107 protein-coding genes, 2 tRNA genes and 9 pseudogenes (2 of these 118 running past the window's edge) are annotated in these 113,200 nt (G+C 70.6%); 86 read left to right on the top strand and 32 right to left on the bottom strand.

Annotated elements, in window-relative coordinates:
• The 3 genes from G7071_RS17945 to serA form a co-directional block, all read left to right on the top strand.
• A protein-coding gene (locus tag G7071_RS17945) for an SDR family oxidoreductase (protein ID WP_166320726.1) crosses the window boundary here: on the top strand, positions 1–70 show its end. It extends 593 nt beyond the left edge of the window; only the last 70 of its 663 coding nucleotides appear in the window; the start codon falls outside the window, past its left edge; its stop codon occupies positions 68–70.
• Between the two features lie 17 nt (positions 71–87).
• Positions 88–792, top strand: a complete 705-nt coding sequence (locus G7071_RS17940; protein WP_166320725.1) for a DsbA family oxidoreductase — start codon at positions 88–90, stop codon at positions 790–792.
• A gap of 88 nt (positions 793–880) precedes the next feature.
• The gene (gene serA / locus G7071_RS17935; protein WP_166320724.1) at positions 881–2,467 is read left to right on the top strand and encodes a phosphoglycerate dehydrogenase; all 1,587 of its coding nucleotides are present in this window, start codon (positions 881–883) and stop codon (positions 2,465–2,467) included.
• Between the two features lie 6 nt (positions 2,468–2,473).
• On the opposite strand, the gene G7071_RS19750 is transcribed toward serA, so the two are convergent.
• Both G7071_RS19750 and G7071_RS19745 read right to left on the bottom strand, forming a co-directional pair.
• Positions 2,474–3,148 carry an aminotransferase class I/II-fold pyridoxal phosphate-dependent enzyme gene (locus G7071_RS19750; RefSeq protein WP_206062843.1) on the bottom strand — a complete coding sequence of 225 codons (675 nt, stop codon included), beginning with the start codon at positions 3,146–3,148 and terminating at the stop codon, positions 2,474–2,476.
• Positions 3,148–3,918 (bottom strand): aminotransferase class I/II-fold pyridoxal phosphate-dependent enzyme, encoded by a 771-nt coding sequence (locus G7071_RS19745; RefSeq protein WP_206062842.1) that lies wholly within the window; start codon positions 3,916–3,918, stop codon positions 3,148–3,150. Before G7071_RS19745 ends, G7071_RS19750 begins: the two co-directional genes overlap by 1 nt.
• A 62-nt stretch (positions 3,919–3,980) precedes the next feature.
• Between G7071_RS19745 and yczE the strand changes: the two genes are divergently transcribed.
• The gene (gene yczE, locus G7071_RS17925; protein ID WP_166320723.1) at positions 3,981–4,646 is read left to right on the top strand and encodes a membrane protein YczE; all 666 of its coding nucleotides are present in this window, start codon (positions 3,981–3,983) and stop codon (positions 4,644–4,646) included.
• Position 4,647: 1 nt separating this feature from the next.
• Here yczE and G7071_RS17920 read toward each other — a convergent pair whose 3' ends face one another.
• The 3 genes from G7071_RS17920 to G7071_RS17910 all read right to left on the bottom strand — a co-directional run bounded on the left by G7071_RS17920 (position 4,648) and on the right by G7071_RS17910 (position 7,567).
• Entirely contained in the window at positions 4,648–6,075 is a 1,428-nt protein-coding gene (locus G7071_RS17920; RefSeq protein WP_166320722.1) for a LamG-like jellyroll fold domain-containing protein, read from the bottom strand.
• A gap of 129 nt (positions 6,076–6,204) precedes the next feature.
• Complete coding sequence (locus G7071_RS17915; protein ID WP_166320721.1) at positions 6,205–6,816, bottom strand: hypothetical protein; 612 nt, start codon at positions 6,814–6,816, stop codon at positions 6,205–6,207.
• Between the two features lie 184 nt (positions 6,817–7,000).
• The gene (locus G7071_RS17910; RefSeq protein ID WP_166320720.1) at positions 7,001–7,567 is read right to left on the bottom strand and encodes an O-methyltransferase; all 567 of its coding nucleotides are present in this window, start codon (positions 7,565–7,567) and stop codon (positions 7,001–7,003) included.
• A gap of 251 nt (positions 7,568–7,818) precedes the next feature.
• Here G7071_RS17910 and G7071_RS17905 point away from each other — a divergent pair, with 251 nt between their 5' ends.
• The 8 genes from G7071_RS17905 (at position 7,819) to G7071_RS17870 (ending at position 17,368) form a co-directional block, all read left to right on the top strand.
• Positions 7,819–7,956, top strand: a complete 138-nt coding sequence (locus G7071_RS17905) for a hypothetical protein (protein WP_166320719.1) — start codon at positions 7,819–7,821, stop codon at positions 7,954–7,956.
• A gap of 9 nt (positions 7,957–7,965) precedes the next feature.
• A complete protein-coding gene (locus tag G7071_RS17900) occupies positions 7,966–9,024 on the top strand; it encodes a 3-isopropylmalate dehydrogenase (RefSeq protein ID WP_166320718.1) in 1,059 nt (352 codons plus the stop codon).
• A 16-nt stretch (positions 9,025–9,040) separates the two neighbouring features.
• Entirely contained in the window at positions 9,041–10,120 is a 1,080-nt protein-coding gene (locus G7071_RS17895; RefSeq protein ID WP_166320717.1) for a branched-chain amino acid aminotransferase, read from the top strand.
• 4 nt (positions 10,121–10,124) lie between these two features.
• Positions 10,125–12,023, top strand: coding sequence for a Na+/H+ antiporter NhaA (gene nhaA, locus G7071_RS17890; RefSeq protein ID WP_246210143.1), 1,899 nt, complete (start codon positions 10,125–10,127; stop codon positions 12,021–12,023).
• Entirely contained in the window at positions 12,020–13,618 is a 1,599-nt protein-coding gene (locus G7071_RS17885) for a serine/threonine protein kinase (protein WP_166320716.1), read from the top strand. Before nhaA ends, G7071_RS17885 begins: the two co-directional genes overlap by 4 nt.
• A gap of 106 nt (positions 13,619–13,724) precedes the next feature.
• Positions 13,725–15,263, top strand: coding sequence for a sensor histidine kinase (locus G7071_RS17880; RefSeq protein WP_166320715.1), 1,539 nt, complete (start codon positions 13,725–13,727; stop codon positions 15,261–15,263).
• Between the two features lie 147 nt (positions 15,264–15,410).
• Complete coding sequence (gene cimA, locus G7071_RS17875) at positions 15,411–17,012, top strand: citramalate synthase (RefSeq protein WP_166320714.1); 1,602 nt, start codon at positions 15,411–15,413, stop codon at positions 17,010–17,012.
• Positions 17,009–17,368, top strand: coding sequence for a DUF6264 family protein (locus G7071_RS17870; RefSeq protein ID WP_166320713.1), 360 nt, complete (start codon positions 17,009–17,011; stop codon positions 17,366–17,368). Before cimA ends, G7071_RS17870 begins: the two co-directional genes overlap by 4 nt.
• Positions 17,369–17,371: 3 nt before the next feature.
• Here G7071_RS17870 and G7071_RS17865 read toward each other — a convergent pair whose 3' ends face one another.
• On the bottom strand, positions 17,372–17,965 hold the full coding sequence (locus tag G7071_RS17865; protein ID WP_166320712.1) for a TetR/AcrR family transcriptional regulator: 594 nt from the start codon (positions 17,963–17,965) through the stop codon (positions 17,372–17,374).
• A 71-nt stretch (positions 17,966–18,036) separates the two neighbouring features.
• Here G7071_RS17865 and G7071_RS17860 point away from each other — a divergent pair, with 71 nt between their 5' ends.
• Complete coding sequence (locus G7071_RS17860) at positions 18,037–18,591, top strand: NAD(P)H-dependent oxidoreductase (protein WP_166320711.1); 555 nt, start codon at positions 18,037–18,039, stop codon at positions 18,589–18,591.
• Between the two features lie 40 nt (positions 18,592–18,631).
• Positions 18,632–20,029 carry an amidase gene (locus tag G7071_RS17855; protein ID WP_166320710.1) on the top strand — a complete coding sequence of 466 codons (1,398 nt, stop codon included), beginning with the start codon at positions 18,632–18,634 and terminating at the stop codon, positions 20,027–20,029.
• Between the two features lie 6 nt (positions 20,030–20,035).
• Here G7071_RS17855 and bioD read toward each other — a convergent pair whose 3' ends face one another.
• From bioD to bioB, 4 genes are read right to left on the bottom strand one after another with little or no spacing between them, the layout of a single operon-like run.
• Positions 20,036–20,686: a dethiobiotin synthase gene (gene bioD / locus G7071_RS17850; RefSeq protein WP_166320709.1), complete on the bottom strand. Its 651-nt coding sequence runs from the start codon at positions 20,684–20,686 to the stop codon at positions 20,036–20,038.
• On the bottom strand, positions 20,683–21,810 hold the full coding sequence (locus G7071_RS17845) for an 8-amino-7-oxononanoate synthase (RefSeq protein WP_166320708.1): 1,128 nt from the start codon (positions 21,808–21,810) through the stop codon (positions 20,683–20,685). The genes bioD and G7071_RS17845 overlap by 4 nt, the downstream gene beginning before the upstream one ends.
• A complete protein-coding gene (locus G7071_RS17840) occupies positions 21,810–23,048 on the bottom strand; it encodes an adenosylmethionine--8-amino-7-oxononanoate transaminase (RefSeq protein ID WP_166320707.1) in 1,239 nt (412 codons plus the stop codon). Before G7071_RS17840 ends, G7071_RS17845 begins: the two co-directional genes overlap by 1 nt.
• On the bottom strand, positions 23,048–24,124 hold the full coding sequence (gene bioB, locus G7071_RS17835) for a biotin synthase BioB (RefSeq protein WP_166320706.1): 1,077 nt from the start codon (positions 24,122–24,124) through the stop codon (positions 23,048–23,050). The genes G7071_RS17840 and bioB overlap by 1 nt, the downstream gene beginning before the upstream one ends.
• 105 nt (positions 24,125–24,229) lie before the next feature.
• Between bioB and G7071_RS17830 the strand changes: the two genes are divergently transcribed.
• Positions 24,230–24,787 (top strand): TetR family transcriptional regulator, encoded by a 558-nt coding sequence (locus G7071_RS17830; RefSeq protein WP_166320705.1) that lies wholly within the window; start codon positions 24,230–24,232, stop codon positions 24,785–24,787.
• Positions 24,788–24,792: 5 nt separating this feature from the next.
• Here the strand turns inward: G7071_RS17830 and G7071_RS17825 are convergent, their stop codons facing one another.
• Positions 24,793–25,389, bottom strand: coding sequence for a pentapeptide repeat-containing protein (locus G7071_RS17825; protein ID WP_246210140.1), 597 nt, complete (start codon positions 25,387–25,389; stop codon positions 24,793–24,795).
• A gap of 54 nt (positions 25,390–25,443) precedes the next feature.
• Here G7071_RS17825 and G7071_RS17820 point away from each other — a divergent pair, with 54 nt between their 5' ends.
• Entirely contained in the window at positions 25,444–26,085 is a 642-nt protein-coding gene (locus tag G7071_RS17820) for a sulfotransferase family protein (protein WP_166320703.1), read from the top strand.
• On the opposite strand, the gene G7071_RS17815 is transcribed toward G7071_RS17820, so the two are convergent.
• Together G7071_RS17815 and G7071_RS17810 are read right to left on the bottom strand one after the other, a co-directional pair.
• Complete coding sequence (locus tag G7071_RS17815) at positions 26,073–26,582, bottom strand: 2'-5' RNA ligase family protein (RefSeq protein WP_166320702.1); 510 nt, start codon at positions 26,580–26,582, stop codon at positions 26,073–26,075. The two genes, G7071_RS17820 and G7071_RS17815, sit on opposite strands and share 13 nt — an antisense overlap.
• 10 nt (positions 26,583–26,592) lie before the next feature.
• Positions 26,593–27,459: a 3-methyladenine DNA glycosylase gene (locus G7071_RS17810; RefSeq protein WP_246210136.1), complete on the bottom strand. Its 867-nt coding sequence runs from the start codon at positions 27,457–27,459 to the stop codon at positions 26,593–26,595.
• A gap of 64 nt (positions 27,460–27,523) precedes the next feature.
• Here G7071_RS17810 and G7071_RS17805 point away from each other — a divergent pair, with 64 nt between their 5' ends.
• From G7071_RS17805 to G7071_RS17770, 8 genes and pseudogenes are all read left to right on the top strand, one after another.
• Positions 27,524–28,477 (top strand): ECF transporter S component, encoded by a 954-nt coding sequence (locus G7071_RS17805; RefSeq protein ID WP_166320701.1) that lies wholly within the window; start codon positions 27,524–27,526, stop codon positions 28,475–28,477.
• Between the two features lie 189 nt (positions 28,478–28,666).
• A pseudogene (locus G7071_RS17800) lies at positions 28,667–29,478 on the top strand (fumarylacetoacetate hydrolase family protein).
• A gap of 20 nt (positions 29,479–29,498) precedes the next feature.
• Positions 29,499–30,953: a glutamate--tRNA ligase gene (gene gltX / locus G7071_RS17795; RefSeq protein WP_166320700.1), complete on the top strand. Its 1,455-nt coding sequence runs from the start codon at positions 29,499–29,501 to the stop codon at positions 30,951–30,953.
• Between the two features lie 17 nt (positions 30,954–30,970).
• The gene (locus G7071_RS17790; RefSeq protein ID WP_166320699.1) at positions 30,971–31,912 is read left to right on the top strand and encodes a CPBP family intramembrane glutamic endopeptidase; all 942 of its coding nucleotides are present in this window, start codon (positions 30,971–30,973) and stop codon (positions 31,910–31,912) included.
• 54 nt (positions 31,913–31,966) lie between these two features.
• Positions 31,967–32,038 (top strand) — tRNA-Gln (locus G7071_RS17785).
• A gap of 79 nt (positions 32,039–32,117) precedes the next feature.
• Positions 32,118–32,190: transfer RNA gene (locus G7071_RS17780), tRNA-Glu, on the top strand.
• Between the two features lie 110 nt (positions 32,191–32,300).
• On the top strand, positions 32,301–33,773 hold the full coding sequence (locus tag G7071_RS17775; protein ID WP_166320698.1) for an AlkA N-terminal domain-containing protein: 1,473 nt from the start codon (positions 32,301–32,303) through the stop codon (positions 33,771–33,773).
• Between the two features lies 1 nt (position 33,774).
• Entirely contained in the window at positions 33,775–34,257 is a 483-nt protein-coding gene (locus tag G7071_RS17770) for a methylated-DNA--[protein]-cysteine S-methyltransferase (protein WP_166320697.1), read from the top strand.
• Between the two features lie 12 nt (positions 34,258–34,269).
• On the opposite strand, the gene G7071_RS17765 is transcribed toward G7071_RS17770, so the two are convergent.
• Entirely contained in the window at positions 34,270–34,992 is a 723-nt protein-coding gene (locus G7071_RS17765; protein ID WP_166320696.1) for an IclR family transcriptional regulator, read from the bottom strand.
• Between the two features lie 124 nt (positions 34,993–35,116).
• On the opposite strand from G7071_RS17765, the pseudogene leuC reads away from it, so the two are divergent.
• From leuC to G7071_RS17750, 3 genes and pseudogenes are all read left to right on the top strand, one after another.
• Positions 35,117–36,555, top strand: a pseudogene (gene leuC / locus G7071_RS17760) (3-isopropylmalate dehydratase large subunit).
• A 3-nt stretch (positions 36,556–36,558) separates the two neighbouring features.
• Positions 36,559–37,164, top strand: coding sequence for a 3-isopropylmalate dehydratase small subunit (gene leuD / locus G7071_RS17755; protein ID WP_166320695.1), 606 nt, complete (start codon positions 36,559–36,561; stop codon positions 37,162–37,164).
• A 143-nt stretch (positions 37,165–37,307) separates the two neighbouring features.
• Positions 37,308–38,033 (top strand): HU family DNA-binding protein, encoded by a 726-nt coding sequence (locus G7071_RS17750; RefSeq protein WP_166320694.1) that lies wholly within the window; start codon positions 37,308–37,310, stop codon positions 38,031–38,033.
• Between the two features lie 623 nt (positions 38,034–38,656).
• On the opposite strand, the gene cofC is transcribed toward G7071_RS17750, so the two are convergent.
• Positions 38,657–39,283 carry a 2-phospho-L-lactate guanylyltransferase gene (cofC, locus tag G7071_RS17745; protein ID WP_166320693.1) on the bottom strand — a complete coding sequence of 209 codons (627 nt, stop codon included), beginning with the start codon at positions 39,281–39,283 and terminating at the stop codon, positions 38,657–38,659.
• A gap of 60 nt (positions 39,284–39,343) precedes the next feature.
• Here cofC and G7071_RS17740 point away from each other — a divergent pair, with 60 nt between their 5' ends.
• Positions 39,344–40,102, top strand: a complete 759-nt coding sequence (locus G7071_RS17740; protein ID WP_215727630.1) for a lysophospholipid acyltransferase family protein — start codon at positions 39,344–39,346, stop codon at positions 40,100–40,102.
• Positions 40,099–41,100 carry an NAD(P)H-dependent glycerol-3-phosphate dehydrogenase gene (locus G7071_RS17735; protein ID WP_166320692.1) on the top strand — a complete coding sequence of 334 codons (1,002 nt, stop codon included), beginning with the start codon at positions 40,099–40,101 and terminating at the stop codon, positions 41,098–41,100. Before G7071_RS17740 ends, G7071_RS17735 begins: the two co-directional genes overlap by 4 nt.
• A gap of 15 nt (positions 41,101–41,115) precedes the next feature.
• Here the strand turns inward: G7071_RS17735 and G7071_RS17730 are convergent, their stop codons facing one another.
• Positions 41,116–42,213: a trans-sulfuration enzyme family protein gene (locus G7071_RS17730; protein WP_166320691.1), complete on the bottom strand. Its 1,098-nt coding sequence runs from the start codon at positions 42,211–42,213 to the stop codon at positions 41,116–41,118.
• Positions 42,214–42,245: 32 nt separating this feature from the next.
• Between G7071_RS17730 and G7071_RS17725 the strand changes: the two are divergent.
• Positions 42,246–43,357, top strand: a pseudogene (locus tag G7071_RS17725) (D-alanine--D-alanine ligase family protein).
• Between the two features lie 45 nt (positions 43,358–43,402).
• Here the strand turns inward: G7071_RS17725 and G7071_RS17720 are convergent.
• Positions 43,403–43,834, bottom strand: a complete 432-nt coding sequence (locus G7071_RS17720; protein WP_166320690.1) for a DUF3515 domain-containing protein — start codon at positions 43,832–43,834, stop codon at positions 43,403–43,405.
• Positions 43,835–43,854: 20 nt separating this feature from the next.
• The gene (locus G7071_RS17715) at positions 43,855–44,091 is read right to left on the bottom strand and encodes an Lrp/AsnC family transcriptional regulator (RefSeq protein WP_166320689.1); all 237 of its coding nucleotides are present in this window, start codon (positions 44,089–44,091) and stop codon (positions 43,855–43,857) included.
• A 130-nt stretch (positions 44,092–44,221) separates the two neighbouring features.
• Here G7071_RS17715 and G7071_RS17710 point away from each other — a divergent pair, with 130 nt between their 5' ends.
• The 13 genes and pseudogenes from G7071_RS17710 (at position 44,222) to G7071_RS17650 (ending at position 56,329) form a co-directional block, all read left to right on the top strand.
• Positions 44,222–45,172 carry a thiamine-phosphate kinase gene (locus tag G7071_RS17710; RefSeq protein WP_166320688.1) on the top strand — a complete coding sequence of 317 codons (951 nt, stop codon included), beginning with the start codon at positions 44,222–44,224 and terminating at the stop codon, positions 45,170–45,172.
• A 123-nt stretch (positions 45,173–45,295) separates the two neighbouring features.
• A complete protein-coding gene (rpmB, locus tag G7071_RS17705) occupies positions 45,296–45,481 on the top strand; it encodes a 50S ribosomal protein L28 (protein WP_091196251.1) in 186 nt (61 codons plus the stop codon).
• A gap of 122 nt (positions 45,482–45,603) precedes the next feature.
• Entirely contained in the window at positions 45,604–47,244 is a 1,641-nt protein-coding gene (locus tag G7071_RS17700) for a DAK2 domain-containing protein (RefSeq protein WP_166320687.1), read from the top strand.
• Positions 47,245–49,467, top strand: a complete 2,223-nt coding sequence (locus tag G7071_RS17695) for an ATP-dependent DNA helicase RecG (RefSeq protein WP_166320686.1) — start codon at positions 47,245–47,247, stop codon at positions 49,465–49,467. It abuts the gene before it with no gap.
• A gap of 73 nt (positions 49,468–49,540) precedes the next feature.
• Positions 49,541–50,157, top strand: a pseudogene (gene rsmD, locus G7071_RS17690) (16S rRNA (guanine(966)-N(2))-methyltransferase RsmD).
• Positions 50,150–50,665 (top strand): pantetheine-phosphate adenylyltransferase, encoded by a 516-nt coding sequence (coaD, locus tag G7071_RS17685; RefSeq protein ID WP_166320685.1) that lies wholly within the window; start codon positions 50,150–50,152, stop codon positions 50,663–50,665. Before rsmD ends, coaD begins: the two are co-directional and overlap by 8 nt.
• On the top strand, positions 50,662–51,351 hold the full coding sequence (locus G7071_RS17680; RefSeq protein WP_425489403.1) for a YceD family protein: 690 nt from the start codon (positions 50,662–50,664) through the stop codon (positions 51,349–51,351). The genes coaD and G7071_RS17680 overlap by 4 nt, the downstream gene beginning before the upstream one ends.
• Positions 51,352–51,396: 45 nt before the next feature.
• Positions 51,397–51,582, top strand: coding sequence for a 50S ribosomal protein L32 (gene rpmF / locus G7071_RS17675; protein ID WP_166320684.1), 186 nt, complete (start codon positions 51,397–51,399; stop codon positions 51,580–51,582).
• The gene (gene rnc, locus G7071_RS17670; protein WP_425489402.1) at positions 51,524–52,303 is read left to right on the top strand and encodes a ribonuclease III; all 780 of its coding nucleotides are present in this window, start codon (positions 51,524–51,526) and stop codon (positions 52,301–52,303) included. The genes rpmF and rnc overlap by 59 nt, the downstream gene beginning before the upstream one ends.
• 3 nt (positions 52,304–52,306) lie before the next feature.
• Complete coding sequence (gene mutM / locus G7071_RS17665) at positions 52,307–53,194, top strand: bifunctional DNA-formamidopyrimidine glycosylase/DNA-(apurinic or apyrimidinic site) lyase (RefSeq protein WP_166320683.1); 888 nt, start codon at positions 52,307–52,309, stop codon at positions 53,192–53,194.
• Between the two features lie 73 nt (positions 53,195–53,267).
• Positions 53,268–53,459 (top strand): hypothetical protein, encoded by a 192-nt coding sequence (locus G7071_RS17660; RefSeq protein WP_166320682.1) that lies wholly within the window; start codon positions 53,268–53,270, stop codon positions 53,457–53,459.
• A gap of 151 nt (positions 53,460–53,610) precedes the next feature.
• Positions 53,611–54,761: pseudogene (locus tag G7071_RS20075) on the top strand (MFS transporter).
• A 29-nt stretch (positions 54,762–54,790) separates the two neighbouring features.
• On the top strand, positions 54,791–56,329 hold the full coding sequence (locus G7071_RS17650; protein WP_166320681.1) for an LVIVD repeat-containing protein: 1,539 nt from the start codon (positions 54,791–54,793) through the stop codon (positions 56,327–56,329).
• Between the two features lie 10 nt (positions 56,330–56,339).
• Here G7071_RS17650 and G7071_RS17645 read toward each other — a convergent pair whose 3' ends face one another.
• The gene (locus G7071_RS17645; protein WP_166320680.1) at positions 56,340–57,164 is read right to left on the bottom strand and encodes a class I SAM-dependent methyltransferase; all 825 of its coding nucleotides are present in this window, start codon (positions 57,162–57,164) and stop codon (positions 56,340–56,342) included.
• A gap of 146 nt (positions 57,165–57,310) precedes the next feature.
• Here G7071_RS17645 and smc point away from each other — a divergent pair, with 146 nt between their 5' ends.
• The 4 genes from smc to ftsY all read left to right on the top strand — a co-directional run bounded on the left by smc (position 57,311) and on the right by ftsY (position 62,862).
• Entirely contained in the window at positions 57,311–60,865 is a 3,555-nt protein-coding gene (gene smc, locus G7071_RS17640) for a chromosome segregation protein SMC (protein ID WP_166320679.1), read from the top strand.
• A 40-nt stretch (positions 60,866–60,905) separates the two neighbouring features.
• Complete coding sequence (locus tag G7071_RS17635; protein ID WP_166320678.1) at positions 60,906–61,358, top strand: acyl-CoA thioesterase; 453 nt, start codon at positions 60,906–60,908, stop codon at positions 61,356–61,358.
• A 96-nt stretch (positions 61,359–61,454) separates the two neighbouring features.
• Positions 61,455–61,634: a hypothetical protein gene (locus tag G7071_RS17630; protein ID WP_166320677.1), complete on the top strand. Its 180-nt coding sequence runs from the start codon at positions 61,455–61,457 to the stop codon at positions 61,632–61,634.
• 88 nt (positions 61,635–61,722) lie between these two features.
• Complete coding sequence (gene ftsY / locus G7071_RS17625; protein ID WP_166320676.1) at positions 61,723–62,862, top strand: signal recognition particle-docking protein FtsY; 1,140 nt, start codon at positions 61,723–61,725, stop codon at positions 62,860–62,862.
• Between the two features lie 27 nt (positions 62,863–62,889).
• Here ftsY and G7071_RS17620 read toward each other — a convergent pair whose 3' ends face one another.
• Genes G7071_RS17620 through G7071_RS17605 form a run of 4 tightly spaced genes read right to left on the bottom strand, consistent with a single transcriptional unit; the run spans position 62,890 to position 69,837 of the window.
• Positions 62,890–65,820 carry a glycosyltransferase gene (locus G7071_RS17620; protein WP_166320675.1) on the bottom strand — a complete coding sequence of 977 codons (2,931 nt, stop codon included), beginning with the start codon at positions 65,818–65,820 and terminating at the stop codon, positions 62,890–62,892.
• Entirely contained in the window at positions 65,817–67,994 is a 2,178-nt protein-coding gene (locus G7071_RS17615; protein ID WP_166320674.1) for a glycosyltransferase, read from the bottom strand. The genes G7071_RS17620 and G7071_RS17615 overlap by 4 nt, the downstream gene beginning before the upstream one ends.
• Positions 67,991–68,833 carry a hypothetical protein gene (locus G7071_RS17610; RefSeq protein ID WP_166320673.1) on the bottom strand — a complete coding sequence of 281 codons (843 nt, stop codon included), beginning with the start codon at positions 68,831–68,833 and terminating at the stop codon, positions 67,991–67,993. The genes G7071_RS17615 and G7071_RS17610 overlap by 4 nt, the downstream gene beginning before the upstream one ends.
• Positions 68,830–69,837, bottom strand: coding sequence for a glycosyltransferase (locus G7071_RS17605; protein WP_166320672.1), 1,008 nt, complete (start codon positions 69,835–69,837; stop codon positions 68,830–68,832). Before G7071_RS17605 ends, G7071_RS17610 begins: the two co-directional genes overlap by 4 nt.
• 278 nt (positions 69,838–70,115) lie before the next feature.
• On the opposite strand from G7071_RS17605, the gene G7071_RS17600 reads away from it, so the two are divergent.
• The 5 genes from G7071_RS17600 to G7071_RS17580 all read left to right on the top strand — a co-directional run bounded on the left by G7071_RS17600 (position 70,116) and on the right by G7071_RS17580 (position 75,912).
• Positions 70,116–71,525 carry an ammonium transporter gene (locus G7071_RS17600; RefSeq protein WP_246210131.1) on the top strand — a complete coding sequence of 470 codons (1,410 nt, stop codon included), beginning with the start codon at positions 70,116–70,118 and terminating at the stop codon, positions 71,523–71,525.
• Positions 71,522–71,860 carry a P-II family nitrogen regulator gene (locus G7071_RS17595; RefSeq protein ID WP_166320670.1) on the top strand — a complete coding sequence of 113 codons (339 nt, stop codon included), beginning with the start codon at positions 71,522–71,524 and terminating at the stop codon, positions 71,858–71,860. The genes G7071_RS17600 and G7071_RS17595 overlap by 4 nt, the downstream gene beginning before the upstream one ends.
• A 143-nt stretch (positions 71,861–72,003) precedes the next feature.
• Entirely contained in the window at positions 72,004–73,347 is a 1,344-nt protein-coding gene (locus tag G7071_RS17590; RefSeq protein ID WP_166320669.1) for an ammonium transporter, read from the top strand.
• Positions 73,344–73,682, top strand: coding sequence for a P-II family nitrogen regulator (locus tag G7071_RS17585; protein ID WP_166320668.1), 339 nt, complete (start codon positions 73,344–73,346; stop codon positions 73,680–73,682). The genes G7071_RS17590 and G7071_RS17585 overlap by 4 nt, the downstream gene beginning before the upstream one ends.
• A 4-nt stretch (positions 73,683–73,686) precedes the next feature.
• Entirely contained in the window at positions 73,687–75,912 is a 2,226-nt protein-coding gene (locus G7071_RS17580; RefSeq protein WP_166320667.1) for a [protein-PII] uridylyltransferase, read from the top strand.
• A gap of 4 nt (positions 75,913–75,916) precedes the next feature.
• Here G7071_RS17580 and G7071_RS17575 read toward each other — a convergent pair whose 3' ends face one another.
• From G7071_RS17575 to G7071_RS17565, 3 genes are read right to left on the bottom strand one after another with little or no spacing between them, the layout of a single operon-like run.
• Positions 75,917–76,519: a hypothetical protein gene (locus tag G7071_RS17575; RefSeq protein WP_166320666.1), complete on the bottom strand. Its 603-nt coding sequence runs from the start codon at positions 76,517–76,519 to the stop codon at positions 75,917–75,919.
• Complete coding sequence (locus G7071_RS17570) at positions 76,516–76,971, bottom strand: hypothetical protein (RefSeq protein WP_166320665.1); 456 nt, start codon at positions 76,969–76,971, stop codon at positions 76,516–76,518. The genes G7071_RS17575 and G7071_RS17570 overlap by 4 nt, the downstream gene beginning before the upstream one ends.
• Complete coding sequence (locus tag G7071_RS17565; protein WP_206062841.1) at positions 76,964–77,482, bottom strand: RNA polymerase sigma factor; 519 nt, start codon at positions 77,480–77,482, stop codon at positions 76,964–76,966. The genes G7071_RS17570 and G7071_RS17565 overlap by 8 nt, the downstream gene beginning before the upstream one ends.
• A 182-nt stretch (positions 77,483–77,664) precedes the next feature.
• On the opposite strand from G7071_RS17565, the gene ffh reads away from it, so the two are divergent.
• Genes ffh through G7071_RS17550 form a run of 3 tightly spaced genes read left to right on the top strand, consistent with a single transcriptional unit; the run spans position 77,665 to position 80,701 of the window.
• A complete protein-coding gene (gene ffh / locus G7071_RS17560; protein WP_166320664.1) occupies positions 77,665–79,239 on the top strand; it encodes a signal recognition particle protein in 1,575 nt (524 codons plus the stop codon).
• A 19-nt stretch (positions 79,240–79,258) separates the two neighbouring features.
• Entirely contained in the window at positions 79,259–79,612 is a 354-nt protein-coding gene (locus G7071_RS17555; protein ID WP_166320663.1) for a hypothetical protein, read from the top strand.
• 18 nt (positions 79,613–79,630) lie between these two features.
• Positions 79,631–80,701, top strand: coding sequence for an amidohydrolase family protein (locus tag G7071_RS17550; RefSeq protein ID WP_166320662.1), 1,071 nt, complete (start codon positions 79,631–79,633; stop codon positions 80,699–80,701).
• A 53-nt stretch (positions 80,702–80,754) separates the two neighbouring features.
• Here G7071_RS17550 and G7071_RS17545 read toward each other — a convergent pair whose 3' ends face one another.
• The gene (locus tag G7071_RS17545; protein ID WP_166320661.1) at positions 80,755–81,369 is read right to left on the bottom strand and encodes a hypothetical protein; all 615 of its coding nucleotides are present in this window, start codon (positions 81,367–81,369) and stop codon (positions 80,755–80,757) included.
• A 153-nt stretch (positions 81,370–81,522) separates the two neighbouring features.
• On the opposite strand from G7071_RS17545, the gene G7071_RS17540 reads away from it, so the two are divergent.
• From G7071_RS17540 to G7071_RS17480, 14 genes and pseudogenes are all read left to right on the top strand, one after another.
• Entirely contained in the window at positions 81,523–82,185 is a 663-nt protein-coding gene (locus tag G7071_RS17540; RefSeq protein ID WP_166320660.1) for a GNAT family N-acetyltransferase, read from the top strand.
• Between the two features lie 157 nt (positions 82,186–82,342).
• Positions 82,343–82,921, top strand: coding sequence for a 30S ribosomal protein S16 (gene rpsP, locus G7071_RS17535; protein WP_166320659.1), 579 nt, complete (start codon positions 82,343–82,345; stop codon positions 82,919–82,921).
• Positions 82,922–82,925: 4 nt separating this feature from the next.
• Positions 82,926–83,168: an RNA-binding protein gene (locus G7071_RS17530; protein WP_166320658.1), complete on the top strand. Its 243-nt coding sequence runs from the start codon at positions 82,926–82,928 to the stop codon at positions 83,166–83,168.
• A gap of 87 nt (positions 83,169–83,255) precedes the next feature.
• Entirely contained in the window at positions 83,256–83,816 is a 561-nt protein-coding gene (gene rimM / locus G7071_RS17525) for a ribosome maturation factor RimM (protein ID WP_206062840.1), read from the top strand.
• A pseudogene (gene trmD / locus G7071_RS19485) lies at positions 83,813–84,487 on the top strand (tRNA (guanosine(37)-N1)-methyltransferase TrmD); the annotation flags it as partial. The gene rimM and the pseudogene trmD, both read left to right, overlap by 4 nt.
• Positions 84,488–84,496: 9 nt before the next feature.
• The gene (locus tag G7071_RS19480; RefSeq protein ID WP_246210668.1) at positions 84,497–84,997 is read left to right on the top strand and encodes a GNAT family N-acetyltransferase; all 501 of its coding nucleotides are present in this window, start codon (positions 84,497–84,499) and stop codon (positions 84,995–84,997) included.
• A 208-nt stretch (positions 84,998–85,205) separates the two neighbouring features.
• Positions 85,206–85,556: a 50S ribosomal protein L19 gene (gene rplS / locus G7071_RS17515; RefSeq protein ID WP_166320656.1), complete on the top strand. Its 351-nt coding sequence runs from the start codon at positions 85,206–85,208 to the stop codon at positions 85,554–85,556.
• 28 nt (positions 85,557–85,584) lie between these two features.
• Positions 85,585–86,388, top strand: coding sequence for a signal peptidase I (gene lepB, locus G7071_RS17510; protein ID WP_166320655.1), 804 nt, complete (start codon positions 85,585–85,587; stop codon positions 86,386–86,388).
• A 13-nt stretch (positions 86,389–86,401) separates the two neighbouring features.
• On the top strand, positions 86,402–87,112 hold the full coding sequence (locus G7071_RS17505; RefSeq protein WP_166320654.1) for a ribonuclease HII: 711 nt from the start codon (positions 86,402–86,404) through the stop codon (positions 87,110–87,112).
• Positions 87,113–87,125: 13 nt separating this feature from the next.
• The gene (locus G7071_RS17500) at positions 87,126–87,434 is read left to right on the top strand and encodes a DUF2469 domain-containing protein (protein WP_166320653.1); all 309 of its coding nucleotides are present in this window, start codon (positions 87,126–87,128) and stop codon (positions 87,432–87,434) included.
• Positions 87,435–87,559: 125 nt separating this feature from the next.
• Positions 87,560–87,946: a YraN family protein gene (locus G7071_RS17495; protein ID WP_166320652.1), complete on the top strand. Its 387-nt coding sequence runs from the start codon at positions 87,560–87,562 to the stop codon at positions 87,944–87,946.
• Positions 87,946–89,553 (top strand): YifB family Mg chelatase-like AAA ATPase, encoded by a 1,608-nt coding sequence (locus G7071_RS17490; protein ID WP_166320651.1) that lies wholly within the window; start codon positions 87,946–87,948, stop codon positions 89,551–89,553. The genes G7071_RS17495 and G7071_RS17490 overlap by 1 nt, the downstream gene beginning before the upstream one ends.
• Complete coding sequence (dprA, locus tag G7071_RS17485; protein ID WP_166320650.1) at positions 89,550–90,671, top strand: DNA-processing protein DprA; 1,122 nt, start codon at positions 89,550–89,552, stop codon at positions 90,669–90,671. Before G7071_RS17490 ends, dprA begins: the two co-directional genes overlap by 4 nt.
• A gap of 57 nt (positions 90,672–90,728) precedes the next feature.
• Positions 90,729–91,672, top strand: a pseudogene (locus G7071_RS17480) (tyrosine recombinase XerC).
• Here the strand turns inward: G7071_RS17480 and G7071_RS17475 are convergent.
• Complete coding sequence (locus G7071_RS17475) at positions 91,645–92,265, bottom strand: M23 family metallopeptidase (protein ID WP_166320649.1); 621 nt, start codon at positions 92,263–92,265, stop codon at positions 91,645–91,647. The pseudogene G7071_RS17480 and the gene G7071_RS17475 sit on opposite strands and share 28 nt — an antisense overlap.
• 413 nt (positions 92,266–92,678) lie before the next feature.
• Between G7071_RS17475 and rpsB the strand changes: the two genes are divergently transcribed.
• The 9 genes from rpsB (at position 92,679) to G7071_RS17430 (ending at position 101,376) form a co-directional block, all read left to right on the top strand.
• Complete coding sequence (rpsB, locus tag G7071_RS17470; RefSeq protein ID WP_166320648.1) at positions 92,679–93,671, top strand: 30S ribosomal protein S2; 993 nt, start codon at positions 92,679–92,681, stop codon at positions 93,669–93,671.
• A 67-nt stretch (positions 93,672–93,738) separates the two neighbouring features.
• Positions 93,739–94,551 carry a translation elongation factor Ts gene (gene tsf / locus G7071_RS17465; protein WP_166320647.1) on the top strand — a complete coding sequence of 271 codons (813 nt, stop codon included), beginning with the start codon at positions 93,739–93,741 and terminating at the stop codon, positions 94,549–94,551.
• Positions 94,552–94,687: 136 nt separating this feature from the next.
• Positions 94,688–95,404 (top strand): UMP kinase, encoded by a 717-nt coding sequence (pyrH, locus tag G7071_RS17460; RefSeq protein ID WP_166320646.1) that lies wholly within the window; start codon positions 94,688–94,690, stop codon positions 95,402–95,404.
• Positions 95,405–95,472: 68 nt separating this feature from the next.
• The gene (gene frr / locus G7071_RS17455) at positions 95,473–96,027 is read left to right on the top strand and encodes a ribosome recycling factor (protein WP_206063061.1); all 555 of its coding nucleotides are present in this window, start codon (positions 95,473–95,475) and stop codon (positions 96,025–96,027) included.
• 21 nt (positions 96,028–96,048) lie between these two features.
• Positions 96,049–96,939: a phosphatidate cytidylyltransferase gene (locus G7071_RS17450; RefSeq protein WP_166320644.1), complete on the top strand. Its 891-nt coding sequence runs from the start codon at positions 96,049–96,051 to the stop codon at positions 96,937–96,939.
• 30 nt (positions 96,940–96,969) lie between these two features.
• Positions 96,970–97,296, top strand: coding sequence for a hypothetical protein (locus G7071_RS17445; protein ID WP_166320643.1), 327 nt, complete (start codon positions 96,970–96,972; stop codon positions 97,294–97,296).
• A gap of 37 nt (positions 97,297–97,333) precedes the next feature.
• The gene (gene rlmN, locus G7071_RS17440) at positions 97,334–98,461 is read left to right on the top strand and encodes a dual-specificity RNA methyltransferase RlmN (RefSeq protein WP_166320642.1); all 1,128 of its coding nucleotides are present in this window, start codon (positions 97,334–97,336) and stop codon (positions 98,459–98,461) included.
• An 85-nt stretch (positions 98,462–98,546) separates the two neighbouring features.
• The gene (locus G7071_RS17435) at positions 98,547–99,812 is read left to right on the top strand and encodes a glycosyltransferase family 4 protein (protein ID WP_166320641.1); all 1,266 of its coding nucleotides are present in this window, start codon (positions 98,547–98,549) and stop codon (positions 99,810–99,812) included.
• A gap of 133 nt (positions 99,813–99,945) precedes the next feature.
• Entirely contained in the window at positions 99,946–101,376 is a 1,431-nt protein-coding gene (locus G7071_RS17430; RefSeq protein ID WP_166320640.1) for an HNH endonuclease signature motif containing protein, read from the top strand.
• Here G7071_RS17430 and G7071_RS17425 read toward each other — a convergent pair.
• Genes G7071_RS17425 through G7071_RS17415 form a run of 3 tightly spaced genes read right to left on the bottom strand, consistent with a single transcriptional unit; the run spans position 101,362 to position 103,725 of the window.
• Positions 101,362–101,694, bottom strand: coding sequence for a hypothetical protein (locus tag G7071_RS17425; RefSeq protein WP_166320639.1), 333 nt, complete (start codon positions 101,692–101,694; stop codon positions 101,362–101,364). The genes G7071_RS17430 and G7071_RS17425 overlap by 15 nt on opposite strands.
• Positions 101,695–101,741: 47 nt before the next feature.
• A complete protein-coding gene (locus G7071_RS17420; protein ID WP_166320638.1) occupies positions 101,742–102,824 on the bottom strand; it encodes an LOG family protein in 1,083 nt (360 codons plus the stop codon).
• Positions 102,825–102,846: 22 nt separating this feature from the next.
• Positions 102,847–103,725: a serine protein kinase RIO gene (locus G7071_RS17415; RefSeq protein WP_166320637.1), complete on the bottom strand. Its 879-nt coding sequence runs from the start codon at positions 103,723–103,725 to the stop codon at positions 102,847–102,849.
• Positions 103,726–103,895: 170 nt separating this feature from the next.
• Here G7071_RS17415 and G7071_RS17410 point away from each other — a divergent pair, with 170 nt between their 5' ends.
• The 7 genes and pseudogenes from G7071_RS17410 (at position 103,896) to G7071_RS17380 (ending at position 110,860) form a co-directional block, all read left to right on the top strand.
• Positions 103,896–105,314: a M1 family metallopeptidase gene (locus G7071_RS17410; protein WP_246210667.1), complete on the top strand. Its 1,419-nt coding sequence runs from the start codon at positions 103,896–103,898 to the stop codon at positions 105,312–105,314.
• On the top strand, positions 105,311–105,967 hold the full coding sequence (locus tag G7071_RS17405) for an AMP-binding protein (RefSeq protein WP_166320635.1): 657 nt from the start codon (positions 105,311–105,313) through the stop codon (positions 105,965–105,967). Before G7071_RS17410 ends, G7071_RS17405 begins: the two co-directional genes overlap by 4 nt.
• Positions 105,964–107,054, top strand: a pseudogene (locus G7071_RS17400) (1-deoxy-D-xylulose-5-phosphate reductoisomerase). Before G7071_RS17405 ends, G7071_RS17400 begins: the two are co-directional and overlap by 4 nt.
• A complete protein-coding gene (locus G7071_RS17395; RefSeq protein WP_166320634.1) occupies positions 107,051–108,385 on the top strand; it encodes a M50 family metallopeptidase in 1,335 nt (444 codons plus the stop codon). The pseudogene G7071_RS17400 and the gene G7071_RS17395 overlap by 4 nt, the downstream one beginning before the upstream one ends.
• A gap of 34 nt (positions 108,386–108,419) precedes the next feature.
• The gene (gene ispG / locus G7071_RS17390; protein WP_166320633.1) at positions 108,420–109,583 is read left to right on the top strand and encodes a flavodoxin-dependent (E)-4-hydroxy-3-methylbut-2-enyl-diphosphate synthase; all 1,164 of its coding nucleotides are present in this window, start codon (positions 108,420–108,422) and stop codon (positions 109,581–109,583) included.
• 37 nt (positions 109,584–109,620) lie between these two features.
• Positions 109,621–110,469, top strand: coding sequence for a GNAT family N-acetyltransferase (locus G7071_RS17385; protein ID WP_166320632.1), 849 nt, complete (start codon positions 109,621–109,623; stop codon positions 110,467–110,469).
• A gap of 22 nt (positions 110,470–110,491) precedes the next feature.
• Positions 110,492–110,860, top strand: coding sequence for a DoxX family protein (locus tag G7071_RS17380; protein ID WP_166320631.1), 369 nt, complete (start codon positions 110,492–110,494; stop codon positions 110,858–110,860).
• Here G7071_RS17380 and G7071_RS17375 read toward each other — a convergent pair.
• Entirely contained in the window at positions 110,784–111,884 is a 1,101-nt protein-coding gene (locus G7071_RS17375; RefSeq protein WP_166320630.1) for a YncE family protein, read from the bottom strand. The two genes, G7071_RS17380 and G7071_RS17375, sit on opposite strands and share 77 nt — an antisense overlap.
• Before the next feature lie 75 nt (positions 111,885–111,959).
• Here G7071_RS17375 and G7071_RS17370 point away from each other — a divergent pair.
• A pseudogene (locus tag G7071_RS17370) lies at positions 111,960–113,200 on the top strand (proline--tRNA ligase) (it continues 555 nt past the right edge of the window).

The raw sequence follows: 113,200 nt of genomic DNA, 5'->3' as shown, positions 1-113,200 counted from the left end.
CACCCAGTGGAACCTCGTCGCCGGTGACGTCCCCGTCGCAGAGGCGGTCGCGGGAACATCCGCTCGCTGACCGCGGTTGCGGCAGACATGCGCATCGACATCTGGTCCGACGTGGTCTGCCCGTGGTGCTACATCGGCAAGCGGCGCCTCGAGAGCGCCCTGCGCGACTTCGAGCACTCAGCCGAGGTCGAGGTGGTCTGGCACTCCTTCATGCTCGACCCCGGTGCTCCGACGACGCCGGTCGAGACGGTCGCCGAGGCCCTCGGCCGCAAGTATGGCGGTGGGTCGGCCGCCGGCCGGACGATGATCGACCGGGTCGAGGCCGCGGCAGCCGAGGAGGGGATGCTCTGGCGCCACCACGAGTCGAAGCGGGTCGGGACGCTGGACGCCCACCGGCTGCTCCACCTGGCCCTGAGCCAGGGCGGGCCGCAGTTCCAGGGGCGGGTGAAGGAGGCGCTGCTGGCGGCATACTTCATCGACGCCCGCAACGTCGCCGACCACGCGGAGCTGCGGGCGATCGTCACTGCCGCGGGCCTCGACGAGGAGTCGGTCGACCGGGTGCTTGGGAGCAGCGAGCACGCCGACGAGGTCTGGGCCGACATCGAGCAGGCGCAGGCGTATGGCGCGACGGGGGTCCCGTTCGTGGTGGTGGACAGCAAGTTCGGCGTCTCCGGCGCCCAGCCCGCCCAGGCGTTCGGACAGGTGCTCGAACGTGCGTGGTCGGAGTCGCACCCGGTCGTGGAGATGGTCGCGACCGGTGAGGCCTGCGGTCCGGACGGTTGCGCGGTCTGACCGCCTCACCTTGTAGGATCGGGGCCGCACAGCGTCGTGCAGACCTCGCCCGAACGCCCATCATCGAGCCACCATCGAGGACTCCGCTGTGAGCAAGCCCGTCGTACTCATCGCCGAAGAACTGAGCCCCGCCACTGTCGAGGCGCTCGGTCCTGATTTCGAGATCCGCACCTGCAACGGCGCCGACCGTGCAGAGCTGCTGCCTGCGATCGTCGACGTCGACGCCATCCTGGTTCGCTCGGCCACCAAGGTCGACGCCGAGGCCCTGGCCGCGGCCAAGCAGCTCAAGGTCGTCGCTCGTGCCGGCGTCGGCCTGGACAACGTCGACGTCAAGGCGGCCACCCAGGCCGGTGTCATGGTCGTCAACGCGCCGACCTCCAACATCGTCTCCGCCGCCGAGCTGGCAGTCGCGCTGATGCTGGCCGCCGCCCGCCACATCTCCCCGGCCCACGAAGGCCTGCGCAACGGTGAGTGGAAGCGCTCCAAGTACACCGGCATCGAGCTCTACGAGAAGACCGTGGGGATCGTCGGCCTCGGCCGCATCGGCGTCCTCGTCGCCCAGCGCCTGAGCGCGTTCGGCATGAACGTCATCGCCTACGACCCCTACGTGCAGGCCGGTCGCGCCGCACAGATGGGTGTGCGGCTCGTGGACCTCGACACGCTCCTCGCCGAGGCCGACTTCATGAGCGTCCACCTCCCCAAGACCCCCGAGACCGTGGGCCTGATCGGTGCCGAGCAGCTCGAGGCGGCCAAGACGTCACTGGTGCTCGTCAACGCCGCGCGCGGCGGCATCGTCGACGAGACGGCTCTCTTCGACGCCCTCAAGACCGGCTCGATCGCGGCGGCCGGCCTCGACGTCTTCGCCAGCGAGCCGTGCACCGACTCGCCGCTGTTCGAGCTCGAGAACGTCGTCGCCACCCCCCACCTCGGTGCGTCCACCGACGAGGCCCAGGAGAAGGCCGGCATCGCGGTCGCGAAGTCGGTCCGGCTCGCGCTCTCGGGTGAGCTGGTCCCCGACGCGGTCAACGTCCAGGGCGGCGTCATCGCCGAGGACGTACGGCCCGGCATCCCCCTCACCGAGAAGCTCGGCCGCGTGTTCACCGCCCTCGCGGGCGGCGTGGCCAGCGCGATCGACGTCGAGGTTCGCGGCGAGATCACCGAGTTCGACGTGAAGGTGCTCGAGCTCGCGGCCCTCAAGGGTGTCTTCACCGACATCGTCGAGGACCAGGTCTCCTACGTGAACGCGCCCCTGCTCGCCGCCGAGCGGGGCACCGCCGTACGCCTCGTGTCGGACAGCGAGAGCCCCGACCACCGCAACCTGATCACCATCCGCGGCACCCTGCCCGACGGCGCCCAGGTCTCGGTCAGTGGCACGCTCGTGGGGATCAACCAGAAGGAGCGGCTCGTCGAGGTCAACGGCTTCGACCTCGACATCGAGCCCACCGACCACCTCGCGTTCTTCACCTATGCCGACCGTCCCGGGATGGTCGGCACCGTCGGCAACATCCTGGGCGACGCGAGCGTCAACATCGCCGGCATGCAGGTCTCCCGCCAGGTGCCGGGCGGGGAGGCGCTCGTCGCACTGTCGGTCGACTCCGCGATCGGCGCCGACACGCTGGCCGAGATCGAGGCAGCGATCAGCGCCGCCTCGGTGCGCGCCGTCAACCTCGTCTGAGGCAGCTCACGCCACGGTGAGGCGGTCCGGGTTCCCCCGGGCCGCCGAACCAGGCCCGGCCGATGACTGGGCCCACGCCTGGGCCAGCCGGGTCACGGCGAGCTCGAGCTCGTCGGTGGGGCGCGTCCACGGCAGCCGGACGAACTGCTCCAGCCCACCCTCGACGGCGAAGACCCGCCCGGCAGCGGCGATCACGCCGAGCCGTTCGGCGTCGGCGACCAACGCGCTGGCCCGGGGCGCCGGCAGCCGGCACCACACCGCCAGCCCGCCGGTGGGTCGGTGGAAGGTCCAGTTGGGGAGCTCTCGCTCGAGCGCGTCGAGCAGGACGTCTCGCTGCCGACGCAGCCGTTCCCGGTTGGCCGCCCAGACGGCGTGCCGGTTCTCGATCAGGTGGACCAGGGCGAGCTGCTCGAGCAGCGGGGCTCCGAGGTCGAGGCTCATGCGCGCCTGGAGCAGGGCCGGCATCATCGGCTCGGGCGCGCGCAGCCAGCCCAGTCGCAGGCCGCCCCAGAACTGCTTGCTCGCGCTGCCGATGCTGATCGCGGCGGGAGAGTGCGCGGCGAACGGCGCCGGCATCTCCTGCCCGTCGAGGGCCAGCGGCTGGTGGGCCTCGTCCACCACCGGGGTGACGCGCGCACTGCGCAGGGCAGCCGCATACTCGGCTCGCTGCTCGTCGGCCATCACGAGGCCGGTCGGGTTCTGGAAGTCCGGGATGAGGTAGGCCAGCCGGGGGCGGCCTGGCGGACGATGGCCGCGGTCGCCGGCAGGTCCCACCCGTCCGGGTCGACCGGGGCCGGGACGAGCCGGGCGCTGCGGTGCCCGAGGGCCTGGGTGGCGTTGGGATAGACCGGGTCCTCCACCACGACCCGGTCGCCCGGCGAGGTCAGCGCCTGGGCGAGCACCGCCGCGCCTGCCAGTGCTCCGCTGGTCACCATGATCTGCTCGGGCGTGGTCGCGAGCCCGCGCTCGACATAGGTCTCGGCGATCACCTCGCGCAGCCGCGTGAGGCCGGCGGGGTAGTAGCCGTGGCTGGAGAGGTAGGGCGCCAGGTCGGCCAGCGCCGACTCGTAGGCCGCCGCCACGCCGGCGGGGGCGCTCGGGGCCGCGCAGTTGAGATCGACGACGTCAGGGTCCTGCGACCAGGGGGCGAAGACCCGGTCGGTCACCGACTGCGCCCGCAGCGGGAGTCGGGTCACCGTGCCGGAGCCGCGGCGCGAGTCGACGTATTCGCGCTCGCGCAGCTCGGTGTAGGCGCGGGTGACAGTGGTCCGGCTGACCCCGAGCGCGGAGGACAGCTCGCGCTCGCTGGGCAGCCGGGTGGCCGACGGGATCCGGCCCTCACCGATCAGCAGGCGGAGGTTCTCCGCGAGGTCGAGATAGAGCGGACGGTCGGCGTCATCGAGCGGGCCCACGAGAGTGGCCACTCGCCGGGCGTTGATGGATGCCGTCATGCAGGCCACTGTCGCATGATTGGCTATCGAACAGAAGGCCAATCGCGGGTTCACTTGTCCCCATGAGCTCAACCGTCCACGCTCCTGCACGCACCTTGGTCGACGTCGGGCCCCTCGCCCAGCTCCGCGCCGGCCGGCTCGGTCGCCGCGTCCCGCAGCTGCTCATCGGCCTTGCCCTGTATGGCGCCTCGCTGGCCATGATGCTGCGTGGCACGTTCGGCCTCGCCCCCTGGGACGTCCTCCACTCGGGCTTCATCCGGCACGTGCCGATGAGCATCGGGCAGGCTGTGGTGCTCTTCAGCTTCCTCGTCCTGCTGCTGTGGATCCCGCTGCGGGAAAAGCCGGGCATCGGCACCATCGCCAACGCGCTGCTGGTGGGCGTGGCGGCCGACGCGACGCTGGCCGTCCTGGTGGAGCCCGGCTCCGTGTGGCTGCGGGTGCTGCTGCTGGTGAGCGGGGTGGCGCTCAACGGGTTGGCGACCGCGCTCTACATCGGCTCGCAGTTCGGCCGCGGGCCGCGCGACGGTCTGATGACCGGCCTGGCACGCCGCACCGGGCTCTCGCTGCGTCTGGTGCGCACCAGCCTGGAGGTCGCGGTGGTGCTCATCGGACTGCTCCTCGGTGGCGTCCTGGGCGTCGGGACCGTCCTCTATGCGCTGGCGATCGGCCCGCTCGCGCAGCTGATGATGCCGTGGCTGATCGTGGACCTGACCACGCCCGCGGAGTAGGTCAGCGGGCGTTCCAGTGTGCAGCGACGCGGTGCTCCGGCAGCGCGGTGCCGTAGACCGACACGTTGTCGATGGATCCGTCGAAGGCCGGGCTGCCCACGCCGGCGCCGATGCGCCAGTAGCCGGGGTAGGACGTCGTCTTCGAGGTCGTCCCGGCCACGACCGGGGCACCGTCGACATAGATGATGGACTCGCTGAAGTTGCTCCACGTCGCTGTCACGACGACGTGGTGCCAGGCGCCGTCGTTGTATGCCCGCGGAGTCGTGATGACGCGAACAGGGTTGTTGTTCCAGTCGCCATAGGTGAGCTGTCCGGACGCCGTCATCCGCAACCCACGGTCCTCGATCGGCGCCGTCGCGCCGTTCTGGGAGCCGAAGCCGATCAGGTGTCCGCCGGTGGTCGCCGAGCTGCGGAACCACAGCTCGACCGAATGCGTGCCCGGGGCGCCGGCGGGGTTGGCCGAGGTGAAGGCGAGCCCACCCGCCGTACGCATCGAGGTGCCGGTGTTCCTCTCCGTCAGGCCGCCGGGCTGGCCGAGCGTGGCCGCGGCCTTGTAGGAGCCGAGGACGTTGTTGCCGGAGCGGTCCTGGGCGGCCAGCGTGCCGGCCTTCTCGTCCAGCAGCCACAAGGAGTCGGGCCGGTCGGCCAGCACGGCGGAGACGTAGGGCTGTGACCAGGCGCCTGCCGTCCACGTCGAACCCGAGTTCCTGGTCTGTGCGGTGAAGGCGGCGTTCGTGGTGCTCACGCCCGTGCCGAGCAGCGCCAGGGCGACGCCGAGCACGGCGGGGGCCTTGCTGCGGTGCCGCAGCAGCACCTTGTCCGACCTGGCCCGGTCGTCGGCGTGAGGGGTGGCCGCGCCGACGCGGCGCCGACCCCGGAGCAGCCGCAGCAGGTTCCACTTCGGCGGCTCGCCGGGGAGGTTGCGGGTCGCGGTCACGAAGGCGGCGATCGTCAGCAGCAGCCAGAGGGCGAGCTTGGTCCACTCGCCTGCCTGGATCCAGGTGACGGGGAGTCCGACGAACGGGGCGAGCATGATGGCTCTGGCCTCGAGGTCGCCGGTGGTGACCGGGGTGGCATCGGTGACCTCGTTGGCGTCGCCCGCGGACGCATAGGTCCCGTCGTCGTTGAGCGCGACGATGCGGTGCGTGAGCCTGTGCTGCCGGCTAATGCCGGGGTCGTCGAAGACGTAGACCCGGCCGACAGCGACCTTCTCGCCGACCTCGAAGGGTCGAGCCACCACGACGTCGCCGACGTCGATCGACGGCTCCATCGAGCCGGACTTGATGACGAAGGAACCCCAGCCGAGGAGCAGTGGTGCGATCGCGACGACCGAGAGCGTCAGCAACGCCGTCCTGTATGCGCGCGAACCCAGCACGGCAAGGAGCCGAGCCCAGTCGGCCGCGGCGAGCGCGGTGCTCTGGGAGGTCACACGAGCCTCCAGACGGGTGATGCGGGTGGGCGGGCAGGCACGTCAGGCGTGCTGCTGCGCTGGGCCCGGACCGGCCGGGGCGAGACCCAGAGGTCGCGTCCCGGCCGGTTGGGAGTCCAGCGGGCTGTCTCAGCCGTTGGTGCGCATCTCCCACTGCATGTCGATGCCGGTGCTGGCGCCCTGGAGCTGGTCGATCTGGGCCTGGGTCATGCCGGCCGTGTCGAACTTCCAGGTGATCCGGTAGGTCTTGACCTGCACGCCCGCGTTGACGGCCCAGCCGCCGAAGCCGCTCTCGAACGAGTTTGCCTGGGCGATCGCCGACAGCGGCGCCTCAGAGACGAGCGCTGCACCGCTGGCAACGAAGCCGGTGCAGTCGGCGAACGTTCCGCCGGCGCCGTCCTCGATGGTGACCTTGACCCGGTTCTCCAGGCCCTGCGGGCTGGTGACGGGGTTGACTGCATAGCCCTTGACCAGGCTCGGGACGGACGCGTTGGCCGTGACCTTGATGCACTTGGTGTCGGTGGACCCCGGCAGCATGTTGGCGACCTGGAAGCGAGCCGAGCCTCCGTCGTCGTCGGTGAGGTTGACCGATCCCGTGGACCACTGGTTTCCCGAGTTCCGGGTCTGGCCGGTGAACGCCGCGTATGAGGACGAGAAGATCAAGGCGCCCGTCGCCAGGAGCGCGACGGGAGTGACGCTCGCGGCCAGGATCATGGACGTGCGAGGGGAGGGCTTCTTCATGGCGGGGGTGTCTCCAACCGAGTTGTCTCGAGGTCGGGACCGGCCCAGTCAGGCGTTCCCGGCACCCTGTGTGGGTGCGACGAGAACGCTAGGGATGTAGGTGACTCTTGTCTCAAAGTTGGGAAAATATGTCCCCTGAGGGGTTGACAATCCCGTCAGGAGCAACCCTTGTGGGGTGTTTGGGTCAACGACGGGTGGCGATGAGGGCCGACGCGTCGGGCGCGATCATCACCTCGACGGCAGTGAAGCGCTCGTCGGTGAGCCATTCCTCGCGCAGGGTGTCGACCCGGCCATAGGTGATGGGTGGCCACATCTCGCACGGCGTGAAGTCGTCGAGGACCACGATCCCGCCCGACTCGAGCAGGTCGACCACTGCATCGACGCGCACCGACTCGGGATCGCCCGAGTCGAGGAAGACCAAGGAGTAGGGGCCGCGCTCGTGCAGCGTCGACCAGTCGGCCTGCAGCACCTCCACCCGGTCGTCGTCGGTGAAGATCTCGGCCGCCGCGGTGGCCAGGCGGGGATCGAGCTCGGCCGTCAGGATGCGGGCGTCGTCGCGCATCCCGCTGCGCAGCCAGGCCGTCCCCACCCCGCAGCCGGTGCCGAACTCGGCCATGGTGCCCCCACGCGTGGCGGCGAGCGTGGCGAGGAGCCGGCCGGTCTCGTTGCGGCAGAACGCGACGTAGCCCGCCTTGCGGGAGACGGCGAAGGCGAGGGAGACGATCTCGGGGAGTTCGGGAGGGGCACTCATGAGGATGGTGAGTCTTCCATGCCAAGACCCGTGTCTCGCATCCTGAGCAGCTGAGCCAACACCGTTTCCAAGAACGGCTCCCGGGCGTAGGTTTGCGCCACCATGCGGAGCGTGCTCGTACTCATTTGCCGCCGCGGCGAGGCCTGAAACCAGAAGGGCCACCTCGTCGCGGTGTTCGGCGTTGACGAGGTGACCTCCCCGATGCCGCTGGCTCTTCGATCCAAGTCTTGTGATCGAACGAGGAGAACGGCATGTACGACATGTATCCCGACTGGGGTCCCGCGGCGCACCACCCGGACAATCCGCGCAGCTACGAGAACACCGCGGCGGCCGTCCAGACGGCGCTTGACCTGCGAGACATGGGCGGTCAGCGTCCCGACGACAACTAGATTCAGCCCATGACCTCAGACAACACAGGCACCGTCCAGCTCGCCGTCATCCCCGGGGACGGGATCGGCCAGGAGGTCACTCCCGAGGCGCTGAAGGTGCTCGAAGCGGTCGACTCCGGCGTCAAGTTCGAGCAGACCCACTACGACCTCGGTGCGGAGAACTACCTGCGCACCAAGGAGGTCCTGCCGCCGACGGTGCTCGCCGAGATCCGGCAGCACGACGCCATCCTGCTCGGTGCCGTGGGCGGCAAGCCCAACGACCCCGACCTGCCGCCCGGCATCCTCGAGCGCGGCCTGCTGCTCAAGCTGCGCTTCGAGCTCGACCACTACGTCAACCTGCGCCCGAGCCGGCTCTTCCCCGGCACGGCATCGCCGCTGGCCGACCCCGGTGACGTCGACTTCGTCGTGGTCCGGGAGGGCACCGAGGGGCCCTACACCGGCAACGGCGGCGCGCTTCGGGTCGGAACGCCCCACGAGGTCGCCACCGAGGTCTCGGTCAACACCGCCTTCGGTGTCGAGCGGGTCGTGCGTGACGCCTTCGCGCGCGCCGAGCGGCGTCCGCGCAAGCACCTGACGCTGGTCCACAAGACCAACGTCCTGGTCAACGCCGGCTCCGTGTGGTGGCGACTGTTCGAGGCCGTCGCGGCCGAGCACCCCGACGTCACCACCGACTACATGCACATCGACGCGGCGATGATCCACATGACCGTCAACCCCTCGAGGTTCGACGTGATCGTCACCGACAACCTGTTCGGCGACATCATCACCGACCTGGCCGCCGCCATCACCGGGGGGATCGGCCTGGCCGCGAGCGGCAACGTCAACCCCGACCGCACGGCGCCGTCGATGTTCGAACCCGTCCACGGTTCAGCGCCCGACATCGCCGGCCAGCAGGTGGCCGACCCCACCGCCGCGATCCTCTCGACGTCGCTGCTGCTCGACCACCTCGGCCACGCGGACGCTGCAGCCGCTGTCGAGGCTGCCGTGCTCGCCGACCTGTCGGACCGCCGGCCGGGCACCACCCGCCGTACGTCCGAGATCGGCGACGCGATCGCCGCCCGGCTCTAGCGTTAGCCTGAGCCGCATGGACATCAGCACCACCGCCAACGCCGCCCCGGTCGACGACGCCCGCCTCGCCGAGATCCTGGCCAACCCGGGCTTCGGCACTCACTTCACCGACCACATGTTCACCGTCGAGTGGACGCCGGAGCTGGGCTGGCACGACGCGCGGATCACGCCCTACGGCCCCCTCACCCTCGACCCCGCGACCGCGGTCCTGCACTACGCGCAGGAGACCTTCGAGGGGATGAAGGCCTATCGCCACGGCGACGGGTCGGTGCACCTGTTCCGTCCCGAGGAGAACGCGAAGCGGATGATCCGCTCGTCCCAGCGACTGGCGTTCCCCGAGCTCCCGGTGGGCGACTTCATCGCGGCCGTCGAGGCGCTGGTGAAGGTGGACGAGCGGTGGGTCCCCGACAACACCGACGGCGGGGAGAAGAGCCTCTACCTGCGCCCCTTCATGTTCGCGAGCGAGACGTTCCTCGGCGTGCGTCCCGCCCAGCACGTCACGTTCATGGTCATCGCCTCGCCGGCGGGTGCCTACTTCAAGGGCGGCGTCAAGCCCGTCACGCTGTGGCTCAGTGAGGAATACACCCGTGCCGGGCGCGGGGGCATGGGCGCAGCCAAGACGGGCGGCAACTACGCCAGCTCGCTGGTCGCACAGCAGGAGGCCATCGCCCAGGGCTGCGACCAGGTCGTCTTCCTCGATGCCCAGGAGGGCAAGTACGTCGAGGAGCTGGGCGGCATGAACCTCTACTTCGTCCAGGACGACGGTCGCATCGTCACGCCCGAGACCGGGACCATCCTCGAGGGCATCACCCGGGCCTCGATCATCGAGCTGGCCGGCAAGCTCGCCCACCAGGTCGAGGAGCGGAAGTTCTCGATCGATGAGTGGCGCGAGGGCGTCACCAACGGCTCGATCACCGAGATCTTCGCCTGCGGAACGGCAGCGGTGGTGACTCCGGTCGGCTCACTGAAGTGGAAGGACGGGCAGCTGCCCGGACCGGCCTCGACCGAGCTCACCATGCGCATCCGCTCCGCCCTGGTCGACATCCAGTTCGGCCGCGCCGACGACACGTTCGGCTGGATGCACCAGGTCAGCTAGTCCGGTGACGACCGAGGCGGCCGACCACACCGAGGCGGCCGGTGCGTGCTTCGACCGACAGAGCCCGAGCTCGTTGCGACGGTTCATGCGCACCGAGTCGGGCTCGGCGGGGCTGCTGGTCGCGGCCGTCGTCGTCGCCCTGGCCTGGGCGAACTCGCCCTGGTCGCAGTCCTACCTCGACCTGTGGTCGACCCAGCTCTCGGTCCGGCTCGGCTCCGGCGGGCTGTCGATGGACCTGCACCACTGGATCAACGACGGCCTCATGGTGGTCTTCTTCTTCGTGATCGGGCTGGAGGTCCGCAAGGAGCTCGCGGTCGGTGAGCTGACCGATCGTCGCCGGATCGTGGTCCCGCTCGTGGCGGGAGTGGCCGGGATGCTCGTGCCGGTCGGCCTCTACCTCGCGCTCAACCCCTCGGGCGAGGCGCTGCGTGGCTGGGGAGCGGTCATCGGGACCGACACGGCGTTCCTGCTGGGGGTGATGGCCCTGGTCGGTCCGGCCGTCTCCACCCAGCTGCGGATCTTCCTGCTCACCCTGACGGTGATCGACGACATCGTCGCCGTCAGCGTGATCGGCATCGTCTATTCCGACGACCTGGACACCACCGGCCTCCTGGCTGCGCTCGTCAGCCTGGTGGTGCTGGCGCTGATGGCGCGCGCCGGCGTGTGGCGGGCGGCGCCATACGTCCTGGTCGTCATCGTGCTCTGGATCGCGACCCTCCAGTCCGGGCTGCACGCCTCGATCGCCGGGATGGTCTCGGGCCTGCTCGTGCCTGCGCTGGATCCGAGGCGAGCCGACGTCGAGGCGGCCGCCTCCAGCTTCCTGGCGTTCCGGCAGTCGCCGATGCCCGGGGTCCAGCGGGCGGCGCGCCGCACCCTCACGCGCGCCATCTCGGTCAACGAACGACTGCAGGAGGCCCTGCACGCCCCGACGAGCTATCTCGTTGTTCCTGTCTTCGCTCTGGCCAATGCCGGTGTCGACCTGCGCGGCGGAGTGCTGGGGGAGTCGATGACGTCTCCTGTCACCTGGGGCATCGTCGCCGGGCTCGTCCTCGGGAAGCCGATCGGCATCGGGCTCGGTGCCTGGGGGAGTGTCCGCCTCGGCTGGGGCAGCCTGCCGCAGGGGGTCGGCTTCGGGCACACCCTGGCCGGGGGTGCGCTGTCGGGGATCGGGTTCACCGTCTCGCTCCTGATCGTGGCACTCGCCTTCGACTCGCCCGACCTCAGGACCCAGGCCACGATCGGAGTCCTTCTCGCGGCCGTGCTCTCGACCCTGGTCGGCTGGGCGCTCTTCGCCTTCGCCGCCCGCGTCCTGGGACAGACGGACGCGGCCCTGCCCCGGGTGCTGAGCGATCCGGTGGATCCGGATCGGGACCACGTCCGAGGCGATCTCGACGCAGACCTGACCCTGGTCGAATATCTCGACTTCGAGTGCTCCTTCTGTGCCCGGGCGACCGGTGTCGCCGACGAGGTGCGCAAGCACTTCGGCCCGCGCCTGCGCTACGTCGTGCGCCACTTGCCCCTGGACGTCCACCCGCACGCCGAGCTGGCAGCCCTGGCCAGCGAGGCGGCGGCGAGACAGGGGCGCTTCTGGGACATGCACGACCTGCTCTTCGAGCGCCACGACGAGCTCGAGTTCGAGGACCTCACCGGCTATGCAGCCCAGCTGGGGCTCGACGTCGAGCAGTTCCTGCGTGACCTCGACGCGGAGTCGTTGGAGCGGCACGTCCAGCGTGACGTGGCCAGCGCCGAGGCGAGCGGGGTCCGAGGGACGCCCACCTTCTTCATCGGCGACCGCCGCCATGTCGGCCCTCATGACGCGCGCTCACTGATCGCCGCGCTCGAGGCGAGTCGAGGGCCGCGTTCCGACGTCGGTGGCCATGACGCCGGTAATCTCCGGACGTGACCGCCTCGCGACCCGAACAAGCCCCGCCGGGGCTCTTCGTCGGCGACTACGAGCTGCTCGCCCGGTTGGGCGAGGGCGGGATGGGTGTGGTCCACCTGGCCCGCGCGCCCGGCGGTGACCGCGTCGCCCTCAAGGTCCTGCGACCCCACATCGTCGGCGACGACGAGGCCCGCCACCGGCTGGCCCGCGAGGTCTCTTCGCTCACCCGGGTCAGGTCGCGCCGGGTCGCGGAGATCATCGACTCCGATCCCTGGGGCGACATCCCGTTCGTGGCCACCCGCTACGTGCCTGGCCTTTCGCTGCACGACCACGTCCACTCCGAGGGGGTGATCGGCGGCGCCGAGCTGATGTGGTTCGCGTCCTGCCTGGCCGAGGCGCTCGCGGCCGTGCACGAGGTGGGGGTGCTGCACCGCGACATCAAGCCCTCCAACATCCTGATGGAGGGCCGCACGCCGATCCTGATCGACTTCGGTCTCGCCCGCGTGGCCGACGACCCCAAGCTGACCCACACGGGCTGGCTCCTCGGCACGCCCGGCTATCTCGCGCCCGAGATCCTGCTGGGCGACGATGCGACCGCCGCCTCCGACGTGCACTCCTGGGGCGCCACCGTCGCCTTCGCCGGCACCGGCCGTGCCCCGTTCGGCAGGGGCCCGTCGGTGGCGATCATGGATCGCGTACGCCGAGGCGAGCACGACCTCACCGACCTCGACCCCACGATGCGCCCCTTGATCGAGGCCACCCTCGACCCCGATCCGCGCAACCGGCCCGCGCTCGACGAGCTGCGAGGCTGGCTGGCGTCTCCGGGGTCGTCGTCTCGGCGACCTTCGCGGGACCGCTCCCTCACGATGCCTTTCGCTGCGGCGACCCTCGGCCCGGCGCGGGCTCCGACGGAGGTCGTCGAAGACGGGCTCGGACCTGAGTCCGCAGAGGACTCAGGTCCGAGGAGGCCCCGCACCCGGGTCCTGCCGCCCGAGTCGGCAGGACCCTTCCCCGGCCCCGAGCCCCGCGTCGCGGCCGGCGAGCGGCTGCGACGCGCGGTCCTGGTGGCAGCAGGCATCGGGGTGCTCGGTGCCGGGGTGGCGTTGGCGCCATACGTCGCGGTGCTGGTGACGGCGCTGACGGTGTGGGTCCTGCGCAGCGGGTCGCTGGCTGCCAGCTCTGCGGGGCTGCGACGCACCAGGCGGGGAGCCAGGTGGTACGACGGAGTCCAAGTCCTGCTCGGCGCGCCATGGCACGCCGTCGCCTCCATCCCGGGTGCGCTCCTGCTCGTGGGGTGGAGCCTGGGGCTGGGCCTGGCTGCCGCCCTGATCTGCTTCGCGGTGGGAACCCCTGTCACGACCGGCCTCGGGGTCATCGGCGTGACCTTTGCGACAGCCCTGTGGTGGGGCCCGGGAAGCCAGCGACTGCGGGGCCCGGTCCAGCGGCTCTCCGACCCGGTGAGCGCCAACCCCGTGGTGTGGTTCTTCGTCGTCCTGCTCACGCTCGCTGCGGCGACCGGGCTGGCGGCGGCAGCCACCTCGACAGGGCCCGACTGGAGCCCCGCGAGCGATCGACCGTTCGCGAGCATGTCGCTGCCCGACTTCCTCGGACGCTGACGAAACCCTCCGGCCGGAGGGGTGGAGTCGCTAGGCTGCTCCTGGCTTCTCGGTGCCATTCGCGGACGACCCACGAGGGTGAGTCGTCCGACGGAAAGGACGCGGAGTGAAGCACCCCAGGACGGTCCGGCAACAGATCACTCCGGTGCTTGCCCTGACCACGGTGCTCCTCGTCCTCACCGGGTTCCTGGGCGTCCTGAGCGCCTATCTCTCCTACCGGTCGATCGTGCGCCTCACTGACGAGATCCGACCGGCCTCGGAGTCCAACGCGGCGATCCTCCAGGATCTCTCGGACGCCCAGACGAGTGTCCGGGCATGGGTCCTGAGCGGTGAGCGCGAGACCCTGGAGACCTATGAACAGGGCGTGGCGAGGCTGCCCCGACACCAGGAGGCGCTGCGCACGCAGACAGCCGGTGACGCTTCCCTCGAGACGCTGGTGGAGGAGCAGGAGAAGGCAGCCGAGGCGTATCTGCGGGACTACGCCGAGGTCCGGGCCTCGACTCCGGGGGGGCCGGGGACCTACGACCCTGCGCTCTTCGGCCTCGGCGAGGAGCGCTTCGACGCCGTGCGCGAGGTCAACTCGCAGGTCGCAGACGCCCTCGAGCAGGAGGTCGAGCGCACCCGCGCCCGGGCAGTTCTCCGGGCGCGGCGGACCGGCATCGCGCTGGGGTTCTTCGCCGTCTTTGGCGTGGTCGCCACCGTCAGCGCTGGCGGTCGGCTGCTGCGCGAGATCCACGACCCGCTCGAGCACCTGGAGTCCGTCGTACGCCGACAAGCCGCTGGTGAGCGAGACGCGCGGGCGGCGCTCGAGGGTCCTCGCGAGACGCGCAACGTCGCCCGTGCCCTCAACGATCTCGCCGACGAGAGCGAACGCTCCCGCCAGGCGGAGGAGAAGGTGGCCGCCGAGATCCGAGCGCTCGACACGGCCCGCAGCGACTTCGTCTCCAACGTCTCCCACGAGCTGCGGACACCCTTGACCACGCTCTCGGCCATCGTGGAGATGGTCGAGGACGAGTTCGACGGGAAGCTGTCCGCGGCGCACCAGCGGATGCTGGAGTCGACACAGCGCAACGTGGCCCGGCTGCGCACGCTGATCGAGGACCTGCTCACCCTGGCGCAGGCCGAGCAGCTGACTCCGGGCCTGCGCGAGGTCGACCTCTGCCGCCTCGTCCGCGACGTGGTCGACGACCTCCGGCTCAACGCCCGGCGACGCGCCATCAGGGTGACGGTGACCGCTCCGTCGGAACCTGTGCTCGTGCTGGCCGAGCCGGGACAGCTCCAGCGCGTCTTCGTCAATGTCGTGTCCAACGCAGTGAAGTTCAGCAACGACGGCGATGTCGTCGCGGTCATCGTCGACCAGCACGCCGACGAGGTCGACGTGCGAGTGGTGGACCACGGGATCGGCATTCCCGCGGCCGACCTGACCAACATCGGTGGTCGCTTCTTCCGGGCCAGCAACGCCGTCGCGGGTCAGATCCCCGGCACGGGGCTGGGGCTGCGGATCGTCCAGACCATCGTCAACAACCACGGTGGCTCGTTGTCCCTGGACTCGGTGGAGGGGGAGGGCACCACCACGACGGTCACCCTCCCGGTGGTCGAGCCTGACCCGGACACCCGGACTGGGGCGGACTCCTCGCCCGGATGACGAGACCGGTGGCTCGGGCCGGCCGCCCGTGACAGAGTGGAGCCGTGACCACCACCATCGTCATTGACTAGCGCGACGGGACTCCCGCCGCGCCGACCTCCTGCACCTCGGGAGGTTTTTTCATATCCGCACCCAGAAAGAGGACTGATGGACCTGCAGGGCTCCTTCCACGTCTATGACACGACGCTGCGTGACGGCGCCCAGCAGGAGGGACTCAACCTCTCCGTCGCCGACAAGCTCGCGATCGCCCGGCAGCTCGACGGGCTCGGCGTCGGTTTCATCGAGGGCGGCTGGCCAGGTGCGAACCCCAAGGACACTGAGTTCTTCCGCCGCGCGAGCGAGGAGCTCGACCTGCGTCATGCCCGGCTCGCGGCGTTCGGCGCGACGCGGCGCGCCGGTGTCGCCGCCGCCGACGACCCCCTGGTCGCAGCTCTGCGCGACAGTGGCGCCTCCGTGGTGACGCTGGTGGCCAAGTCACACGACCGGCACGTCGAGCTCGCGCTGCGCACCACGCTCGAGGAGAACCTCGCCATGGTCCGCGACACGGTCACCCACCTGCGGGAGGAGGGGCAGACGGTCTTCCTCGACGCCGAGCACTTCTTCGACGGCTATCGCGACAACCGCGACTATGCGCTGGAGGTGCTGCGGACCGCCTACGGCGCCGGGGCCGAGGTGCTCGCGTTGTGCGACACCAACGGCGGCATGCTGCCCGGGTGGGTCTCCGACGTGGTGCACGACGTCATCGAGACCACCGGGGTGCGGGTCGGGATCCACTGCCACAACGACACCGGCTGTGCCGTGGCCAACACCCTGGCCGCGGTCGACGCAGGCGCGACGCACGTGCAGGGCACCATCAACGGCTATGGCGAGCGAACCGGCAACGCCGACCTGGTCTCCGTCGTCGCCAACCTCGAGCTCAAGCTGGACAAGCAGGTCCTGCCTGCAGGGCTGCTCGGTGAGGCGACGCGGATCGCTCACGCCGTCGCAGAGGTCACCAACTTCCCGCCGGCGTCGCGCCAGCCATATGTCGGCACGTCGGCGTTCACGCACAAGGCCGGGCTGCACGCCTCGGCGATCAAGGTGGACCCCAACCTCTATCAGCACATGGACCCGGTCGGCGTCGGCAACGACATGCGGTTGCTCGTCTCCGACATGGCCGGCCGCGCCTCGATCCAGCTGAAGAGCCGGGAGCTCGGCTTCGACCTCACCGACAGCGCCGAGGACCGCGAGCTCGTCACCCGGGTGACCGAGCGGGTCAAGGCGATGGAGCAGGAGGGCTACACCTTCGAGGCTGCTGACGCCTCCTTCGAGCTGCTCCTCGTGGAGGAGGCCGAGGGCGTGCGCCCGGCCTACTTCGATGTCGAGTCGTGGCGAGTCATCACCGAGACGCTCACCCACGCACGTCCGGGGGAGGAGGCTGTCTCCGAGGCGACGGTGAAGCTCAAGGCCGAGGACGTCCGCTACGTCGTCACCGGCGAGGGCAACGGTCCCGTCAACGCCCTGGACGCTGCGCTGCGCACCGCCATCGGGCAGGCGTTCCCCGAGGTCGCGAAGTTCGAGCTGATCGACTACAAGGTGCGCATCGTCGACCAGGGCCACGGCACGGACGCGATCACGCGGGTGCTGATCGAGACCTCGGACGGCGAGTCGTCGTGGGTCACGGTCGGGGTCGGCCACAACGTCATCGAGGCCTCCTGGGAGGCCCTCATCGACGGGCTCACCTTCGGCCTGCGCCGCCACCACCGGTGACGACGTCGGCCGAGGCCGTCGCCGCTCAGGCCCCACCCGCTGCCGACCGAGTGGTCGCGGTCCTGCTCCTGGTCGCTCTCGGGCTGGTGTCGCCGGTCGTGACGTTCCTGGCCTTGATGTTCTCCATGGTCTCCGACGGCTGCGGTGGCGGAGCCCCGTGCAACACCGACCAGATCGGGCTCGGCATCGCGGTCGCCGGCCTGGCCCCGTGGGCGGCGCTGCTCGGTGCCACGCTCGTCGTGGTCAAGCGGGTGCGTCAGCGTCGACGGGCCTGGTGGGTGCCGCTGGTCGCGGCGCTGCTGGGAGCGGTCGTCTTCGCTGCCGGCGCGCTCACGGCCGCGGCGGCGGTGGGCTGAGGATCAGTCCGCCCGCACGACCCGCCGCACGAGGTCGTCCCAGCCTGCCGAGATCCGCTCGAGACCCATCTGCTCCCCGTGCACCTGCTGCTCGACGATCGGCACCTCCAGCGGCGCCAGCAACGACGAGGCGAGCAGGGGGAGGTCCCCGCGCACTCCGAGCTCGCCGAGCAGGTGACGCACGTGCATCGAGGCGAAGGAGGCAGCCGCGACAGATCGTGCCCCGGACGCACCGGCCGCCCGGATGAGTGCGCCGTGGTCGAGGTTGAGGCGAAGCCGGGAGTGACCGAAGGCGAGCAGGCGCGCCAGTGCGGGGGCCCCGGGGCCCAGCGGGGGTGGGCCCGAGATCACGGACGTCTGCCACTCGATCTCAGACTGGTTGAGCACGGCCGCCATGAGCCCCTCACGACTGGCGAACCGGCGGAAGAGCGTTCCCTTGCCCACTCCGGCGGCAGAAGCCACCGCGTCCATCGTGACCTCCTCCACCCCGTGTGCCTGCACCAGCCGAAGGGCTGCGGCCAGGATGGCCTGGCGGTTGCGGGACGCGTCCGCGCGCTCGGGCGACGGTTCGTCGAGGAGGGGAAGCAGCTCGGGCACGCGGCCACCCTAGTTTCAGCCTCGCGCCCTGCCTGGGGAATGAAAGCGGACCGGGGTCCGTTTTGACCCACATGACTACTTCGAACCAGACCCGCGTCGCTGTCCTGCTCGGCAGCCTGCGCGCCGACTCCGTCAACCGTCGCATCGCCGACTACCTCGTGGCCCAGGCACCCGCCGACGTGAGCGTCGAGATCGTCGAGGGCCTCGACCAGGTCCCGTTCTACAGCGAGGAGCTCGACGGCGACTCGGTGCCGGCGGCCGCAGCGGCGTTGCGGGACGCAGTGCGCACGGCAGACCGCGTGCTCGCCATCACCCCTGAGTACAACGGCACCATGCCGGCGGTCCTCAACAACGCCATCGACTGGCTCTCGCGCCCCTACGGCGCGGGCGCCATCTCGGGCAAGCCGTTCGCGGCAGTCGGGGCCACCCCGACGCCGTACGGCGGCAAGTGGGCCCACGAGCACGCACGACACTCCGCAACGGTCGCCGGTGCCACGGTGGTGGAAGGCATCGTCGTCGACGAGCCCGCCATGACCGACGACCTCCTGGCCGACCCGGCCGCAGCGGGACGCCTGCTGGGTGCCCTGACGGCGCTGGTCGAGCACGACGCCGCGGCCGCCGCCTGATCGACCCGGCCGACCGGCGGCTCGGAGTACGGTCGCGGTCGTGGCTGCACTCCATGACCTGACTGCCCTCGAGCAGGGCCTCCTCGTCCGGAGCGGCGACCTCACCCCGCTCGACCTGGTGAGCCACTACGTGAAGCGCATCGACACCGTCGGCGCGTTCATCACACCCACGCACGAGCTGGCGCTGGCCGAGGCGGTGCGGCTGCGCGACCGCGGCCGCCCCGCCGACGCCGGCCCGCTCTGGGGGGTCCCGACCGCGATCAAGGACCTGCACCCCACCGCCGGGGTTCGGACCACCTTCGGGTCTGCAGCCTGGGCCGACCACGTCCCGGAGCGGTCCGACGACGTCGTCCTCACGCTCGAGGCGGCGGGGATGCCCAGCCTGGGCAAGACCAACACCCCGGAGCTGGGCTCGCCCTGCTACACCGAACCGGACGTCGCCCCGCCGGCGGTGACTCCCTGGGACAGGTCGCGCACCGCTGGAGGGTCCAGCGGGGGAGCAGCAGCCGCGGTGGCGGCCGGCCTGGTCCCGGTGGCTCCTGGCTCCGACGGTGGGGGCTCCATCCGGATCCCCGCCTCGTGCTGCGGTCTCGTCGGGCTCAAGCCGACCCGGGGCCGGATCAGTGCGGCCCCGACGTATGCCGACCCGACCGGCCTGGCCACAGCCGGTCCGATCGCACGCACGGTGCGTGACGCCGCTGCCCTGCTCGACGTGCTCGCCGGGCGGCGAGCCGGAGATCCCTCCTGGGCACCGGCGCCGACGGGGAGCTTCCTCGACGCCTGCGACCGGGACCCGGGCCGGCTCAGGGTGGCGCGCTTCGTCACGCCGGTCATCGCCGACACCGAGGTCGACGAGAGCAGTGTGCGGGCCTGGGCAGATGCGTCCGCCGCGCTGGTGGAGCTCGGCCACGAGGTCGAGGACATCGCCGTCCCGATGCCGCGCGAGGCGGTCGCGACGTTCGAGACCTGCTGGGCGGTGCTGACTGCGATGTCGGTGGCGCCGGAGGGCACCGAACACCTGCTGCGCCCGCTCACCCGGTGGCTCGGCGACCGCGGGCGGGCAGTGAGCGGACCCGAGTTCGGCCTCGCCGTGGGCCGGATGAGGCAGTTCGCAGCGGAGGCGCTGATCGCGCTCGAGCCCTTCGACCTGGTCCTGACCCCGACGCTGGCGACCCCACCCCCGCGGGTCGGCGGGCTGCGCGACGACGACGACCCGTCGGCCGACTTCGAGGCGCAGAAGCGCTTCACGCCGTGGACGAGCGCCTGGAACGTCACCGGGATGCCGGCAGCCTCGCTGCCGCTCCACTGGACTCCCGAGGGCCTGCCGATCGGCGTGATGCTCGCCGCCCGCCCGGCCGAGGAGGGGTTGCTCCTGGCGGCGTGCGCCCAGCTGGAGCAGGTCAGGCCCTGGCGTGACCGGCGACCGCCGGGCTGGTGAGGCAGGTCAGGCGAACCAGCCCGGGACCCCTGCGCGGAAGTCCGCGGCTGACAGCGAGCCCGCGCCCCGGGGGATCGTGGCGAGCACCGGCACGCCCGTCACCCTCGGCAGGTCGTCGGCATTGCACCGCTCCGCGAGGCCGGGATCGGACGGCCAGGACCCGACCACCAACCCGAGCGGCTCGAGGCCACGCGAGCGCAGGGCGGCGACGGTCAGCTCGGAGTGGTTGAGGGTGCCCAGGCCGGCAGCCACGACCACGACGACCTCGGCAGCCAGCGCCTCGACCAGGTCGAGCAGGGTCCCGCCGTCGGAGTCCAGGCGGACGAGCAGCCCGCCGGCGCCCTCGACGATCACCGTCCCGTGCGCCTCGGCCAAGCGGCCGATGCGCTCGGCGTGCTCCGCGACCGTCGGGATCTTGACTGCCGCGAGCCGTGCGGCGGTGTCGGGCGCCAGGGGGTCGGGCAGCCGGACGAGCTCCTCGACGGCCACACCGGCCAGGCGGCGTACGTCGTCGACATCACCGACCTCGCCCGGACCCACCCCGGTCTGCACGGGCTTGACCACCAGGACGTCACCGGGGGTGTGGAGTGCGAGCGCGGCCGTCGCGACGGTCTTGCCGACGCCGGTGCCCGTGCCGGTGACGACGAGGACGCTCATCCGTGCACCACCTCGAGCAGCACGTCGCTCGCCCGCTGCCAGGCGTCGTCGGGGACGCCCGCGTTGGTGGTCACCCGCAGCCGCGAGATGCCGTCGGGCACCGAGGGCGGGCGGAAGCAGCCGACGCGCACACCGTGGTCGAGGCACGCCGCCTGGGCCGCCAGTGCTGCCTGCGGCGACGGCATCGGCACCGAGAGGACGGCCCCCGCCGGCGCCTCCACCCCGAGCAGGTCGGCGAGGCCGACGACCCGTGAGCGCACACGGGCCGGCAGGTCGGGCGCCGATCGCAACAGCCTCAGGGCAGCCAGGGCCCCGGCCGCGGCAGCCGGCGCGAGGGCGGTGTCGAAGATGAACGGGCGGGCCCTGTTGACGAGGTGCTCGACCAGGGCGGGCGAGCCGAGGAGGGCCCCGCCCTGGGCGCCGAGCGACTTCGACAAGGTGGCGGTCACGACGACGTGGGGCAGACCTGCCAGGCCGAGGGCCCGCACCAGACCCTCTCCCGAGGGGCCTGCGACGCCGATCCCGTGGGCCTCGTCGACCACGAGGAGGGCGTCGTGCTCCTCGCAGACCGCGGCCAGCTCGACCAGGGGAGCGGCATCGCCGAGCACCGAATAGACCGACTCGACGAGCACCAGGCAGCGGCGCCCACCTCGACGCTGGTCGAGGAGGGCTGCGACGGCTGCGACGTCGTTGTGCGGGGTGACGGCGATCTCGGCGCGCGAGAGCCGGGCCGCGTCGATCAGCGAGGCGTGGACATGGCCGTCGGAGACGATGAAGCAGTCGCGGTCGACCAGGGCGGTGACCGCCGCGAGGTTGGCGTGATAGCCGCTCGACATGACGAGGGCGGCGGGCTGGGCCAGGAACATCGCCAGCTCCTGCTCCAACGTCGTGTGCAGGGACAGCGTGCCGGTGACGAGCCGGGAGGCTCCTGCCCCGGCCCCCCAGGTGAGGGCGGCGTCGGCAGCCGCCGAGGCGACGAGCGGATCGCGGGAGAGCCCGAGGTAGTCGTTGCCGGCCAGGTCGATGACGTCGTCGTCGGCGCCGCGGGGGCGCAACCGGCGCGTCAGGCCGGCGGCATCGCGACGGGCGGCCTCGTCGGCGAGCCACGTCTCCCAGGCACCCATCAGCCGACCTCGGCAGCCAGGAGCATCCCCGCGCAGATCGTGTCGATCTCCGCATCGGTGCACACGTAGGGCGGCATCGTGTAGATCAGGTCGCGGAACGGGCGCAGCCAGACACCCGCCGCCAGCGCCGCGTCGGTGGCGGCCACCACGTCCACCGGGTGGTCGAGCTGGATCACGCCCACGGCCCCCAGGGTGCGTACGTCGACGACGCCGGCCAGGTCTCGCGCCGGAGCCAGACCCGTGCTCAGCCGGTCGGCGATCCCGTTGACCGTCGCCTGCCAGTCGCCCTCGAGCAGGAGGTCGATGCTCGCCGACGCGACAGCGCAGGCCAGCGGGTTGGCCATGAACGTCGGCCCGTGCATGAGGACCCCGCCCGGCTTGATCTGATCGGCGAGGTCGGCCGTGCACAGCACTGCTGCGAGCGAGACGTAGCCGCCGGTCAGCGCCTTGCCCAGGCACAGGATGTCCGGCTCGACCCCGGCTGCGTCCATGGCGAAGAGGTGACCGGTGCGGCCGAAGCCGGTGGCGATCTCGTCGAAGATCAGCACGAACCCATGGGCGTCCGCGATCTCCCGGAGCACCCCGAGGCACTCGGCCGGATAGGGGTGCATCCCGCCGGCGCCCTGCAGGAGGGGCTCGACGATGATCGCGGCGACGGAGTCGGCGTGCTCGGCGGCGAGGCCGCGCATGGTGGTGGCCCACTCCTCGATCGACCCGCCGACCGAGGGCGGCCGGGGGCCGAAGACCTGCTGCGGCAGCACCCCGGACCACAGGGTGTGCATGCCGCCGTCGGGATCGCACACGCTCATCGCGTCGAAGGTGTCACCGTGGTAGCCGCCCCGGACGGTGAGGAAATGAGTGCGCCCGGGCCGCGCCTGCATCGCCATCTTCATGGCGACCTCCACGCTGACCGAGCCGCTGTCGGCGAAGAACACGTGCGGCAGGCCGGTCAGCGACACCAGCTGCTGCCCGAGCCGGATCGCCGGCTCGTGGGTCAGGCCGCCGAACATGACGTGCGAGAAGTCGGCGACCTGTCGGCGTACGGCGTCGTCGAGCACCGGGTGCCGATAGCCGTGGATGGTCGACCACCACGACGACATCGCATCGATCGCGTGCTGGCCGTCGATCTCGAGCCGGACGCCCCGGGCGCCGGTGACCAGTCGCGTCGGGGTCGTCGCCGACAGGGAGGTGTAGGGGTGCCAGAGGTGCCGGCGGTCCCAGTCGAGCAGGTCGCCCATCAGGCGTTGGCGGCGACGTCTGTCCCGGCGCCACGGCGACGGATGGCCGGGTCGTGCCCGCCTACGAGCTGTCCGGCGACCTGCTGGGCATGCTCCTCGGAGCCGAGGACGACGAACCCGTTGTCGCGGATGAGCTCGAGGTCGGTCTCGGCCGCCTGGCCCTCGGAGGTGAGGTAGTCACCGAGGAAGATCGAGTTGGCGACATGGAGGGCGAGCGCCTGCAGCGAGCGCAGGTGCATCTCGCGGCCGCCGGCGATGCGGATCTCCTTGTCGGGACACACGAACCGCGCCATCGCCAGGATCTTGACGCAGCGCGCGGGCGTGAGGTCCCAGGTCTTCTCGAACGGGGTCCCGTCGAAGGGCATCAGGAAGTTGACCGGGATGGAGTCGGAGCCCATCTCCGCGAGGGCGAACAGCGCCTCGACCAGCTGCTCGTCGCTCTCGCCGAGCCCGGCGATCAGCCCGCTGCACGGCGAGAGGCCGGCGCCCTTGGCCTTCTCGACCGTGTCGACGCGGTCGGCATAGGTGTGGGTCTGCACGATCTGGTCGTGGTGCGACTCGGCCGTGTTGATGTTGTGGTTGTAGGCGTCGACCCCGGCCTCACGCAGCCGCTCGGCCTGTCCGTCCTTGAGCAGCCCCAGGCACGCACAGACCTCGACCTGCGGGTGCTCGTCCTTGATCGCGCCCACCATGCCCGCGACCCGCTCGACGTCCTTGTCCGTGGGCCCGCGTCCGCTGGAGACCATGCAGACCCGGGTGGCGCCGCCACGGAGCCCGGCGGCGGCCTGGGCGAGCGCCTCGTCGGTCTTGAGCCAGGAATACTTCAGGATCGGTGCAGTCGAGCCGAGGGCCTGCGAGCAGTAGTTGCAGTTCTCCGGGCACAGGCCCGACTTGAGGTTGACCAGGTAGTTGACCTTGACGGTGTTGGCGAAGTGGTGGCGGCGCAGCCGACCGGCTGCCGCGACAACGTCCAGCAGGTCGTCGTCGGAGGCTCCCAGCACGGCGAGGGCGTCGTCGACCGTGGCGGGGGTGCCGCCGATGATGCGGGTCGCGAGCTCGTCGAAGGTCGTCGTCATACTCGCTCCTGAAGGGCACTCGGCGGCAAACTGAACGGTGTTCAGTAGAACGGCGTTCAGGTTAGGGTTCCGGGTCGGATCAGTCAACGCACGACGAGGAGTGGGATGCGCCACAATCGCGGCGACGTGCTCGTGCGAGCACACCAGCTCGTGTCCCGCTACGGCCTCGGTGCACTGACCATGCGCCGCCTCGGCGCCGAGCTCGGAGTCCAGCCGAGCGCCATCTATCACCACTTCGCCAACAAGCAGACGCTGCTGGCGGCGGTCGCCGAGGAGATCCTGAGGCAGGGGAGTCGGGCTCGCACCTGTGAACGCGACGACTGGACCGGTCGGCTGCGGGAGGTGTGCTCCGAGCTGCGCGACGCGATGCTGGCGTGCACCGACGGGGCTGACGTCGTCGCCACGGTGTGGGCGTTCGGCATGGGGGCGCAGGCACCGGCCGCGGAGCTCGAGGACGTGCTGCGGGACGCGGGCCTCGACGACGGGCTCGCGCTCGTCGGCAGCCGGACGCTGCTCCACTACGTCTTCGGCCACGCCTTCGAGGAGCAGACGGCCATCCAGGCGGTCGCTGCCGGAGCCGTCGAACGAGACCTCGCGTCCTTGCCCGACTTCTGGACGGGGCTCGACGTCGTCATCGACGGGCTGCGGGCGCGGCTGCCCTGACCGGCTCAGGCCGAGGTGTCCACCTCGGCCCCCTGGAGCTGCGCCAGCAGCACGGCCCCGGCGAGATCGACCTTCGTCCCTCGCAGACGGGCTGCGGTGAGATGTACTCCGTCGAGGGACGCGCCACGCAGGTCTGTGCCGTGGAGCTTCGTCTCCTGGAGCGTGGCCCGATCGAGCATTGCGCCTCGCAGCAAGGAGGCAGACAGGTCACTGAGGGACAGGTCGGCCTCGCGCAGGTCGATCCCCGACAGGTCCAGCCTGGTCAGGTTGGTCCCGCGGATCGTGACCGAACGCCACTGCCCGCCGCTGACGGTGAGGGGGCGCAGCACGCAGTCGCTGAACACGCTGCCCAGGAGCTTGCAGCCGTCGAAGGTGGCGTCGAAGAAGTTGGAGCGGCGGAAGTCGCAGGCGATGAACGCGCTCGACGTGTGGACGCTGGCGTTGAAGGCACAGTGGTGGAAGGTGCATCGCTCGAAGAGCGCACCGTGGGTCGTGGTCTCGCTGAAGTCGACGTCGCTGAAGGTGCAGTCGACGAAGCGTGCGGCGCCCAGCGCATCGCCATACCAGTCGTCGTCACGGAAGTGCTGTCCCTCGCTGTCCACGCCCGCAACGCTAGTCAGGCGCCGGTTCGCCGCCCCGCCGGTAGGGTCGGGCGGGTGATCGCGTCCCATGCCCACCGCTTCATCTTCCTCAAGACCCGCAAGACCGCGGGCACCAGCGTGGAGATCGCGTTGTCCAAGGTGTGTGGCCCCGATGACGTCATCACGCGCATCAGCCCCGAGGACGAGGAGCTGCGTCGCACCGCCGGGGGACTCGGACCGCAGAACTTCGAGTCGCCGCCCCTGGCCCGCCGTGCCTACAACCACATGAGCGCGCGACTGGCCCGTGAGGCGGTCGGCGGGGAGGCGTGGCGCGACTACTTCACCTTCGCGATCGAGCGCAACCCGTGGGACGCCGTCGTCTCGCTCTACTACTGGAAGTACAAGGACCGCCCGGAGCTGCCCGACTTCGAGACCTACGTCAACGAGGAGTGGATCGAGCAGCTGGCCAACAACCGCCGGATGTATCGCATCCGCGGCCGGCTCGCGGTCGACCGCGTGCTCCGCTACGAACACCTCGCCGACGAGCTCGCCGAGGTGTGGGCCCACCTTGGCCTGCCGGGTTCGCCCGACCTGCCCCGCGCCAAGGGCAACGCCCGCCCGGCCGGTCACTACCGCGAGCTCTACACCGATGCCTCCAGGACCCGGGTCGGCGAGGTCTTCGCCGAGGCCATCGAGGCGTTCGACTACTCCTTCTGACCCAGGTCCTCGATGGTCCCGTCGACCGGGTCCCACCAGCGCAGCCGGGTCGCCGCCAGCACGGGTGGACACGGGTGGTCGTCGAGGACCGCGAGGACGTCGGACAGGCGCGCCCGTGGAACGCGACGCGCCAGGGTGACGTGCGGGGTCCACACCGGGTGCCGCAGCTCGGGCACCCGCTCCCTCAGGCGCAGGGCTGCCTCGGCCAGCTCGGTCGGCGGTTCGACGAGGTGGGCGACGGTGGTGCGGGCTCCCTGGCCGAAGAGCACCAGACCGCGCACGGCCAGGCTGCTCGGGAGCCGGATCTCCGCAGCCGCGGCGTCCGCGAGGTCGGGGTCGAGCTCCTGGGCGGCCACCAGGGTGAGGTGGGGGGCGTTGGTCATCGACTTGTGGTCGGCCTGCGACGGCAGACCCGCTGCCCGAAGCGCCTCCCACTGAGCGACGACAGCAGCCTCGCTCGCGGGGTCGAAGCTCAGCTCGAGCGCGAAGTCGGGCACGTCGCCCACGTTACCCAGCCGCCTGCAGCCGCTCGCACTCCTCGATCAGGCGCTGACGCAGGGGAGCGCCGCGCTCGGCGAAGGAGCGCTGCGCCCGGACGTAGGTCGCCTTGCCCTCGACCGTCTCGATCCTGATCGGCTCGAAGCCCAGGCCCGTGAGGTCGTACGGCGCCGCCCTCATGTCGAGCTCGCGGATGTCGCGCGCGAGCTCGAAGCAGTCGGCGACGAGCTCGGAGGGGACCATCGGGGTCAGTCGGAAGGCGTGCTTGTAGAGGTCCATTCCCGCGTGCAGGCAGCCCGGCTGCTCGAACTGTGACCGGTCGCCCGGGCCCGGTTGCAGCACGTTCAGCGGGCGCGCCGGCTCGGTGAAGAAGCGGAACGCGTCGAAGTGGGAGCACTTGACCTGGTGCTGCTCGACGACACGATCGGTGCCGTCGGAGCCGAGTCGCAACGGCCAGTCGTTGTGCCGCAGCTCCTCGGGGGACTGTCGATAGACCATCGCCCACTCGTGCAGCCCGAAGCAGCCGGTGTGCACGGCCCGCGACTGCGTGGCCCGGAGCAGGTTCGTGAGCCCGCGCAGGAGCGGCGCCTGCTTGGCGACATGTGCCGTGGTGACGGACACGATCCCGTCGACGTCCTCGTAGCCCTTGAGGGCGACGTGGTCCGCGGCCTCGGCCAGCCCGATGCCGAAGCCGGGATGCCAGCGACGGAGCTGGGCGGGTCGTTGGGAGTAGTAGGTGAAGAGGAAGTCGTGGACCGGGTGCTTGACCCGCTCCGAGCGGCGCTCCAGGTGGGGTTCGACGAAGGCGTCCACCCTGGCCTCGTGCGCGGTCGCGCGAGCCCGCCACGCGGCCCGGTCAAGCACCTGGATCTGCACCGGGACAGGGTAGTCATCGCCGGCCAGCCCTAGACTCGCGTGCAATTCACCCGGAGGTGTGTGCATGGACCCGTCCACCGACAATGCGTCGCTGGATGCTGTCGTGCTGCGCCTTCATGCGATCCGCGAGAAGGCGGGACAACCCTCCTTCGGAGACATCGCGATCGCGGTCAGCAGGATCCGTCGTCGTGGTGGTGCCACGCCCGAGCAGGCGCGGGTGGGTCGCACCACGGTGTACGACGCGTTCCGGCTCGGCCGCCGCCGGCTCGACGCCGACCTGGTGGCCGACATCGCCCGCGCGCTGGGCTGCGAGGAGGACACGGCTCTCGAGCTGGCGTCACGTTGTCGCGCCGCGCAGGTGGTCTCGAACAGCAGTCTCCCGTCGTCCGAGCCGCCCGCCGTCCAGCCTGAGGAGGTTGCAGCCGCCTCGGGCTCGTCCTCACCCGGTCGTCGGTTCCTGGCCGTCGTCCTGGTGGGCAGCGTCGTCATCAACCTCGTCGGCCGGGCCCTGGTCGACACCCTGCACCTGCCCGTCTATCTCGACATGGTCGGCACTGCGTTCGCGGCGATCGTCCTCGGGCCGTGGTGGGGCGCGCTGGTCGGCGTCACGACCAACCTCGCCGGTGGCGTCACCAGCGGTGCGGAGTCTCTCCCGTTCGCGCTCGTCAACGTCGCCGGGGCCCTCGTGTGGGGATATGGCGTTCGCCGGTGGTCGATGGGCCGGACCATCCCGCGGTTCTTCGCGCTCAACCTCGTCGCCGCGCTCGTGTGCTCGGCGGTCGCCGTGCCGATCCTGCTGTTCATGGCGGGGGGTTTCAGTGGCCACGGTGCCGACCAGGTGACCAGTGCCGCGCTTGCGCTCAGCCACTCGCTCTGGGCGGCGGTGACCGTCTCCAACGTGGCCACGTCTGCCTCCGACAAGCTGATCGCTGGCTTCGTGGCTCTCACGGTGATCGAGGCACTCCCCGGCCGGCGGCGGGCCTGGCTGCCCGACGACTGGCTGCGCCGCCGCGACTGAGCCCGAAATGCTTGTTCGGACTTGTTCGGGAACGGCCCGCCACGCTCCTGGGCTCGCCCGACGCGCATCACACTGCAGTGGCACGCCGCGCCACTTTGGGGGGTGCTCCGAGGCCGGTACGGGGGTTCGGCCTCGGAGCCCGGCCAGCGGCTGTCACCGCCCGCCCCACCCGGCGATAGGGTCGTGCACGTGCGCATAGCGAGATTCACCACGGGCGACGAGCCCAGGTATGGCGTCGTCACCGGCGACCTCGACGACTTCGGTCAGCCGTCGCCCGACTCGATGGTGGTGGCCCTGACCGGCGACCCCCTCTATGTCGGGCTGAAGCTGCTCGACGAGGAGCTCCGGCTCGAGGACGTGCGCCTGCTTGCCCCGGTGCTGCCCCGCAGCAAGGTGGTCGGCATCGGTCGCAACTACGCCGCTCATGCGGCCGAGATGGGCAGCGACCTGCCGGCCGAGCCACTGATGTTCATCAAGCCCAACACGAGCGTCGTCGGGCCGGGCGACCCGATCTTCTATCCGTCGCAGTCGAGCAACGTCCACTTCGAGGGCGAGCTCGCCGTGGTGATCGGCCGGATCTGCCGTGACGTGCCGGCCGCACAGGCCACCGACGTGATCCACGGCTACACGATCGCCAACGACGTGACCGCCCGCGACCTGCAGAAGAGCGACGGTCAGTTCACCCGGGCGAAGGGGTTCGACTCCTTCTGCCCGCTCGGCCCCTGGATCGAGACCGACCTCGACCCGCAGGCCTTCGCCGACGGCGTACGCATCCAGACCCACCTCAACGGCGACCTCAAGCAGGACGGGTCGACCAGCGACATGGTCTTCGACATCCCCGCGCTGATCGCCCACGTCTCCAGCGTCATGACGCTGCTGCCCGGTGACGTCATCCTGACCGGCACCCCGAGGGCGTCGGGCCGATGGAGGTCGGGGACGAGGTCGAGATCTCGATCGCTGGTCTCGGCGCCCTCACCAACACCGTCGCACTCCGCAGCTAGACCAAGGAAGCCGAGCCCCCATGACGAGCCCCGTCCGCGTCCGATTCTGTCCCTCGCCCACCGGTTCGCCGCACGTCGGCCTGGTGCGCACCGCGCTCTTCAACTGGGCCTTCGCCCGTCACCACGGGGGGTCGATCGTCTTCCGCATGGAGGACACCGACAAGGAGCGCAGCACCCAGGAGTCCTACGACGCCATCCTCGAGCTGTGGCGCTGGCTGGGGCTCGACTGGGACGAGGGCATCGAGGTCGGGGGACCGCACGGTCCCTACAAGCAGAGCGAACGCGGCGACGTCTACCGCGACGTGCTCGCCCGCCTGCGCGCGTCGTCGTACACCTACGACTGCTTCTGCCGCAACGAGGAGGTCGATGCGCGCCGCAAGGCGACCGGCTCCAAGATGCAGGGCTACGACGGGTTCTGCCGTGACCTGTCCGCGGAGCAGCGGGCCACCTTCGAGGCCGAGGGGCGAGCGCCCATCGTCCGCTTCCGGATGCCCGACGGCTCGATCACCTGGGACGACGCGGTCCGTGGTGACATCACCTTCGAGACCGAGAACGTGCCCGACTTCGCGCTCTCCCGCGCCAACGGAGACCCGCTCTACACCCTCGTCAACCCCGTCGACGACGCGCTGATGGAGATCACCCACGTCCTGCGCGGCGAGGACCTGCTCTCCAGCACGCCGCGCCAGCTGGCGCTCTTCGAGGCGCTGGTCGAGCTCGGGATCGCCAAGGAGGTGCCGACCTACGGCCACCTGCCCTACGTCATGGGACAAGGCAACAAGAAGCTGTCCAAGCGGGACCCCGAGGCGCACGCGCTGGCCTACCGTGAGCAGGGGTTCCTGCCCGAGGGACTCCTCAACTACCTCGCGCTGCTGGGCTGGGCGATCGCTGCCGACCGCGACATCTTCTCGCTGGCCGAGATGGTCGAGGCGTTCGACATCAAGGACGTCAATCCCAACCCGGCGCGCTTCGACCTCAAGAAGGCTGAGGCGATCAACGCCTCGCACATGCGGTTGCTCACCGTCGAGGACATCACGCACCGGGCGCTGCCGTTCCTCAAGGAGGCCGGTGTGGTCAGCGACCCCGTCTCCGACGCGGACGCCCAGCTGCTCGAGCTGGCGATGCCGCTCGTCACCGAGCGGATCAACAAGCTCACCGAGGTCGGACCGATGCTCGACTTCCTCTTCGTCGACGAGGCGGACTTCAGCCGCACCGACGAGCTCGACGATGCTGCGCGCGAAGTCGTGAAGGCGGCGTACGACGCCCTCCTCCCGCTCCACACCTGGAGCACCGCGGCCATCGACGAGGCCCTGCGGGCCAAGCTGATCGACGAGCTCGGGCTCAAGCCCCGGCACGCCTTCGGCCCGGTGCGGATCGCCGTGTCGGGCAAGAAGGTCAGCCCGCCGCTCTTCGAGTCGCTCGAGCTGCTCGGCAGGGAGCGGTCGATCGCGCGTCTGCGCGACGCCATGACCCACTGAGCACGGTCCGGCTGACGATGGACGAGCCCCTCGGCTACCACCAGCTGCAGCGCCTGGGACGACCCGGTCCGTGGCGTCCGATCCTCGGCGTGCCTTTGCTGGTGATCGGTGTGTTCGTGCTCGCGCCGCTCACCGCGCTGGTGCCCGTCGCCGCCTGGCTCGTCGCCACAGGTGAGCCGGTCCGCGAGGGCCTGAGGTCGGTCACCGACCTGGACGACGTGAGGCCGCTCGGCCTCGCCTACGTCAACATCGTGCTCGCCACGGCGATCCCGATCGCGATCCTGCTCAACGTCCTGCTGCACCGGCTCCATCCCCGTTGGCTCCTTTCGGTGGCGGGACGCGTCCGGTGGCGCTTCCTCCTGGCCTGTCTGGGGGTCTCGGTGGTGGCACTGATCGCGACTGTGATGGTCTCCTCGTTCGTGCCCCAGCCCGACACGGGCTCGGAGCTGTCCGGCCGGCTGAACGACTTCACGACCACCACGCGCGACTTCCTGCTCGTCGTGCTGATCCTCACCCCGCTCCAGGCGGCGGGGGAGGAGTTCGCGTTCCGCGGCTACCTGATGCAGGCGATGGGTGGGCTCGCAGCCGCCCGGATCGTCGCCGTGGTGCTGTCCGCACTGTTGTTCGCCGTGGCCCACGGCATCGGGCAGGACCTGCCGATCTTCGTCGACCGGCTTGCCTTCGGCCTCGTCGCCGGAGCGCTCGTCATCCTCACCGGCGGCCTCGAGGCTGCCATCGCCATGCACGTGCTCAACAACTTCCTCGCCTTCGGGCTCGCGCTCGCGTTCTCCGACATGACAAGTGCGCTCACGCCCACCGGGGGGACCTGGTGGAGCCTGCCCGGGACCCTGACCCAGTCGCTCGTCTATCTCGTCCTGGCGACGTGGCTGGCGCGCCGAATGGGCCTCGCGACGACCGTGAGCCCTTCCGTTTTGGAACGGCCGCGGGGCCACGTGTAAGGTTTCTTCTCGGTCCTGAAGGTGCGCCGGAAGGGCCAAAAACCAGTAAGTCAGTGGGATATGGTGTAATTGGCAACACGACTGGTTCTGGTCCAGTTATTCTAGGTTCGAGTCCTAGTATCCCAGCGAAATCCCTGCTCCACCGGGGATTTGGACGGAGCTGCAGCCATGGTTATAGTTCCGTTCGCTTCACGAAAGAGTGCCTGCCCCCGTCGTCTAGCGGCCTAGGACGTCGCCCTCTCACGGCGGTAACGCCGGTTCAAATCCGGTCGGGGGTACAACTCGAGGAAGGCCAGTCCACCAGGGCTGGCCTTCCTTGTTCTTCCTGTGCGCCGCACTGTCCGATTTCCGCTGGGTCAGGGCGCTCGCGTGGTCCACAATCATGGTCATGAAGCGACGGGACCTCGACCACGAGTCCTGCTATCGCGCCGTCCAGAGCATGGATCGACGCTTCGACGGGGTCTTCTACACCGCCGTACGCACGACCGGGATCTATTGCCGGCCCAGCTGCCCGGCACGCACCCCGGCTCCCGGCAACGTGACCTTCCACCGCACCACCGCCAGTGCTCAGGCGGCCGGTTTCCGGGCCTGCAAGCGTTGTCGCCCCGACGCCACGCCCGGTAGTCCCGACTGGGACGTCGCCGCCGACGTGGCCGGGCGGACCATGCGCCTGATCGCCGATGGCGTGGTCGATCGCGAAGGCGTCGGCGGACTCGCCTCGCGGCTCGGCTACACACCCCGCCACCTGGGCCGGCTGCTGACCCAGGAGCTCGGAGCAGGCCCCCTCTCGCTCGCCCGCGCGCACCGCGCCCAGACAGCGAGGGTGCTGATCGAGACGACCGACCTCGCCTTCACCGACGTGGCGTTCGCCGCCGGTTTCGGCAGCGTGCGCCAGTTCAACGAGACGGTGCGGGAGGTCTACGCCACCTCCCCGAGCCAGCTCAGGGGACGCCGCGCCGGGGGAGCCGCTGCCGAGGGCGTGATCGTGGTCCGACTGGCGGTGCGCGCGCCCTATGCGGGCTCTGTGCTCCTCGACTTCCTGCGCAGGCGCGCAGTGCCGGGCGTCGAGCTGGTCGACGACACGTCATATGCGCGCACCCTGATGCTTCCGCACGGTCCCGCGACCCTGCGCCTGACCCTTCCCGACGTGACCGAGCCCTCGGTGACGGCGTTCGTGCGCGCCGAGCTCGCGCTGAGCGACCTGCGAGACACGAGCGCCGCCGTCGAACGGGCGAGGCGCCTGCTCGATGCCGACTGCGACCCGGTCGCGGTCTCGGACGCGTTCGGGGCCGATCCAGTCCTCGGTCCGCTGGTCCGCAGGACTCCGGGTCTCCGCGTGCCCGGCCACGTCGACGGCAACGAGGTCGCCATCCGGGCCGTCCTCGGCCAGCAGGTCAGCGTGGCCGGCGCGCGCACCGTTGCGGCCAGGCTCACGCACGATCACGGCGCCGAGGTCGAGACAGGGGTGCCGGGCCTCACCCACCTGTTTCCCGACGTCGCGGTGCTGGCCGCGCTGGATCCGGAGAGCCTGCCGATGCCCCGCTCCAGGGGGCGCGCTCTGACCGGTCTGTGCGCCGCGCTCGCCGATGCGACGATCGTCCTCGACCGCGCCGCCGACCGGGACGACGTACGCCACGGCCTGCTGGCGCTGCCGGGCATCGGCCCCTGGACGGCCGACTACATCTCGATGCGCGCGCTCGGTCACCCCGATGTGCTGCTCGAGACCGACCTCGGCACCCGCGACGCGCTGCGCCGGCTCGGAGCGCCGGCTGACCTCGACACCGGGGCCTGGCGGCCGTGGCGTTCCTATGCCCAGGCACACCTGTGGCATTCCCTCGTGCACACCCAAGGAGACTCCTGACATGTGGACCGTGTTGCCCTCGCCCATCGGTGACCTGCGAGTCGTCGAGCGCGACGACAAGATCAGTGCGATCAACTTCTCGCCGTTCCTCAGTCCCGTCGACGGTCGCCCGATCGGTGGACGCAACGACGCCCACCCCGTCCTCGCAGAGGCGGTGCGTCAGCTCACGGCATATTTCTCCCGCGACCTCAAGGAGTTCGACCTGCCGCTCGCGCCCGTCGGTTCGGACTTCCAGCAGCGGGTCTGGGAGCAGCTGGTCCTGATCGGCTACGGCGCCACGGCGTCCTACGGCGAGATCGCCGGCCGGCTCGGGATGACCAACGCCGCGAGCCGCGCGGTGGGCCTGGCCAACGGGCGCAACCCCATCCCGATCGTGATTCCCTGTCACCGGGTGATCGGCGCCAACGGCACCCTCACCGGCTATGCCGGTGGACTGGAGCGCAAGCAGACACTGCTCGACCTGGAGCAGGACGCGTTGTTCTGAGCGCTGAGTCGTTCAGTCGGCGGCCGCGCGCCGCAAGGACTCGGAGAGGCGCTCCGCAGCAGCGAGTACGGCGGGGGCATGCATCCGGCCGGGCTGGCGCGAGAGTCGCTCCAGCGGGCCCGACACCGAGACTGCCGCGATGATCTTGCCGCCGGGGGAGCGGACCGGGGCCGAGACCGACGCAACCCCCTGCTCGCGCTCGCCCACCGATTGGGCCCAGCCGCGGCGCCGTATCCCGGAGAGGGCGGTCGCGGAGAAGGCTGCGTTCTGGAGACCGCGGTGCATGCGCTCGGGGTCCTCCCAGGCGAGGAGCACCTGCGCAGCCGAGCCGGCGCGCATGGTGAGCTGGGAACCGACCGGGATCGTGTCGCGCAGGCCGGACGGGCGCTCGGCCGCGGCGACACACACGCGGTGCTCGCCCTGGCGACGCCACAGCTGGGCGGACTCGCCGGTGATGTCGCGCAGCCGCGCCAGGACGGGGCCTGCTGCGGCGAGAAGTCGGTCCTCGCCGGCCGCGGCGGACAGCTCGGCCAGCCGGGGGCCCAGCACGAACCGGCCCTGCATGTCACGAGCGACCAGACGGTGGTGCTCGAGCGCGACCGCCAGCCGGTGCGCCGTGGGGCGAGCAAGCCCGGTGCCTGCCACCAGTCCGGCGAGGGTGGCGGGTCCGGCCTCGAGCGCCGAGAGCACGAGGGCCGCCTTGTCGAGCACGCCGACTCCGCTAGAGTTGTCCATATGGCAATACTGCCGTCTCAGATCATGGGATGCAAGAGGTAGTGTCGCAGAGCACGCAGCGTCACCATCCCTGACCTGCGCGCACCAGCTGATGAGCACCACAGATGCGAGAAGGAGCACGACGATGGGCAAGACCCTGGCTGAGAAGGTATGGGACGAACACGTCGTCCGCAGTGCCCCGGGGAACCCGATCTCCTCTACATCGACCTCCACCTCATCCATGAGGTGACGTCCCCGCAGGCGTTCGACGGACTGAGGCTGGCCGGCCGCAAGGTGCGCCGCCCCGACCTGACGCTCGCGACCGAGGACCACAACGTCCCGACCCTGGACTGGGACAAGCCGATCGCCGACCCCGTCTCCCGGTTGCAGGTCGAGACGCTTCGCAAGAACGCGGACGAGTTCGGAGTCAGGCTCCACCCGCTCGGCGACATCGAGCAGGGCATCGTGCACGTCGTCGGTCCGCAGCTCGGGCTCACCCAGCCGGGGATGACGATCGTGTGCGGCGACAGCCACACGTCCACGCACGGCGCCTTCGGTGCGATCGCGTTCGGCATCGGCACCTCCGAGGTCGAGCACGTGCTGGCCACCCAGACGCTGACCCAGGCCAGGCCCAAGACGATGGCGGTCACGGTCAACGGCAGCCTGCCCGAGGGGGTCACGGCCAAGGACCTGGTGCTCACCCTGATCACCCACACCGGCACCGGCGGCGGTCAGGGCTACATCGTCGAATACCGAGGGCAGGCCATCGAGGAGCTCTCGATGGAGGGCCGGATGACGGTCTGCAACATGTCCATCGAGTGGGGCGCCAAGGCCGGGATGATCGCTCCCGACCAGACGACCTTCGACTACATCCAGGGCAAGCCGGAGGCACCGAAGGGCGCCGACTGGGACGCAGCCGTCGAGCACTGGCGGAGCCTGCGGACCGACGACGACGCGACCTTCGACGAGGAGATCGTGCTCGATGCCTCGGTCATGACTCCGTTCGTCACCTGGGGCACCAACCCCGGCCAGGGCGTCCCGCTGGGCGGCTCGGTCCCGAGCCCCGACGACTTCGACGACGCCACCGACAAGATCGCGACCCAGAAGGCCCTGGAATACATGGGCCTCGAGGCCGGGACGCCGATGCGCGAGGTCAAGGTCGACACGGTCTTCGTCGGATCGTGCACCAACGGGCGGATCGAGGACCTGCGTCTTGCGGCCTCGATCATCGAGGGCCACCAGGTCGCCGAGGACACCCGGCTGCTCGTCGTCCCCGGGTCGGTGCGGGTTCGGCTGCAGGCCCAGGAAGAAGGGCTCGACAAGATCTTCATCGCCGCCGGTGCGGAGTGGCGCGGCGCCGGGTGCTCGATGTGCCTGGGCATGAACCCCGACCAGCTCGCACCCCAGGAGCGCAGCGCGTCGACCTCCAACCGCAACTTCGAGGGGCGACAGGGCAAGGGTGGGCGCACGCACCTCGTCTCGATCCCCGTAGCCGCCGCCACCGCCATCCGCGGAACCCTGTCCTCACCTGCCGACCTGGTCACCGCAAGCCAGGCCGGCGCCCAGACCCTGCAGGAGGCCTGAGCCATGGAGCCCTTCACCACCCACACCGGGGTCGGCGTGCCGCTGCGTCGCAGCAACGTCGACACCGACCAGATCATCCCGGCCGTCTATCTCAAGCGCGTCACCCGCACGGGCTTCGAGGACGGGCTCTTCGCCGCCTGGCGCGGTGACGAGGGCTTCGTGCTCAACAAGCCCGAGTATGCCGCCGGCACCGTCCTGGTTGCCGGACCCGACTTCGGCACCGGCAGTTCGCGCGAGCACGCCGTGTGGGCGTTGCAGAACTACGGCTTCCGGGTCGTGATCTCCTCGCGCTTCGCCGACATCTTCCGCGGCAACTCCGGCAACGCCGGGTTGCTCGCCGCGCAGGTCGACGAGAAGGTCGTCCAGCGTCTGTGGGACCACCTCGAGGACAACCCCGGCGCGACGATCACTGTCGACCTCGAGTCGCGAACTGTCAGTGCTGGTGCGGGTCCTGACGCCATCCAGGACTCGTTCGACATCGACGACTACACCCGGCACCGGCTGCTCGAAGGGCTCGACGACATCGGGATCACGATGGGTCACGACGCCGACATCGCGGCATACGAAACGACTCGTCCGAGCTGGAAGCCCGCCACCCAACGGGCCTGAGCCGGGCACGAACGCCCACGTCGGGAAAAGAAAAGCGAGCCAAAACCCTCTCCGGTGATTGTGGCACCTGCCGCGAATGCCTAGCGTGCCTTGGAAGTCGTCGTGCACAAGCGCGGCTCCGTGGTTCATTGGAAGGGAAGCTAGTGAACAAGACACAGCTCATCGATGCGCTCGCCGCTCGCTACGAGGGGAACCGCAAGCAGGCCGCCCACGCTCTCGACTCGGTGATCGACACGATCACCCGCGAGGTCGCTCGGGGCGAGAAGGTCGCCATCACCGGGTTCGGCTCCTTCGAGAAGACGGTCCGAAATGCCCGCTGGGTGCGCAACCCGCAGACCGGCGAACGGATGAAGTCGAAGAAGAAGGCCGTCCCCAAGTTCACCCCCGGCCAGGACCTCAAGAACATCATCTCCGGCGCGAAGAAGCTGCCGAAGCTCACTGCCGCGACGATGCCCTCTCCGCCCGCCGCTGTGCGGGCGGTCGCCGCCGCGGCGGCCGCGCCGGCCAAGGCTGCAGCCAACGCCGTCACTCCGACCAAGAGCTCGAGCGGCGCCAAGAAGTCGACCGCGTCGAAGTCGACGGCGGCCAAGAAGACCAGTGCGGCGAAGAAGTCCACGCCGGCCAAGAAGACCACGACCGCCAAGACGAGCGCCGCCAAGAAGACCACGGCAGCGAAGAAGTCCACGCCGGCCAAGAAGACCACGGCCGCCAAGACGAGCGCCGCCAAGAAGACCACGGCAGCGAAGAAGTCGACGCCGGCCAAGAAGACCACGGCGGCGAAGTCGACCGCGTCGAAGTCGACGACGACCAAGAAGACCAGCACTGCGAAGAAGACCACGGCCAAGAAGTCCCCGGCCAAGAAGTCCTGATTCGACACATTGATGGCGGGTCACCCTCGGGTGGTCCGCCATCGATGCATTTGCGGAGGGTGTCCAGGCCGACCGAACGCACCAGCAGCCTTCTCGCGTAGCGAACCTCGCCTGCCATCTCGGAGTCGTCGATGACCAGTCAGATCCCCAACGTCCGCACGTGGTCGAGGACGGTGCCGCCGTACCTGTTCGCGCTGGAGGATCTCGACGTCTTCGTCCTCAAGGAGCACGAGGAGATCGTTCGGGCGATGGGCAGGGAGCGCAAGGCTGATCGCAGCGAGCTCGTCGACGGGGCCGTAGCTGGCCCGAGGTCGTCGGCTCGGGGATCTCGGCGCTCCTCGCTGCCGCCACGTTGGGGGCGACGGCGAACGAGAGCGGAGTGGATGTCTTCGGCCCGGACCTCGTCTCGGTCCCGGTGTGGCTGACGCTGGTGGGGGCGACAGTCGTCGGCGTCCTGCACGCCGTGGCATCGCGTGGCAGGCGCAGGCCGTTCCGCAGACACTTCTCTGTCACCGGGCCCGCGGACCTCGACCACGTACGTCGGCTGGTGGGTCAGCTCGAGCCTGCCGCTAGCACTCCACGACCGAACGGACGATCAGCTTGATGCCCGGAAGCTCCCAGGGCTAGGAGCCGCAGGCTCGCGCGGTGTGGATCCCCACGCCCAGGGCCAGGGCCTCAGCCAGGTCGGCACGGTCATCGACGTCGAGCCGCAACGTCGTCGCAGCACTGCCGACCTCGACCGCGCCGCGCGCGAGGTGGTGGGCGGCCGAGTCGAGACCGAAGGCGGGCTCGAACTGGGCATGGGGTGCGACGTAGGTCGTCGTCCCCGCTCCGGCGGCGTCGCGGACGAACGAGGGTCCGTCCACCTCGGCCAGGGCCGAGGCGAGGTCCTGGCTCGTCAGGCAGGGCAGGTCTGCACACAGCGCCACGGGCATCGAGGTCGGCCACCGTCGTGCGGCCTCGGCGCCCGCCTGGAGGAGCGTGGCGTTCAGGTCCTCGGTCACGCCGTCGGGGATCACGACACACCCGTCGGCGCGGAGGGCGGCAGCGAAGCGGAAGTCGTCGGTGACGGCCAGGACGGCCTCGACCTGGGGCGTGCGCATCGCGGCAGCGACGGTGTCGCGGGCGAACGCAGCGGCCAGGTCACGGCGTTGATCGGTGGGGAGTCCGTCCAGCCGCGACTTGCCGCGTGCCGGTGGCTTCACCGGGACGATCACGACGAAGGTCTGGGCGACGCGCGAAGGGGACACGCACCAGATCTTCGCACCGCGTGCGAGTAGCCTGCTCAGCGACAATCAGGAGGGTCTCGCGTGTCGGTCCGCAAGGTGCAACGCAAGCGTGGGTGGGCGGTGAACTTCGCTGCTGTGGTGATCAAGCCCACGATGCAGGCCGTCACGAGGCGGACATGGATCGATGGCGAGAAGATCCCGCCCTCGGGCGGGTGCATCCTGGTCGTCAACCACGTCTCGCACGTCGATCCCCTGCTGACGGCCCTCTTCGTGTGGGACCACGGGCGCATCCCGCGATATCTCGCGAAGTCCGGCCTGTTCCGCACGAAGTTCGTCGGCACCGTCCTCCGCTCGGCCGGCCAGATCCCGGTGGAGCGGCTCTCGCGCAAGGCGCTCGGCGCCTTCGATGCAGCCGTCGAGGCCGTCAACAGCGGCGAGTGCGTCGTGGTCTATCCGGAGGGGACGCTGACGCGCGATCCCGGCCTGTGGCCGATGGTCGGCAAGTCGGGCGCGGCCCGGATCGCCCTCGCCACCGGAGCTCCCGTCGTGCCGGTCGCCCACTGGGGCGCACAAGACCTGCTCTATCCATACTCGTCGCGCCCGCGGCTGTTCCCGCGCAAGCACATCCGGATGAAGGTCGGTGATCCGGTCGACATCTCGGACCTGGGTGCCAAGCCGGTGACGGCAGCGGTCATCACCGAGACGACCGAGCGGATCATGGCCGCCGTGACCGACCTCGTGGCCGAGCTGCGCGGCGAGCAGCCGCCCGCAGAGCGCTTCGATCCGCGCAAGGCCGGAGTCAGTCAGATCGGAAACCCCAACAAGAAGGACCGCCGATGACCAAGATCGCCGTCTTCAGCGCCGGCTCCTGGGGGACGGCCTTCTCCGTCGTCCTGGGTGATGCGGGCAACGAGGTCAAGCTGTGGGCCCGACGCCCCGAGGTGGTCGACGCCATCAACACGCAGCGGGAGAACACCGAATACCTCCCGGGCATCGAGCTGCCGCCCGGCGTGTCCGCGACGACCGACCCCGAGCAGGCGGCGTCCGGAGCCGACATCGTCGTGCTCACGGTGCCCTCCCAGACCCTGCGGGAGAACCTCACGGCCTGGGCGCCGTTGATCCCCGAGCAGGCGACGTTGGTCTCGCTGATGAAGGGCGTCGAGCTCGGGTCGCTGAAGCGGATGAGCGAGGTGATCGCCGAGGTGACCGGCGCCGGTCCCGAACGCATCGCCGTGGTCAGCGGGCCCAACCTGGCCAAGGAGATAGCCCGCCGCGAGCCCGCCGCGTCCGTGGTCGCCTGCGCCGACGAGGACGTGGCCAAGAAGCTGCAGGCCGCCTTCCACACCGCCGCCTTCCGTCCCTACACGTCCGTGGACGTGCTCGGCTGCGAGATCGGCGGCGCCTACAAGAACGTCGTCGGGCTGGCGGTCGGGATGGCCGTCGGACTGGGGTTCGGCGACAACACCACCGCCTCGCTGATCACGCGTGGTCTCGCCGAGACGGCGCGCCTGGCGATGGCGCAGGGGGCCAACCCCCTCACGCTGATGGGACTCGCAGGGCTGGGTGACCTGGTGGCGACGTGCTCCTCCCCGCTCTCGCGCAACCGGACGTTCGGCGAGAACCTCGGGAAGGGGATGACCACCGAGGAGATCTATGCCTCGACCAGCCAGGTGGCCGAGGGCGCCAAGTCGTGCAAGTCGCTGCTCGCGCTGGCCCGTCGCACCGGCGTCGATGCGCCCATCGCCGAACACGTCGACGCGGTGGTCGACGGGCGGATGACGGCGACCGAGATGATGAGCAGCTTCATCGCCCGCGAGACGAAGCCGGAGCTGCACTGAGCCAGCGACAGGCGGTCAGCCCACGCAGCCGTCGAGCGCGGCGCGCAAGTCGTCCCACAGGTCCTCGACGTCCTCGACGCCAACGCTGAGCCGCACGAGCGCGTCAGGGATCGTGGGTGCCTCCGACTTCCAGCGGCGACGGCGCTCCAGGGTCGACTCGACGCCCCCCAGTGAGGTCGCGTGCACCCACAGGCGGGTCTTGTGGGTAAGCAGGTCGGCGGCGATCGTGCCCTGCGCCAGCACGACGGAGACGATGCCTCCGAACCCGGGGTAGCGAACCTCGGCGATCGCGGGGTGCTCTTCCAGTCGCCGTACGAGCTCCTGGGCGTTGGCCTGGGCCCTCTCGACCCGCAGGTGCAGGGTCCTCATGCCGCGCAGCACCAGCCAGGCCTCGAGCGTGCCGGGGATGGCCCCCAGCAGGTCGCGCCGGTTCTTCAGCACGGAGAAGAGCTCGTCGTCGCGGGTGCAGATGGCGCCGAGGAGGGCATCGCTGTGGCCTGCAAGATATTTCGTGGCCGAGTGCACCACCAGGTCGACGTCGTGGACCAGTGGCGTCTGCAGCAGCGGCGTCGCGAACGTGTTGTCGACCGCGACGTAGGCGCCCGCCTCGTGGGCGGCCTTGGTGATCGTCTCGATGTCGGCGATCTCCAGGGCCGGGTTGGTCGGCGACTCGATCCAGACCAGGGCCGCGTCGTCGCACGCCTTCACCACGGCATCGGTGTCGGTGACGTCGACCAGCTCGGCGCGTGCCCGACCCCGAGCCTCCAGGTCGGCCAGCTGCATGATCGTGCCGCTGTAGGAGTGGCGGGGCGCCACGACCTTCGCGCCGTGCCCGACGAGGTCGAGGACCGTCGCCACGGCCGCCAGTCCCGACGCGAAGCTCAGGCAACGGCCGCCCTCCAGCGCACCGAGCGCCTCCTCGAACGCGGTCCACGTCGGATTGGCGTAGCGGCCGTATTCCAGGTCTCCGCCGGCGCCATACGTCGAGGCCATCGTGATGGGGACGTTGAGCGGGGCGTCCGGTCCGGGGTCGGGACGGCCGGCGGTCACGGCGATGGTGCTCGGCCGCAACGGGCTGTCGGTGGGGCTGGGTGTGCGCGGGTCGTCGGCCATGTCTGCCAGCGTAGGCCGATAGGGTCCTGGCAATGAACGAGCCACGGAAGCCTCGTGTCGCCGTCGTCTTCGGTGGGCGCTCGAGCGAGCACAGCATCTCCTGCGTCACCGCCGGCAGCGTGCTGGCAGCCATCGATCGGGAGAAGTACGACGTCGTCCCGGTCGGCATCGCCACCGACGGCCGCTGGGTGCTGGAGTCCGACGATCCCGGACGGCTCGCCATCCGGGGCACGACCCTGCCGGAGGTGGACGCGTCCCGCCCGACGGTCACCCTGCTCGGCTCCGAGGGCAGCCCCGACCTCGTCGTGAACCAACCGGCGCAGGTGCCTCGGGTGCTCGGTTCGGTCGACGTCGTGTTCCCGCTGCTCCACGGGCCCTGGGGGAGGACGGGACCCTGCAGGGGCTCCTGGAGATGGCGGGCGTCCGCTACGTCGGCTCCGGTGTCCTGGCGTCGGCGGTCGGCATGGACAAGGACTACATGAAGGTCGTGCTGGCCGCGGCCGGCCTTCCGGTGACCCCGGGCATCACGGTCAGCAGGCGCGAGTGGGAGACCGACCAGGTCTCCTGCCTCACGCGGATCGAGGAGCTGGGCCTGCCCAGCTTCGCCAAGCCGGCGCGCGGGGGCTCGAGCATCGGGATCAGCAAGATCCACGACCGCACCGAGGTCGTCGACGCCATCGAGCTGGCCCTCGAGCACGACGCCAAGGTGCTGGTCGAGGTCGCGATCGCCGGGCGCGAGGTCGAGTGCGGTGTGCTGGCCACGGTCGACGCCGGCCCGGAGACGTCTCGCCCCGCCGAGGTCCGCACCGGCGGGGACCACGAGTTCTATGACTTCGAGGCCAAGTACCTCGCCGGCCAGGACACCGAGATCGACCTGCCCGCCGACCTGCCGCCCGAGGTCGAGCAGGAGCTGCGGCGGCTGGCCATGCGTGCCTTCGAGGCGTTGTCCTGCGAGGGGCTCGCGCGGGTGGACTTCTTCGTGCTGGCCGACAACTCGCTGGTCATCAACGAGATCAACACGATGCCCGGCTTCACGCCCACCTCGATGTTCCCGCAGATGTGGGCCGAGTCGGGCGTCGCCTATCCCGAGCTCGTGGACCGGCTGATCACCCTCGCGCTCGAACGCGACACCGGCCTGCGCTGACCGGGGCCTAGAGGCAGGGCTCGTCCTCCGGCAGGGTCTCACCGATCACCTGGGAGACGTCGACCTGCACTGCGTCGCTCCCGCGGTGGGCAGCGGGGATGAGCACACTGACGCGGGGGAGTGGGTCAGCGCGGTGACGACGATGTCTGCGGCGGGGTCCTTGAGCTCGTCGGGTGGCAGGAACCAGCCGACGTCCCCGATCTGGGAGCAGGAGGCGAACTCGTCGTACGTCGATGGCAGCTCGACCCCGCAGGTGAGGACGATCGGCTCCTCACCCCACGCGGCACCCGGGGCGTCGGCCGGGGTGACGTCGCGCCGGGGTTCGCCGGCCAAGGTGTCGGGCAGCGCCGCCACCAGCTCGGCACATGCCTCCTGCTCGCCGGAGGACAGGTCGGGTGCGTCGATGGACACTGCGCCCGAGCAGCCGGCGACGAAGAGGGCGCAGACGACGACAACGCCCCGGGTCCGGATGGACACGGGGCGCTGGGGAGTCGCGATCAGATGTGGACGACGGGGCACGTCAGGGTGCGGGTGATGCCGTCGAGGTTCTGCACCTTGGAGACGACCAGCTTGCCGAGCTCGTCGACGTTGCGGGCCTCGGCGCGCACGATCACGTCGTAGGGACCGGTGACGTCCTCGGCCAGCGTGACGCCCTTGATCTGGGCAATGGCCGTGGCAACCTCGGCGGCCTTGCCGACGTCGGTCTGGATCAGGATGTAGGCCTGCACGACCATCTGGACTCCTCGGGCTCGGGGGTGAACGTTGTGGCGAGCGCCAACCTACCCCCGCGTCGCCGTGGGCGTCACTTCTGCCGGGGTCGACGTCCCGCAGCACGCCCGACCACCGGTCTGGTCTGATGGCGCCATGGCACAACCCGTGGATGCGACGCTGACCGATGTCGGCGAGTTCGGCCTGATCGCCGAGCTCGTGGCCCTGTTCGAGCAGGGCGAGCAGGTGCTCATCGGCCCGGGCGACGACGCGGCCGTGCTGCGCATCCGCAACGGCCATGTCGTGGTCTCGAGCGACCTGATGGTCGAGGGGCGACACTTCCGGCGCGACTGGGCGAGCGCCGAGGACGTCGGCCACCGTGCTGCAGCCCAGAACCTCTCCGACATCAACGCCATGGGTGGCGTCGCGCACTCGCTGACCATCGGTCTCGCCGCCCCGGGCGACCTGCCGGCCCAGTGGGCACTGGACTTCGCGCGGGGCTTCGCCGCCGAGTGCGCCCTGGTCGGCGCGAGCGTCGTCGGGGGTGACCTGACCCGCGCCGACCAGGTCGTCGTGGCGGTCACCGTGATGGGCGCCTGCACCGAGGCCCCGGTCGTCCGGTCGGGAGCCGCTGCCGGAGACGTGCTGGCCCTGACCGGCCGCCAGGGATGGGCAGCGGGTGGCCTTGCGGTCCTGGGTCGAGGGTTCCGCTCACCCCGCGTCCTCGTCGAGGCCTACCGCCGTCCTGCGCCGCCCTACCCGGCAGGGAGGGTGGCCGCCGAGGCGGGAGCCACCGCGATGATCGACATCTCGGACGGCCTGCTGGCCGAGGCCGGCCACCTGGCGGAGCGGAGCGGGGTGTCCATCGACGTACGTCGCGATGCCTTCGACCTGGCCGAGCCGCTGCTCGCGGTGGGTGCTGCGCTCGGGGTCGACCCGATGGAGTTCGTGCTGGGCGGCGGTGACGACCACGCGCTGCTGGCGACCTTCGGGAGCCGGGCGCAGGTGCCGGAGGGCTGGTCAGTCATCGGTTCGGTCGCCGAGGGGAGTGGCGTCACCGTCGACGGCGCGGCCTATGAAGGCCCGACGGGCTGGACCCACTTCTGAGCGGACGATGCTCGATTTCATCCATCCCGGCCGGTCGGATACTCTTGTGCGGTTGCTCGCGCGCCGTCTTCGGCTGCTCTGCGGGCCGACCCTCGAATGACCAACGATCTTCAGGAGTACACGGTGGCTGCCGTCTGTGACATCTGCGCCAAGAAGCCCGGCTTCGGCAACAACCGACCCTGGTCGCGCAAGATTACGAAGCGTCGCTTCAACCCCAACATCCAGCGCGTGCGCGCCACGATCAACGGCACGCCCAAGCGCGTCAACATCTGCACCGGCTGCCTCAAGGCCGGCAAGGTCTCCCGCTGACCTGACGAACTTCGCCGAACGGCCCCGAGAGCATCGCTCTCGGGGCCGTTCGTTGTCTGCGTCGTCGGCGTACGGCGCTAGCCTGTGCCCTTCGACCCACACGTCCGGGAAGGGGGCAGGCGATGGAGACCGTGCCGAGCGGCATCACGACCACCAGCCTGGCTCGGTTCGCCGAGATCGCCACCGACGCCTTGTCGTCGGCCCGCGAGGAGATCGACGCCCTCAACGTCTATCCCGTGCCTGACGGCGACACCGGCACCAACATGTTCCTGACCGTCTCGGCGGCTCGGGACGCGATCGTCCAGGCAGTCAACGACGATCCCCAGATGGCGCTGGGTGACGCCCTGCGGCTGCTGGCACGCGGCGCCCTGCTCGGTGCCCGGGGCAACTCCGGAGTCATCCTCAGCCAGATGCTCGGCGCCTATGTCGCCCGGCTCGCGGAGGCGGGTCCCGGCGACCGCAACGGCACCGTCGTCGCGGAGGCGATGCAGCGGGCGACCGATGCCTCCTACGCCGCTGTCGGCACCCCTGTCGAGGGGACGATCCTGACGGTCGCGCGCGCGGCCTCGGACGCGGCGATGGCGGCCTCGCGGGAGGAGCAGGCCCGAGCGCGCGACATCTTCTCCGCCGCTGCCGCGGCTGCCCGCGAGGCGCTGGCACTCACCCCCACCCAGCTCAAGGCGCTGGCCGACGCCGGTGTGGTGGATGCCGGCGGTCGCGGGCTGTGCGTCGTGCTGGACGCCGCCGAGACCGTCTCGACCGGGCGGCGTCCGCCGCCCGCAGCGGTGGGTGTGCCACGCATCCCGGTCCCGGTCGCCGTCGATGCCGGCGACCTCAGCCCCGACGGTCCCTCCTACGAAGTGATGTATCTCCTCGAGGCCGACGACGACGCGGTCCCCGCCCTCAAGGCGACGCTCGCCCCCCTCGGCGACAGCCTGGTCGTGGTCGGCGGCGACCGCCTCTGGAACGTGCACGTGCACGTCGACGACGTCGGGGCAGCGATCGAGGCGGGCATCGTGGCGGGCCGGCCCTATCGGGTGCGGGTCACCCACTTCGCCGAGCAGATCGCCCAGAGCGCGGCTCGTCGGCCGACCCAGCGGACAGGCCGCAAGGTCGTCGCTGTCGCTGCCGGTGCCGGCCTCGCCGCACTGTTCTCCGACGCCGGCGCGATCGTCGTGGAGGGCGGGCCGGGTCGGCGTCCTTCCACCGGCCAGATCCTCGACGCCATCAACGGCTCCGGTGCAGCCGAGGTTGTCGTGCTGCCCAACGACCCCGACTCGATCCGGGTCGCGGAGATCGCCGCGCGCACGGCCGAGGAAGGTGGCGAGGTCCGCGTCGAGGTCGTGGCGTCGATGGCCCAGGTGCAGGGGCTGGCCGCCATGGCGGTCCACGAGCCGGGTCGCACCTTCGACCAGGACGTCCGCGAGATGACTGCGACAGCGCGCCATGCCCGCCACGGCGCGGTCACCGTCGCCTCGAGGCAGGCCATGACCATGGCCGGTCCCTGCGAGCCGGGCGACGTGCTCGGGGTCGTGGCCGGCGACTTCGTCCTGGTCGGCGACGACGACCACGAGGTGGCCGTCCACGTCGTCGAGCGCCTCCTCGGTGGCGGTGGCGAGCTGGTCACGATCGTCGCCGGCGACGGGGGCCACGACCTGGCGACCGGCGTGGCGGCATACGTCGAAGCCACTCATCCGGCCGTCGACGTGACCGTCCACGAGGGCGGCCAGGACCGCTATCCACTGCTGGTGAGCGTGGAGTGAATGGTCGCCATCACGCCTGACTCGCCCGTGGCGAGCGTCTTCGGTCGATCACCCAAGCGCAAGCTGGTCGAGGAGGGTCTCGGGATCCGCACGGTGGGTGAGCTCCTGCGTCACTTCCCGCGGCGCTACGTCGAGACCAAGGAGCTCTCCGAGGTCGGAAGGCCCGAGGTGGGTCAGCTGCTCTCGGTCGTGGGAGAGGTGGCCAGCTCGGCGGTGAAGCCCTTCCACCGTGGCCGCAAGCAGCAGTTCCGCACCGAGGTGCGCATCCGCACCAACGGGCCGACGTTCTCGCTGTCGTTCTTCAGCCCCTACGCCGGCCAGGCCCACAAGTATGCCGACGAGATGTCGCCGGGCAGCCGGGGGCTCTTCACCGGCAAGGCCAAGCTCTTCAACGGAACCTGGCAGCTCGAACAGCCCCACCAGCTGATGTTCGGCCGGAACGAAGACGGGGACGAGGACGAGGACGATCCCAGGCTGAGCAAGCTCCTGCCCGTCTATCCCGTCACCGGCCGGCTCTATGTCTGGGACCTGATCAAGGTGATTCGGTTCGCGCTCGACGTCGTCACCGAGGTGCCCGACCTGTTCTCGCCCGAGCTGCGCGAGCGCTACGACGTGCTCGACGTGATGACTGCCCTGCGGCTGGTGCACGGACCCGACGACTATGCGCAGGCCGGTGCCGGACAGCGGCGCTTCCGCTTCGAGGAGGCCCTGGTCCTCCAGCTCGTGCTGGCCCGGAGGCGGGCTGCGCAGCGCGCGCTCGGCGCCCAGGCGCGGCTCGGCGGTGGCGGGCTGCTGAGGGAGTTCGACCAACGGCTCCCGTTCGAGCTGACCGCGGGCCAGCGCGAGATCGGTGCCGTGCTGATGCGCGAGCTCGCCCAGGCGCACCCGATGAACCGTCTGCTCCAGGGCGAGGTCGGCTCCGGCAAGACCGTCGTCGCGCTGCGCGCCATGCTCCACGTCGTCGACTCCGGAGGTCAGGCCGTCCTCCTCGCCCCGACCGAGGTGCTGGCGCAGCAGCACCACCGGTCGATCACCAGCATGCTCGGCGACCTGGGTCAGGGTGGGATGCTCGGGGGAGCAGCGGACGGCACCTCGGTCGTGCTCCTCACCGGCTCGATGTCGAAGCCGGCCAAGGACCAGGCGCTGGCAGCGATGGCGAGCGGTGAGGCGGGACTGGTGATCGGGACCCATGCCCTCCTCGAGCAGTCCGTCGCCTTCGCCGACCTCGGCCTGGTCGTCGTCGACGAGCAGCACCGCTTCGGCGTCAAGCAGCGCGCAGCCCTGACCGACAAGGCAGGTTCCCCGCCCCACGTCCTGGTGATGACCGCGACGCCCATCCCGCGCACCGTCGCGATGACCGTCTTCGGTGACCTCGAGACCTCCGTCCTCACCGAGCTGCCCGCGGGACGGGCTCCGATCCAGACCAACGTCGTCCCGCTCGCCGAGCAGCCGCAGTGGATCGCTCGGGTCTGGGAGCGGGTGCGCGAGGAGGTCGGCAAGGGCCACCAGGTCTACGTCGTGTGCCCGCGGATCAGCGGGGACACCCAGGAGGACGGGGAGAGTGACCAGCTCGACGTCGACGAGGACGGCGAGGTGACGACCAGGAAGGTGCCGCTCGCAGCGGTCGAGGACCTCCACGAGGAGCTCGCGGCGGGAGCGTTGCAGGGGCTGAGGGTCGGGATGCTCCACGGGCGCCTGCCGCCCGAGGAGAAGGACCGGACCATGAGGTCGTTCGCAGCCGGGCAGGTCGACGTGCTCGTCTCCACGACCGTCATCGAGGTGGGCGTCGACGTGCACAACGCGACGACCATGGTGCTCCTGGACGCCGACCGGTTCGGGGTCAGCCAGCTGCACCAGCTCCGTGGGCGGGTGGGTCGTGGCGGCCTCCCCGGGCTGTGCCTGCTCGTCTCCCGTGCCGAGACCGGCACCCCCGCGCGTGACCGGCTCGAGGCTGTCGCAGCGACCACTGACGGGTTCGAGCTGAGCCGCGTCGACCTCGAGCAGCGCCGCGAGGGCGACGTGCTCGGTGCCAACCAGTCGGGCTTCAAGTCCAGCCTGATCACCCTGCGGGTCCTGCGCGACGAGAAGACGATCGTCAGGGCCCGCGAGGCGGCCGACGAGCTGCTCGCCGAGGACGCCGAGCTGTCGACCTGGCCGGGGCTCGCGCACGCGGTGCTCGAGGTCGAGGCCTCCCAGCACTCCGAGTTCGTGGACAAGTCGTGAACCACCCCACGACGTTCTTCTCCTCCGCTGCACTCCACCGAACAACGCCGCGGGGACCCCGGATGAGCATCGAATGACGCGGATCATCGGGGGAGTGGCCGGCGGACGCCGTCTCGTGACGCCGCGGGGCTCGGCCACGCGCCCGACCAGCGACCGCGTGCGCGAGGCCCTGTTCTCGGCGATCGAGGCGTGGTGCGGGTCGCTGGCGGGGCTGCGGTTCATCGACCTCTACGCCGGGTCGGGTGCGGTGGGGCTCGAGGCGTGGTCGCGGGGGCGGGCGTGGTGACCCTGGTGGAGCAGGACCGCAAGACCGCGGCCCTGATCGAGCGCAACGCCCGCGCCCTCGGCACCAGTCGGGTCAGCGTGACCGCCTCGTCGGTGGCGAGCGCCCTGCGCAAGAGCCCGGCAGCGCCATACGACATCGCGTTCCTGGACCCCCCCTATCCACTCACGGACGAGGAGGTCACGGCGGCGCTGGCCGGGCTCGTCGAGGGCGGCTGGCTGGTCCCCGGGGCCCTGGTCGTGGTCGAGCGCTCGGTGCGCGGGCCCGCCCTGGGGTGGCCCGAGGGGCTCGAGGGTGACCGGTCCAAGAAGTATGGCGAGACGATGCTTTGGTACGGTCACGCCGCCCACGCCTCCGCGGGCCGTCTTGAAGAATCCGGCGAGGACCAGGAGCCCCACGATGTCTGATCGGACCCCCGGCCGGCTCCACCGGGCCGTGTGCCCCGGCTCCTTCGACCCGGTGACCAACGGCCACCTCGACATCATCGAGCGCTCGGCCAAGCTCTTCGACGAGGTCGTCGTGGCAGTCGGCGTCAACAAGTCCAAGAATCGGCTGTTCACGCCGGAGGAACGCATCGACATGCTCACCCGGGCGTGCTCGACGTGGGGCAACGTCCGGGTGGACGGCTTCACCGGACTGCTCACCGACTTCTGTCGCGAGCACGAGATCGACGCGATCGTGAAGGGACTGCGGGCGGTCAGCGACTTCGACTACGAGCTCCAGATGGCGCAGATGAACTCCAGCCTCGCGCCCGTCGAGACGGTCTTCGTGCCCACGAGCCCCGAGTGGTCCTTCCTGGCCAGCAGCCTGGTCAAGGAGGTCGCCACGTTCGGTGGCGACGTCAGCGGGCTCCTGCCCGAGTTCGTGCGTGATCTGCTGGTGGCGCGGCTGGCCGAGCGTGAGGGTGGCGCGTGAGCCATCCGGCCGACCCCCCGACCTCCCTGCCGCCCTCCCTGCCCACCTGGCGTTTTGCCCCTGCCCCGGCCGACGGCTACGATTCCGTGGTTCTGTTCAGTGTTCGGACCTGGAGTGAAATCGTGACCAGCCTGGACCCGAGGGCGCCGCTCGTGCTCGACACCCGCGAGCTCGGCCGCCGCCCGGGGTCCCAGCGGGAAACGGTGCACACAGTGCCGGCACCGGCAGAACTTGGCATCGAAGTCCTACATGTCCCCGAGGGATCGCCGGTCGAGCTCGACCTGCGGCTCGAGGCGGTCATGGAGGGCGTGCTGGTCTCTGGTTCTGCCTCGGCAGAGCTGGTCGGAGAATGCGCGCGGTGCCTGGAACCGATCGAGGAAGAGATCACCGTCCGGTTCCAGGAGCTGTTCGTCTACGACGACGCCAAGCACGACCCGTCCGACACGGACGTGGACGACGAGGTCAGCCGGCTGGAGGACGACCTGCTCGACCTCGAGCCAATGCTGCGGGACGCGGTGGTGCTCGCACTGCCCTTCCAGCCGCTGTGTGAGGAGGACTGTCCCGGACTGTGCGTCGAGTGTGGCGCCAAGCTGGCCGACGATCCCGACCACGCGCACGAGGAGCAGATCGACCCGAGGTGGGCCGGGCTCCAGACCTTGCAGGACCGCAGCAACACCACAGACTGACTCAACCGGCCGGGGCGACCCGATCGGCAACACAAGGAGAGAACCATGGCTGTTCCGAAGCGGAAGATGTCGCGAAGCAACACGCGTCACCGTCGGTCGCAGTGGAAGGCCGTCGCGCCCTCCCTCGTCACCTGCGCCAACCCCGCCTGTGCTGCCAAGCACCTCCCGCACCGTGCGTGCGGCGAGTGCGGCCAGTACGGCGCCCGCGCCGACCGTCGCCAGGTCCTCTGACCCACCAGCAACTCCGCTGAGCACGCAGGAGCTGCGACAGGAGCTCGGGAATCCAGTTCTGGATCCTGAGCTCCTCGAGCGCGCCCTGACCCACCGGTCCTACGCCTACGAGAACGGTGGGCTGCCGACCAACGAGCGCCTGGAGTTCCTCGGCGACTCCGTGCTCGGCGTCGTGGTGACCGAGACGCTCTACACCACCCACCCCGAGCTCTCCGAGGGGCGGCTGGCCAAGCTGCGCGCTGCTGTCGTCAACGCCCGGGCACTCGCGGGGGTGGCTCGCCGCATCGGCCTGGGCCAGCACATCAAGCTCGGCCGCGGCGAGGAGTCCACCGGCGGTCGGGAGAAGGCGTCGATCCTCTCCGACACCGTCGAGGCCCTGATCGGTGCCATCCACATGAGTGGCGGCATCGAGGCGTCGGCCAAGGTCGTCCACCTCCTCTTCGACGACCTGATGGTCGCAGCGGCCCTGATGGGGGCCGGCCTCGACTGGAAGACCTCCCTGCAGGAGCTCTCCGCCTCCCTGGCCCTGGGCGTCCCCGACTACGTGATCGAGGCCGACGGGCCCGACCACATGAAGACCTTCGTGGCCCGCGTGCGCGTCGGGGGCCAGTTCTACGGCCACGGCACCGGTCGGTCCAAGAAGGAGGCCGAGCAGGGCGCGGCCGCGACGGCCTACGCCGAGCTGCGCGCCGCTCACCCCGAGCTCCTCGACCCAGCCTGACCCGTGCCCGAGCTCCCCGAGGTCGAGGTCGTCCGGGCGGGCCTGGCTCGCCACGTCACCGGCGCCACCATCGACGCCGTCGAGGTCCTGCACCCGCGCCCGCTGAGGCGTGACCCACGGTCTGCGGACGGGTTCGTCGCCGCCCTCGTCGGCCAGCGGATCGTCGCCGTACGCCGACGCGGGAAGTATTTCTGGCTCGCGCTCGGCTCCGGCGACGCCCTCCTCGGACACCTCGGCATGAGCGGCCAGATGCTTCTCCAGCAGCCCGGCGCGTCCGACGAGCGCCACCTGCGCGTGCGGTTCGCCCTGTCCGCGTCCGACGGCTCGTTGGAGATGCGGTTCGTCGACCAGCGGATGTTCGGCGGCCTGCTGGTCTCCGACGGCGGCGCCGAGCTGCCGACCGAGATCGCGCACATCGGGCTGGACCCGCTCGACCCTGCCTTCGACCAGGCCGACGTGGTGCGCCGGATGCGCCGACGTGCGGTCGGGGTCAAGCGCCAGCTGCTCGACCAGGGTCTCGTCTCCGGGATCGGCAACATCTATGCCGACGAGGCCCTGTGGCAGGCCCGGCTCCACTACGACCGGCCCGGCGACCGGCTCACCCGCACGCAGGCCGACGAGGTGCTCACCCATGCCCGCGCGGTGATGACCGACGCGCTGGGGCAGGGTGGCACCTCCTTCGACGCGCTCTATGTCAACGTCAACGGTGAGAGCGGCTACTTCGACCGGTCGCTCCACGCCTATGGCCGCGAGGGGGAGCCGTGCGAGCGCTGCGGGACGCCGATCCGGCGAGCGACGTTCATGAACCGCTCGTCGTTCTTCTGCCCGGTCTGCCAGCGGCCGCCCCGGACCCGACGGCCGGCTGCGCGGACCCGGGGCCCGTCGGATTGACCGGGGCGGTCCCGGGTGGGACTCTGGTAGACGGATCAATTCCCCGCACGTCCACCTCGAAAGGGCGCACCCCATGGCGAAGGCGCTGATCGGTCATCTCCACACCGACCGCCGCATCCCCGCCCGACTGGCTCAGGAGAATCAGCGACTGCGCGTGCGCGTCGCGGAGCTCGAGTCATTGGTGCTGCGGCTGCAGGTCGAGAACGACCGCCTGGTCGAGGAGCGGGCTGTCGCCGCGCTCGAGCAGGAGATGCTCCCCGCCTGAGCGGAAAAACGCAAGGCGCGGGCGCGTGGTGTCCGCGTAGGCTCCGGAGCTTGTGAGCCGCCTGACCGACACCGTCTTCCCGACGCGGCTCGGCACCGGCTTCCGGTGGCTTGCCACCAGCTCGTGGGCCACCAACCTCGGCGACGGGCTCATGATGGCTGCCGGACCGCTGCTGGTCGCCTCGCAGACGCGCAACCCGGTGCTGGTCGCAGCCGCGGCGATGGCCACGACGCTGCCGTGGTTGCTCTTCGGTCTGCTGGCCGGCGCCCTCGCCGACCGCCTCGACCGGCGGCTGCTGGTGATGGTGATGGACGCGGTGCGGGTGCTCGTGCTCGCGGCGCTCTGCCTGATCATCTGGACCGGCCACGTCGACATCTGGATCGTGATCGTCGTGCTGTTCGCGATGGGGACGGCAGAGGTCTTCGCAGACACCACCACCAGCACGCTGGTGCCGATGCTGGTGGACAAGCCCGACCTGGGCATCGCCAACGCCCGCATCCAGGCCGGCTTCATCACCGCCAACCAGCTCATCGGGCCGGCGCTGGGAGCACTGCTGTTCGCAGCCGGGATGGCCCTTCCCTTCACGGTGCAGGCCGTGAGTGTCGCCCTCGGAGTCCTGCTGGTCTCGCGGATCGGCACGCCTCGCGGCGCCGTACGCCGTGAGCTGGACAGTCACCTGCGTCAGGACATCGTCGAGGGGATGCGCTGGGTCGCGCACCACCGGCCGGTGCGCACGCTGGCCCTGGTGATCGTGACCTTCAACATCACCTGGGCCGCTCCCTGGTCGGTGCTGGTGCTGTGGGCCCAGGACCGGGTCGGCCTCGATGCCGCCGGCTTCGGCCTGCTGACGACCGCCTCGGCACTCGGGGGCTGCTGGGGACCTTCGCCTACGGCCGGCTCGAGAAGCGGGTGCCGCTGGCGACGCTGATGAGGGTGGTGCTGCTGGCCGAAGTGGTGTTCCACCTCGCGATGGCGGTCACGACATCGGCATACGCCGCCTATCCGTTGATGTTCTTCTTCGGTGCCTATGCATTCGTCTGGGGGACGGTGTCCAACACCGTGCGCCAGCGGGCCGTGCCGACCGAGTTCCAGGGACGGGTCGGCTCGGTCTACCTCATCTGCGTGATGGGCGGCATGCTGCTGGGCTCCCTGCTGGGCGGCCTGATCGCCCAGCAATGGGGACTCACCGCGCCATGGTGGTTCGCCTTCGCCGGAGCCGGGATCACCCTGGCCCTAGTGTGGCGCGAGCTCGCGCACATCGCCCACGCGGACGAGGCAGCACTGGTGACGCCTGTCACGTGACCTGGAAGGGGGAGGCTCGTTGAGGAGACATGCGCACCCTGCCCGCCATCGCAGCCGTCCTGACCCTCGGCGCCTCCATCGCCCTGACCGCCCCTGCGTTCGCGCACGGTGATCGCGACCGGTTGGAGCAGAAGCGGACCGAGTACGAGGGCGGACTCAACGCGCCGGGCGCCATGAGCCCCAACGTCAACCTCGTGGACAGCAACCCCGGCTCTGTCGGCATCTCCGGCTGCTTCATGAGGACGGCGCCGCTCTTCGTGATGTCGGGTCTCGACTCCGTGGTCGTCCACGACGTCAGCAACCCGCTCGACCCCCAGCGGGTCGGCACCCTGCCGAGCCTGCAGTTCGAGAACGAGGCGATGAACTGTGGCGAGCGCAAGGTCGGCAAGACCACCCAGCGGTTCGCCCTGATCGGCGTCGACCTCTATCAGGCCTCGCCGAGCGACATCGAGCACATCAACGACCCGGCCCGGGGCGACTACGAGCTGATCATCGTCGACGTCACCGACCCGGCCGCGCCCCGCATCCGCTCACGGGTGCCGTCCACGACCAGCACCCACACCGTGAGCTGCGTCGTCGACACCGACTGCCGCTACGTCTACTCCGCCGGTGACGACAGCCAGGTCCCCGGACAGGGCAGCTTCTCGATCTTCGACCTGACCGACCTCGACAAGCCCGTCGAGGTCGACAGCGACCCCGCGACCGCGGGCATCCAGCCGTTCCGCTCCGACGCCGTGGGCTGGGGCGGGCACAAGTGGAACTTCGACGGCGCCGGTCGCGGCGTCCACACCGGTGCGGGTGGCTCCTACGTCTTCGACGTCTCCGACCCGGTCGCGCCGGTGGAGATCGCCAACACCGGTGCCGCGGGCGACTCGTCGCGCGAGGGCATGACCAACGGCTACAACAACTTCATCCACCACAACTCCTTCCACCCCAACGCAGCCGCCTTCCGCCCCGACGCGGCTCCGTCCCTGGCCAACGGCAACGTCCTGCTCGTCACCGAGGAGGACTACGAAGACCCCGACTGCAGCACCGCCGGCTCCTTCCAGACCTGGCACGTCAAGCGGATGGACGGCTCCGAGGGTTCGATCGTGCCGCTGGCGAAGGTCGAGCTCGCCGACCTCGTGACCTACCCGCTCCCCGTGGGCGCCTTCTGCTCGGCACACTGGTTCGACTACCACCAGTCCGGGCTCGTCTCGGTGGGCTTCTATGGCGGCGGCACCCAGATCATCGACGTCAACGACCCCCTCGCCCCGACCAGCCACGGCTTCGCCTGGTTCGGCGCCTCGGAGGTCTGGGACAGCTACTGGGTCCCGGTCTACAACTCGCGCGGTGTCGCCACCGGCAAGAAGACCAACCTTGCCTACTCCGTCGACCTGGTGCGCGGCCTCGACGTGCTGGCTGTCGACGTCGACGGTGACCAGGTCGGCGCCACTCCCGACCCGACGCTGCTGCCCGGGGGCTCAGGGACCGAGCTCGCCCTCGTGGACGCCGCGCCGGTCGGGCTGCTCGGCCTCGGGGCGGTCCTGTTCGCCGTACGCCGACGCCGGCTCCTGCCTCACGACTGACCCGGTCGCCTCAAGGGCGCGCGAGGGTGCACCGGACGTCGGTCCACCAGCGGAGTCCGTCGTCGCCGGCGATCTCCTCCAGCAGCGGGTCCACCGCGTCGCGCAGGGGGCCCAGCGTGCCCAGGCGCTGGTGGGCCTCGAGCAGCCGACGCTGGCCGTGGGACCACGACCATGCCCACCACTGGTCGATGTCGTCGACAAGGGCCTCCACCCGGGTCTGGGTCGTCGCCACCTCGGCATAGCCGTGCTGGTGCAGCAGGTTCTCCAAGGCCTCGACCGACTCGAACGGGCCGGACCTCGCCGGGTTGGCGGGTGGGCGCTCTGCGGCCGGCAACATGTCCACGATGACGTCGAACACCGGGTCCCACGACTCGTCGGTGTCGCCGAACCAGGTGAACCCGAGTCGACCTTCCGGCCCCAACGCGGCACGGTAGCGGTCGAGCGCGGAGTCGAGGTCGGGGAGGAAGAAGAGCACGAGTCCGGCCTGGACGACGTCCCAGGGTCCATCGGGCGGCCACTCGGCGTCGCCGACCTCGGCCGTGAGCCACGGCAGGTCGCCCGCCCCCGACCGCAGCCCCTCGACCATCCGGGGCGCGAGATCGGTCGCCAGCACCCGTCCTGTGGGGCCGACGGCCCGGGCGGCGCGGAGGGCCGAGGCGCCGCGGCCGCACCCGAGGTCGAGGACCCGCTCACCCGGCTGGGGCGCGGTGTGCCGGACGAGGACCTCCGCGATCGTGCCGAAGAACGTGACACCCACCTGGTCGTAGGTCGCCGCGGCGCGGTCGAAGACCGCCGCGATGCCGTCCTTGCGTGCCCGGGCGCCGAGGTCGTCCATCACGACACTGTCGCAGCGGAGCGCGCCCGAGTCGAGGTCGACCAGAAGACAGCACGTCACGCCGTAGTGTGGGCCGGGACTTCCCCCTCGGTGTCTGAGATGATGCCGCGTCCAGTCGTTGATCGTCGTGTGATGAGGGAGCGCCCGTGTATCTGAAGAGCCTGACCCTCAAGGGGTTCAAGTCCTTCGCCTCCGCCACGACGCTCAACCTCGAACCGGGGATCACCTGCATCGTGGGGCCCAACGGGTCCGGCAAGTCCAACGTCGTCGACGCGCTCGCCTGGGTGATGGGCGAGCAGGGCGTGAAGTCGCTGCGCGGCGGCAAGATGGAGGACGTCATCTTCGCCGGCACCTCGGGCCGCCCGCCGCTGGGTCGCGCGGAGGTGGCCCTGACGATCGACAACTCCGACGGGGCGCTGCCGATCGAATATGCGGAAGTCACGATCTCGCGCACGATGTTCCGCAACGGCGGCTCCGAATACGCCATCAACGGCAGCAGCTGCCGGCTGCTCGACGTGCAGGAGCTCCTCAGCGACTCGGGCATCGGCCGCGAGATGCACGTCATCGTCGGGCAGGGCCAGCTCGACACCATCCTGCACGCGACTCCCGAGGACCGCCGCGGCTTCATCGAGGAGGCCGCCGGCGTCCTCAAGCACCGCAAGCGCAAGGAGAAGGCGCTCCGCAAGCTCGACTCCACCGACGGCAACCTCACCCGGCTCAACGACCTGCTCAGCGAGATCCGGCGCCAGCTCAAGCCGCTGGGTCGTCAGGCCGAGGTGGCGCGCCGAGCGGCCTCCGTCCAGGCCGACGTCCGCGACGCCCGGGCGCGGCTCGTGGCCGACGACCTGGTGCAGGCTCGCCACGCCCTGGAGCAGGAGCTGGCCGACGAGTCGATCCTGGTCGAGCGCCGCGAGCAGGTCGAGACCGCGCTCGCCCAGGCGCGAGAGCGCGAGGCGGCGCTCGAGGCGGCGCTGCGCACCGACCTGCCCGAGCTGGCCAAGGCGCAGGAGACCTGGTTCGCGCTGTCGGGCCTCAAGGAACGTCTGCGCGGGACCCAGTCCCTCGCGGCCGAGCGGCTCCGCAACGCCGCCGGCGCAGCCGAGACCGACACAGTCGACTCCGGCCGTGACCCCGACGAGCTCGAGGCGCAGGCCGCGCGGATCCGGGAGCAGGAGACCGAGATCGGGGCGCAGGTCGAGGAGCATCGGACCGGGCTCGAGGCTGCGGTCGCCCATCGGCGTACGGCGGAGGACGCTGCTGCCGACGAGGAGCGCCGCATCTCCGGGCTGGTCCGGGCAGCGGCCGACCGGCGGGAGGGCCTGGCCCGGCTGCACGGACAGGTGAACGCGCTGAAGTCGCGGGCAGCCGCAGCCGACGACGAGATCGGTCGCCTCCGGTCGGCGCGCGAGGAGGCGCTGGCCCGGGCCGAGCGCGCCCAGAAGGACTTCACCGCGCTGGAGACCAAGGTCGCCGGGCTGGACGCGGGGGAGGAGGGGCTGGACGCCGAGCACGAGGCTGCGGTCGCCGCCCTCGACGACATCGAGGAGCGACTGGCGAGAGCCCGCGAGCAGGCCCAGCAGGCAGACCGCGATCGTGCCGGGCTGGTCGCCCGTCGGGACGCGCTCGAGCTGGGGCTCAACCGCAAGGACGGGGCCGGGGCGCTCCTGGCCGCGACAGACAAGGTCACCGGCCTGGTGGCATCGGTGGCCGCGCTGCTCAACGTGCAGGCCGGCTTCGAGGCGGCCGTGGCGGCTGCCCTGGGCACTGCCGCAGACGCTGTCGTGGTGACCGGTGCCGACGCCGCGCTGGCGGCGATCGCCCACCTCAAGGACGAGGACCTGGGCCGGGCGGGGTTGCTCCTGGGTGGCGGCACCACGCTCGACAGCGGCAGGCCGGCCCTGCCTGCCCACGCGCACTACGCCCTCGACGTGGTCGAGGCACCCACCGACGTCCGTCCCGCCCTGTCCCGGCTGCTGGCGGGGGTGGCTGTGGTCGACGACCTGCCCGCCGCCCGCGCGCTCGTCGCGGAGCTGCCGGAGCTCACGGCCGTCACCCGCGACGGCGACCTGATCAGTGCTCACTTCGCCGCCGGCGGTTCCACCCGCCAACCGAGCCTGCTGGAGACCCAGGCCGCGGTCGACGACGCGACCGCCAAGCTCCACGACGCGACAGCCACCACCGAGCGGCTGGGCTTCGAGATCTCCCGGCTCGAAGCAGAGCGGCACGACGCCCTCAAGCGCGCAGACGTCGCGCTCGCCAAGCTCCACGAGTCGGACGCGACGCTGGCAGCCGTGGCCGAGGAGCTCGGCCAGCACGGCTCGCAGGCGCGGTCGGCCCGCGGTGAGGCCGAGCGCCTGGAGCGGGCGATCGTGGCCGCACAGGAGGCACACGAGTCCGACGTCGCCGGGCTGGCCGAGCTCGAGCACCGGCTGGCGACGGCCCAGGAAGCACCCGACGAAGAACCCGATGTCACCGAGCGCGAACGCCTGGTCGAGGCGGCGAAGGCCGCCCGGCAGGCGGAGATGGATGCTCGCCTCGCGCTGCGCACCACCGAGGAGCGGGCCCGAGCGCTCAACGGCCGCGCCGACTCGATGCTGCGTGCGGCGCAGGCCGAGCGCGAGTCGCGGGCGCGGGCAGTCGAGCGCCGCCAGCAGCTGATCCTCGAGGGCGAGGCGGCACAGACCGTCAACGAGGGTGTGACCGTGGTCCTCCAGCACCTCGAGCGCTCGGTGATGCTGGCTGCCGACGCCCGGGCGGCGGTCGAGGAGTCCCGCCAGGAGCGTGAGCAGCAGCTCCTCGCCATCCGCACGACCCTGCGCGACCTCGCCCGTGAGCACGACGAGCTCGTCAACTCCGTCCACCGCGACGAGATGGCCCGCACCCAGCAGAAGATGCGGATCGAGCAGCTCGAGGAGCGCGCGCTCGAGGAGCTCGGGCTGACCGGCGACGCCCTGGTCGCCGACTACGGGCCCGAGACGCTGGTGCCCTTCTCCGGCCCCGTGGCCGAGGGTGACGAGACGCCCGACCCGGTGCCGTTCGTCCGCGAGGAGCAGCAGAAGCGGCTCCGCACGGCCGAGCGCGAGCTGGCGATGCTCGGACGGGTCAACCCGCTCGCCCTCGAGGAGTTCACCGCCATGGAGGAGAGGCACCAGTTCCTCAGCGAGCAGCTCGAGGACCTCCGGCGCACCCGCAAGGACCTCCTCGACATCGTCCGCGAGGTCGACGACCGGGTCGAGCAGGTGTTCCGCGAGGCCTACGCCGACGTGGAGAAGGCCTTCGACTCCACGTTCGCCAGGTTGTTCCCGGGGGGTGAGGGCCGGCTCGTCCTCACCGATCCTGACAACATGCTCACGACCGGGATCGAGGTCGAGGCGCGGCCGGCCGGCAAGAAGGTCAAGCGGCTATCGCTGCTCTCGGGCGGTGAGCGGTCCCTGGTCGCCGTGGCCTTCCTGGTCTCGCTCTTCAAGGCCCGGCCCTCGCCCTTCTACATCCTCGACGAGGTCGAGGCGGCCCTCGACGACACCAACCTCGGCCGGTTGCTGGAGATCTACGAGGAGCTGCGGGAGAACTCCCAGCTGCTCGTCATCACCCACCAGAAGCGGACCATGGAGGTCGGAGACGCGTTGTACGGCGTCACCATGCGCGGCGACGGTGTCTCGGCCGTGATCTCCCAGCGGCTCGAACGGGCGGAGTCGGCCTGACGGGTCAGGCCGGCGGCGCGTGGCGGTCTAGGGTGGCGCAGTGACCGAGCGAGCACCCCGCCCCACCCGCGCCGACTACGTCGCCTGGCGAACCGCCACGACGCGCTGGCGCGACGACGACGCCTACGGCCACCTCAACAACGCGACCTACTACGAGCTCTTCGACACGGCCGTCAACGCGCACCTGTTCGAAGCCACCGGCACCAACGTGCGGCTGCTGCCGCAGATCGGGGTCGTCGCCGAGACGTCGTGCCGCTACTTCCGCGAGATCGGCTTCCCCGAGCCCATCGAGATGGGCCTGGTCGTCGACAAGGTGGGCACGTCGTCGATCGTCTACCGGATCGGGCTCTTCCAGGGCGACGGCGAGGAGGCCGCCGCCGAAGGTCGCTTCGTGCACGTCTACGTCGACAACGAGCAGGGGGCCGGCAACCGGCCGGTCGTGCCGATGCCCGACGTCATCCGCGCCGCAGTGGAGCCGCTGCTCCGCTCGTGACCTGGCGACGACACCCCGGCGGTCGCGCGGAGTCGTGGCCTCGCGTGGATCTGTGCGACCGTGGACACACCGCCACAACTCGGGAGTTGAAGAACTGTGCTCGCCATCGTCCTCATGATGTTGCTCGTCCTCGTGATCTCTGGTGGGGTCGTGGCCTACGTCGCCTACCCGCACCGCGGCGAGGAGCTGCCGGTCGCCCCCCAGCTCGGCGACGTGATGCGCAAGGGCGTCGACTCGCTCCCGACCATCGGTGACTACGAGGACATCCGCGCCTGACGCGATGGATGCCCCGCCCGTGTCCCGGGCGGTGAGTGAGACGGGTCCCCGCACCCGCACGCTCGAGCTCCTCTGATTGGATTGCCGGATGGACTTCCTGGCTGACTGGCTCATCCTGATCATCAGCATCGCCGTCGTCGGCGTGCTCCTCGTGGTCGGCCTCGTCACCGGCCGAGCCCGGAGGAAGCCGCCGACCACGGGCACCGACGTGATCGCCCGTCCGACCGGGCCCGACGTGGACGAGGCGGGCCCCACCACAGCGACCGCGACTGCGCCTGCGCCGGAGAAGCCGGCGCTCGATCGGCCGGAGGGCACCGCCAGCCGGATGAAGCGGCTGCGCGAGCGGCTCTCCCGCGCCCAGGGTGGTCTGGGGCAGGGGCTGCTCGCACTCCTGAGCCGAGACCGGCTCGACGAGGACACGTGGGAGTCGATCGAGGACACGCTGCTCACCGCCGACGTCGGCGTCACCCCGACGCAGGAGCTGGTGGGGGCCCTGCGCACCCGGCTTCGGGTCGAGGGCGACAAGAACGCAGACCCTCGGACCGTGCTCCGCGAGGAGCTGGTCAAGCTCGTGGATCCCGACATGGACCGACGGCTCCAGGTCAGTGGCACCGACGGCCGCCCCGGTGTCGTGCTGGTCGTGGGCGTCAACGGTGCCGGCAAGACCACCACCGTCGGCAAGATCGCCCGCATCCTGGTCGCGGAGGGCCGCACCGTCACGCTCGGCGCGGCGGACACGTTCCGGGCCGCCGCGGTCGACCAGCTGGCCACCTGGGGTGAGCGGGTGGGCGTCGAGGTCGTGCGCGGACCGGAGGGCTCGGACCCGGCGAGCGTGGCCTTCGAAGCGGTCAAGCAGGGTGTCGAGCAGGGCACGGACACCGTGCTGATCGACACCGCCGGCCGGCTGCAGAACAAGGCCGGCCTGATGGACGAGCTCGGCAAGGTCAAGCGGGTCATCGAGAAGCAGGCCCCGGTGACCGAGGTGCTGCTCGTCCTCGACGCCACGACCGGCCAGAACGGGATGATCCAGGCGCGGGTCTTCAGCGAGATCGTCGACGTCACCGGCATCGTGCTGACGAAGCTGGACGGCTCCGCCAAGGGCGGGATCGTCGTCGCCGTACAACGAGAGCTGGGTGTGCCGGTCAAGCTGGTCGGGCTCGGTGAGGGCGCCGACGACCTCGCCCCGTTCGACAGTGGTGCGTTCGTCGACGCGCTCCTCGGCGGCTGACCCGACCCGGCCGACCGGTTCGAAAATTCAGCGTGCCGGACGTCGCTCCCGCAGACGCAGTGCCCTGACCGCGTCTGCGACCAGGCGGGCGGCCCGCTGGTCGAAGGTGTGCTGCTCGATGATCCGCAACGCCTGGGCACGACGTTCGGCGTCGCTGGGGAAGGCGTCGTACGGCGGGGTGGTGAGCCGGATCAGGTCGTCCTCGTCGTGGAATGGCTGCACCAGGTCACCGAAGGTCTCGTGGAGTCCCGAGACCGGGTCGGTGGCGATCCGGGCGCCGCACGCTGCCGCGTCGAAGAGACGGTTGGACAAGAAGCTGTCGCGGCGCATGTCGACGTGGTGGTCGTTGAGGACCACGCCGGCCGAGGCATAGAGGGCGCCCACCTGGCTGTTGGGCACTCCTGAGGACGCCACGCTGGCGGGGTCGAGGAACTCGTCCCAGTCGGCGCCGTGCACGGTGAGGTCCGCCTCGGCGGACAGGGCCGTGCGGACGGCTTGGCGGAAGACGCCTCGGGAGTTGCCGACGAACAGCACCGCCGGGCCAGTGTCGGGGACGCCTCGATCAGGGTGGAAGTAGCGCGGGTCGGTGCACTGCAGCAGCGGCTCGACCGGGAGCCCCCACTCCCGACGGACCTGCGCCGGCCAGCTCAGGCTGGCGGCGTAGACGAGGTCGAAGCCCTTGAGCTCGGCCATCGAGACCATGTCGGGGTGGCTGATGATCCACTGCATGTTGAGCGCGGTCGCGTGGGGTTCGACGAGGTCGAGTCCGCGGAGCACCAGCACCACGTCGTCGTGGTCGCGAGACGGCCGGTCACGGGCATCGCGGGAGTCGACCGAGACGTGCTGACCGCCGGCCTCGAGCGCGGCAGCGAGTGAGCGGGCGAAGTGGGTGTCGCCCCAACGCTCGCCCCGAGGACCCGCGGGCGCAGCGGTGTCGATGGTCCAGCGCAGGCGCGGTGGGCGCTCGTCGATGCCGTGGATCGCCCTGACCACCTGCTGCTGGAGGAGGACCGCTTCGGAGTCGGGATCGTCCTCGTCCGCTGAGACCCGTTCGGTCCGGACACCGGTGACCTCGAAGCCGGCCGAGTGCCAGAGCGTCGCGGTGTCGTCCTCGGGGATCGTGTGGCGACGCGACCGCAGCGCCGACATCGCCATCTTGAGGTCGGCGGGCTCGGCGTAGGAGGTCCGCGAGGTGACGGTCAGGTCGGGGACGAGCAGGGTCGATCCGATCCCGGCCGCGGCGGCCCGCAGGCCCAGGTCGGTCTCGCCCAGCACGTCGCCGAAGGCCGGGTCGAGCCCGCCCAGCCACAGCAGCGTCTCGGCCCGCAGGGCCACCATCGGGGATGCCGGCGCCGGGATGCGGCTGCGGCCGACCCGCCGCGCGTCGGAGAGCGGATGGCCTGCGAGGAGCAGTCCGAGGCGACCGTCGTTGCGGGGGAAGGTGGCGCCGGCGGAGAGGATGAGCCCGCGCCGGTCGAGGACCAGGGGCTGCGCGACGGCGACGGAGGCGTCGGCCACGGCGTCGCTCAGCTGTCGGACGAGGCCGGGCGATGGCTGCGCCTCGGGGCGGACGAGCACGACGCGGTCGCCCGTCGTGTGGGCGATGGCGATGTTCATGGCGGCGGAGATCCGCGTCCCGGCGGGCACCGAGATGCTGGTGACCGCGGGCAACAGGTCGGCGAGGGCGGACGTCAGCAGGTGCGGGCCGCGGCGGTCGCGGGCCGCGACCACGACGACCTCGACGTCGTCCTGCGCGGCCAGCAGCCAGTCCACCGTTCCACGCGAGCCCTGGCCGATCGGCAGCACGACGCTCGCCCGGCCGGGCACCCGCGGGGTTGCTTGGACGGCTTCCCAGTTGACGGTGGTCGGGGCCTCGGTGGCCAGACTGCGCACGAGCACGAGAGGGTGGGCCCACGACACCGACGGTGACTGGCGGAGGCGGCCCACGAGCCGCTCGACGACGTCGTCCCCGTCGTCCTCGTCGAAGCCACCCATCGCGTCCAGCGACCGTCGCCGCAGCAGGGTGGTGCCGAGGTCGAACTGGTCGGGCGTGACGAGCTCGCCCGACAGCCGGGTGTCGGGGCCGGTGAACGCCTGGACGGCTTCGCGACCACTGGCCCGGAGCACCGCGACGGTGCGCGCCAGGAACTCCGGATGCCAGAGGTGTCCGGGCTCGACGAAGGTGACGAACTCTCCGCGCGCACGCTGCAGACCGCGGTTCAGGGTGCGGCCGACCGGCGTCCTGGATCCGAGGACGACCCTGACACGAGGGTCGCTGCTCGCCGCTTCGGTCGCCACGGTGCTGGTCGCGTCGATCGAACCCCGGTCCAGGACGAGCAGTTCCCACTGGGCCAACGTCTGGTCCTGCAGCGCCGCGATCGTCGAGGCCAACATGGGTCCGACGTCCTGGGCACTCATCAGCACGGTCACCATGGGACCGGACGCGTCCGAGACGTGCTGCGAGGCCCCCGGATTGGCGTCGAGATAGGTCTGGACCTGCCACTCCCGGGCCGCTCGGAGGGCGCTGTCGCGGAACTCGCCCCACTGCAGGTGGGGATAGGTGCGGCGTACGGGCATCGGCGTCTCGCGCGTCGCGTGGGCCGCCCACCAGGCGAGCGGGCCGAAGGCGTGTTCGCGGGCCGCCGGATGTTCCTCGAGGATCCGCTCGGTGTTGATGAGGGGGTGGGGAGCCAGCCGGCTGCGCGGACCCTCGGTGACGTACCACAGCGACGGGGGCAGGTCGCCGGCCTGCCAGACCCCCTTCCCTGGCAGCCAGGTCGCCTCGAAGAGGGGGTGCGGGGAGATGTCAGGGGTGCTGATCACGGCCATGGCCGCGTCCTCAGGGGACTCCGGCAGCGTGCCGAGCTGGGCGCTGATCCAGTCGAGGTCGAGCAGGCCCGAGGCGACCAGGTCGCGAGCCGAGTGCCGTGCTGCCGAGCTCGTGGGCGGTTCGATCACGCAGTCACCTGGGCTTCCTTGCGGATGGTCTGCCCCTGGGCGCTCAGCAGCGGGTCGATGAAGTGGGCGAAGTCCCGCGCCATGCGTCCCGGCGGACGCGATCGGGCGGCGGCGATCGACGAGGCGCGGGCCTGGTCGGCCCTCCCGGGGTCGGCCACCAGGTCCGTGATGGTCGCGCGGAGCGTCTCCTTCAACGAGCGGTCGTCACGGGGATTGAACAGCCGGACGTGGGGCTCGTCGGCCAGGTCGAGCAGGGCGCCGGTCCGTGGACCGACGATCGGAAGGCCGAAGGTCTGGGCGAGCCAGAAGACACCTGAGTTCAGGATCCTGGAGTAGGGGAGGACCGCGAGGTCTGCCGCCCCGAACCACACCTGCAGCTGGTCGTCCGGCACGTGGGAGAACTCCGAGATCACCCGGGACGAGAGCTCGCACCGGCGCTCGAGACCGGCCGTCTCCTGGGTCTGGGCGGGCTTGCCCGCGACCAGCAGGTGCAGGCTGGGGTCCTCCTCCGCGAGCTCGTGGAAGACGTCCAGCAGCCGCCCGAGGCCCTTGTAGGGCCGGATGCCGCCGAGGGCGACCAGCACCTTGTCCGAGGCGGAGAGGCCCAGGTGGGAGCGCGCTGCCTCGCGGCTGATCCAGTCGGGATAGCACCCCACATAGCTGGAGTGCTCGATGACGACGACGCGTCTCGGGTCGAGACGCAGGACCTCGGAGGCCTGCCGGGCAGTGATCTCCGACAGGGCGTGGATGGCGTCGGCCCGGTCGGCCAGGAGCTGGGCGAGCTTGGTCTCGGCCCAGACGTGGCGAGCCTCGTGGGGCAGCACGTTGTGCAGCGTCCACACCAGCCGGCCACCGGCCGTACGGAACTTGTGCAGTGCGGCGCTGAAGCGGTCTAGCTCGATCGCAGCCCGGAACGGCCCGGTGGCGTGCTGCATGATCGGAGTGGTCCAGTGGATGTTCAGGGTGCCCGGCACCGATGCGACCGAACGGTTCTCGAGGTGCTCGACGACGTCGGAGACACCGACCGGATAGGCATCGACCGCGTCCAGCTCGGCGAACAGCATCCCTTGGTAGGGGTTGGCCCGGTTGTAGTCCGGGAAGTAGTGCAGGGCGCGTCGAGGTGGCGGTGACGCCTGCTCGGAGCGGGCGACAGCCAGGCCCTCCTCGAGCTCACGGGCACGCACGTCCCACGTGTGCTGGTCGAGGACGTGCTCGCGCAGGCGATCGACCTCTGCACGCACCCCGTCGGGCGCGGCGAGGAGGGAGGTGATGACCTCGCCGAGCTCTTCCGAGCTGCGGTAGACAGGCACCGGCAGCCCGCACTCGACTGCTCCGAGTGCGGAGTTGAGCAGGGGCAGTGAGCCGCACGCGATGCTCTCGAAGAAGTGGGCCGGCAGCGTTGCGTCCGCGATCGCGTGGCTCGGCAGCTCGATCACCGTCAGCTCGGAGCAGGTCAGCACCTCGGGCGCACGCAACCACGGGACAGGCTCGTCCAGCCGTCCCAGCAGGCCCGAACGCATGCTGCGCAGGGGTTCGGCATAGACCGTGAGCGGCACTGTGAGACCGAGGTCGTTGATGAGCGGGTGTATGGCGCGCGAGCGCTCGACGTGCACGCCGACCGCGATGGCGCCGGCGCGTGGCTCGTGCTCTCCGGCGCCACAGGCGAAGAGCTCGGCGTCGGCGGCGCAGCGCAGGAGGTCGACGCGACCGGCACGAGTGCGGCGCAGGATGCTGCGCGCCACCTCGGAGCCCACCAGGACCTGGTCGAAGGCCTGGAGGTGGTCCAGCTCCGCCCACGTCTCGACCTCTCCGTGGGCCCACGCGACCTTCCAGGCGTCGACGGGTGCCTGCGACGGGTCGGCGTCGGGTGTGGTCGCGATCCAGATGTCAGCCGCGCCGCCGAGGTGCCACCGGTGCCGCGGGACCAGGCGGACGCCATACCCGCGATCGGCGAGCGCGAGTCCGAGACCCGCGGCTGCGACCAGGTCGGGAGTGGCGTGCCGCAGGTCCACCGAGTGGACGAAGAAGAGCACCCGGTCCCCGTCGCCGGTCGCCAGCTCACCGTCGACGAGCTGTCGATAGGCGGCCCGCCGCCGGTCCAGGGCCGAGATCTCGTCGGAGTCGGACCGGGCCGGGCCAGCAGCAGCCCGGTCCGGGGTTGTCCCCGGGCTCACGACCCGTCCTTGCGCCGGCGAGCGCGCTGCACGACTGAGGTCACTGTGCGGACCGCGCGCGAGTCGCGAGCCAGGAACAGCTCCTGCTCCAGCTCGGTCACCTGGACCTGGATCAGGTCGCGCTCCCGGGAGACCTGCGCGACCCGGGCGCGCAGCAGGACGTTCTTGTGGCGCAACCGCTGCAGCCGGTCCTGGAACTCCGCGAGCTGTCGGTCCATCGCCAGCAGCTCGTCCTTGCCCGACTGCATCTCACGGGCGATGGTGGCCCGCTCTCGGGCAAGCAGCTCGCGAGTGCGCTCGAGCTCGTGGGCCAGCCGCCGGTTCTCCGCGGCGCTCGCCTCGTCGGCGTCGGGGGAGTGGGGACGAGCGGTGGTGAAGGAGGGGAACCGGGCGACGGTGACCTGGCGCCCGTCCTGGAGGGGACTTGCCCCCTCGTCCTCGAGGACGAAGCCGGCGGAGGCGATCGGTGTCGCGAGGTCGCGCTTGCCCGAGACCACCACGAGACCACCCGGCACCAGGGCGCCGGAGCCCAGGGTGCGGAAGAAGAGGTCTGCGTCGTGACTGGTGTCGAGCACGTCCTCGACGACGACGACGTCGACCGGGGCCACGAGGAACGGCCGCGCCCAGTCGTCGGCGGCGGCGCCACGGCCCATGTCGAGAGCCCACTCGGCGTCAGGAGGCGCGGTGGCGGGCCAGCGCAGGCACTCCACCTCGCGGTCGTGCTCCTGGGCGAGCCGCGTGGGGACAGGCGAGTCGGAGAGACCGATGTGGAGCACCCGCGGGCCGCCGGCGAGGGTCTGCTCGATCACGGTGGCGACGTCGTCGCGTCCCTTGTTCATCGGTGGCCCACCCCCTCTCCCTGGCGTCGCACGTCGTCCGGCCACGGGACGTGTGAGACATCATCATTGCGCCCGTCGCGCCCGGCGCGGGCGTCGGCCGCCGCCTGCTCGACCAGGGCGTCGAAGTCGGGCAGCCACTGGGGCGCGTGCTCGGCGACCTTGCGCCGCCAGTTCTTCAGCCACTTTCCTCGCAGCTGGGCGAGTGCTGCCTCCCCGTCGCCGCCGAGGGCGCGCTGGACGAACAGGTAGCGGTTCCGGGTCATGTAGTAGAGGTGGTAGGGCGAGGGGAGGGCTCCGGTCGAGCGCTGGTGGTGGAGCATCCGGGCGCGCTGCTCGATCATCACGCGCCAGCCGGCGGCCGCGACGTCGCGGCACCACTGCGTCTCCTCGAAGTAGAGGAAGTAGTCCTCCGGGAGCAGCCCGATGGTCTCCAGCACCGTGCGCCGTGTCAGCAGCGACGCCCCGGTGATGTAGTCGACGTCGTGGGCGCCGGGTGAGGGCACCCGGGAGATCGGGCGGCCCTGGTGGAGGTGCCTGGTCTCACCGGCCTTGTCCTCGTCCACGATCCCGCCGTCGAACCACACGATCTCCTCAGCGTCGTGTGCCGCAGGGTGGACGATCCGTGGACCGACGACCCCGCAGTCGCGGACATCACCGAGCAGCTCGATCAGGCGCGGCAGGGTCTCGGGCTCGACCCGGGTGTCGGGGTTGAGCAGCCACACGAGCTGGTTGCCGCGGCCCAGGCAGTGCCGGATCCCCACGTTGCTGCCGCCCGCGTAGCCCAGGTTGCCACCGCTCGAGAGGACCACCGCCCGATCACCGACGAGGGCTGCGAGAGCTGACCGCGACGTCTCCGAGTCGGAGTTGTCCACCACCACGACGTCCATGTCGAGGTCGTGGGAGGCCTCGAGCGACGCGATGCAACCGACCGTGTCCTCGGCGCTGTCGTGGTTGACCAGCACAACGCCCGTGCGCGCCGCGCGATCGGCGCTGCTTCCGGTCATGGCGCGAGTGTATCGAGGTCGGACCGCGGTCCCGACCGCTCGCCCCGTGCGCTCCCGTTCACGCGTCCGTAACGGAGGACGCGGATCTGTTGCGTGGGTGCAACACGAGTCGGTGAGCGGTGAAACGTCGACCGCGCAGGGTGGTGCCCGATCGTCGCTGAGGTCCCGACACCGTCGTCGGACCACCGCCTGCGACTCCCTCGTCCCGCAGCACTGGAGGTCCCGTGTACGACGGCTACTACACCTGGATGCTGATCTCAGCATCCATGGTCCTGTTGATGACAACACCCGGACTCGCGCTCTTCTACGGCGGCATGAGCCGCTCGAAGTCCGTCCTGAACATGATGATGATGTCCTTCAGTGCGCTCGCCGTGGTCGGCATCGTCTACGTCCTGTGGGGCTGGAACATGACGTACGGCGACAGCTACGCCGACGCCGACGGCGGAACCGGCAAGGAGTTCCTCGGACTCTTCGCCAACCCGTTCCACAACTTCGGCCTGGGCAACATCGACCCGGCCAACTACGTCTTCGTCGCCTTCCAGCTCACGTTCGCGGTGATCACCGCGGCACTCATCTCCGGTGCGATCGCTGACCGGGTGAAGTTCTCGGCCTGGCTGGTCTTCGTGCCGCTGTGGGTGACCCTGTCCTACTTCCCCCTGGCCCACATGGTCTGGGGCGGCGGGTTCCTCACCTGGGCCGACGGCGACGGCCTGGCCGCAATGCTCTTCGGCTCGACCGACGGCCTGCCCAACGTGGCCCCGATCGACTACGCCGGCGGCACGGTCGTCCACATCAACGCCGGGATCGCCGGCCTGGTGCTGGTGCTGATGCTGGGCAAGCGCCTCGGCTTCGGCAAGGAGCCGATGAAGCCGCACAACCTGACGCTCACCATGATCGGCGCGGGCCTGCTGTGGTTCGGCTGGTTCGGCTTCAACGTCGGCTCCATCGTCTTCGGCAGCACCGAGGAGGAGGCGATGCTCACCCAGTTCACGACCGAGACCGGCCTGGTCTGGCTCAACACCACCCTCGCCACCTGCGCCGCGATGCTCGGCTGGTTGGTCGTCGAGAAGGTCCGCGACAAGCACGCCACGTCCCTCGGCGCTGCGTCGGGTGTCGTCGCCGGCCTGGTGGCGATCACCCCGGCCTGCGGTGCGGTGACGCTGGTCGGAGCGATCGTGCTCGGCGCCGCCGCCGGTGTCGCGTGCTCCCTCGCGGTGGGCCTGAAGTACAAGCTCGGCTACGACGACTCGCTCGATGTCGTCGGCGTCCACCTCGTGGGTGGCCTCGTGGGCACGATCGGCATCGGCCTGCTGGCCGCTCCGACCGCAGCGACGTCCGCGATCCCCGAGGGCCTGCTCTACGGCGGCGGTGTCAAGCTGCTCGTCGTCCAGCTCGCCTGTGCGGCCTTCGCGATGGTGTGGGCCGCGGTGGCCACGGTCATCGTCGCCCTGCTCATCAAGTTCACCATCGGCTGGCGCCTGGCCGACGAGGACGAGCTGTCCGGCATCGACTTCGTCGAGCACGGTGAGTCGGCCTACGACCTCGACGGTGCTTCGGGAGCCCGTCGCCGGCTGCACGGCGGACCCGCGGTCCTCGTGGGAGCCGCTGCGCCCGGTGGTGGCGCGGTCGAGAAGGACACCGACACCGAGACCGAGACCGAGACCGAGACCGAAGGAGCCAACGCATGAAGCTCGTCACCGCAGTGATCAAGCCCCACAAGTGGGAGGACGTCCGCGAGGCGCTCGAGACCTTCGGGGTCACCGGGATGACCGTCTCCGAGGTCAGCGGCTATGGCCGGCAGAAGGGCCACACCGAGGTCTATCGAGGCGCGGAGTACGACATCGCACTGGTGCCGAAGATCCGGATCGAGATCGTCACCGACGACGCCGACACCGACGACGTGGTGGGGATCGTGGTGAAGACGGCGCAGACGGGACGGATCGGGGACGGCAAGGTCTGGGTGAGCCCGGTCGAGACGGTGGTGCGGGTGCGGACCGGCGACACCGACGAGGCGGCCATCTGAGGGGGTCGCGGGCGCCGTACGGACGTGACGCACGAACCGTCGGCCGGTCGGGACAACCGACCGGCCGGCGGTTCGCATTCATTTACGTGCACGAAACACAGCGCGTGCGGCACTGAAACCAAGGCTGTCCAAGGTTGCTGCCCATGACTTCGCTCGCTCTCCGACCGCTGGTGCTCGACACCGGTGACACGGCCTGGCTGCTCGTCGCGTCGGCCCTGGTGCTCCTGATGGCGCCGGGCCTGGCCCTGTTCTACGGCGGCATGGTCCGTTCCAAGGGCGTGCTCAACATGATGATGATGACGTTCGGCGCGCTGGGCGTGATCGTCGTCGTGTGGGTGCTGGTGGGCTATTCGCTCGCCTTCGGCGACGATGTCGGCTGGGGGCTGGTCGGCGATCCGACGCAGTTCTTCGGCCTGCAGTCGCTGATGAGCGAGGACAGCAACGGCGACGGCACCGTCCCGCGCATCCTCTTCGCCGTCTTCCAGGGCCTGTTCTGCGTCATCACCGGCGCCCTGGTCTCCGGTGCCATCGCCGACCGTGCGCGGTTCGGCGCGTGGCTGGTCTTCGTCGCGGTGTGGACCGTCCTGGTCTATGCGCCGGTGGCCCACTGGGTCTTCGACTTCTCCGCGGGTGACCACGTGGGTGGCTGGATCGCCAACGACCTGGGTGCGATCGACTTCGCAGGCGGGATGGCGGTGGAGATCTGCTCGGGTGCCTCCGGACTGGCGCTCGCCCTGGTCCTGGGTCCGCGGCTCGGGTTCGGCAAGGACCCGATGCGACCGCACAACCTGACGCTGGTGATGCTGGGCGCAGGCTTGTTGTGGTTCGGCTGGTTCGGATTCAACGCAGGGTCGGCCCTGGCGGCCAACCAGACCGCTGCGATCGTCTTCACGACCACGTTGCTGGCGGGGGCCGCGGGATCTCTCGGCTGGCTCCTGCTCGAGCGGCTGCGCGACGGGCACGCCACGACGCTGGGCGCGGCATCCGGCCTCGTGGCCGGGCTCGTGGCGATCACCCCGTCGTGCGGTTCGCTGACACCCCTGGGCGCGATCGCCATGGGCGGGGTCGCTGGAGTCGTGTGTGCCCTCGCGGTCGGCCTGAAGTACAGGTTCGGCTACGACGACTCGCTCGACGTCGTGGGCGTGCACCTCGTCGGTGGCCTGATCGGCACCTTCGGCATCGGCGTGCTCGGCTCCGCCGCCGCTCCCACTGGCGTGGACGGGCTGCTGTACGGCGGGGGCGTCGACCAGCTCGGCAAGCAGCTCGTCGGTGGCGGCGCCGTGCTCGTCTATGCCTTCGTCGTCTCGGGCATCATCGGGGTCGTCATCGACAAGGCGATGGGCTTCCGCATCCACGAGGAGCACGAGCTCACGGGCATCGACCAGGTCGTCCATGCCGAGACCGCCTACGACCTCCACGCCACCGCAGGTGCCCGTTCGGGGCACTCGGTCCTGGGAACCATGACCCATCGAGAGGACAACGAATGAAGCTCGTCACCGCGGTCATCAAGCCGCACAAGTGGGAGGACGTCCGGGCAGCGCTCGAGACCGTCGGGGTCACCGGGATGACCGTCTCCGAGGTCAGCGGCTATGGCCGGCAGAAGGGCCACACCGAGGTCTACCGGGGCGCCGAATACGACATCTCGCTCGTGCCGAAGATCCGCATCGAGATCGTCGTGGACGACGCCGACGTCGAGGTGGTCACGGGCAGCATCGTCCAGGCGGCCCGGACCGGGCGGATCGGCGACGGCAAGGTCTGGGTCTCTCCGGTGGAATCGGTCGTGCGGGTCCGCACGGGCGAGCGCGACGAGGGCGCGATCTGACCTGATGACTGCGAGCGAGCGGGCCGGGCGGGCGGCTGCGGCGGACCGGCTGTGCCAGTCGGCCTACGCCGGCGGTGCGGGTCCGGACGTGGGGGTGGCCCTGGTCGCCGTCGGCGGCTACGGCCGCGGCGAGCTCGCCCCCCACTCGGACCTCGACGTGGTGCTGGTCCACGACGAGGGGGTCGACCCCGGCGAGCTCGCCCAGCAGCTCTGGTATCCGCTGTGGGACTCAGGGTGGCGGCTCGACCACTCGGTGCGCTCGCTGCCCGAGATGGTCAGCGCTGCGGAGGACGACCTCAAGGTCGCGCTCGGCCTGCTCGACATCCGGCACCTCGCCGGCGACCCCAACCTCACCCTGCGCCTGCGCGCGACGATGCTCGCCGGCTGGCGACGTCAGGCGCGGCGGCGGCTGCCTGAGCTGCGAGAGCTCGTGGACCGGCGTCACGCCGTCCTCGGCGAGCTGGCTCACGTCTCGGTGCCGGACATCAAGGAGTCCGAGGGCGGGCTGCGGGACGCGACGGTGCTCAAGGCGCTCGGCGCCACCTGGCTCGTCGACGTCTCCAGCGGAGAGCTCGAGGGTTCGAGGCAGGCGCTGCTCGACTTCCGCGACCTGCTCCACGACGAGACCCGGCGCCCGACCGACCGGGTCGCGCCAGAGCTGTGGCAACCGATGGCGGTCGCGCTGGGGCTGCCCGACGCCGAAGCCGCACAGAGGCACGTGCGAGAGGTCGGCAGGCGCATCAGCCACCTGTCGAGGCTGACGTGGCGGCGTGTCGACGCCTTGCTTGCGCGGCCGGAGTCGGTGAAGGGCGCCCGGCGGCCGGCCCTCGAACCCGTCGCCGACGGAATCGCGCTCTCGCGCGGCGAGGTCGTGCTCGACGCACGCGCCCGCCCCGACCTGGACCCGACGATGCTGCTGCGGGCAGCCGCCGAAGCGGCCGAGCGCGACGTCGTCCTGGCGCCTGCCACCGCGGCGCGGCTCGTCCGGGAGTGTCCGCCGCTACCGACGCCGTGGCCCGAACGGGCCCGCGATGCGCTGGTGCGCCTGCTGGCGTCTGGTCCCGGCCTGCTGCCGGTCTGGGAGACGTTGGAGGAGACAGGCGCCCTGAGCGGCTTCCTGCCGGAGTGGGAGCGGATCCGAATGCTTCCGCACGCCTCGCCGATCCATCGCTTCACCGTCGACCGGCACGTCGTGGAGACCTGCATCGAGGCCGCTGCGCTGATCCGGGCGGTGGCGCGCCCCGACGTCCTGCTGGTGGCCGCCCTCCTGCACGACATCGGCAAGGGTGGGCGGATCGAGCACTCGCTCGCCGGTGAACCGATCGCCCGCGCCATCGCCACCCGGATGGGCTTCGATGCCGTGGCCGTGGACCTGGTCGCCGGGCTCGTGCGACACCACCTGTTGCTGTCGGAGACGGCCACCTCGCGCGATCTCGACGACCCTGCGACCGTCCAGGGCCTGCTCACCAAGGTGCCGGACGTCGACGCGCTGGAACTGCTGCTCGCGCTGACCGAGGCCGACTGCCGGGCTGCGTCGCCGAAGGCCTGGTCGGCCTGGCGGGCCGGGTTGGTCACGGCGATGGCGACGCGGGCGCGGGCAGCCCTCGGCGGTCACTCAGCACCGGCAGCACTGCCGGATGAGCTGGCCCTGCCCGACCAGGTCGTCGCGGGTGGCACCTGGGTCGGGGTCGAGCCGCAGGGGAGCGGGGCGCGCGTCACCGTGGTCGCTCCCGATCGCGTGGGCCTGCTCGCCGACGTCGCTGCGACGTTGGCGATGCAGCGAGTCCAGGTGCGTGCGGCTCGGGCGTGGTCCCAGGACGCCGGGGACGTTCCGTTCGGGGTGTCCGTCTGGGAGGTGGCCGAGCCCGACCTCGACCCCCGCGTGCTCAGGGAACGGCTCTCGGCGATCAGCGAGGGGCGGATCGACGCGGCGTCGCGCCTCGGGCGGCCCGTCCCGGCGAAGCTGGAGCCCGTCGTCGCCGTACGCGCTGAGGCGTCGGCCTCGGCCACCGTGCTCGAGGTGCGGATGGACGACCGGCTGGGAGTCGTGCACCTGGTGTGTACGGCGCTGGCCGGCCTCGACCTGTCGGTGCGCTCGGCCCACGTCTCCACGCTCGGGCCGCAGGCCGTCGACGTGTTCTACGTCCAGGAGACGCACGCGGGCCGGCTCTCCGACGAGCGTGCCTCGGCCGCTGCCCATGCGGTCCGATCAGCCCTGAGGGGATCGTGAGGCCTCAGAGCGTGGGCCAGGTGGTCCAGCTGGCCGGGAGGCGGCCGCCCGACGCCACGGCGTGCGGGACGAGCCTGGCCTGCCAGGTGGCCCCGTAGTCCGTGCTGATGTGTGCCACTCGTGGCCATGCGAAGTGCTCGACCACCGCCATGGTGCCGGGCTGCCCACTCTTCAGCAGTCCGGTGCCTCCGCGGCTCGCACCAATGGGGAGCAGGGTGACCCCGAACGACCCGTCGGGGTTCTGCCACACAGCGCCGTGTCGCGTCACCCGCCCTGAGTCGGCCACGAGGGAGATGCCGCCCCAGTACCAGCTGTCGGCGGCCCCCCACCAGTCCCACATCGCCCCTCGCGGGGACGAGACCGCGTGCAGCCGAAGAGTCGTCAGGTCGACGTAGGCGATTCCGTTCGCATGGACCAGCGGCCCGGCGATCTCCGTGACCTCGACCGGATGGCCTCGGGCCAGGGCTCGCGTCTCGCCTCGAGAGTTGACCATGGTGGTCGCTCTGGCGGTGGCGAGCGCGAACCAGTCATCCACGACATGGCTCACCCCCAGGCTGCCCGGAGACAGTCGATAGGCGGCGACGGTCTCGAAGTTGTCCCGGCTCACCTCGACGGCCTCTTGATACTCCCCTTCCTGGTAGGAGGTGGCGCGGCTGCAGTCGGCCAGGCACACCGACCAGACCGCGCGTCGACGCCGGGTGCCCCGGTGACGTTGTCGTCGCCCCCATAGACCTGCGCGTCCGGGTGATTCCTGATCTGCTCCGGGGTCAGCCGCGGGAACGGCCCCGTGATGCGATCTGGTGGGGGCGGGGTCGCAATTCTTGGGTCAGGTACAGCCGAGTGGCTCACCGACGGATTCGGTGCGACGGGTGCGGTCTGGTCGTCCCCAGCGCCCAACGACCCGGCTGCCGCGATGGCAGTCACCACCAGCACGGCAGCCACCGACACGGCCATGGCCGCAGCCCGGCGTCGACGGCGGGTGGCGATCCGCTCCAGCTCCTCCAGCCCGGGTGGGCGGACCTGCGCGCCGTACTCCAGCAGCTCGTCGAGCTCAGCCATGGGGCTCGGCCTCCCTGTCGCACTGCTTGTCGTCGGCCCGGTCGTCCAGCAGCCCGGCGAGGTGGGCCCTGCCTCGAGCCGGCCGGGACTTCACGGTGCCTGCGGGCAGCCCGAGCTGATCGGCGATCTCCTGGACCTGGAGGTCGGCCAGGTGGTGCAGGACGACGATCTCGCGGGTGGCGTGGTCGAGCTGTTGGAGAGCCGCGACGAGCGCCACGTGGTCAGGCGTCATCCCGAGCGCGGCCCGTGGGCCCGGCACCTGGGCCAGCAGCCTCCGGGCGACCTTCGCGTGCCGCCAGCGGTTGCGCAGGCGGTTGAGGGCAACGGTGCGCAGCCACGCCTCGGGACGATCCGCGTGGGCGAGCCGGTCACGGTGCCTCAGTGCCTCCACGAACGCCTCCTGGACGGCGTCCTCCGCCTCTGCCTGGCTGCCGCAGAGAGCCAGCATCTGCACGACGAGCCGGCCGTAGGAGGCGTCGTACAGCTCCTCGATCAGGTCTCGTCGCTGCACTGCTCACCTCCCGGCCGCTCGACGTCCTGCCAAGACGACACCCGGATCCGGGCCCGGGTTCCCTGCGGATCGTGCTGGATCCGGCCATTCTCCTCCCGGCGGTTAGTCTTGGCCGACCTGTGCGGAGCGTTCCGCGCGACCGTCGTACGACACCCGTGAACGACCCCGAGGACTGACCACACGTGTTCGCCACTCTCTCCGACCGCCTCGCCGACACCTTCAAGAACCTGCGCGGCAAGGGCAAGCTCTCCGAGGCCGACATCGACGCCACGGCCCGCGAGATCCGCATCGCGCTCCTCGAGGCCGACGTGGCGCTGCCCGTCGTGAAGGAGTTCGTGGCCGCGGTCAAGGACCGCGCCCGCGGCGAGGAGGTCAGCCAGGCCCTCAACCCGGCCCAGCAGATCATCAAGATCGTCAACGAGGAGCTCGTCACCATCCTCGGAGGTGAGACGCGGCGGCTGCGCTACGCCAAGACCGGTCCCACCGTCATCATGCTGGCCGGCCTGCAGGGTGCCGGCAAGACGACCCTGGCCGCCAAGCTCGCGCTGTGGCTCAAGGACCAGGGCAAGACCCCGATCCTCGTGGCCGCCGACCTGCAGCGCCCCAATGCCGTCCAGCAGCTCCAGGTCAACGGCGAGCGGGTCGGCGTGCCGGTCTTCGCCCCCGAGGCCGGCAACGGCGTCGGCAACCCGGTCGAGGTGGCGCGGTCCGCGATCGACGAGGCCAAGCGCAAGCTCCACGACGTCGTCATCATCGACACGGCCGGACGGCTCGGTGTCGACGCCGAGCTGATGAAGCAGGCGGCAGACATCCGCGACGCCGTGCAGCCGGACGAGGTGCTCTTCGTCGTCGACGCCATGATCGGCCAGGACGCGGTCACGACCGCGCAGCTCTTCCTCGACGGGGTCGGCTATGACGGCGTCGTGCTGACCAAGCTCGACGGTGACGCCCGCGGTGGTGCCGCGCTGTCGATCGCCTCGATCACCGGACGCCCGGTCATGTTCGCCTCGGCGGGCGAGAAGATGACCGACTTCGACCTCTTCCACCCCGACCGGATGGCGTCGCGCATCCTCGACATGGGCGACATGCTCACCCTGATCGAGCAGGCCGAGAAGACCTTCGACCAGGAGGAGTCGCGCAAGGCGGCCGAGAAGCTCGTGAGCACGGGCGACTTCACCCTCGACGACTTCCTCAAGCAGATGCAGCAGATCCGCAAGCTCGGGTCGATGTCGAAGATCATGGGGATGCTGCCCGGGATGGGCCAGTTCCGCGACCAGCTCGACAACTTCGACGAGCGTGAGATCGACCGGATCCAGGCGATCATCCAGTCGATGACGCCGGCCGAGCGTGACAACCCCAAGATGATCGACGGCTCCCGGAGGGCCCGGATCGCCAAGGGATCGGGGCGTCAGGTCTCCGACGTCAACCAGCTCGTCGACCGCTTCTTCGAGGCGAAGAAGATGATGCAGCAGATGATGCGCGGCGGCGGGGGGATGCCCGGAATGCCGGGGATGCCGGGGGCTCCCGGCGCCGTCGGTGGCGGCAAGCGCGGCAAGGCCAAGCAGGCGGCCAAGAAGGGCAAGGGCAAGCGGGCCTCCGGCAACCCCGCCAAGGCTGCGCAGGAAGCGGCGGCCGCCCGGGCTGCTGCTGCGCAGAAGGCCGCCAACCCGTTCGGCGCTGCCGGCGAGGACGTCGACTACGAGAAGGCCGCGGCCGCGCTCGACCTGCCCAAGGACTTCTCCAAGTTCCTCAAGTGAGTCCCAGACCCCCAGGTCCGTGCTGGTCGTCGACGGGGCCAACGTCGTCGGCGCGGTCCCGGACGGTTGGTGGAAGGACAGGCCGGGCGCTGCGCGCCGGTTGCACGAGCGGCTCCTCGTGGGCGACACGCCCCACGACCGCATCGTCCTGGTCCTCGAGGGCGGCGCCAAGGCTGGGGTCAAGGCCGGGCAGGACGCCCACGTGCAGACCGTGCACGCGCCGCGCGACGGGGACTCGGCCATCCTGGCGCAGGTCAAGGCCCTCCGTGAGCGAGGCGACGTCGTCACCGTGGTGACGGCAGACCGGGCGCTCGCGGCCAACGTCGCCCCGGCGATCGTCCTGAGCCCCTCGTGGCTGCTCGACCGCATCTGACCTGACTAGGGTCGGGTCATGAGCGCCTTGAAGTTCTCTGGTCCGGTCCTGCCCGACGGAGAGGCCCGAGACGTCTATGTCGTCGACGGCCGCGTGACCCTCCAGCACCAGCCCGGCGCGGAGACCGCGGCGCGCGGCTGGATCGTCCCGGGTCTGGTCGACGCCCACAACCACCTCGGTCTCAAGGACGGTGGAGCCGTCTCCGACGAGGAGGTCGAGGCGCAGTCCGTCGCCGACCGGGACTCGGGGGTGCTGCTCACGCGCGACTGCGGGTCACCTGCCGACACCCGCTGGGTCCACCAGCGCGACGACCTGCCGCGCCTGGTCAGGTGTGGGCGCCACATCGCGCGGACGAAGCGCTACATCCGCGACTACGGCTTTGAGGTGGAGCCCGAGGACCTGTCGGCATACGCCGTCCAGGAGGCCCGGGCCGGGGACGGTTGGATCAAGCTCGTCGGCGACTGGATCTCGCGCGAGGCCGGCGACCTGACGCCGAGCTTCCCGGAGGCGGCCTTCCGCGACGCGATCGCGGCCGCCCACGCCGAGGGCGCCAAGGTCACCGCCCACTGCTTCGGCTCCGACGTGCTCCAGGGGCTGCTCGACGCCGGCATCGACTGCATCGAGCACGGGACGGGCCTCGACCTCGACCAGGTCGCCCAGATGGCCAGCACGGGCACGGCGCTCGTCCCGACGGTGCAGCAGACGGACAAGTTCCCGCAGTTCGCCGCCGACGGACGAGAGAAGTTCCCGGCCTACGCCGACACCATGGAGCGGCTGCACGCGCGGCGCCGTGAGGTGTTGATGTCGGCGTACGACGCGGGCGTGCCCCTCTTCGTCGGCACCGACGGCGGGGGGATCGCTCGACACGGCGACATCCTCGGTGAGCTCCGCGCGATGGAGCAGATGGGGATGCCGACCGAGCGGGTGCTGGCGGCTGCCTCGTGGGAGGGCAGGTCGTGGTTGGGCTTCGAGGGAGTCGTCGAGGGTGCGTCGGCCGACTTCGTGGTGGTCGAGAGCGACCCCCGGCAGGATCTTTCGGTGCTGGCCCGGCCTGTGTGCGTCGTGCTCCGCGGTCGCGTCGTCGCCTGAGACGCGAAGGAGCGGCCACCCCGACGGGGTGACCGCTCCAGCGGGTGCGTCGGTCAGACGGCCGGGACCGGCTCGACCTCGTCCTCGGTGGGCTCGAGCTCGGCGTGTGCTGCCTGCAGGTGGGCGCGGGCGGCCTTGACGTCGGCCTTGGTGCTGGTGGCGGTGATCGCCAACGCAGCGTCCTCGGCGGCAACGAGGTGGGCAGTGGCCTCGGGGTCGGCAGCCGCGTCCGCGGCCAGGCCCTCGGCCTGCTTGAGGATGTTGACGACCAGGCGGAAGTTCTCCACCCGGAAGCTGCGCAGGTCCTTGCGGGCAGCGCGGGTGTCGAGCGTCGAGTCAGCGGCCTCGACGGCCGTCCTGACGTCAGCCAGCGCCGTCCGGGCCTCGTCGATGTTGGCGACGACCTCGGCCTCGACGTCGTCCGCGAGGTTCACCACAGAGCCGCTGGTCGCCAGTCGGGCCAGGCGCTTGTCCTTGCCGGACACGTCCTTGAGGAGCTGCTTGGTCTGCGGCTTGGAAACCTTGGCCGCCTTCTCCTTCTTGGCCTTCTTCGCCTTGGTCGAGTGGGCGGGGGCGTCGGCCGCAACAGCGAAGGTCGTCGCCGCGGAGGGTGCTACCAAGGCCGCGGTCGCGACAGCGGTCGCGATGATGCGTCGGGTCTTGTGCATGGGGAGAGTGCTCCTAGAAGTCTGTGGATATCGGGCGAGCCGGGGGAGCCCGTCCGTCGAGTGTGCCTCCCGGCACTGGTCCAGACAACCGGAGGATCGGGCCAAAACGCATAGTCACTTCGGGTCATGCGGACGGGGCGACACAATGCGGTCATGCGCGACATCGCCGACATCGCCGACATCTTCCCGCCCCTCGGGCTCCGCGTGCGGTCGGGCCCGCTCGAGCTGCGCGGCATCACCGACGACGTGCTCGCGGCGCTGGCCGACCTCGCGACCAGGGGCATCCACCCGCCCGAGTCGATGCCGTTCTACGTGCCCTGGACGCAGGCTCCGGTCGACGAGCTCCCGCTCAACTTCGTGAGATATCACTGGCAGACCCGTGCTGGCTTCTCGCCGGAGTCGTGGGACCTCAACCTCGCGGTCCTCCATGGCGGGGAGCTCGTCGGGGTCCAGGGCTTCTCGACCTCCGACTACCGGGTGACCCGCACCGGGGAGACGGGCTCCTGGCTCGGCCTGGCCCACCAGGGCAAGGGAATCGGCACCCTGATGCGGCAGACCCTGTGCGCCTTCCTGTTCGAACACCTCGAGGCCGAGGAGATAACCTCCGGCGCCTTCACCGACAACCCCGCGTCCCTCGCGGTGAGCCGCAAGGTCGGCTACCGACCCAACGGCGTGGTCCGCAAGACGCGGCGCGAGGGGGAGTGGGCGACCAACCAGCAGCTGGTCCTCACGGCGCGCGAGCTGGTGCGCTCGCCGTACGCCCTCGAGGTGGACGGCGTGACACCGTTGCGACGCTTGATCGGGCTGGATTCGTAGCAGCGGGGCGCGTCTGGCAGAATCGGGCGCTGAGTCGCAGCGGTGGACGGGCCCTCTCACCCGCCCAGTGTTGCGCCCCCCGGACCGACCCGACCCGGTCCCCACCTGGCTGGGGTCAGTCCACACACCACATATTCCTTGAGGAGACTCCACAGACGTGGCCGTCAAGATCCGTTTGAAGCGCCTGGGCAAGATCCGGGTCCCGCAATACCGCATCGTCATCGTCGACTCGCGCAAGAAGCGCGATGGTCGCGTGATCGAGGAGATCGGCAAGTACCACCCCAAGGAGGACCCGTCCTACATCGACGTCGTCTCCGAGCGGGCCCAGTACTGGCTCGGCGTCGGCGCCCAGCCGACCGAGGCCGTCGAGGCCATCCTCAAGGTCACCGGTGACTGGCAGAAGTTCAAGGGCCTCCCGGGCGCCGAGGGCACCCTGCGCGTCAAGGAGCCCAAGCGCGACAAGCTCGAGATCTTCAACGAGGCCCTGAAGGAGGCCACCAACGAGCCCAAGGGCGCAGCGGTGACCTCGAAGAAGAAGGCCGAGAAGAAGACCGAAGAGCCTGCAGCAGCCTTCGAGGCCAAGGGCAAGGCCAAGGGCGACGCCAAGGCCGAGACCCCCGCCGAGGAGACCCCGGCCGAGGCTCCCGCCGAGCCGACCGCCGAGGTCGTCGAGGCCGACGCAGCAGCGACCGAGGAAGCCACCTCCGAGTCGGCCGAGCCGAAGACCGAGGCCTGAGCGAATGCTCGCCGAAGCTCTCGAGCACCTCGTGCGCGGTGTCGTCGACAACCCCGACGAGGTCTCGGTGCGCGACAAGCAGCTGCGTCGCGGCTCGATCCTCGAGGTCAGGGTGCATCCCGACGACCTCGGCAAGGTGATCGGCCGCAACGGTCGGACCGCCACGGCGTTCCGCACGGTCATCTCGGCCCTCGCCGGCCGCGGTGACGCGCGGGTCGACTTCGTGGACGTCGACCGGCGGCGCTGACAGGCTCCGCTTCGTCGAACGGGCGTCTCCCCTTCTGGGGGTGGCGCCCGTTCTGCGTCTGGTGTGCGTCGGCATAACCTGTCGCCCGTGAGCGAGAGCATCGAGGTCGTCGTCGGTCGGATCGGAAAGCCGCACGGTCTCCGGGGCGAGGTCACCGTCGACGTCCGCACGGACGAGCCGGAGAGCCGATTCGCTCCGCGTACGGCGCTGCGAGCCCAGCCGCCCCAGGACTCGGCCAGCCGGCTGACCAGCCTGACCGTCTCCCGCAGCCGCTGGCACCAGGGGGTGCTGCTGGTGACCTTCGAGGAGGTCCCCGACCGCGACGCCGCGGAGGCGGTCCGCGGCACCGTCCTGCACGCCACGCTGAGCCCCGCGGACGCACCGAAGGACCCTGACGAGTTCTATGACCACCAGCTGATCGGCCTGTCGGCATACGACGAGGCCGGCACCCGTCTCGGCGAGGTGACGACCGTCGTCCACGGCTCCGCCCAGGACCTCCTCGGGATCCGGGCCCTCGACGGCCGCGACACGCTGGTGCCGTTCGTGGCCGCGCTCGTGCCCGAGGTGGACGTCGAGGCGGGACGGGTGGTCATCGCCGACCGGCCCGGCCTCGTGGCGCCGTTCCCCGACGAGAAGACCGACGCGTGAAGATCGACATCATCTCGATCTTCCCCGCCTACCTCGACCCGCTCGGGCTGAGCCTGCCGGGCAAGGCCCGCGCCAAGGGGCTGCTCGACATCGGCGTGCACGACCTGCGTGACTGGACCGGCGACAAGCACCGCACGGTCGACGACACGCCCTACGGCGGCGGCGCCGGCATGGTGATGAAGCCCGAGCCGTGGGGACAGGCGCTCGACGAGGTCGCAACGGGGGCCACGATCATCTTCACCACCCCCAGCGGGCAGCCGTTCACGCAGGCGCTCGCGAAGGAGCTGTCGACCCACGAGCACCTCGTCTTCGCCTGCGGCCGGTATGAGGGCATCGACCAGCGGGTCATCGAGCACGCTGCAACCATCGGTTCGGTGCGCGAGGTGTCGCTCGGCGACTACGTCCTCAACGGCGGCGAGGTCGCAGCGCTCGCGATCACCGAGGCCGTGGTGCGGCTCCTGCCGGGGTTCATGGGCAACGCCGAGTCGCTCGTCGAGGAGTCCCACGAGGACGGCCTGCTCGAATACCCCGTCTACACCAAGCCCGCGGTGTGGCGCGGCCGCGAGGTGCCGCCGGTGCTGCTCTCGGGCGACCACGGCCGGGTCGCGGACTGGCGGCGCGACCACGCCCAGCGCCGTACGGTCGAACGACGGCCGGACCTCGCCGCCTCCCACGGGTTGGTGGGCGACCTGGCCGACCTCGACGTCCGGGCTGCGACCGCGGCCGACGCGGGCGAGCTCTTCACGCTCCAGCGTGCCTGTTGGCTGCAGGAGCAGGAGGCCAACCCCGGCGTCTCGATCCCGGCCCTGGCCGAGTCCCTCGACGACGTGCGCCACTGGCTGGGGGAGTGGACGACGTACGTCGCCCGCGACCCCGCGTCGGGACGGTTGCTGGGTGCGGTGCGCGGCCGCGTCGCCCACGAGGAGTGGGACATCGGCCGGATCATGGTCGCCCCCGACCTGCAGGGCCGCGGGCTGGGCCGCCAGCTGCTGGCGCTGATCGAGGCGGCTGCCCCGGCCAGCCTCTCGACATACGTCCTGTTCACCGGCGTCGGCAGCGTCCGCAACATCGCGATGTACAAGAAGGCCGGGTTCCGGCTGCGCCCCGACCGGCCGGCGCCGGAGGGTGCGGTCGTGCTGACCAAGCCGCGCTCGCGCACGGGGCCGTCACGCTCGCGCTGACAGGTGCGATTTCGCGGCACGCGCGCGGGTCTGGCAGACTCAACCCTTGGTCCTGCCGGCCAAACGATCGCCCCGTGAAGTTGCGCGGGGGATCCGCGACGACCACCTGCCACAGGGGGTGTGCGACGCCGCCGGCCAGCACGGCGGGACCGCATCGATCCTCCACCTCAATTCCGCGGCCGACCTGTGGCATCCGTGAGGAGCAACCATGACCAACGTGCTCACCGAGCTCGTCAGCGCCAACCTGCGCACCGACGTCCCGGCCTTCCGCGCCGGTGACACCGTCAACGTCCACGTGAAGGTGGTCGAGGGCAGCCGTTCGCGCGTCCAGCAGTTCCAGGGCGTCGTCATCCGCATCCACGGCTCCGGCGTCGGCCGCACCTTCACCGTCCGCAAGGTCTCCTTCGGCGTCGGCGTGGAGCGCACCTTCCCGATGCACTCCCCGATCTTCGACAAGATCGAGATCGTCACCCGTGGTGACGTGCGTCGCGCCAAGCTCTACTACCTGCGCAACCTGCGCGGCAAGGCCGCCAAGATCAAGGAGCGCCGCGAGTTCTGAGCGACCAAGCACTGGTTAGTCTCTGCTCGTGACTTCAAGCGACCGCGGCTCCGTCCCGACTGAGACCCAGCCGGACGGACCCCGGTCGTCGTCGTCGGTGGGCAAGAAGGAGAAGAAGCACCAGCTGCCCCTGTGGCAGGAGACGATCCTGCTGCTGGCCGTGGCGCTGGTGCTCGCGATCGCCATCAAGGCGCTCTTCCTGCAGGCCTTCTACATCCCGTCGGAGTCGATGGAGCCAGGCCTGGTCAAGGACGACCGGATCCTGGTGCAGAAGGTGTCCTACTGGGGTGACGGCAAGCCCCAGCGTGGCGACGTCGTGGTGTTCAAGGACCCCGGCGGCTGGCTCGACGGAGCGGCGGCCGCCGGCCCCACGGGCACCATCCCGAAGGTGATGGCCAAGATCGGGCTCTACCCGACCGGCGGACACCTGGTCAAGCGCGTCATCGGGGTGGCCGGTGACACCATCGAGTGCTGCGACGACCAGGGGCGGATCCTGCTCAACGGCAAGCCCCTCGAAGAGGGCACCTATCTCCGCGACGAGAAGGGCACCAAGTGCAACGGTCCGATGCCCACCGGCCTGAAGTGCGACCGTGACTGGAAGACCGGGCCCGTGCCCGACGGTCACATCTTCGTCATGGGCGACAACCGGGCCCACTCCGCGGACTCCAGCCAGCACATGTGCAGGCCGACGGTGACCGACTGCGTCTCCGGCCGCGAGTTCGTCTCGGCCGACCTCGTCGTCGGCAAGGTCTTCGTCCTGCTGTGGCCGCGTCAGCGCTTCGACCTGCTCGAACGGCCTGACTCGTTCGAGGACGTCCCCGACGCGTCCTGAGGGCCCTCACCCGATGACGTCGCTCTCCCACCTCCCCTCCGGCGCCGCGATCAGGCGCGATGCCGGGCTGTACGGCTACGAGCGTGCCCTGCGGCGGGTCGGGATCGACCCGATCGCGGGCGTGGACGAGGCCGGCCGGGGCGCATGCGCGGGACCACTGGTGGCCGGCGCCTGCATCTTGCCGCCCGGACGCGCGGGAGTCGTCCCCGGCCTCGCGGACTCCAAGCTGCTGACCGAGAAGGCCCGCGAGCGCGTCTACGCCCAGGTCGTACGCCGAGCAGTCGCGTGGTCGGTGGTCGTGATCGACTCCGAGGAGTGCGACCGCCTGGGCATGCACGTCGCCAACGTCGAGGCCCTGCGCCGGGCGGTGGCCCTGCTCGACCACCGCCCGTCCTACGTCCTGACCGACGGCTTCCCCGTGGACGGACTCGAGGTTCCCGGTCTCGCGGTGTGGAAGGGCGACCGGGTGGCGGCCTGCATCGCTGCCGCGTCGGTGCTCGCCAAGGTCACGAGGGACCGGATGATGGTCGAGCTCGACTCGACGTACCCCGCCTATGACTTCAAGACCCACAAGGGCTACATCACCGACGTGCACTCCGCGGCCCTCCTCGATCACGGGCCGTCAGCGGTGCACCGGATGCGCTTCGTCAACGTCCGGCGGGCCGCAGGCCTCGAGCCGCCGGCGTCGGTGCACAATGGCGACGAGGCCGAGCCGGCCGTCTAGTGAGGGGTGGGGCATGAGCGCCGAGGAGCTCGAGAAGTACGAGACCGAGATGGAGCTCACCCTCTACCGGGAGTATCGCGACGTCGTCTCGATCTTCAAGTACGTCGTGGAGACCGATCGCCGGTTCTATCTCTGCAACCAGGTCGACGTCCGCGCCCGGACCGAGAACGGCGACGTGTTCTTCGAGGTCTCGATGACCGATGCCTGGGTGTGGGACATGTATCGCCCTGCGCGATTCGCCAAGAGCGTCAAGGTGCTGACCTTCAAGGACGTCAACGTCGAGGAGCTCAGCGAGCAGGAGATCCAACCCCCCAAGAGCTGAGCAGCGGGTCGCTCACCGTCCACAGGCCGGTCGCACTCCGCGCCTTCCACAGGCGCAGGCGTCGGTGCGGTGCCGTTGTCCGCGGGCGCCGATGTGCTGGTCCTCCACGACCAGGAGGCCCTCACATGGACATCACGTCAGCCCGCCCGCCGCGGCTCAACCACAACCAGGCCCTGGGGGCCTACGGCGAGGTCCTCGCGGCCCGATTCCTGACCCGGCAGGGCCTGGTGCTGCTCGACCACAACTGGCGCTGCGCCGAGGGTGAGATCGACCTGGTGCTGCGCGATGGCACGACCTTGGTGATCTGCGAGGTGAAGACGCGCACCTCCAGCGCCTGTGGCACGCCCCACGAGGCGATCACCAAGGCCAAGGTCAACCGGCTGCGCCGGCTGGCCTCAGCGTGGCTCCGCGCCCACTCGGCACACCCCGACGACGTCAGGCTCGATCTCGTGACGGTGCTCGGTCCGCGGTCCTCCACCCCGGAGATCGAACACATCCGGGGGCTGGTCTGATGTCGCTGGCGACCGCGCGCTGCCTGGCCCTGACCGGTGCCGAGGGGCACCTCATCGACGTGCAGGTCGACATCTCCCAGGGCACGGTCGGGACCTTCCTGGTGGGACGCCCCGACCGGGCGCTGCAGGAGGCTCGTGACCGGGTCCGGATGGCGATCAACAACTCCGTCCCCTCGTGGCCGGCCACCAGGCGGGTGACGATCCTGCTCACGCCGGCCGACCTGCCCAAGAGCGGCACCCACTTCGACCTCGCGATCGCGGTCGCGGTCAAGGCGGCCGACCAGAGCCCACCACGTGAGGGCGCTCCCGACCACCGGGTGCCGCCCGGGGCGCTCGACGACTCGGTCTTCATCGGCGAGCTGACGCTCTCGGGCCACCTGCGTCCGGTCCGCGGTGTGCTGCCGATGGTGCTGGCCGCGCGGGCCCGGGGGATCACCCGGGTCTTCGTCCCCGAGCCGCAGGCGCGGGAGGCAGCCATGGTGCCGGACATGACGGTGTTCGGGATGCGGTCGCTCTCGCAAGTGGTGGCCCAGCTGCGGGATGAGCCGGTCCCGGAGGCCCCACCCGTCGAGGGGACGGCCTCCGCCCGGCTGCTGACCTGGCGGGGGCAGGAACTGCGCGACGAGGTGGACATGGCCGACGTGGAGGGCATGGAAGAGGTGATCTATGCCGTCACCGTCGCGGCGGCGGGCGGGCACCACCTGATGCTCAGCGGCCCACGTGGGGCAGGCAAGACCACTGTCGCCGAGAGGATCCCGACAGTCCTTCCCGATCTCACTCTCGAGGAGTCCCTCGAGGTGACGGCGGTCCACTCGCTGGTGGGGGCGCTCGATGCGCTGGTCACCAGACCGCCCTTCTTCGCCCCCCATCACGACGCGAGTCGCGCCAGCGTCCTGGGCGGCGGCACCGGTCGGGCTCGGCCCGGCGAGGTCAGCCTGGCCCACCACGGCGTGCTGTTCCTCGACGAGTTCCCGCTGTTCCGGTCCGACGTGATCGACTCCCTTCGCCAGCCTCTCGAGGCGGGGGAGGTCACGATCGCTCGCGGCGAGGAGTCGTCGACCTATCCCGCTCGCGCCATGGTGGTGCTGGCTGCCAACCCGTGCCCCTGCGGCAACTTCCACGCCCAGGCCGGCGGCCTTGCCTGTGACTGTCTCGACGCCGTGCGCCGCCACTACCAGCGCAAGCTCAGCGGCCCGGTGGTCGACCGGATAGACGTGTGGCGCGAGCTCACGCCCATGGGATCCCACCGCGGTCGCGACCCCTTCGCCGTGCGCCGCACCTCCGCCGACGTGCGGGCGGTCGTCATCGCAGCCCGCGCCCGGCAGGCCGCGCGCTTCGCAGGACTCGGCTTCGCGCTCAACTCGGCCGTTCCCAGTGCTGTCCTCGCCGAGCGTTGGCCCTTGCCGGAAGACGGCCAGGAGCTGCTCGACGAAGCGATGTCCCGCGGACGGCTCAGCCGTCGCGGTGTGACGCGGGTCCACCGCCTGGCGCTGTCCGTGGCCGACGTGGCCTGTCACGAGACCCCGGATCGCAAGGATGTCGAGACGGCCCTGGCCCTGCGCACCAGCCGGCCGGTGCCCGTCTCGGTGTTGCGGCTCGCCTCATGAGTGCGGAGGCCGAGCGACTGGCTCGAGCGCGTCTCAGCCACGCCGTCGAGCCCGGCGACGCGAAGGTCGCCGACGGGGTGTCCAGGGCGGGGGCCGTCAGGATGGTCGAGGAGATCCTGGACGACGACTCCCGCCCACAGCTGGCGGCCCGGGTGCGCGAGACCGATCCCGTGCGGGTGCTGGCCGTGGCCGAGCGCGCCGGGATCCGCTTCGTCACCCCGGCCGACGCCGAGTGGCCCGACCAGCTGGACGACCTGTCCCACGGCCAGCGGGTGCAGGGTCTGGGAGGCTCACCGGTGGGCCTGTGGGTCCGCGGCCCGATGAGGCTCTCCGAGCTGGCCGAATCGGTGGCCGTGGTGGGCTCGCGCTCGGCGACCTCCTACGGCTTCGACGTCGCCTCCGACATCGCTGCCTCGTTGGTCCGGGCGGGCTCGCCGCTCGTCTCCGGGGCTGCCTTCGGGATCGACCAGGCCGCACACCGGGGAGCACTCGGCGCCGGAGGACCGACCGTGGCCGTGCTCGCGTGCGGTGCCGATCGGGCCTATCCCGCCACCCACCGCGAGCTGATCGACCACATCGGCCGCCACCACGCGGTGGTCTCCGAGGCACCGCTGGGGTCGACGCCCACCAAGGTGCGCTTCCTCGCCCGCAACCGCCTGATCGCGGCCCTCACACGCGGGACCGTGCTCGTCGAGGCGGCGGTGCGCAGCGGTGCGCTCAACACTGCCCATTGGGCCGACGTCCTGAGCCGGGTGCTGATGGGGGTCCCCGGCCCGGTGACGAGCGCGACGTCGCAGGGTGTCCACAACCAGATCCGTGGCGGTGCCGCCATGCTGGTCGCCTCGGGCCAGGACGTCCTCGAGCTCGTCGGGGTGAGTGGGCAGCACCTCCTGCCCGTGCCGAGGGGGCCGGAGAGGCCTCATGACCGGTTCGCCCTGCACGAGGTGCGGGTCCTGGACGCAGTGCCGGTGGCGCAGGGGGCGTCGGCGCTGTCGATCGGTCGGATCGCCGGGGTGGACGAGCGGGAGTCGCAGCGAGTGCTCGACGCCCTGGCCGCAGCGGGGCTCGTGCACCAGGGGGTCGACGGCTGGCGGCTCGCTCGCCCGGCGCGATCATGACCCGGGCGGTCCTCGTGGCTGCCGCTCTCTGGGGGCGGCGCGATCTACGATCGGGGCATGGCAGACGACGGGCGGCAGGGCGAGACGCCTTTGTCGGAGTCGGTGGCCAGGGTGCTGGCCGACTACGAGCGACACCTCACCTCCGAGCGCGACCTGACGCCCCACACCGTCCGCGCCTATCTCGGCGACCTGGCCAGCCTGCTCGACCATGCGGGGAGGCTGGGGATCGAGGACGTCGCCGGGCTCGACCTGCGCACCCTGCGCAGCTGGCTCGCCAACCAACAGTCCCTCGGCAGGTCCCGCACCACGATCGCGCGCCGGGCCACGGCGGCCCGCGTCTTCACCGCGTGGTTGGCGCGCACGGGTCGGGCCCCGACCGATGCCGGCGCCTCACTGGGCTCACCCAAGAAGCACAAGGCGCTGCCAGCAGTGCTCCGGGCAGACGAGGCGGCCGCGTTGATCCAGGCGGCCGCCACGGCGGCCGATGACGGTTCGCCCGTGGGAGTGCGGGACGTGGCGATGCTCGAGCTGCTCTATGCCACTGGCATCCGCGTCGGTGAGCTCGCCGGCCTCGACATCGACGACGTCGACACCGACCGCCGGGTGGTCCGGGTCTTCGGCAAGGGCCGCAAGGAGCGCGCCACCCCCTACGGCCAGCCGGCGGCGCGTGCGATCGAGCGCTGGCTGAGAACGGGCCGACCCACCCTGGCGGTCGAAGGGGCAGGCGCGGCGCTCTTCCTGGGCGCCCGCGGTCGCCGCATCGATCAGCGCGTCGTCAGGGAGCTGGTGCATCGGCGAATCCGCGACGTGCCCGGGGCCCCCGACATCGGGCCGCACGGTCTGCGACACACCGCAGCAACCCACCTGCTCGAGGGGGAGCGGATCTGCGGTCGGTCCAAGAGCTGCTCGGGCATGCCTCCCTGGCCACGACGCAGCTCTACACCCACGTCACCACCGATCGGCTCCGCCAGGCCTATCGCCAGGCCCACCCGCGCGCCTGAGCGAGGCGGCGCCACGGGAACCATGAGGCGTAGGGCAGCGACAGTGGCCGCCACGAGGCGGACCCGCCGCGGACGACGGGTTCGTCGCGCCACAGGGGCAAGAGCCGCACACTCGCCGGCTCGACCAGGTCGAGGGGGTCGAGATAGGTCTTCCCTCTCAACCACCCCCAATGAAGACAGGCGCTCGGGAAGCAGTGGCTGAACACGAGCTGGAGGGTCCCGATCTGCTGGCCCGCGGCCACGGTGGCGCCGACTGCCAGGTCGGAGTCGACGGGCTCGTAGGTCGTCCGGGTCGTGTCGTCGTGCTTGATCGTGACCACCGGCTTGCCGGCGATCTTGCCCGCGAACGCGACGGTCCCGGGCCGGGCGGCGAGCACTGGCTGCCCGAGGCGGCCCGCGAGGTCGACACCGCGATGACCTGCGCCAAAGCGATCGGCGGGTGGTGCGAAGTAGTTCACCACCTCCGGGGCGGGAGCCAGAGGCCACTCGGAGGCCGGGTCGTCGGCTCCGGACGCCGGCGACACGGACAGCTGCAGGAGCGTGGTCACCACGAGCAGGCACAGGCAACGGACGGTGATACATCGCGGATCCATGGGGCCAATGTCGCCATACCCATCCCGCTCGTCACCGTTGGCGACGTGAGACTGTGGACAAGGTCGAGCACGGGCCGGGTGTGAGCGCCGTCGCGCCCGGGACGGCTCGATTGGCTCGGTGGCAAGGCGTGGCCTAGGCTTCGCAAAGCAGCCCAGCACCATCCAGATCGATCCGGGCTGACTTCGCACGCTCGCAGACCACGACGGACTCTCTCCGTGGAGCCGATCGCCCGTGGGCGCCGATCTGTTGGTTCTGTCCCGCGATCAGGGGCGGATCGGATCGCGCGTGAGCGTCAGGGCACCCGACACCCGTCGGGGGCAGCAACCCAAAACAACCGGAGACCAGTTCCTCGGCACGGCCTGCAGCAAGGTCGAGCACGACGAGGAGTGCCTCCACCACACAGGAGAACAACATGGCAGTCGTCACCATGCGCCAGCTGCTCGAGAGCGGCGTCCACTTCGGTCACCAGACCCGTCGTTGGAACCCCAAGATGAAGCGCTTCATCATGACCGAGCGCAACGGCATCTACATCATCGACCTGCAGCAGTCGCTGGCCTACATCGACCGGTCCTACGCCTTCGTCAAGGAGACCGTCGCCAAGGGCGGTGTCGTGATGTTCGTCGGCACCAAGAAGCAGGCCCAGGAGGCCATCGCCGAGCAGGCGACGCGCGTCGGGATGCCCTACGTCAACCAGCGCTGGCTCGGTGGCATGCTCACCAACTTCCAGACGGTGCACCAGCGGATCAACCGTCTCAAGGAGCTCGACGAGATCGACTTCGACGACGTCGCGGGCTCCAACCGCACCAAGAAGGAACTGCTCCAGATGAAGCGCGAGCGCGACAAGCTCGACCGCACCCTGGGCGGCATCCGCGAGATGTCGAAGGTTCCCTCCGCCGTGTGGATCGTCGACACCAACAAGGAGCACCTCGCCGTCGAGGAGGCCCGCAAGCTGCGGATCCCGATCATCGGCATCCTCGACTCCAACTGCGACCCCGACCTCGTCGACTTCCCGATCCCGGGCAACGACGACGCGATCCGCGCGGTCGGCCTGCTGACCCGCGTGGTCGCCGACGCCGTCGCCGAGGGCCTCATCGCGCGCTCCGGTTCCAAGACCGCCGACGCCACCGCTGCCGAGCCGCTGGCCGAGTGGGAGCGCGAGCTGCTCCAGGGTGACGCCGACAAGGCCGCCGTGGCCGCCACCGGTGGCGACGTCGCGACCGAGGACACCCCCGCAGCCGAGTCGACCGGTGCTGGCACGGAGGCCGCCGCCGCCGACGCTGCTGCCGACGCCGTGACCGAGGCGCCCGCCGCTGAGGCGCCTGCCGCTGAGGCGCCTGCCGCTGAGGCGCCTGCCGCTGAGGCGCCTGCCGCTGAGGCCACGGACGCCGAGAAGAAGAACGACTGACGGCGCTGGGCCGCGAGGCGACTCGCGGCCCACGCCACCCCCACACGCGAACCAAGGAAGAGGGACCATGGCCAACTTCGCCGCAGCCGACGTCAAGAAGCTCCGTGAGCTGACCCAGGCCGGGATGATGGACTGCAAGAAGGCGCTCACCGAGACCGACGGCGACTTCGACAAGGCTGTCGAGCTGCTTCGGGTCAAGGGTGCCGCCAAGGCCGCCAACCGGGCCGCCGAGCGCGACGCGTCGGCCGGCCTCGTCGCCACCTCCGGTGGCGCGCTGGTCGAGCTCAAGTGCGAGACCGACTTCGTGGCGAAGGGCGACGTCTTCATCGCCGCCGCCCAGCGCATCGCCGACGCCGCTGACGCGGCCAAGGCCAGTGACGCGGAGGCCCTGAAGGCGGTCGAGCTCGACGGCAAGACCGTCGGCGAGGTCGTCCAGGACCTGGCGATCACCATCGGCGAGAAGATCGAGCTCGGCCAGGTCGCCTACTTCGAGGGCGAGACGGTCGTCTACATGCACAAGCGTGCAGCCGACCTGCCCCCGGCCGTCGGCGTGCTCGTCGAGTTCGAGGGCGACGCGACCGCAGCTCGTGCAGCTGCGATGCAGGTCGCGGCCATGAAGGCGCAATACCTCACCCGTGACGAGGTGCCTGCCGAGGTCGTCGAGAGCGAGCGCTCCATCGCCGAGCAGAAGACGCGCGAGGAGGGCAAGCCCGAGCAGGCGATCGCCAAGATCGTGGAGGGTCGCCTGGGTGGCTTCTACAAGGAGATCGTGCTCCTCGAGCAGGAGTCCGTCTCCGAGGCCAAGAAGAGCGTCAAGGCCGTCCTCGACGAGGCCGGCACGACCATCAAGCGCTTCGCGCGCTTCGAGGTCGGCGCCTGAGCCAAGGTTGGACCTCGAGTCCCACCCTCTTGGTCGAAGGGGTCGTACGCCGCGGCGTACGGCCCCTTCGCCTTTCTTGCCACCGCATGCGTCGAGTAGGTTTCTCGCGCACCCCAAGCCTTCTGAAGGGATCCTCGTGACCACCTACAACCGTGTCTTGATCAAGCTCTCCGGTGAGGTCTTCGGTGGCGGCAAGATCGGTGTGGACCCCGACGTGGTGGCCAAGGTCGCGCGCGAGATCGCCGCGGTGGTGCGCGAGGGAGTCGGCGTGGCCATCGTGGTCGGCGGCGGCAACTTCTTCCGTGGGGCCGAGATGCAGCAGCGCGGCATGGACCGGGCCCGTGCCGACTACATGGGCATGCTCGGCACCGTGATGAACTGCCTGGCCCTCCAGGACTTCCTGGAGAAGGAGGGCATCGAGACCCGCGTCCAGACCGCCATCACCATGGGCCAGGTCGCCGAGCCCTACATTCCGCGGCGCGCGATGCGTCACCTCGAGAAGGGGCGCGTGGTCATCTTCGGCGCGGGCGCGGGAATGCCGTTCTTCTCGACCGACACCGTCGCTGCGCAGCGCGCCCTCGAGACCCGCTGCGAGGTCGTGCTGATGGCCAAGCAGGGGGTGGACGGGATCTACAGTGCCGACCCGAACAAGGATCCACTGGCCACCAAGTACGACACCCTGACCTTCAGCGAGGCACTGCAGCAGGGCATCAAGATCGCCGACGCCACCGCGTTCGCTCTCTGCATGGAGAACAACCTGCCGCTGATCGTCTTCGGGGCCGAGGACGAGGGTGCGATCCTGCGCATCGTCCGGGGTGAGAAGATCGGCACCCGGGTGAGCCGCGACGGGTGACCACCGCGCCCCCCCAGACCAGAGCACCACGTCGACATCCGACCGACACACCACAGGAGCAACTCGTGATCAACGAAGTTCTGGCCGAGGCCGACAGCAAGATGGACAAGTCGGTCGAGGCCACTCGTGAGGAGTTCGCAGGGATCCGGGCAGGTCGGGTCAACCCGAGCATGTTCAACAAGATCGTGGCCGACTACTACGGCACCCCGACGCCGCTGCAGGCCCTTGCGTCCTTCACCTCCCAAGACGCTCGCACCATCTTGATCTCGCCGTTCGACATCAGCGCCATGCCCGCCATCGAGAAGGCGGTGCGCGAGTCCGACCTCGGCGTCAATCCCTCCAACGACGGCAAGATCCTGCGCTGCATGTTCCCCGAGCTGACCGAGGAGCGCCGCAAGGACTACATCAAGCTCGCCCGCGGCAAGGCCGAGGACGGACGCGTTTCTGTGCGCAACGTCCGCCGTACTGCCAAGCAGGCGCTGGAGAAGATGGAGAAGGACGGCGAGGTCGGCAAGGACGACGTGACGGGCGCCGAGAAGAAGCTCGACGCCACGACCAAGAAGCACACCGATGCCATCGACGAGATGCTCAAGAACAAGGAAGCCGAGCTTCTCGAGGTCTGAGCCGAGGCCGACCACCACACCATGACGAAATCCTCCACGCCGGCGGCTGCGGACGCGCCCAAGAGCGGCCACGGGCGCGCCGGGCGCGACCTCCGGGCAGCGATTATCTCCGGCGTCACGCTGGTCGCCCTGATCCTGCTGTCGCTGTTCTTCTGGAAGACAGCGTTCTTGCTCGTCGTCGCGGTCGCGGTGGTCGTGGCGGTGTGGGAGCTCCACCGGGGGCTCGGGGCCAAGGGCATCAACATCCCCGAGCAGCCGCTGATGCTGGGCGGGGTGACGATGCTGTTCGTCGCCTACTTCTGGGGTGCGCCGGCTCTCGTCGCCGCAACGGCCGTCTCGGCCCTGGGCGTCATGCTGTGGTTGTTGCGTCGGGGAGTCGACGGCTACGTCCAGAACGTCACGGCGGCCGTCTTCACCCTCGTCTACGTGCCGTTCCTCGTCTCGTTCGTCGCGCTGCTGCTCGCCGAGGGCGGGACGACACCAGAGTTCGGCCTCGACTTCGACGACGTCGGCGTGCGCGCGGTGATCGTCTTCATCGCCCTCACCGTGGCCTCCGACACCGGCGGCTACGTCGCAGGCGTTCTCTTCGGCAAGCACCCCATGGCGCCGGTCGTCTCGCCCAAGAAGTCCTGGGAGGGTTTCGCCGGCTCGCTCGTCGCGTGCGTCGCAGCCGGCGTGGCGCTCGTCTCGCTCTTCCTCCACGGCGACTGGTGGGTGGGCGTGCTGCTCGGCCTGGTCGTGGTGGTCATGGCAACCCTCGGCGACCTGTGCGAGTCGGTGATGAAGCGAGACCTCGGGATCAAGGACATGAGCCAGATCATCCCCGGCCACGGTGGCCTGATGGACCGCCTGGACTCCTTGGTCGCCACGGTCGCGCCGACCTGGCTGGTGCTGCACTACCTCGTCTTCTGAGTCCCTGTCCCGAGCACTGGAGTGAGCTGCATGACGCCTGAACGCACCTTCGAGTGGTGGCACCGCAGCCACCCGACGTTCGCTGCGATCAGCGGATTCTTCGCCGGCATGTTGTTCGTGACCGCTCTGCCCGGCGCGATCGCCGGCGTCCTGCGGCTGCTGTTCAGCTATGAGCGCGCCGAGGAGCTGTTCCCCTTCTCGCTGGTCGCGCTCGTGCTCCCGATCGTCCTCCTGGCCAAGCGGAAGACCAGGCGCTTCGGCATCTTCATGGTGATCGGCATGGCGATCACTGCGCTCGTGGTCGCCGGTGTCGCGTCCCTCGTCCTCTACTTCATGGTCGCCGCCGACGCACGCTGAATCGCCCTCCGGCGCGACGGGTGGGATGATCAGGGCGATGCCCGACGAACCGATCAAGACCCTGCCCCTCGTCTTCGACGAGCCGCGTGGCCGCAAGAAGCCGCCGCGCCACCTCGCCGACCTCGACGAGGCCGGACGCAAGGACCTGCTCACCGAGATGGGTCTGCCGGGTTTCCGGGCCAAGCAGCTTTCCACCCACTACTTCGGCCGCCTCGTCGACGACCCGGCCGAGATGACGGACCTGCCCGCCGCACAGCGCGACGAGCTCGTCGCTGCGCTCCTCCCGCACCTGATGACCCCGCTGCGCACGATGGAGGCGGACAAGGGCACGACCCGCAAGACCCTGTGGAAGCTCTTCGACGGGGCGCTGGTGGAGTCGGTGCTGATGCGCTACCCCGATCGCGCCACGGTCTGTGTGTCCAGCCAGGCCGGGTGTGGAATGGCCTGCCCGTTCTGTGCCACGGGCCAAGGTGGCCTCCAGCGCAACATGTCGACCGCCGAGATCGTCGAGCAGGTCGTCGCAGGCGCCCGTTCGATGGCACGCGGAGAGGTCGAGGGCGGACCGGGCCGGGTCTCCAACGTCGTCTTCATGGGGATGGGCGAGCCGATGGCCAACTACAAGGCCGTGATCGGTGCCGTACGCCGACTCACCGACCCCTCTCCGGCCGGACTCGGCATGAGCGCCCGCGGCATCACCGTCTCCACCGTCGGGTTGGTCCCCAGGATCAACCAGCTCGCCGACGAGGGGATCCCGGTCACCCTCGCCCTCAGCCTGCACGCCCCCGACGACGAGCTCCGCAACGAGCTGGTGCCCATCAACACCCGCTTTTCCGTGGCCGAGACGGTCGAGGCCGCGTGGAACTACGCCGCCAGGACCAAGCGCCGGGTGTCGATCGAGTACGCCATGATGCGCGGGATCAACGACCAGGCCGAGCGGGCCGACCTGCTGGGTGACGTCCTCAACTCGTATGGCGACTGGGGCTGGGTGCACGTCAACCTGATCCCGCTCAACCCGACCCCGGGCTCGAAGTGGACCGCGAGCGACCCCAAGGACGAGCGTGAGTTCGTCCGCCGGCTCGAGGCGAAGGGCATCCCGACCACCGTGCGTGACACGCGCGGGCGTGAGATCGACGGCGCCTGCGGGCAGCTCGCCGCGGCCGAATAGGCCGTCCGGCACCCGTCAGGTGCTGTTCACGTGTCGTCTGCCGGGCCCACCCGGTCTGTTGTGACCGCCCGAGCAGGGTGCGGTCATGGCCACGCTGCAGCAGCCGATCCGCCGTCCCCGCCGTACGACCCGCACAGCCCGTCAGCGGGCAGCGGTCGCCAACACGACCTTCACCCGGTCCAACCTGGTCCCGCTCCAGTCCCGCCGTGTCGATGCCGACCGGCTGCGTGTCCTGGTGGTGACCGAGTCCTTCCTGCCTCAGGTCAACGGGGTGACCAACTCCGTGCGCAGGGTGCTGGAGCACCTCGCCGACCAGGGCCACGTCGCGGAGGTGTTCGCTCCCACCGGCCCGGAGACCTATGCCGGCTTCCAGGTGACACTGGCGCGCGGCGCGAGCCTGCCGTTCTACAAGGACTTCCGCATCGGGCTGGAGAGCCGCACCCGGTTGCGCGCGGCAATGCTGCGCTTCCAGCCGGACGTCGTGCACATCGCGTCGCCTGCCACGTTGGGCTACCAGGCGGCCAGGGCTGCTCGTGAGCTGGGCATCCCGACGGTGGCGATCTATCAGACCGACCTCGTCGGGTTTGCTGAGCGCTATGGCATCGCAGGCGGTGCTGTCGCCATGTCCAAGCTGACCCGGATGATCCACCTCGCCGTCGACCGCACGCTGGCGCCGTCGAGTGCCTCGATCCACCAGCTCGAGGAGATGAGGGTCCCGGGCCTGGCCCGCTGGCCCCGCGGCGTCGACCTGGAGATGTTCGACCCCGGCCACCGCGACGAGGACCTCCGCAGGGAGCTCGCACCCCGTGGGGAGACCCTCGTGGGCTACGTCGGTCGCCTCGCGCCGGAGAAGGAGCTGGAGCTGCTCGCGCACGTCAATCGGTTGCCCGGGGTGCGCCTGGTGATCGTCGGCGGCGGGCCCGAGGAGGCGCGCCTGCGGTCACTGCTGCCGGGGGCGGTCTTCATGGGCGTCCTGCACGGTGAGGACCTGAGCCGCGCCTACGCCACCCTCGACGTGTTCGTCCACACCGGGCGGCACGAGACCTACTGCCAGGCTGCCCAGGAGGCCCTCGCCAGCGGCGTCCCCGTCGTCGCACCGCGCGCCGGTGGGCCGATCGACGTCGTCGACGAGGACGCGGGGTTCCTCTACCGTCCTGGGGACGGACGAGATCTCGCGGCGTACGTCGCGCGGCTGGTCGCCGACCCGCGGTTGCGCGTACGGATGGGGGAGACCGCTCGGCGCAGCGTCCTGGGCCGCTCGTGGTGGGCAGTGAACGAGCGTCTGGTCGAGCACTACCGCGAGGTCACCCGGCTCAGCGACGGACGCGGCGAGGTGCGTCGGGCGGGTTAGCGTGCCGGCGTCTGTGATCGGTCGGAGGTTGAGGAAGGCGCCCTGGCGCCTGTCACGAAACCCGCGCGCCGACGGCAGCTCCCCACGTCCGAGGTCACGGTCGCTGTCGGTGGTCACGCCTAGGGTCGAAGACATGATCAGCACCTCGCCCCGGGCCACCTCCGTGGCCGGCGAGCCCGACGCGATGTCGGCTCGTGAGGTGCTCGACCTGGCCCGGTCGCAGCAGGCCGCCGAGGACGCGGCGGCGGCGCGCAAGCTCGAGGCTGCGGCCCGGTGGGCCGACCTGCACCCGCCCCAGTCGCGCCACCACGCCGCGTCGTTCACCCTCGACGGGATCGAGCACGAGGAAGCGATCGCCGGCGACGGCTGCCCGACCGTGGCGGAGTTCTGCATCGCCGAGCTCGGCACCGTGCTGGGGATCTCCACGACCGCCGCCAAGCGACTCATCGGCCACGCCCTGGAGCTGCGACACCGCCTGCCCCGGCTCTGGGCGGCCGTTCACGCCGGATGCGTCCCGGCTTGGCGTGCGCGGCTCGTGGCCGAGGCGACCATCCACGCCACTCCTGCTCTGACGCCCGCGTCGGTGGCGTGGATCGACGCCCAGGTCACACCCTTCGCAGCCAAGGTAGGGCCTGCCCAGCTCGACCGACTCGTCGCCGAGGCCATAGCCCGCCAACACCCGGCGGAACCGGTCGACCCCGACGATCCGCACCCCGCGTGTCCCGATGGTCGCCACGTCACCATCGACGCCGACCAGGTCGGATTCGGGGGCACCACCTCGGTCGCTGCCCAGCTCGACCTCGCCGATGCCCTCGACCTCGACCACGCCCTGCAGACCGGCGCCGCCGAGCTGAAGGCCCTCGGCTCGACCGAGTCCTTGGGAGCGCGTCGCGCGATGGCGCTCGGCCATCTCGCTCGCCGCCAGCTCGCCCTCGACCTCGCGAGCGCCACCCGACTCGCCGCCGACACCGACCTCGCAGGTCAGCCGACGTCCCTCCCCGCAGCTCGCGCGCTCGAGTTCCACCTGCACTTCAGCGCCGGCCTCGCCGGTGGGCTCGAGATCGATCACCTCGGCCGGATGGACGAGGGGCAACGGCTCATGGTGCTCGACCTGGTGAAGTCGTGGTGCGGTGACTCCCACACCAAGATCACCGTCAAACCCGTGATCGACCTCAACACCGAGCTCACCGCCCCCGGCTATCAGCCGACCGGCCGCCAACGCGAACAGATCGCTCTGCGTGACCGCACGTGTGTGTTCCCGTGGTGCAGCCAACCCGCCCGACGCTGCGACCTCGACCACACGGTCCCGTTCGACCACCACGCAGCCTGCGACGACCCAGCCCAACCCGGGGCGACGACGACCTCCAACCTCGGCGCCCTGTGTCGACGACATCATCGTCTCAAGACCCACGGGCGATGGCAGGTCAGCCAGCCCGCCAGCGGGGTCTTCCGGTGGACCAGTCCGCACGGCCACACCTATCGTCGCGACTCGACTGGCACCACGCGCGTCGACTCTGATCCCGACCCGCCCGCACCGCCGAACCGCTCCTCACGTGCCGCCTGACGTACCGGGCAGCGCGACGCGCAGATGGGCCGCGAGCCTGGCTGCAAGCGCACGGCCATCCGCGTCGCCATCACCAGAGGGCTCGTGGCTTTCCTCGACGAACCCGTAGCCCTCCCAGGACAGCACGACTCGGTCGGACTCCAGATAGAACCAGAAGTCCAGGCAGGGGATTGCTGTCGCGGGTTGCCCGTAGGACTCCTCGATCCCTGCTCCCGGGTGGCGCTCGACGAACGCGCTCGGCACGGCCTCCCACAACAAGGAGTCCAGCGACTCGGCCACGCCCTGGAACGACCAGTGTGATCCGTCAGCGTCCAACACCGGTTGCACGTGTCCGACGACGGCTTCGGCCCACGCCCGATCGAGGATCACGACGCCAACAGCGCTACGGCCTCGTCGACCGTGTCGACGAGGTGGATGTGCGGCTCCATCGCCCGCCCGGCGGCCAGCGCCGTCAGCAGGGGCCATGCGGGAAGGGTCCTGGTCCAGTGCTCCACGCCGACCAGCACCATCGGGGCGAGCGAGGACTCGTCGGCGTAGTAGTTCTCGCACGCGTCCTGGAAGATCTCCTGCACCGTCCCACCGGCACCCGGCAGGAACACGATCCCCGCGTTGCAGACCTCGAGCAGGATCGCCTCGCGCGTCGCGTTGCGCAGATACTTCGCGATCGACGTGGCGAACGGGTTGGGTGGCTCGTGCCCGTAGTGCCAGGTCGGGATGCCGAGGGACTCCACGCCCGGGCCGTGCCTCTCGATCACCTCGAAGGCAGCGCCGACCCATGACTCGATGTCCGGGGTGAAGGACGGCACGCCGGCCAGGGAGCCCAGCGCCGAGTCGAGCACAGAGGTGGGGGAGGCGGACAGGAAGGCACCGAGGTTGGCGGCCTCCATCGCGCCCGGTCCGCCGCCGGTGGCGACGGTGACCCGCGTCCCCAGGGCATGACCGAGGCGTGCTGCCTCGGCATAGCCGTCGGACCCGCGTGCCAGGGCGTGCCCACCCATCACTCCCAGGATCGAGCGTCCGGCTCGCCACGAGGCGAGCGCGAGATCGATCGAGTGGTCGTGCAGGGCTGCGGCGAGGGCATCGTCCTGGTCCGGGGGTTGTTGGGACCAGGCATAGGCCCGGGCGTCGAGCGACGAGCCGTAGTCAGGGGTGTCGTAGAGATCCCGGGGCGCATAGAGCGCGCTGCGGTGGGTGTCGAGCGGCACTCCGGGCAGCTGGGGGACGACCACGGCACCCCGTCGCCGTACGCCCTCCTCGGCCCCCGGCGCGAAGGTGCACCCGAGGAAGAGCGACTCGCCCACGTCGACGGCCGCCAGCGCCGCTGACCGATCGGTCAGGTCGACACCCGTCACCCGCCACCCGGCCAGTGAGCGGGTGCCGGCGGCGAGCCGGGTGTCGAGCTCGTCCAGCGTGGTGACGTCGACGACGCGTCCGTGGGTGTGTCTCACGCGGCGACTCTAGGACGGGCGACTAGAACGCGTGTGACATCAGCTCCCCGAAGAGGTCCTGCTCGTCCACTTCGAGGCCGCGCGCACGGAACCACGTGCACACGTTGGTGCAGTCGCGCAGCAGGAAGTCGAGGCCCTGGGGGTTCCCCGTCAGGTCGACGACCTGCGGCAGGTCGATGATGACGAGGCGGTCGCCTGCGGCGAGCACGTTGTATGGCGACAGGTCGCCGTGGACCAGCCCGGCCTGCACCATCGTGGCGAGCGCGTCGCGCAGCTGCTCGTAGTAGGACGCGAGCAGCCCCGGCGCCGGCCGGGTCTGCGCCAGCCGGGGCGCGGTCTCCGGCTCGCCGTCCACCGGGTGGCTGATCCACTCCATCAGGATCTCGGTGCCGTTGATCTGGACGGGGTAGGGGATCGGTAGCCCGAGCTCGTGGCATCGCCCGAGCGCCGACCACTCCGACGCCGCCCACTCGCCCGCGGCGACCAACCGGCCCCAGGTGGACCTGCGCTTGAGGGCTCGTTGGTCGCGCGACCGTTTGACCGAGCGGCCCTCGGTGTAGCTGGCGGCCCGGTGGAAGGTGCGGTGGTCGGTGTCGCGATAGCGCTTGGCCGCCATCACCACCGAGGTGTCCGGATCGAGTGGGTCGGCGCGCTCGACGAGGAAGACGTCGGCCTCCTTGCCGGTCTTGAGGATTCCGAGCTCGGTGTCGACGGCGCCCTGGGAGGTGACGAGCCAGTCGGGCCAGGGCCGAGGGCCGCGCATCAGGGGTTGGATGTCTGGCCAGGTGGACCAGCGCTGGTTGTCGGCGAGGTCCTCGTCATAGGCGCGGAAGTCGACGACGAACGATGGGTCGAGCGCGTCAGCGGCCCCCGGGACCGGGTGGGACGGCGGGTGGGACAAGGGTGCTCCAGGAGTGAGAGGGACGGTCTGGGGACAGGCCGAGGACAGTCGTCGTCATGTCACGGCTCCTCTCATCCGGTGCGCGGGCGCGCGGGCTCCGGCGCCCATGGTGCGGCTGTGCACCCGGAGTCGGCAACTGGTTATCCGCGCGACGGTAGGTTGCGAGGGTGATGTCACGACGCCTCTCCCGACTTGCCGCCGCCGCACTGGCCCTCCCGCTGATCGCCGCCGGGGGCCACGCCATCGCCGAGGAGGCGGACGCCCCCGCACCAGGCGCGGCGGGCATCGGTGATCCCTACTGGCCGCTCGACGGCAACGGCGGGATCGACGTCTCGTCCTATCGCATCGCCAACACCTACGACCTGCGCCGGATGGCGCTGCGCGGCCGCACGTCGCTGACCCTGCGAGCCACGGCCGACCTCACCAGCTTCAACCTCGACTTCCTGCTCCGCGTCTCGAAGGTCCGCGTCGACGGTGCCCCGGCCGACTTCGACCAGACCCGGCACGAGCTGACGATCACGCCGGCCGTGGCGCTCGCAGCCGGGACGAGCCACACGGTCAAGGTCACCTACGCCGGCCGCCCCAACTCCAAGCGCTACGCGGGGGAGGAGAACTGGCTGGCCGACCGCCGCGAGGTGGTGACGATGAACGAGCCGCACATGGCGCCGTGGTGGTTCCCGGCCAACGACCACCCCAGCGACAAGGCCACCTTCGACGTCCAGACCACGGTCGCCAAGGGTCGCGAGGTGATCGGCAACGGCAAGCTGGTGGGCAAGAAGGAGCGGAAGCGGACCACGACGTGGCGCTGGCGTGCTGCCGAGCCGATGGCGCCATACCTCGCCTTCTTCGCCGCCGGCGACTTCACTATCCGCCAGGGGCGCAACAACGGCCTCCCGTGGATCAACGCGGTCTCGCAGCGGCTGCCCGCCAGTGCCCACGACGCGGCGCTGAGGTTGATGCGCAAGACGCCGCGAGTGACCCGGCGGCTGAGCCGTGACCTCGGTCCCTATCCGTTCTCGGTGACGGGAGGTCTCACGACGGGGCTGCCGGTCTACTTCGCCCTCGAGAACCAGACCCGCCCGACCTACCCGGCCGTCGGACCCAACGCGGTGAGCCTCGTGGTCCACGAGATCGCGCACCAGTGGTTCGGTGACGACGTCGCGGTCGCCCGCTGGCGTGACATCTGGCTCAACGAGGGCGCGGCGACCTTCATGGAGTGGCGCTACGCAGAGCAGTACGGCGGGCAGAGCGCAGCCCGGACCCTCCAGTCCGTCTATGACTCGATCGGCGCCGGCGCCGACTTCTGGAAGCTCCGGATCGCCGACCCCGGTGCCGACGACATCTTCGACCACGCGGTCTATGACCGTGGCGGCATGACGCTGCAGGCGTTGCGCAACCGGATCGGCGACGAGAAGTTCTGGCTGCTGATCCGCACCTGGCTCGAGACCAAGGCCGGCGGCAACGCGACCTCGGAGGAGTTCGAGGCGCTCGCCGCCCAGGTCAGCGGACAGGACCTCACGAGCTTCTTCACCGCCTGGCTGCGCACCCCGACCAAGCCTGCCAAGACGGCCGACAACGGCCTGGCATGACGATCGACTGGTTCCGCAAGCCCGGCAGCAGGGACGCCGACGACGCGGGCACCCTCAACGCCTGCTTCAACGCCCTCGACCGGCACGTCGTCCGCGGACGCGCCGAGGAGGTCGCGCTGCGCATCGACGACCGGTCATGGACCTTCGCCAAACTCCTGGAGGAGGCGGGGGCGTTCTCGGGCGTGCTGCGCGCCTTCGGGGTGGGAGCAGGAGCAGCGGTGGTCGTGGGTCGGCTGCCGCGGTTCGAGGACGTGGTCGTCAGCCTGGCCGTCGCCAGGCTGGGGGCCGTCAGGACGTATGCCGACACGTCGGCCGACGACGTCGCGCGGGTCGTGGCGGACGTGCGGCCGCTGGTCGTGGTGCTCCCGACGCTCGGGAGCCTCGACCTCGGCGACACCCCGCTCATCACCCTCGACGACTCCGCCGAGCTGTCCTGGGCGACCGTGATGCGGGCCGGTCGGACCGACCCGGCCCCCTGTGCAGAGGTGGACGCCTCCGCCACGCTCGCGGTGGCCGACGGGCAGCGCCTCAGTGTCCTGGCTGCCCTCGGCGCGCCGGGGGACGAGGGCTCCGTGCCGCCGGCGGGTGCTACGCAGGTCGACGTCGGTGGGCTCAGGCTGTGGTCGTTCGACGCTCCGGGGGCGGGTAGATGAGGGACATCGTCATCCTCGGCTCCACCGGCTCCATCGGCACCCAGGCCCTCGACCTGGTGCGCGCCAACCCCGACCGCTTCCGCGTCGTCGCGCTGACGGCGGGCGGCTCCAACCAGGAGCTCTTCGACGCCCAGGTCGCCGAGTTCGCGCCGGCGTTCAGCGGCCTCGGGGAGCAGGCGTCCACGGACGCCGCGGGCATGGCCTGCGACGTGGTCCTCAACGGGATCACCGGAGCGGTCGGCCTTCGTCCCACCCTGGCCGCGCTCGACGCCGGCAACACCTTGGCGCTGGCCAACAAGGAGTCGCTGATCATGGGCGGCCCGCTGGTGACCGAGCGCGCCCGGCCGGGCCAGATCGTGCCGGTCGACTCCGAGCACTCCGCGGTCGCACAGTGCCTGCGCGGCGGCTCGCCCGACGAAGTACGCCGACTGGTGCTCACCGCGAGCGGGGGGCCTTTCCGCGGTCGCACCCGTGAGGAGCTGGTCGACGTCACGCTCGAGCAGGCGCTCGAGCACCCCACCTGGGCGATGGGCCCGGTGATCACCATCAACTCGGCGACGCTGGTCAACAAGGGGCTCGAGGTGATCGAGGCCCACCTCCTCTTCGACCTGCCGTTCGACCGGATCGAGGTGGTGGTGCACCCGACGAGCGTGGTGCACTCGATGGTGGAGTTCGTCGACGGGTCCACACTCGTGCAGGCCAGCCCGCCCACGATGATGATCCCGATCGCGCTCGGCCTGGCCTGGCCCGACCGGGTGCCCGATGCAGCGCCTGCGGTCGACTGGAGCCGCCCCGAGACGTGGGAGTTCTTCCCGCTCGACGACGAGGCGTTCCCGGCGGTCGCGCTGGCGCGGCGGGCGGGGAGCAGGGCGCCACCGCGCCGGCGGTCTACAACGCCGCCAACGAGGTCTGCGTCGAGGCGTTCATGGCCGGTCGGCTGCGTTTCGTCGACATCGTGCCCACGATCTCCACCGTGGTTGCGCGCCACGACGTACCCTCGAAGCAGCAACTGACGATCGACGACATCCTCGCCGCGGACACCTGGGCTCGCGAGGAGGCCGTCCGCTGCATCGGAGACCCCCTGTGACCGCGCTTTACTACACGCTCGGCGTGGTCATCTTCGCGGTCGCGATCATGGCCTCGATCGGTCTGCACGAGTTCGGCCACCTGATCCCGGCCAAGAAGTTCGGCGGCAAGGTCACCCAGTGGTTCGTCGGCTTCGGGCCCACCCTGTGGAGCAAGAAGATCGGCGAGACCGAGTACGGCGTCAAGGCGATCCCCCTCGGTGGCTACGTCAAGATCGTCGGGATGCTCCCGCCCGGACACGGCGCCGACGGCGACGAGTCACGGATCCGACAGTCCAACACCGGCATGTTCACCCAGCTGATCAGCGATGCCCGGGCGGCTGAGTGGGAGCACATCGGCCCCGAGGACCGCGACCGCCTCTTCTACAAGCGCAAGTGGTGGCAGAAGGTCGTTGTCATGGCCGGCGGGCCGATGGTCAACATCGCCATCGCCTTCTTCCTCTTCTGGGGCGTCTTCGCCACCGTCGGCGTGCTCGTCGACGCCAAGACCGAGACCGTCGTCGCCGAGGTCGTGCCCTGCATCGTCCCCGCTGACGAGGACGACCGGGCGTGCACCGCCGAGGAGTTGCGCGACCACCCGACTCCCGCGGCTGCGGCCGGACTCCAGCCCGGCGACCGGTTCGTGTCCTTCAACGGCGAGCAGATCACCAGCTGGGAGCAGGTCCAGGCGGCGATCCGGGCCAACGACAACGGCACGGCCACGATCGTGGTCGACCGCGACGGCAGCAGGCTCACGCTCGAGGCCACGACGCAGGTGCAGCCGCGCCCGATCGACGGTGACTCCGAGGAGCTGACCCCTGTCGGGTTCCTGGGCGTCCTGCCGGTGCAGACCCCCATCTACGAGACCGGCGGACCGATCTTCACCGCCCAGCAGATGGGCACGATGACGGTCGACGTCGTCAAGTCGCTGGCCGAGCTGCCGGTGAAGGTGTACGGCGTCGCGCGGGCCATCGTCGGCCTCGAGGAGCGTGACCGCGAGGGCCCCGTCAGCGTGGTCGGCGGGGGCCGCCTCGCCGGCGAGGTCGCTGCCCACGAGGAGATCGTGCTCGGGGACAAGGTGACGTCGTTGGTGATGCTGATCGCCGGCTTCAACCTCTTCATCGGGTTGTTCAACTTCCTCCCGCTGCTCCCGCTCGACGGGGGCCACATCGCGGGCGCGCTCTACGAAGCCGTCCGCCGCGGCTGGGCGCGACTGCGCGGCCACCCGGACCCGGGCTACGCCGACGTCGCCAAGCTGCTGCCGGTGGCCTACGTCATGGGCCTGGCCATGCTCGTGATGGGTGTCGTCCTCATCATCGGCGACCTCGTCGTCCCTGTGCACCTGACGAGCTGACCAGGGCGCAACAAGCCCCCAGTAGGCTGGCGTCATGACGTCTGTCGGCTCCGCCATCGGGCTGGGCATGCCCGCTCTTCCCCCACCGGTCCTCTCGCCCCGCAGGCCGACCCGCCAGATCAAGGTCGGCTCCGTCGGGGTCGGCAGCGAGAGCCCCATCTCGGTCCAGTCGATGACCACGACGCTGACGTCCGACGTCAACGCCACGCTCCAGCAGATCGCCGAGCTGACCGCGACGGGTTGCGACATCGTGCGCGTCGCGTGCCCCAGCCAGGACGATGCCGACGCGCTGGCCGAGATCGCGCAGCACTCGCAGATCCCGGTCATCGCCGACATCCACTTCCAGCCCAAGTACGTCTTCGCCGCGATCGACGCCGGCTGCGCGGCCGTGCGGGTCAACCCCGGCAACATCCGCAAGTTCGACGACCAGGTCAAGGAGATCGCGCGGGCCGCGAAGGACCGTGGCACCTCCATCCGGATCGGCGTCAACGCCGGCTCGCTCGACAAGCGGATCCTGGACAAGTACGGCAAGGCCACGCCCGAGGCGCTGGTCGAGTCCGCGGTGTGGGAGGCCTCGCTGTTCGAGGAGCACGGATTCTCAGACTTCAAGATCTCGGTCAAGCACAACGACCCGGTCGTGATGGTGCGTGCCTACGAGCTGCTGGCCGCCGCCGGCGACTGGCCCCTCCACCTCGGCGTCACCGAGGCGGGTCCTGCCTTCCAGGGCACGATCAAGTCGAGCGTCGCCTTCGGCCACCTGCTCAGCCAGGGGATCGGCGACACCATCCGCGTCTCGCTGAGCGCGCCACCGGTCGAGGAGGTCAAGGTCGGCCTGCAGATCCTCGAGTCGCTCAACCTCAAGCCCCGCCGCCTCGAGATCGTGTCGTGTCCCTCCTGTGGTCGCGCCCAGGTCGACGTCTACAAGCTCGCCGAGGAGGTCACCGCCGGCCTGGACGGGCTCGAGGTGCCCCTGCGCGTCGCGGTGATGGGTTGCGTCGTCAACGGCCCCGGGGAGGCCCGTGAGGCCGATCTCGGCGTCGCCTCGGGCAACGGCAAGGGCCAGATCTTCGTCAAGGGTGAGGTCATCAAGACCGTCCCCGAGTCGAAGATCGTGGAGACCCTGATCGAGGAGGCCATGCGCCTGGCCGAGGGCATGGAGCCCGTCGACGGCTCCGAGGCGACCGTCAGCGTCAGCTGACGACGGCCCTTCGGTCCCATGCCCTAGTCTCGGCCGGGTGAGGCCGAGCCGGGACGTCGTGCGGCTGCTGGGCCCCGACGATCGCGAGGCGTTCCTCGCGCTGACGGCCCAGGACCCGGTCGTGAACGTGTTCGTCGACTACCGCGCGCGCGTCACCAATCTCGACCCGCGTTGGCTGGGCGGGGAGGTCTGGGGGCGCTTCGAGGGCGTCGAGCTCGTCGCTGCCTGCCACATGGGGGCCAACCTGGTGCCCGTTCAGTGCACTCCCGACGACGTGTGGCGGTTCGGTGAGCGGGCCCTGGACCGGGTCCGGGCGACGGCGACGATCCTCGGCGAGCACTCGGTCGTGGCGGCGCTGTGGGACGAGGTCGGTGGTCGGTGGCCGAGCCCGCGCGAGGCCAGGTGGCGCCAGCCGCACCTGCAGATCGACACCGAGCCCGCGGTCGCTCCCGATCCCGAGGTGCGGGTGACCCGACCTGCCGACCTCTCGGCGGTCTATCCCGCGTGCGTGGCGATGTACACCGAGGAGGTCGGTGTCTCCCCGGAGTCCTCGGGTGGCCGGGACCACTACCGGGCGCGGGTCCAGCAGCTGATGGCGCGCGGCTGGTCGTTCGCCCGCTTCGACGAGACGGGCCGGGTGGTGTTCAAGGCGGAGGTGGCCTGCGCGACGCCGTACGCCGCGCAGGTGCAAGGGGTCTTCGTCGACCCGGACCGCCGCGGCGAGGGTCTCGCCGTGTCAGGTATGGCGGCAGTGGTCGACCTGGTCCGCGACCGGATCGCGCCCACGGTGTCTCTCTACGTCAACGAGTGGAACCTCCCGGCGCGGGCAGCCTACGAGCGGGTCGGCTTCACCGAGACCGCCCGGTTCGCCACCTTGATGTTCTGAGCGCCCCACTAGTCTCGCCCGCATGACGCCGCCGCTCACCAAGGACATCTCCGCGCTCTCGGGCATCTTCGCCGTCTCGGGCGTCATCCACCTCGTGAAGCCGGAGGTCTACGAGCCGCTGATGCCCGACGTCGTGCCCGCCCACCGGGAGGTCATCTGGGCCAGCGGCGTCGCCGAGCTCGTCTGCGCTGCCGCGCTGCTGCACCCCCGCACGCGGGTGGCCGCGGGCTGGGCGAGCGCCGCACTGCTCCTGGCTGTCTATCCGGCCAACCTGAAGATGGCCTCGGACCTCCGGTCGAGCCGCAAGACCGGGCTCAAGGCCGCTGCGTTCGCCAGGCTCCCGCTGCAGGTGCCACTGATCCGCTCAGCCCTGCGCGCCGCGAGGGGCTGAGCCGCGGCATCTGCACCGGTTCGGGGTCCGTCGCGTTGGCGCACGAGCCCCCGCTGCACCGGACCGTCGAGGACAACGTGTCGCCGTTGACCTCCAGCAGCAGTGCTGTGTTGCTCTCGAAGCCGATCGCGCCGAACCAGTTGGTCGCGTAGTGGTTCAGGAGGGTGCCGTCGACCTCTCGCTCCCAGACCCGGCCCGGGCCGAGCCCGTCGGCGAGGAGGTCGATCGTCGCCATCCGCGTGCCGCCTGGTGAGATGCTCGTCAATCGTTCGGTGCACGACTTCCACAGCGTGGTCCGCGGCGAGCTCAGCCGGCCCAGCCGCACGCAGCCGCCGCGATAGGGGTCCTTGGTGTAGACCGCGAGCAGGTCGTTGCGGACGTCGAGGAGGTTGGCGGGCTTGCGGGTGATGACGCTCAGCGTGTTCGTCCGGATGTTCCACGACTGCACGCCGGTCTCCCAGGAAGAGAGGATCACCCGGCGCCCGTCCATGGCCATGATCTCGGGGTAATGGGGGAAGTCGCGCTCGGAGCGCAGGCGGCCGGTGGCTGCGGAGAAGACCCGGACCGGCAGCGCCCGCTCGGTGCCGCGACCCGGCACCACGACGAACCGGCCGTTGGCGGAGAGCACGGACTCGAAGAGGGAGACGCCGCGCTTGACGACCTTGATCGAGTCGTCGGGTCGGACCCGTACGATCCGCCGGCCCCCTTGACCGTCCGCGTCGCTGGTGCCGACCATCCAGGACCGTCCGGACCGGCCGAGGAGGTGGGCGAACTCGCCACCGACGTCCACGCGGCGCTCGCCGACGACGAGGTCGCCGTCCTCGATGTGGGCGCCTCGGATGTCCGCCCCGCGGGGGAGGTCCTCGGGTTGGAGCTCGGTGGGCGCTGAAGCCGCGACAGGCAGGTGGAGGGCAGCCGCCGCCAGTGCGGTGGTTGCCACGACGAGCGGGCGGAGCGCGGAGCGCATGGTCTTCTCCTGGTGTCGGGGCCGTTCGATGGTCTTCCACCATGTCAGACGACTCACGCAGCCAGCCGGTTGTCGGCGGGACGGCAACAAACCCGGTCATGGCCGACCGCTGGTCGCCCCTATCCTGTGCCAATGATCTTGCGGATGTCCTCCCTCTTCGTGCGCACGCTGCGTGACGACCCCAACGACGCGGAGGTCCAGAGCCACCGGCTGCTGGTGCGGGCGGGCTACATCCGCCGCGTCTCGCCGGGGCTCTACACCTGGTTGCCGCTGGGGCTGCGGGTGCTGCGCAAGATCGAGCAGATCATCCGCGACGAGATGGACGCCATCGGCGCGCAGGAGCTGTCGTTCCCGGCGCTGCTGCCCCGTGAGCCCTACGAGGCGACCAACCGCTGGACCGAGTACGGCGACAACATCTTCCGCCTGCAGGACCGCAAGGGCGCCGACTACCTCCTCGGCCCCACCCACGAGGAGATGTTCACCCTGGTGGTGAAGGACCTGTACTCCTCCTACAAGGACCTGCCGCTGTCCATCTATCAGATCCAGACGAAGTATCGCGACGAGGCCCGCCCCGCGCGGGACTCCTGCGGGGGCGCGAGTTCGTCATGAAGGACTCCTACTCCTTCGACATCGACGACGCCGGCCTCGAGGCGTCCTATGCCGCCCACCGCGACGCCTACATCCGGATCTTCGACAAGCTCGGGTTCGACTACGTCATCGTCAAGGCCACGTCCGGCGCCATGGGTGGCTCGGGGTCGGAGGAGTTCCTGGCCACCGCCGAGGTCGGCGAGGACACCTACGTCCGCTGCACGAGCTGCGACTACGCCGCCAACGTCGAGGCGGTCACCGTCCGTACGCCTGAGATCCCTGAGGACCTCGAGCAGACGTATGCCGATGCGCCGCCCGCGCACGTCGAGGAGACGCCTGACACGCCCACCATCGCCTCGCTGGTCGACCACCTCAACGCCGAGTTCCCCCGCCAGGACCGCCCGTGGCACGCCGGGGACACGCTGAAGAACGTGATGGTGGTGCTCAGGCACCCCGACGGCACCCGCGAGCCGCTGGCCATCGGCATCCCCGGCGATCGCGAGGTCGACCAGAAGCGGCTCGAGGGCCAGCTGGAGCCGATCGAGGTCGAGGCGATGGACGAGCAGGAGATCGCCAAGCACCCGGCACTCGTGAAGGGCTACATCGGTCCCGGGGTCCTCGGCGAGGGTTCCGAGACTCGTGGCGGGTCCGGCATCCGCTACCTCGTCGACCCCCGCGTGGTCGCCGGCACCCGCTGGGTGACCGGTGCCGACGTGTCCGGCTCCCACGTGATCGATCTCGTGGCGGGTCGCGACTTCACCCCCGACGGCACGATCGAGGCGGCC

This window comes from Nocardioides piscis (assembly GCF_011300215.1).
Classification (GTDB): domain Bacteria; phylum Actinomycetota; class Actinomycetes; order Propionibacteriales; family Nocardioidaceae; genus Nocardioides; species Nocardioides piscis.
Note: the sequence above shows the minus strand (reverse complement) of the source record. Positions and strands in the feature narration are given on the sequence as shown.

Excerpts from the sequence above, each read along its gene's own strand:
- G7071_RS17710 (WP_166320688.1), top strand. The coding sequence starts at position 44,222 with ATGGCACAACCCGTGGATGCGACGCTGACCGATGTCGGCGAGTTCGGC.
- dprA (WP_166320650.1), top strand. The coding sequence starts at position 89,550 with ATGAGTGCGGAGGCCGAGCGACTGGCTCGAGCGCGTCTCAGCCACGCC.
- G7071_RS17600 (WP_246210131.1), top strand. The coding sequence starts at position 70,116 with ATGACAACACCCGGACTCGCGCTCTTCTACGGCGGCATGAGCCGCTCG.
- G7071_RS17570 (WP_166320665.1), bottom strand. The coding sequence starts at position 76,971 with ATGGCTGAGCTCGACGAGCTGCTGGAGTACGGCGCGCAGGTCCGCCCA.
- G7071_RS17805 (WP_166320701.1), top strand. The coding sequence starts at position 27,524 with ATGGACCCGTCCACCGACAATGCGTCGCTGGATGCTGTCGTGCTGCGC.
- G7071_RS17380 (WP_166320631.1), top strand. The coding sequence starts at position 110,492 with ATGACGCCGCCGCTCACCAAGGACATCTCCGCGCTCTCGGGCATCTTC.
- G7071_RS17765 (WP_166320696.1), bottom strand. The coding sequence starts at position 34,992 with ATGGACAACTCTAGCGGAGTCGGCGTGCTCGACAAGGCGGCCCTCGTG.
- G7071_RS17940 (WP_166320725.1), top strand. The coding sequence starts at position 88 with ATGCGCATCGACATCTGGTCCGACGTGGTCTGCCCGTGGTGCTACATC.
- rlmN (WP_166320642.1), top strand. The coding sequence starts at position 97,334 with ATGCCCGACGAACCGATCAAGACCCTGCCCCTCGTCTTCGACGAGCCG.
- G7071_RS17735 (WP_166320692.1), top strand. The coding sequence starts at position 40,099 with ATGACCAAGATCGCCGTCTTCAGCGCCGGCTCCTGGGGGACGGCCTTC.
- leuD (WP_166320695.1), top strand. The coding sequence starts at position 36,559 with ATGGAGCCCTTCACCACCCACACCGGGGTCGGCGTGCCGCTGCGTCGC.
- G7071_RS17410 (WP_246210667.1), top strand. The coding sequence starts at position 103,896 with ATGTCACGACGCCTCTCCCGACTTGCCGCCGCCGCACTGGCCCTCCCG.
- G7071_RS17490 (WP_166320651.1), top strand. The coding sequence starts at position 87,946 with ATGTCGCTGGCGACCGCGCGCTGCCTGGCCCTGACCGGTGCCGAGGGG.
- bioB (WP_166320706.1), bottom strand. The coding sequence starts at position 24,124 with ATGACGACGACCTTCGACGAGCTCGCGACCCGCATCATCGGCGGCACC.
- G7071_RS17775 (WP_166320698.1), top strand. The coding sequence starts at position 32,301 with ATGAAGCGACGGGACCTCGACCACGAGTCCTGCTATCGCGCCGTCCAG.
- rplS (WP_166320656.1), top strand. The coding sequence starts at position 85,206 with ATGACCAACGTGCTCACCGAGCTCGTCAGCGCCAACCTGCGCACCGAC.
- G7071_RS17790 (WP_166320699.1), top strand. The coding sequence starts at position 30,971 with ATGGACGAGCCCCTCGGCTACCACCAGCTGCAGCGCCTGGGACGACCC.
- G7071_RS17860 (WP_166320711.1), top strand. The coding sequence starts at position 18,037 with ATGACTACTTCGAACCAGACCCGCGTCGCTGTCCTGCTCGGCAGCCTG.
- G7071_RS17450 (WP_166320644.1), top strand. The coding sequence starts at position 96,049 with ATGACGAAATCCTCCACGCCGGCGGCTGCGGACGCGCCCAAGAGCGGC.
- G7071_RS17545 (WP_166320661.1), bottom strand. The coding sequence starts at position 81,369 with ATGCACAAGACCCGACGCATCATCGCGACCGCTGTCGCGACCGCGGCC.
- G7071_RS19745 (WP_206062842.1), bottom strand. The coding sequence starts at position 3,918 with ATGACGGCATCCATCAACGCCCGGCGAGTGGCCACTCTCGTGGGCCCG.
- ftsY (WP_166320676.1), top strand. The coding sequence starts at position 61,723 with ATGGACTTCCTGGCTGACTGGCTCATCCTGATCATCAGCATCGCCGTC.
- G7071_RS17830 (WP_166320705.1), top strand. The coding sequence starts at position 24,230 with ATGCGCCACAATCGCGGCGACGTGCTCGTGCGAGCACACCAGCTCGTG.
- G7071_RS17900 (WP_166320718.1), top strand. The coding sequence starts at position 7,966 with ATGACCTCAGACAACACAGGCACCGTCCAGCTCGCCGTCATCCCCGGG.
- G7071_RS17500 (WP_166320653.1), top strand. The coding sequence starts at position 87,126 with ATGAGCGCCGAGGAGCTCGAGAAGTACGAGACCGAGATGGAGCTCACC.
- ispG (WP_166320633.1), top strand. The coding sequence starts at position 108,420 with ATGACGTCTGTCGGCTCCGCCATCGGGCTGGGCATGCCCGCTCTTCCC.
- gltX (WP_166320700.1), top strand. The coding sequence starts at position 29,499 with ATGACGAGCCCCGTCCGCGTCCGATTCTGTCCCTCGCCCACCGGTTCG.
- G7071_RS17405 (WP_166320635.1), top strand. The coding sequence starts at position 105,311 with ATGACGATCGACTGGTTCCGCAAGCCCGGCAGCAGGGACGCCGACGAC.
- G7071_RS17650 (WP_166320681.1), top strand. The coding sequence starts at position 54,791 with ATGCGCACCCTGCCCGCCATCGCAGCCGTCCTGACCCTCGGCGCCTCC.
- G7071_RS17895 (WP_166320717.1), top strand. The coding sequence starts at position 9,041 with ATGGACATCAGCACCACCGCCAACGCCGCCCCGGTCGACGACGCCCGC.
- G7071_RS17435 (WP_166320641.1), top strand. The coding sequence starts at position 98,547 with ATGGCCACGCTGCAGCAGCCGATCCGCCGTCCCCGCCGTACGACCCGC.
- bioD (WP_166320709.1), bottom strand. The coding sequence starts at position 20,686 with ATGAGCGTCCTCGTCGTCACCGGCACGGGCACCGGCGTCGGCAAGACC.
- G7071_RS17530 (WP_166320658.1), top strand. The coding sequence starts at position 82,926 with ATGCTCGCCGAAGCTCTCGAGCACCTCGTGCGCGGTGTCGTCGACAAC.
- G7071_RS17430 (WP_166320640.1), top strand. The coding sequence starts at position 99,946 with ATGATCAGCACCTCGCCCCGGGCCACCTCCGTGGCCGGCGAGCCCGAC.
- G7071_RS17905 (WP_166320719.1), top strand. The coding sequence starts at position 7,819 with ATGTACGACATGTATCCCGACTGGGGTCCCGCGGCGCACCACCCGGAC.
- G7071_RS17585 (WP_166320668.1), top strand. The coding sequence starts at position 73,344 with ATGAAGCTCGTCACCGCGGTCATCAAGCCGCACAAGTGGGAGGACGTC.
- G7071_RS17700 (WP_166320687.1), top strand. The coding sequence starts at position 45,604 with ATGGAGACCGTGCCGAGCGGCATCACGACCACCAGCCTGGCTCGGTTC.
- G7071_RS17845 (WP_166320708.1), bottom strand. The coding sequence starts at position 21,810 with ATGGGTGCCTGGGAGACGTGGCTCGCCGACGAGGCCGCCCGTCGCGAT.
- G7071_RS17605 (WP_166320672.1), bottom strand. The coding sequence starts at position 69,837 with ATGACCGGAAGCAGCGCCGATCGCGCGGCGCGCACGGGCGTTGTGCTG.
- G7071_RS17550 (WP_166320662.1), top strand. The coding sequence starts at position 79,631 with ATGAGCGCCTTGAAGTTCTCTGGTCCGGTCCTGCCCGACGGAGAGGCC.
- G7071_RS17910 (WP_166320720.1), bottom strand. The coding sequence starts at position 7,567 with ATGAGTGCCCCTCCCGAACTCCCCGAGATCGTCTCCCTCGCCTTCGCC.
- G7071_RS17495 (WP_166320652.1), top strand. The coding sequence starts at position 87,560 with ATGGACATCACGTCAGCCCGCCCGCCGCGGCTCAACCACAACCAGGCC.
- G7071_RS17660 (WP_166320682.1), top strand. The coding sequence starts at position 53,268 with ATGGCGAAGGCGCTGATCGGTCATCTCCACACCGACCGCCGCATCCCC.
- G7071_RS17730 (WP_166320691.1), bottom strand. The coding sequence starts at position 42,213 with ATGGCCGACGACCCGCGCACACCCAGCCCCACCGACAGCCCGTTGCGG.
- G7071_RS17540 (WP_166320660.1), top strand. The coding sequence starts at position 81,523 with ATGCGCGACATCGCCGACATCGCCGACATCTTCCCGCCCCTCGGGCTC.
- G7071_RS17715 (WP_166320689.1), bottom strand. The coding sequence starts at position 44,091 with ATGGTCGTGCAGGCCTACATCCTGATCCAGACCGACGTCGGCAAGGCC.
- G7071_RS19750 (WP_206062843.1), bottom strand. The coding sequence starts at position 3,148 with ATGGCCGACGAGCAGCGAGCCGAGTATGCGGCTGCCCTGCGCAGTGCG.
- G7071_RS17695 (WP_166320686.1), top strand. The coding sequence starts at position 47,245 with ATGGTCGCCATCACGCCTGACTCGCCCGTGGCGAGCGTCTTCGGTCGA.
- G7071_RS17595 (WP_166320670.1), top strand. The coding sequence starts at position 71,522 with ATGAAGCTCGTCACCGCAGTGATCAAGCCCCACAAGTGGGAGGACGTC.
- G7071_RS17915 (WP_166320721.1), bottom strand. The coding sequence starts at position 6,816 with ATGAAGAAGCCCTCCCCTCGCACGTCCATGATCCTGGCCGCGAGCGTC.
- G7071_RS17770 (WP_166320697.1), top strand. The coding sequence starts at position 33,775 with ATGTGGACCGTGTTGCCCTCGCCCATCGGTGACCTGCGAGTCGTCGAG.
- G7071_RS17645 (WP_166320680.1), bottom strand. The coding sequence starts at position 57,164 with ATGGACGACCTCGGCGCCCGGGCACGCAAGGACGGCATCGCGGCGGTC.
- G7071_RS17590 (WP_166320669.1), top strand. The coding sequence starts at position 72,004 with ATGACTTCGCTCGCTCTCCGACCGCTGGTGCTCGACACCGGTGACACG.
- G7071_RS17840 (WP_166320707.1), bottom strand. The coding sequence starts at position 23,048 with ATGGGCGACCTGCTCGACTGGGACCGCCGGCACCTCTGGCACCCCTAC.
- coaD (WP_166320685.1), top strand. The coding sequence starts at position 50,150 with ATGTCTGATCGGACCCCCGGCCGGCTCCACCGGGCCGTGTGCCCCGGC.
- G7071_RS17580 (WP_166320667.1), top strand. The coding sequence starts at position 73,687 with ATGACTGCGAGCGAGCGGGCCGGGCGGGCGGCTGCGGCGGACCGGCTG.
- rpmF (WP_166320684.1), top strand. The coding sequence starts at position 51,397 with ATGGCTGTTCCGAAGCGGAAGATGTCGCGAAGCAACACGCGTCACCGT.
- G7071_RS17475 (WP_166320649.1), bottom strand. The coding sequence starts at position 92,265 with ATGGATCCGCGATGTATCACCGTCCGTTGCCTGTGCCTGCTCGTGGTG.
- yczE (WP_166320723.1), top strand. The coding sequence starts at position 3,981 with ATGAGCTCAACCGTCCACGCTCCTGCACGCACCTTGGTCGACGTCGGG.
- G7071_RS17610 (WP_166320673.1), bottom strand. The coding sequence starts at position 68,833 with ATGAACAAGGGACGCGACGACGTCGCCACCGTGATCGAGCAGACCCTC.
- rpsB (WP_166320648.1), top strand. The coding sequence starts at position 92,679 with ATGGCAGTCGTCACCATGCGCCAGCTGCTCGAGAGCGGCGTCCACTTC.
- tsf (WP_166320647.1), top strand. The coding sequence starts at position 93,739 with ATGGCCAACTTCGCCGCAGCCGACGTCAAGAAGCTCCGTGAGCTGACC.
- G7071_RS17505 (WP_166320654.1), top strand. The coding sequence starts at position 86,402 with ATGACGTCGCTCTCCCACCTCCCCTCCGGCGCCGCGATCAGGCGCGAT.
- cimA (WP_166320714.1), top strand. The coding sequence starts at position 15,411 with ATGGACCTGCAGGGCTCCTTCCACGTCTATGACACGACGCTGCGTGAC.
- G7071_RS17445 (WP_166320643.1), top strand. The coding sequence starts at position 96,970 with ATGACGCCTGAACGCACCTTCGAGTGGTGGCACCGCAGCCACCCGACG.